Source organism: Streptomyces deccanensis, from assembly GCF_022385335.1.
GTDB classification, from domain to species: domain Bacteria; phylum Actinomycetota; class Actinomycetes; order Streptomycetales; family Streptomycetaceae; genus Streptomyces; species Streptomyces deccanensis.
The window spans coordinates 3715355-3828811 of record NZ_CP092431.1 but is presented as its reverse complement, the minus strand read 5'-3'; the positions used below and the strand labels follow the sequence as shown (position 1 = coordinate 3828811).

Annotated in this window: 104 protein-coding genes, 1 tRNA gene and 2 pseudogenes (2 of these 107 only partly in view); 56 read left to right on the top strand and 51 right to left on the bottom strand. The window is 70.8% G+C overall.

Going from position 1 to position 113457, the window contains the following annotated elements:
- A protein-coding gene (locus L3078_RS17040) for a spermidine synthase (protein WP_239754635.1) crosses the window boundary here: on the top strand, positions 1 to 454 show its 3' portion. 419 nt of this gene lie to the left of the window's left edge; only the last 454 of its 873 coding nucleotides appear in the window; its start codon lies beyond the left edge, outside the window; it ends in the stop codon at positions 452 to 454.
- Positions 455 to 475: 21 nt separating this feature from the next.
- On the opposite strand, the gene L3078_RS17035 is transcribed toward L3078_RS17040, so the two are convergent.
- Positions 476 to 1066, bottom strand: coding sequence for a hypothetical protein (locus L3078_RS17035; RefSeq protein ID WP_239754633.1), 591 nt, complete (start codon positions 1064 to 1066; stop codon positions 476 to 478).
- An 89-nt stretch (positions 1067 to 1155) separates the two neighbouring features.
- On the opposite strand from L3078_RS17035, the gene L3078_RS17030 reads away from it, so the two are divergent.
- From L3078_RS17030 to L3078_RS16995, 7 genes are all read left to right on the top strand, one after another.
- Positions 1156 to 1860, top strand: a complete 705-nt coding sequence (locus L3078_RS17030) for a response regulator transcription factor (RefSeq protein WP_239754631.1) — start codon at positions 1156 to 1158, stop codon at positions 1858 to 1860.
- Between the two features lie 69 nt (positions 1861 to 1929).
- Positions 1930 to 3357, top strand: a complete 1428-nt coding sequence (locus L3078_RS17025) for a sensor histidine kinase (protein WP_239754630.1) — start codon at positions 1930 to 1932, stop codon at positions 3355 to 3357.
- Between the two features lie 254 nt (positions 3358 to 3611).
- The gene (locus L3078_RS17020; RefSeq protein WP_239754629.1) at positions 3612 to 4922 is read left to right on the top strand and encodes an ABC transporter substrate-binding protein; all 1311 of its coding nucleotides are present in this window, start codon (positions 3612 to 3614) and stop codon (positions 4920 to 4922) included.
- Positions 4923 to 4974: 52 nt separating this feature from the next.
- Positions 4975 to 5967, top strand: coding sequence for a carbohydrate ABC transporter permease (locus L3078_RS17015; protein WP_239754628.1), 993 nt, complete (start codon positions 4975 to 4977; stop codon positions 5965 to 5967).
- Positions 5964 to 6869, top strand: a complete 906-nt coding sequence (locus L3078_RS17010; protein ID WP_239754627.1) for a carbohydrate ABC transporter permease — start codon at positions 5964 to 5966, stop codon at positions 6867 to 6869. Before L3078_RS17015 ends, L3078_RS17010 begins: the two co-directional genes overlap by 4 nt.
- Positions 6870 to 6897: 28 nt before the next feature.
- Positions 6898 to 7224 carry a hypothetical protein gene (locus L3078_RS44740; protein ID WP_338059509.1) on the top strand — a complete coding sequence of 109 codons (327 nt, stop codon included), beginning with the start codon at positions 6898 to 6900 and terminating at the stop codon, positions 7222 to 7224.
- Positions 7225 to 8200: 976 nt separating this feature from the next.
- Positions 8201 to 10219, top strand: a complete 2019-nt coding sequence (locus L3078_RS16995; RefSeq protein ID WP_239760350.1) for a beta-galactosidase — start codon at positions 8201 to 8203, stop codon at positions 10217 to 10219.
- A 79-nt stretch (positions 10220 to 10298) separates the two neighbouring features.
- Here L3078_RS16995 and L3078_RS16990 read toward each other — a convergent pair whose 3' ends face one another.
- On the bottom strand, positions 10299 to 10742 hold the full coding sequence (locus L3078_RS16990) for an NUDIX domain-containing protein (RefSeq protein ID WP_239754626.1): 444 nt from the start codon (positions 10740 to 10742) through the stop codon (positions 10299 to 10301).
- A 160-nt stretch (positions 10743 to 10902) separates the two neighbouring features.
- On the opposite strand from L3078_RS16990, the gene L3078_RS16985 reads away from it, so the two are divergent.
- Positions 10903 to 11388: a GNAT family N-acetyltransferase gene (locus L3078_RS16985; RefSeq protein WP_239754625.1), complete on the top strand. Its 486-nt coding sequence runs from the start codon at positions 10903 to 10905 to the stop codon at positions 11386 to 11388.
- Positions 11389 to 11491: 103 nt separating this feature from the next.
- On the opposite strand, the gene L3078_RS16980 is transcribed toward L3078_RS16985, so the two are convergent.
- The 4 genes from L3078_RS16980 to L3078_RS16965 all read right to left on the bottom strand — a co-directional run bounded on the left by L3078_RS16980 (position 11492) and on the right by L3078_RS16965 (position 16317).
- Entirely contained in the window at positions 11492 to 12934 is a 1443-nt protein-coding gene (locus L3078_RS16980) for a GH1 family beta-glucosidase (protein WP_239754624.1), read from the bottom strand.
- Between the two features lie 130 nt (positions 12935 to 13064).
- On the bottom strand, positions 13065 to 13970 hold the full coding sequence (locus tag L3078_RS16975; protein WP_239754623.1) for a carbohydrate ABC transporter permease: 906 nt from the start codon (positions 13968 to 13970) through the stop codon (positions 13065 to 13067).
- Entirely contained in the window at positions 13967 to 14995 is a 1029-nt protein-coding gene (locus L3078_RS16970; RefSeq protein ID WP_239754622.1) for a carbohydrate ABC transporter permease, read from the bottom strand. The genes L3078_RS16975 and L3078_RS16970 overlap by 4 nt, the downstream gene beginning before the upstream one ends.
- On the bottom strand, positions 14992 to 16317 hold the full coding sequence (locus L3078_RS16965) for an ABC transporter substrate-binding protein (RefSeq protein ID WP_239754621.1): 1326 nt from the start codon (positions 16315 to 16317) through the stop codon (positions 14992 to 14994). The genes L3078_RS16970 and L3078_RS16965 overlap by 4 nt, the downstream gene beginning before the upstream one ends.
- A 539-nt stretch (positions 16318 to 16856) precedes the next feature.
- On the opposite strand from L3078_RS16965, the gene L3078_RS16960 reads away from it, so the two are divergent.
- Positions 16857 to 17912 carry a LacI family DNA-binding transcriptional regulator gene (locus tag L3078_RS16960; RefSeq protein ID WP_239760349.1) on the top strand — a complete coding sequence of 352 codons (1056 nt, stop codon included), beginning with the start codon at positions 16857 to 16859 and terminating at the stop codon, positions 17910 to 17912.
- Positions 17913 to 18083: 171 nt separating this feature from the next.
- Positions 18084 to 18929 (top strand): serine/threonine protein kinase, encoded by an 846-nt coding sequence (locus L3078_RS16955; RefSeq protein ID WP_239754620.1) that lies wholly within the window; start codon positions 18084 to 18086, stop codon positions 18927 to 18929.
- Here the strand turns inward: L3078_RS16955 and L3078_RS16950 are convergent.
- Positions 18904 to 19353, bottom strand: coding sequence for a pyridoxamine 5'-phosphate oxidase family protein (locus L3078_RS16950; RefSeq protein ID WP_239760348.1), 450 nt, complete (start codon positions 19351 to 19353; stop codon positions 18904 to 18906). The genes L3078_RS16955 and L3078_RS16950 overlap by 26 nt on opposite strands.
- Before the next feature lie 159 nt (positions 19354 to 19512).
- Between L3078_RS16950 and L3078_RS16945 the strand changes: the two genes are divergently transcribed.
- On the top strand, positions 19513 to 20004 hold the full coding sequence (locus L3078_RS16945; RefSeq protein WP_239754619.1) for a hypothetical protein: 492 nt from the start codon (positions 19513 to 19515) through the stop codon (positions 20002 to 20004).
- A gap of 73 nt (positions 20005 to 20077) precedes the next feature.
- Here L3078_RS16945 and L3078_RS16940 read toward each other — a convergent pair.
- From L3078_RS16940 to L3078_RS16925, 4 genes are all read right to left on the bottom strand, one after another.
- A tRNA-His gene (locus L3078_RS16940) sits at positions 20078 to 20150 on the bottom strand.
- Between the two features lie 126 nt (positions 20151 to 20276).
- The gene (gene orn, locus L3078_RS16935) at positions 20277 to 20879 is read right to left on the bottom strand and encodes an oligoribonuclease (protein WP_239754618.1); all 603 of its coding nucleotides are present in this window, start codon (positions 20877 to 20879) and stop codon (positions 20277 to 20279) included.
- Between the two features lie 103 nt (positions 20880 to 20982).
- Positions 20983 to 22209, bottom strand: a complete 1227-nt coding sequence (locus tag L3078_RS16930; RefSeq protein ID WP_239754617.1) for a helix-turn-helix domain-containing protein — start codon at positions 22207 to 22209, stop codon at positions 20983 to 20985.
- Positions 22210 to 22587: 378 nt separating this feature from the next.
- Entirely contained in the window at positions 22588 to 22893 is a 306-nt protein-coding gene (locus L3078_RS16925) for a hypothetical protein (protein WP_239760347.1), read from the bottom strand.
- Positions 22894 to 23422: 529 nt separating this feature from the next.
- Between L3078_RS16925 and L3078_RS16920 the strand changes: the two genes are divergently transcribed.
- Positions 23423 to 23953, top strand: coding sequence for a universal stress protein (locus tag L3078_RS16920; protein WP_239754616.1), 531 nt, complete (start codon positions 23423 to 23425; stop codon positions 23951 to 23953).
- Positions 23954 to 24177: 224 nt separating this feature from the next.
- Here the strand turns inward: L3078_RS16920 and glmS are convergent, their stop codons facing one another.
- Positions 24178 to 25995 (bottom strand): glutamine--fructose-6-phosphate transaminase (isomerizing), encoded by a 1818-nt coding sequence (gene glmS, locus L3078_RS16915; protein WP_239754615.1) that lies wholly within the window; start codon positions 25993 to 25995, stop codon positions 24178 to 24180.
- Positions 25996 to 26036: 41 nt separating this feature from the next.
- Positions 26037 to 26294, bottom strand: coding sequence for a hypothetical protein (locus L3078_RS16910; protein WP_215455650.1), 258 nt, complete (start codon positions 26292 to 26294; stop codon positions 26037 to 26039).
- A gap of 186 nt (positions 26295 to 26480) precedes the next feature.
- Here L3078_RS16910 and L3078_RS16905 point away from each other — a divergent pair, with 186 nt between their 5' ends.
- Positions 26481 to 28070: a purple acid phosphatase family protein gene (locus L3078_RS16905; RefSeq protein WP_239754614.1), complete on the top strand. Its 1590-nt coding sequence runs from the start codon at positions 26481 to 26483 to the stop codon at positions 28068 to 28070.
- A gap of 34 nt (positions 28071 to 28104) precedes the next feature.
- Here the strand turns inward: L3078_RS16905 and L3078_RS16900 are convergent, their stop codons facing one another.
- Positions 28105 to 28992: a DUF4429 domain-containing protein gene (locus L3078_RS16900; protein ID WP_239754613.1), complete on the bottom strand. Its 888-nt coding sequence runs from the start codon at positions 28990 to 28992 to the stop codon at positions 28105 to 28107.
- 105 nt (positions 28993 to 29097) lie between these two features.
- Between L3078_RS16900 and L3078_RS16895 the strand changes: the two genes are divergently transcribed.
- The gene (locus L3078_RS16895; RefSeq protein ID WP_239754612.1) at positions 29098 to 30717 is read left to right on the top strand and encodes a beta-N-acetylhexosaminidase; all 1620 of its coding nucleotides are present in this window, start codon (positions 29098 to 29100) and stop codon (positions 30715 to 30717) included.
- Positions 30718 to 30946: 229 nt separating this feature from the next.
- Entirely contained in the window at positions 30947 to 32701 is a 1755-nt protein-coding gene (locus L3078_RS44735; protein WP_239754609.1) for a CHAP domain-containing protein, read from the top strand.
- 65 nt (positions 32702 to 32766) lie between these two features.
- Here the strand turns inward: L3078_RS44735 and L3078_RS16885 are convergent, their stop codons facing one another.
- From L3078_RS16885 to L3078_RS16840, 10 genes are all read right to left on the bottom strand, one after another.
- Positions 32767 to 34539: an IucA/IucC family protein gene (locus L3078_RS16885; RefSeq protein ID WP_239754607.1), complete on the bottom strand. Its 1773-nt coding sequence runs from the start codon at positions 34537 to 34539 to the stop codon at positions 32767 to 32769.
- Entirely contained in the window at positions 34536 to 35099 is a 564-nt protein-coding gene (locus L3078_RS16880; RefSeq protein WP_239754606.1) for a GNAT family N-acetyltransferase, read from the bottom strand. The genes L3078_RS16885 and L3078_RS16880 overlap by 4 nt, the downstream gene beginning before the upstream one ends.
- Positions 35096 to 36421: a lysine N(6)-hydroxylase/L-ornithine N(5)-oxygenase family protein gene (locus L3078_RS16875; protein ID WP_239754604.1), complete on the bottom strand. Its 1326-nt coding sequence runs from the start codon at positions 36419 to 36421 to the stop codon at positions 35096 to 35098. Before L3078_RS16875 ends, L3078_RS16880 begins: the two co-directional genes overlap by 4 nt.
- Positions 36375 to 37820, bottom strand: a complete 1446-nt coding sequence (gene desA / locus L3078_RS16870) for a lysine decarboxylase DesA (protein ID WP_239754602.1) — start codon at positions 37818 to 37820, stop codon at positions 36375 to 36377. The genes L3078_RS16875 and desA overlap by 47 nt, the downstream gene beginning before the upstream one ends.
- A gap of 173 nt (positions 37821 to 37993) precedes the next feature.
- A complete protein-coding gene (locus tag L3078_RS16865) occupies positions 37994 to 38851 on the bottom strand; it encodes a siderophore-interacting protein (protein ID WP_239754601.1) in 858 nt (285 codons plus the stop codon).
- A gap of 234 nt (positions 38852 to 39085) precedes the next feature.
- Positions 39086 to 40138: an ABC transporter substrate-binding protein gene (locus L3078_RS16860; RefSeq protein WP_239754599.1), complete on the bottom strand. Its 1053-nt coding sequence runs from the start codon at positions 40136 to 40138 to the stop codon at positions 39086 to 39088.
- A gap of 366 nt (positions 40139 to 40504) precedes the next feature.
- Positions 40505 to 41665, bottom strand: coding sequence for an acyl-CoA dehydrogenase family protein (locus L3078_RS16855; RefSeq protein WP_239754596.1), 1161 nt, complete (start codon positions 41663 to 41665; stop codon positions 40505 to 40507).
- Positions 41666 to 41670: 5 nt separating this feature from the next.
- Entirely contained in the window at positions 41671 to 42627 is a 957-nt protein-coding gene (locus L3078_RS16850) for a hydroxymethylglutaryl-CoA lyase (protein ID WP_239754595.1), read from the bottom strand.
- A complete protein-coding gene (locus L3078_RS16845) occupies positions 42624 to 44561 on the bottom strand; it encodes an acetyl/propionyl/methylcrotonyl-CoA carboxylase subunit alpha (protein ID WP_239760346.1) in 1938 nt (645 codons plus the stop codon). Before L3078_RS16845 ends, L3078_RS16850 begins: the two co-directional genes overlap by 4 nt.
- A 19-nt stretch (positions 44562 to 44580) precedes the next feature.
- A complete protein-coding gene (locus L3078_RS16840; RefSeq protein WP_239754594.1) occupies positions 44581 to 46197 on the bottom strand; it encodes a carboxyl transferase domain-containing protein in 1617 nt (538 codons plus the stop codon).
- Positions 46198 to 46283: 86 nt separating this feature from the next.
- Here L3078_RS16840 and L3078_RS16835 point away from each other — a divergent pair, with 86 nt between their 5' ends.
- The 3 genes from L3078_RS16835 (at position 46284) to L3078_RS16825 (ending at position 49154) form a co-directional block, all read left to right on the top strand.
- Positions 46284 to 46883, top strand: coding sequence for an SACE_7040 family transcriptional regulator (locus tag L3078_RS16835; protein WP_239754593.1), 600 nt, complete (start codon positions 46284 to 46286; stop codon positions 46881 to 46883).
- A gap of 135 nt (positions 46884 to 47018) precedes the next feature.
- Positions 47019 to 48176 (top strand): acyl-CoA dehydrogenase family protein, encoded by a 1158-nt coding sequence (locus L3078_RS16830; RefSeq protein ID WP_239754592.1) that lies wholly within the window; start codon positions 47019 to 47021, stop codon positions 48174 to 48176.
- 51 nt (positions 48177 to 48227) lie between these two features.
- Complete coding sequence (locus L3078_RS16825) at positions 48228 to 49154, top strand: acyl-CoA thioesterase (protein WP_239754591.1); 927 nt, start codon at positions 48228 to 48230, stop codon at positions 49152 to 49154.
- On the opposite strand, the gene L3078_RS16820 is transcribed toward L3078_RS16825, so the two are convergent.
- From L3078_RS16820 to L3078_RS16810, 3 genes are all read right to left on the bottom strand, one after another.
- A complete protein-coding gene (locus L3078_RS16820) occupies positions 49141 to 49935 on the bottom strand; it encodes a phosphatase (protein ID WP_239754590.1) in 795 nt (264 codons plus the stop codon). The two genes, L3078_RS16825 and L3078_RS16820, sit on opposite strands and share 14 nt — an antisense overlap.
- A 61-nt stretch (positions 49936 to 49996) precedes the next feature.
- A complete protein-coding gene (locus tag L3078_RS16815; RefSeq protein WP_239754589.1) occupies positions 49997 to 50545 on the bottom strand; it encodes an ATP/GTP-binding protein in 549 nt (182 codons plus the stop codon).
- Between the two features lie 58 nt (positions 50546 to 50603).
- Complete coding sequence (locus L3078_RS16810) at positions 50604 to 51203, bottom strand: TetR family transcriptional regulator (RefSeq protein ID WP_239754588.1); 600 nt, start codon at positions 51201 to 51203, stop codon at positions 50604 to 50606.
- 112 nt (positions 51204 to 51315) lie between these two features.
- Here L3078_RS16810 and L3078_RS16805 point away from each other — a divergent pair, with 112 nt between their 5' ends.
- Positions 51316 to 52119: an SDR family NAD(P)-dependent oxidoreductase gene (locus L3078_RS16805; RefSeq protein WP_239754586.1), complete on the top strand. Its 804-nt coding sequence runs from the start codon at positions 51316 to 51318 to the stop codon at positions 52117 to 52119.
- A gap of 39 nt (positions 52120 to 52158) precedes the next feature.
- On the opposite strand, the gene L3078_RS16800 is transcribed toward L3078_RS16805, so the two are convergent.
- Positions 52159 to 53799 (bottom strand): PucR family transcriptional regulator, encoded by a 1641-nt coding sequence (locus L3078_RS16800; RefSeq protein WP_239754584.1) that lies wholly within the window; start codon positions 53797 to 53799, stop codon positions 52159 to 52161.
- Positions 53800 to 53956: 157 nt separating this feature from the next.
- Here L3078_RS16800 and speB point away from each other — a divergent pair, with 157 nt between their 5' ends.
- Together speB and L3078_RS16790 are read left to right on the top strand one after the other, a co-directional pair.
- A complete protein-coding gene (gene speB, locus L3078_RS16795; RefSeq protein WP_239754582.1) occupies positions 53957 to 54958 on the top strand; it encodes an agmatinase in 1002 nt (333 codons plus the stop codon).
- Entirely contained in the window at positions 54955 to 56640 is a 1686-nt protein-coding gene (locus tag L3078_RS16790) for a thiamine pyrophosphate-binding protein (RefSeq protein WP_239754580.1), read from the top strand. Before speB ends, L3078_RS16790 begins: the two co-directional genes overlap by 4 nt.
- Positions 56641 to 56676: 36 nt before the next feature.
- On the opposite strand, the gene L3078_RS16785 is transcribed toward L3078_RS16790, so the two are convergent.
- A complete protein-coding gene (locus L3078_RS16785) occupies positions 56677 to 57291 on the bottom strand; it encodes a TetR/AcrR family transcriptional regulator (RefSeq protein ID WP_239754579.1) in 615 nt (204 codons plus the stop codon).
- A gap of 104 nt (positions 57292 to 57395) precedes the next feature.
- On the opposite strand from L3078_RS16785, the gene L3078_RS16780 reads away from it, so the two are divergent.
- Positions 57396 to 58307, top strand: coding sequence for an alpha/beta fold hydrolase (locus L3078_RS16780; protein WP_239754578.1), 912 nt, complete (start codon positions 57396 to 57398; stop codon positions 58305 to 58307).
- A gap of 78 nt (positions 58308 to 58385) precedes the next feature.
- Here L3078_RS16780 and L3078_RS16775 read toward each other — a convergent pair whose 3' ends face one another.
- Positions 58386 to 59882 carry an FG-GAP-like repeat-containing protein gene (locus tag L3078_RS16775; protein ID WP_239754577.1) on the bottom strand — a complete coding sequence of 499 codons (1497 nt, stop codon included), beginning with the start codon at positions 59880 to 59882 and terminating at the stop codon, positions 58386 to 58388.
- 179 nt (positions 59883 to 60061) lie between these two features.
- Positions 60062 to 60865, bottom strand: coding sequence for an endonuclease I family protein (locus tag L3078_RS16770; RefSeq protein ID WP_239754576.1), 804 nt, complete (start codon positions 60863 to 60865; stop codon positions 60062 to 60064).
- A 534-nt stretch (positions 60866 to 61399) separates the two neighbouring features.
- Between L3078_RS16770 and L3078_RS16765 the strand changes: the two genes are divergently transcribed.
- The gene (locus L3078_RS16765) at positions 61400 to 62809 is read left to right on the top strand and encodes a phosphatase PAP2 family protein (protein ID WP_239754575.1); all 1410 of its coding nucleotides are present in this window, start codon (positions 61400 to 61402) and stop codon (positions 62807 to 62809) included.
- Here L3078_RS16765 and L3078_RS16760 read toward each other — a convergent pair.
- Together L3078_RS16760 and L3078_RS16755 are read right to left on the bottom strand one after the other, a co-directional pair.
- Complete coding sequence (locus tag L3078_RS16760) at positions 62714 to 63079, bottom strand: DUF4180 domain-containing protein (protein ID WP_239754574.1); 366 nt, start codon at positions 63077 to 63079, stop codon at positions 62714 to 62716. The two genes, L3078_RS16765 and L3078_RS16760, sit on opposite strands and share 96 nt — an antisense overlap.
- 116 nt (positions 63080 to 63195) lie before the next feature.
- Positions 63196 to 63444: a hypothetical protein gene (locus L3078_RS16755; RefSeq protein WP_239754573.1), complete on the bottom strand. Its 249-nt coding sequence runs from the start codon at positions 63442 to 63444 to the stop codon at positions 63196 to 63198.
- 251 nt (positions 63445 to 63695) lie between these two features.
- Here L3078_RS16755 and L3078_RS16750 point away from each other — a divergent pair, with 251 nt between their 5' ends.
- Both L3078_RS16750 and L3078_RS16745 read left to right on the top strand, forming a co-directional pair.
- On the top strand, positions 63696 to 64595 hold the full coding sequence (locus L3078_RS16750; protein WP_239754572.1) for a serine hydrolase: 900 nt from the start codon (positions 63696 to 63698) through the stop codon (positions 64593 to 64595).
- Between the two features lie 276 nt (positions 64596 to 64871).
- A complete protein-coding gene (locus tag L3078_RS16745) occupies positions 64872 to 65945 on the top strand; it encodes an esterase-like activity of phytase family protein (protein ID WP_239754571.1) in 1074 nt (357 codons plus the stop codon).
- A gap of 37 nt (positions 65946 to 65982) precedes the next feature.
- Here the strand turns inward: L3078_RS16745 and L3078_RS16740 are convergent, their stop codons facing one another.
- Positions 65983 to 66999, bottom strand: a complete 1017-nt coding sequence (locus tag L3078_RS16740; RefSeq protein ID WP_239754570.1) for a LuxR C-terminal-related transcriptional regulator — start codon at positions 66997 to 66999, stop codon at positions 65983 to 65985.
- Positions 67000 to 67139: 140 nt separating this feature from the next.
- On the opposite strand from L3078_RS16740, the gene L3078_RS16735 reads away from it, so the two are divergent.
- From L3078_RS16735 to L3078_RS16645, 19 genes and pseudogenes are all read left to right on the top strand, one after another.
- Positions 67140 to 67286 carry a hypothetical protein gene (locus L3078_RS16735; RefSeq protein ID WP_239754569.1) on the top strand — a complete coding sequence of 49 codons (147 nt, stop codon included), beginning with the start codon at positions 67140 to 67142 and terminating at the stop codon, positions 67284 to 67286.
- A gap of 316 nt (positions 67287 to 67602) precedes the next feature.
- Positions 67603 to 67791, top strand: coding sequence for a lysine biosynthesis protein LysW (locus L3078_RS16730; protein ID WP_239754568.1), 189 nt, complete (start codon positions 67603 to 67605; stop codon positions 67789 to 67791).
- Positions 67788 to 68675, top strand: coding sequence for a RimK family alpha-L-glutamate ligase (locus L3078_RS16725; protein WP_239754567.1), 888 nt, complete (start codon positions 67788 to 67790; stop codon positions 68673 to 68675). Before L3078_RS16730 ends, L3078_RS16725 begins: the two co-directional genes overlap by 4 nt.
- A 310-nt stretch (positions 68676 to 68985) precedes the next feature.
- The gene (locus L3078_RS16720) at positions 68986 to 69642 is read left to right on the top strand and encodes a PLP-dependent aminotransferase family protein (protein ID WP_239754566.1); all 657 of its coding nucleotides are present in this window, start codon (positions 68986 to 68988) and stop codon (positions 69640 to 69642) included.
- Positions 69639 to 70958: a DegT/DnrJ/EryC1/StrS family aminotransferase gene (locus L3078_RS16715; protein ID WP_239754565.1), complete on the top strand. Its 1320-nt coding sequence runs from the start codon at positions 69639 to 69641 to the stop codon at positions 70956 to 70958. The genes L3078_RS16720 and L3078_RS16715 overlap by 4 nt, the downstream gene beginning before the upstream one ends.
- The gene (argC, locus tag L3078_RS16710; protein ID WP_239754563.1) at positions 70951 to 72024 is read left to right on the top strand and encodes an N-acetyl-gamma-glutamyl-phosphate reductase; all 1074 of its coding nucleotides are present in this window, start codon (positions 70951 to 70953) and stop codon (positions 72022 to 72024) included. The genes L3078_RS16715 and argC overlap by 8 nt, the downstream gene beginning before the upstream one ends.
- Positions 72021 to 74012 (top strand): M20/M25/M40 family metallo-hydrolase, encoded by a 1992-nt coding sequence (locus L3078_RS16705; protein WP_239754560.1) that lies wholly within the window; start codon positions 72021 to 72023, stop codon positions 74010 to 74012. The genes argC and L3078_RS16705 overlap by 4 nt, the downstream gene beginning before the upstream one ends.
- Positions 74009 to 74830 carry a 1-deoxy-D-xylulose-5-phosphate synthase N-terminal domain-containing protein gene (locus L3078_RS16700; RefSeq protein WP_239754559.1) on the top strand — a complete coding sequence of 274 codons (822 nt, stop codon included), beginning with the start codon at positions 74009 to 74011 and terminating at the stop codon, positions 74828 to 74830. Before L3078_RS16705 ends, L3078_RS16700 begins: the two co-directional genes overlap by 4 nt.
- Positions 74827 to 75801: a transketolase family protein gene (locus L3078_RS16695; protein ID WP_239754558.1), complete on the top strand. Its 975-nt coding sequence runs from the start codon at positions 74827 to 74829 to the stop codon at positions 75799 to 75801. The genes L3078_RS16700 and L3078_RS16695 overlap by 4 nt, the downstream gene beginning before the upstream one ends.
- A gap of 75 nt (positions 75802 to 75876) precedes the next feature.
- Positions 75877 to 77130, top strand: coding sequence for an ATP-grasp domain-containing protein (locus tag L3078_RS16690; protein WP_239754557.1), 1254 nt, complete (start codon positions 75877 to 75879; stop codon positions 77128 to 77130).
- A complete protein-coding gene (locus L3078_RS16685; RefSeq protein ID WP_239754556.1) occupies positions 77127 to 78470 on the top strand; it encodes an amidohydrolase family protein in 1344 nt (447 codons plus the stop codon). Before L3078_RS16690 ends, L3078_RS16685 begins: the two co-directional genes overlap by 4 nt.
- Positions 78467 to 79699, top strand: a complete 1233-nt coding sequence (locus tag L3078_RS16680; protein WP_239754555.1) for an MFS transporter — start codon at positions 78467 to 78469, stop codon at positions 79697 to 79699. The genes L3078_RS16685 and L3078_RS16680 overlap by 4 nt, the downstream gene beginning before the upstream one ends.
- Before the next feature lie 316 nt (positions 79700 to 80015).
- Positions 80016 to 83801, top strand: coding sequence for an ABC transporter ATP-binding protein (locus tag L3078_RS16675; protein WP_239754554.1), 3786 nt, complete (start codon positions 80016 to 80018; stop codon positions 83799 to 83801).
- 133 nt (positions 83802 to 83934) lie between these two features.
- Entirely contained in the window at positions 83935 to 84315 is a 381-nt protein-coding gene (locus tag L3078_RS16670) for a hypothetical protein (protein ID WP_239754553.1), read from the top strand.
- A 140-nt stretch (positions 84316 to 84455) separates the two neighbouring features.
- Positions 84456 to 84614 (top strand): annotated as a pseudogene (locus tag L3078_RS16665) (aminopeptidase); the annotation flags it as partial.
- Between the two features lie 215 nt (positions 84615 to 84829).
- A complete protein-coding gene (locus L3078_RS16660) occupies positions 84830 to 85210 on the top strand; it encodes a hypothetical protein (protein ID WP_239754552.1) in 381 nt (126 codons plus the stop codon).
- Positions 85211 to 85341: 131 nt separating this feature from the next.
- Entirely contained in the window at positions 85342 to 85833 is a 492-nt protein-coding gene (locus L3078_RS16655; RefSeq protein WP_239754550.1) for a hypothetical protein, read from the top strand.
- Positions 85834 to 85845: 12 nt separating this feature from the next.
- Complete coding sequence (locus L3078_RS16650; RefSeq protein ID WP_239754548.1) at positions 85846 to 86247, top strand: hypothetical protein; 402 nt, start codon at positions 85846 to 85848, stop codon at positions 86245 to 86247.
- A gap of 784 nt (positions 86248 to 87031) precedes the next feature.
- Positions 87032 to 87172 (top strand): annotated as a pseudogene (locus L3078_RS16645) (hypothetical protein); the annotation flags it as partial.
- Positions 87173 to 87268: 96 nt separating this feature from the next.
- Here L3078_RS16645 and L3078_RS16640 read toward each other — a convergent pair.
- Both L3078_RS16640 and L3078_RS16635 read right to left on the bottom strand, forming a co-directional pair.
- Positions 87269 to 87934 carry a hypothetical protein gene (locus L3078_RS16640; protein ID WP_239754546.1) on the bottom strand — a complete coding sequence of 222 codons (666 nt, stop codon included), beginning with the start codon at positions 87932 to 87934 and terminating at the stop codon, positions 87269 to 87271.
- Positions 87935 to 88147: 213 nt separating this feature from the next.
- A complete protein-coding gene (locus L3078_RS16635) occupies positions 88148 to 89953 on the bottom strand; it encodes a glycoside hydrolase family 3 protein (RefSeq protein WP_239754544.1) in 1806 nt (601 codons plus the stop codon).
- A gap of 632 nt (positions 89954 to 90585) precedes the next feature.
- Between L3078_RS16635 and aroA the strand changes: the two genes are divergently transcribed.
- Positions 90586 to 91821, top strand: a complete 1236-nt coding sequence (aroA, locus tag L3078_RS16630) for a 3-phosphoshikimate 1-carboxyvinyltransferase (RefSeq protein WP_239754542.1) — start codon at positions 90586 to 90588, stop codon at positions 91819 to 91821.
- Positions 91818 to 92558, top strand: coding sequence for a Type 1 glutamine amidotransferase-like domain-containing protein (locus L3078_RS16625; RefSeq protein ID WP_239754540.1), 741 nt, complete (start codon positions 91818 to 91820; stop codon positions 92556 to 92558). Before aroA ends, L3078_RS16625 begins: the two co-directional genes overlap by 4 nt.
- Positions 92559 to 92710: 152 nt before the next feature.
- On the opposite strand, the gene L3078_RS16620 is transcribed toward L3078_RS16625, so the two are convergent.
- The 6 genes from L3078_RS16620 to L3078_RS16595 all read right to left on the bottom strand — a co-directional run bounded on the left by L3078_RS16620 (position 92711) and on the right by L3078_RS16595 (position 98093).
- Entirely contained in the window at positions 92711 to 93640 is a 930-nt protein-coding gene (locus L3078_RS16620; protein ID WP_239754538.1) for an MHYT domain-containing protein, read from the bottom strand.
- 239 nt (positions 93641 to 93879) lie between these two features.
- Complete coding sequence (locus tag L3078_RS16615; protein WP_239754536.1) at positions 93880 to 94686, bottom strand: sugar phosphate isomerase/epimerase family protein; 807 nt, start codon at positions 94684 to 94686, stop codon at positions 93880 to 93882.
- Between the two features lie 93 nt (positions 94687 to 94779).
- Positions 94780 to 96306, bottom strand: coding sequence for an FAD-dependent oxidoreductase (locus L3078_RS16610; protein ID WP_239754534.1), 1527 nt, complete (start codon positions 96304 to 96306; stop codon positions 94780 to 94782).
- 15 nt (positions 96307 to 96321) lie between these two features.
- Positions 96322 to 96597, bottom strand: coding sequence for a CDGSH iron-sulfur domain-containing protein (locus L3078_RS16605; RefSeq protein ID WP_239754532.1), 276 nt, complete (start codon positions 96595 to 96597; stop codon positions 96322 to 96324).
- Between the two features lie 88 nt (positions 96598 to 96685).
- Positions 96686 to 97687 (bottom strand): iron-containing redox enzyme family protein, encoded by a 1002-nt coding sequence (locus L3078_RS16600; protein ID WP_239754531.1) that lies wholly within the window; start codon positions 97685 to 97687, stop codon positions 96686 to 96688.
- A gap of 196 nt (positions 97688 to 97883) precedes the next feature.
- Positions 97884 to 98093, bottom strand: a complete 210-nt coding sequence (locus tag L3078_RS16595) for a CsbD family protein (RefSeq protein WP_239754530.1) — start codon at positions 98091 to 98093, stop codon at positions 97884 to 97886.
- Between the two features lie 206 nt (positions 98094 to 98299).
- Here L3078_RS16595 and L3078_RS16590 point away from each other — a divergent pair, with 206 nt between their 5' ends.
- The gene (locus tag L3078_RS16590) at positions 98300 to 98782 is read left to right on the top strand and encodes a hypothetical protein (RefSeq protein WP_239754529.1); all 483 of its coding nucleotides are present in this window, start codon (positions 98300 to 98302) and stop codon (positions 98780 to 98782) included.
- A gap of 10 nt (positions 98783 to 98792) precedes the next feature.
- On the opposite strand, the gene L3078_RS16585 is transcribed toward L3078_RS16590, so the two are convergent.
- Together L3078_RS16585 and L3078_RS16580 are read right to left on the bottom strand one after the other, a co-directional pair.
- Positions 98793 to 99644: an SAM-dependent methyltransferase gene (locus L3078_RS16585; protein WP_420864171.1), complete on the bottom strand. Its 852-nt coding sequence runs from the start codon at positions 99642 to 99644 to the stop codon at positions 98793 to 98795.
- Between the two features lie 184 nt (positions 99645 to 99828).
- Positions 99829 to 100872 (bottom strand): LacI family DNA-binding transcriptional regulator, encoded by a 1044-nt coding sequence (locus L3078_RS16580; protein ID WP_239754528.1) that lies wholly within the window; start codon positions 100870 to 100872, stop codon positions 99829 to 99831.
- 238 nt (positions 100873 to 101110) lie between these two features.
- Here L3078_RS16580 and L3078_RS16575 point away from each other — a divergent pair, with 238 nt between their 5' ends.
- From L3078_RS16575 to L3078_RS16565, 3 genes are read left to right on the top strand one after another with little or no spacing between them, the layout of a single operon-like run.
- Positions 101111 to 102268 (top strand): Gfo/Idh/MocA family protein, encoded by a 1158-nt coding sequence (locus L3078_RS16575; protein WP_239754527.1) that lies wholly within the window; start codon positions 101111 to 101113, stop codon positions 102266 to 102268.
- Positions 102265 to 103419: a dihydrodipicolinate synthase family protein gene (locus tag L3078_RS16570; protein WP_239754526.1), complete on the top strand. Its 1155-nt coding sequence runs from the start codon at positions 102265 to 102267 to the stop codon at positions 103417 to 103419. The genes L3078_RS16575 and L3078_RS16570 overlap by 4 nt, the downstream gene beginning before the upstream one ends.
- A gap of 38 nt (positions 103420 to 103457) precedes the next feature.
- On the top strand, positions 103458 to 104255 hold the full coding sequence (locus tag L3078_RS16565) for a sugar phosphate isomerase/epimerase family protein (protein ID WP_239754525.1): 798 nt from the start codon (positions 103458 to 103460) through the stop codon (positions 104253 to 104255).
- Positions 104256 to 104372: 117 nt separating this feature from the next.
- Here the strand turns inward: L3078_RS16565 and L3078_RS16560 are convergent, their stop codons facing one another.
- Together L3078_RS16560 and L3078_RS16555 are read right to left on the bottom strand one after the other, a co-directional pair.
- Positions 104373 to 105371 carry an RNA polymerase subunit sigma-70 gene (locus L3078_RS16560; RefSeq protein ID WP_239754524.1) on the bottom strand — a complete coding sequence of 333 codons (999 nt, stop codon included), beginning with the start codon at positions 105369 to 105371 and terminating at the stop codon, positions 104373 to 104375.
- Positions 105372 to 105455: 84 nt separating this feature from the next.
- Entirely contained in the window at positions 105456 to 106046 is a 591-nt protein-coding gene (locus tag L3078_RS16555; RefSeq protein ID WP_239754519.1) for a TetR family transcriptional regulator, read from the bottom strand.
- A 152-nt stretch (positions 106047 to 106198) separates the two neighbouring features.
- Here L3078_RS16555 and L3078_RS16550 point away from each other — a divergent pair, with 152 nt between their 5' ends.
- The 3 genes from L3078_RS16550 to L3078_RS16540 all read left to right on the top strand — a co-directional run bounded on the left by L3078_RS16550 (position 106199) and on the right by L3078_RS16540 (position 107363).
- Positions 106199 to 106573, top strand: a complete 375-nt coding sequence (locus L3078_RS16550; protein ID WP_239754517.1) for a limonene-1,2-epoxide hydrolase family protein — start codon at positions 106199 to 106201, stop codon at positions 106571 to 106573.
- Between the two features lie 119 nt (positions 106574 to 106692).
- Positions 106693 to 106974, top strand: coding sequence for an Arc family DNA-binding protein (locus L3078_RS16545; RefSeq protein ID WP_239754494.1), 282 nt, complete (start codon positions 106693 to 106695; stop codon positions 106972 to 106974).
- The gene (locus L3078_RS16540) at positions 106971 to 107363 is read left to right on the top strand and encodes a PIN domain-containing protein (RefSeq protein ID WP_239754493.1); all 393 of its coding nucleotides are present in this window, start codon (positions 106971 to 106973) and stop codon (positions 107361 to 107363) included. Before L3078_RS16545 ends, L3078_RS16540 begins: the two co-directional genes overlap by 4 nt.
- A 126-nt stretch (positions 107364 to 107489) precedes the next feature.
- On the opposite strand, the gene L3078_RS16535 is transcribed toward L3078_RS16540, so the two are convergent.
- The 4 genes from L3078_RS16535 to L3078_RS16520 form a co-directional block, all read right to left on the bottom strand.
- The gene (locus L3078_RS16535) at positions 107490 to 107675 is read right to left on the bottom strand and encodes a hypothetical protein (RefSeq protein ID WP_239754492.1); all 186 of its coding nucleotides are present in this window, start codon (positions 107673 to 107675) and stop codon (positions 107490 to 107492) included.
- Between the two features lie 62 nt (positions 107676 to 107737).
- Entirely contained in the window at positions 107738 to 108112 is a 375-nt protein-coding gene (locus L3078_RS16530; RefSeq protein ID WP_239754483.1) for a hypothetical protein, read from the bottom strand.
- Positions 108113 to 108124: 12 nt separating this feature from the next.
- Positions 108125 to 108505: a hypothetical protein gene (locus L3078_RS16525; protein ID WP_239754481.1), complete on the bottom strand. Its 381-nt coding sequence runs from the start codon at positions 108503 to 108505 to the stop codon at positions 108125 to 108127.
- 143 nt (positions 108506 to 108648) lie between these two features.
- Positions 108649 to 109656 carry a helix-turn-helix domain-containing protein gene (locus L3078_RS16520; RefSeq protein ID WP_239754460.1) on the bottom strand — a complete coding sequence of 336 codons (1008 nt, stop codon included), beginning with the start codon at positions 109654 to 109656 and terminating at the stop codon, positions 108649 to 108651.
- Positions 109657 to 109774: 118 nt separating this feature from the next.
- Here L3078_RS16520 and L3078_RS16515 point away from each other — a divergent pair, with 118 nt between their 5' ends.
- Entirely contained in the window at positions 109775 to 110497 is a 723-nt protein-coding gene (locus L3078_RS16515; protein WP_239754459.1) for a DUF6333 family protein, read from the top strand.
- Between the two features lie 340 nt (positions 110498 to 110837).
- Positions 110838 to 113327, top strand: a complete 2490-nt coding sequence (locus L3078_RS16510) for a hypothetical protein (protein ID WP_239754458.1) — start codon at positions 110838 to 110840, stop codon at positions 113325 to 113327.
- On the opposite strand, the gene L3078_RS16505 is transcribed toward L3078_RS16510, so the two are convergent.
- Positions 113302 to 113457, bottom strand: partial view of a DUF397 domain-containing protein gene (locus tag L3078_RS16505; RefSeq protein ID WP_239754456.1) — the 3' portion only. The gene runs 84 nt beyond the window's last position; 156 of the gene's 240 nt are visible here — the last part of the coding sequence; its start codon lies off the right edge, out of view; its stop codon occupies positions 113302 to 113304. The genes L3078_RS16510 and L3078_RS16505 overlap by 26 nt on opposite strands.

Sequence of the window (113457 nt, the reverse complement as noted above, 5' to 3'; positions counted from 1 at the left end):
GGGGCTCGCGAAGGTGCCCGACGGGTGGGCGGACCTGGTGATCGCGGACGTGTTCAGCGCGGCGCGCACCCCGGCGCACCTGACGTCGACGGAGTTCCTCACGGACGTACGGCGGGTGGTGAAGCCCGGCGGCTGCTACGCCGCCAACCTCGCCGACGGCCCGCCGCTGGCCCATCTGCGCGCCCAGATCGCCACCGCGGCCGTCGTCTTCCCCGAACTCGCGCTGGTCGCCGACCCGACCGTGCTGCGGGGCAAACGATTCGGCAACGCGGTGCTCGTCGCCTCCGACCAACCCCTCCCGATCGCCGAGTTGACCCGCCGCGCCGCCTCCGACCCGCACCCCGGGCGCGTCGAACACGGCCGCGCGCTCACCGACTTCACGGGCGGAGCGGTGCCGGTGACGGACGCGGCGGCGACCGCCTCGCCGGCGCCGCCTTCGTCGGTGTTCCGCTGAGCCGACCGCTCCCCGACGCCCTCAGAAGTTCTGGACGTCCACCCGGGGCGCGCTGTCGTGCCAGGTGCAGAACACCGACACCCGGTCCGCACCGGCGGCGAAGTCGACCCGGATCCACGTCTCGGTCTTCCACACCTGCATCGACCAACCCGAGCCGGGCGTCGCGGACACCAGGGTCGCGTACTCCTCGCCGAGGGAGAAGACCACCCGGCCGCCCTCGGTGTCGTAGGCCTTGACCTCACCGGCGTCGGCCGAGTCACCCGGATCGGCCGGGGCGCCGGTGCCCGGACGGGGGCCGTCCTCGGCGGACTTGGAGGGGGCGGACGGGGGCTGCGACGGCTCGTCGCCGTCCTTGCCGTCCTCGCCGTTGTTCTTGCCGCCGTCCTTCTGCTCCCCGGCGCTCCGCGACGGGTCCGGGAGCGCGGTCGGCGTGATCGGCGGGGGCACGCCCTGGGCCTGTGCGTCGGCGGCCGTGATGGGCAGGGCCCGGGGCGGGTCGTAGGCGGTGCCGGCCAGCACCGAGTGGACGCCCCACCACGTCAGCGTGACCGCCGCGCCCGTGGCGAGCAGCCAGGCCAGTAGGTGGAGGATTCCTCTGCGCATCGCGGCCATACTGCCCCACGAGCCCCGCTGGTGTCGTGGGCGGACGAGTTATCCACAGGCCCCGACCGGCCTCTCCCGTTTGGCGTACGGTGCGGCGCATGGCAAGTGTGCTCGTGGTCGAGGACGACCAGTTCGTACGCTCGGCGCTGATCAGGCATCTGACGGACGCCGCCCACACCGTGCGCAGCGTCGGTACGGCGCTGGAGGCGCTGCGCGAGGTCGCGCATGTCCGCTTCGACGTGGTCATCCTCGACCTCGGGCTGCCCGACCTCGACGGCTCGGAGGCACTGAAGATGCTGCGCGGCATCACGGACGTCCCGGTGATCATCGCGACCGCGCGCGACGACGAGTCGGAGATCGTCCGGCTGCTGAACGCGGGCGCGGACGACTACTTGACCAAGCCGTTCTCGGTCGAGCACCTGGCCGCCCGGATGGCGGCCGTGCTGCGCCGCTCCCGCGCCTCGGGCGGCGAGGCGCCACCGTCCACGGTGATCCGGGTCGGCGGCCTCGCGATCGACCCGCTGCGGCGCCAGGCCGAGCTGGACGGCGTCCGACTCGACCTCACCCGGCGCGAGTTCGACCTGCTCGCGTTCCTCGCCGGCCGGCCCGGTGTGGTCGTCGCGCGCAAGGAGCTGCTCGCGGAGGTGTGGCAGCAGTCGTACGGCGACGACCAGACCATCGACGTGCATCTGTCCTGGCTGCGCCGGAAGTTGGGGGAGACTGCGGCGCGACCCCGCTATCTGCACACCCTGCGGGGCGTCGGCGTGAAGCTGGAGCCACCGGCGCCGGGGGGCCGGCGATGAGGTGGGCGCCGGTCGGGGCGTGTGGGGTGGTGCGGCGATGAAATGGGCGTCGGTCGGGGTGGTGTGGTCATGAGGTGGGCGCTGGTCAAGGTGTGCCTGGCGGTGACGGCCATGGTCGTGGTGGCCTTCGCGGTGCCGCTCGGGCTGGTCGTCAAGGAGATGGCGCGGGACCGGGCGTTCTCGGGCGCCGAGCGGGAGGCGGCCGCGATCGCCCCGGCGCTCTCCATCACCACCGACCGGGAGCAGTTGGAGCGGGTCGTCGCCGCGGCCGGGTCGGACGACGGGATGGCGGTGCACCTGCCGGCGGACGGCGCGGGGACCGCCCCGCTCGACCTGGGCCGCGGTCGCGCCTCCGACGAGGACATCGCGGCCGTGCGCAAGCTGGGCCGCGCCTCCACCACCGAGGTGCCGGGCGGGTCGACGCTGCTGCAGCCCACCGCGCTCAGCTCCGGCGAGATAGCGGTCGTCGAGGTGTATGTGCCCGAGTCGGAGGTGAGCAACGGGGTCGCCACGGCGTGGGCGGTGCTCGCGGGGGTGGGCGCGCTGCTGATCGTCGGCTCGGTCGCGGTGGCCGACCGGCTCGGGGTGCGGATGGTCCGCCCGGCGCGGCGGTTGGTCGAGAGCGCGCGGGAACTGGGGGAGGGGCAGCTGGGCGCGCGGGTGCCGGAAAAGGGGCCGAAGGAGCTGCGGCTGGCGGCGGTGGCGTTCAACGCGATGGCGGACCAGGTGGTGCGGTTGCTGGCGAACGAACGGGAGCTGGCGGCGGACCTGTCGCACCGGCTGCGCACACCGCTGACCGTGCTGCGGCTCAACGCGGCCTCCCTCGGCGACGGGCCGGCCGCCGAGCAGACGCGGGCGGCGGTCGAGCAACTGGAGCGGGAGGTCGACACGATCATCCGCACGGCACGGGAGGCGAAGCCGCAGACGGCGGTGGCGGGGCCCGGCGCCGGGTGCGACGCGGCCGAGGTGGTCCGGGAGCGGATGGCGTTCTGGTCGGCGCTCGCCGAGGACGAGGGCCGCAAGTGGCGGGTGGCCGGGGTGGAGCGTCCGGTCCGCATACCCGTGGCCCGGGCCGACCTGGCCGCCGCGCTGGACACCCTGCTCGGCAATGTCTTCCGGCACACGGGGGAGGGCACGGCGTTCGCGGTCGACGTTCACAACGGCGAGGACGCGGTGATCGTTCTCGTCTCCGACGCCGGTCCGGGCATCGCCGATCCCGAGGCGGCGATGGCCCGGGGCCGGGGCTCCGGCAGCGACGGCTCGACCGGTCTGGGCCTCGACATCGTGCGCCGCCTCGCCGAGTCGACCGGCGGCGATGTGCGCATCGGGTCGTCGGTGCTGGGCGGGACCGAGGTGCGGATCTGGATCCAGCTGCACGGCGGCGGCGCGACGGACGGCAGGGCCGCGGGGCGCAAGGGACACCGGGGCGCTTCCATACGCCGGCGCAAACACACCGGGGCCCTCTCCGCCCTCGGGCGGCCGCGCGCGTCGTCGTGATCGGGCTTGTGCGGTCGCCGTGCCCCGTATGCGGGTGCATGTCCGTGAGTGATGTGGCTCACGTGTGTGACGGTCACGTTTCGACAACCAGGGATTACGTTTCAACAAAGGGGGACAAGAAGTCTTGACTCATGACATGACATAGAGCTGTTATGGCGGCCACCGTGTTCGGTCGAGTTGGTTTCTGATTGTTTTCGATCAGTAGCCGGCGAGGGCCATTGAGACCGAACCACCTGTCCCCCAGGGAGCCGTACATGCATCTCACACCTTCCGGTCTCTCCGTCCCCGGCACGAGCCGCCGCACCCTGCTGCGCGGCATAGGCGGGGCCGCGGCACTCGGCGCTGGAGTCCCCCTGCTCAGCGCCTGCGGAGGCAGCGGCAGCAGCGCCGGTGACTCGAAGACCGTCACCGTCGGCTCCAACGCGTCGGACGCGGTGCCGAAGAAGGCGTTCGCCGAGATCTACGCGGCCTTCAAGAAGCAGTCCGGGCTCACGGTCGACGTGAACACCAAGGACCACAACACGTTCCAGGAGCAGATCAACTCCTACCTCCAGGGCACCCCGGACGACGTGTTCCACTGGTTCGCCGGCTACCGGATGCAGTTCTTCGCGGCCAAGGGCCTCGCCACGTCGATCGACGACGTGTGGGACAAGATCGGCGGGAACTTCCCCGACGCGATGAAGAAGCTCAGCCAGGGCGAGGACGGCAAGTCCTACTTCGTGCCGCTGTACACGTACCCCTGGGCGCTCTTCTACCGCAAGAGCGTCTTCCAGGAGAAGGGCTACGAGGTTCCCACCACGTGGGACCAGCTGATCGCCCTGTGCAAGCAGATGCAGAAGGACAAGCTCGTCCCGATCGCCTTCGGTGACAAGGACGCCTGGCCGGCGATGGGCACCTTCGACCAGCTCAACTTCCGCACCAACGGCTACGACTTCCACGTCGAGCTGATGGCGGGCAAGGCGTCGTGGACGGACGCCAAGGTGCGCAAGGTCTTCGACCTGTGGACCGAGCTGTTGCCGTACCACCAGGAGGGCGCCGTCGGCCGCACCTGGCAGGACGCGGCGCAGACCCTGGCGTCGAAGAAGGCGGGCATGTACCTGCTGGGCACCTTCGTGGGCCAGCAGTTCACCAACAAGGCCGACCTGGACGACCTCGACTTCTTCGCCTTCCCGGAGATCGACCCGGCGTTCGGGCAGGACACCGTCGAGGCCCCCACCGACGGCTTCATGATGAGCAAGGCCCCGAAGAACAAGGCCGGCGCCGTCAAGCTCATGGAGTTCCTCGGCACCCCCGAGGCGGAGCAGATCTACCTCAAGGCCGACCCGAACGTGGTGGCCGCCTCCACCAAGGCTGACACCTCCTCGTACTCGCCGCTGCAGAAGAAGGCGTACGACATGATCTCGGGCGCCAAGAGCCTCACCCAGTTCATGGACCGCGACAGCCGCCCCGACTTCACCTCCACGGTGATGCAGCCGGCGCTGCAGAAGTTCATCCGCGACCCCAAGGGCGTCGACAGCCTGCTCTCGTCCATCGAGCGGCAGAAGAAGACGATCTTCGCGTCCTGACGACCGACCGTCCTGACGATCGACCGTCCTCACGACTGGATGACCTCCTGACATGACGACCACCCCCACCGAGAGCCCGGAGGCGGCCACGCCGCCTCCGGGCTCCGGCCCTGCCGCAAAGACCTCCACGACCGCCACCAAGGTGCCCCAGGGGCACCGGCGGCTCCTCACCCGCCGGGACAGGCTGACGCTGGGTCTGATGGCGGGTCTGCCGACGATCCTGCACGTCGCCCTGGTGTGGGTGACGGCCCTGGCGTCGATCCTGCTGGCCTTCACCACCTGGGACGGCATCGGCTTCGACTCCATCAAGTGGGTCGGGCTGCACAACTTCACGGAACTGTTCACCAACAACCCGCAGTTCTGGCCCGCCGTCGAGCACAACATCGTCTGGTTCGTGGCGCTCATCCTGATCCCCACACCGCTCGGCCTGTTCCTGGCCGTGCAGCTGGACAAGAACATCCGCTTCAGCCGCGTCTACCAGACGGCGTTCTTCCTGCCCGTCGTGATGTCGCTCGCGGTCATCGGCTTCGTCTGGCAGCTGATCTACAACCCCGACACGGGCCTGATCAACAGCCTCATCGGCGCCAACGAACCCGGCCACTACATCGACTGGATCGGCGACCCCGACCTCAACCTCTGGGCCATCCTGATCGCCGCGTCCTGGCGCCACACCGGCTACATGATGATCCTCTACCTCGCCGGCCTGAAGGGCGTCGACCCCTCCCTGCGCGAGGCCTCCGCCCTGGACGGCGCCAACGAGTGGCAGACGTTCAAGAACGTCATCTTCCCCACCCTGCGCCCGACGAACACGGTCGTCCTGGTCGTCACCATCATCGAGGCCCTGCGCGCCTTCGACCTCGTCTTCGTCTTCAACAAGGGCGCCGAGGGCACCGAGCTGCTCTCCATCCTCGTCACCAACAACATCATCGGAGAATCCAGCCGGATCGGGTACGGCTCGGCCATCGCCGTCGTGCTCCTGGTGATCTCCCTCGCCGTGATCATCCCCTACCTGATCGCGACCTTCCGGAAGGAGCGGCGCGCATGAGCACCACCGTCGACACCACCGCCGCGACCGCCGCTCGCAAGGAGCGCACACCCGTCCGCCCCGCCCGGATCGTCCTGCACGTCTTCCTCGTCTGCATGGCCCTGGCCTGGCTGGGCCCCCTGCTGTGGGCGCTGTACGCCGCCATGCGCCCCTACGGCGAGACATCCGAGAAGGGCTACGTCTCCTGGCCCGACAGCCTCAGCTTCGACAACTTCACGAACGCGTTCACCCAGTCGGAGATGACGCACTACTTCGTGAACACCCTGATCATCGCCGTCCCGGCGGTGCTGCTGACGCTGTTCCTGTCGTCGATGGTCGCCTTCTACGTCAGCCGCTTCGACTTCCGCATCAACCTCTTTCTGCTGCTGGTCTTCACCGCCGGCAACCTGCTCCCGCAGCAGGTCATCATCACCCCCCTGTACCGGCTCTACCTGCTCATCGACCTGCCCGGCATCACCATGAGCGGCAAGCTGTACGACTCCGCGCTCGGCCTGGTCCTCATCCACGTGGCGTTCCAGTCCGGGTTCTGCGCCTTCGTGCTCAGCAACTACATGCGCTCCCTGCCGCACGAGCTGACCGAGGCGGCGCTGGTCGACGGCGCGTCGGTGTGGCGGCTGTACTGGCAGATCGTGCTCCCGCTGTGCAAGCCCGCGATGGCCGCCCTGGCGACGTTGCTGTCCATCTGGATCTACAACGACTTCTTCTGGGCCCTCGTACTGATCTCCACCGGTGAGAACATGCCGATCACCTCGGCCCTGAACAACCTCTCCGGCCAGTACTTCACCGACCCCAACCTCGTCGCCGCCGGCGCCCTGCTCACCGCCATCCCCACGCTGATCGTGTACTTCGCACTCCAGCGCCAGTTCGTCAGCGGCCTCACCCTCGGCGCCAACAAGGGCTGACACCGGCCCCGTTCGAAAGAGAACCACCGTGCCCCACCCGTTCACGCCGGTCGCCTCCGTGCCCGTGGACCCCCGCACCGCGCGGGTCCACGAGGAGGGCTGGCAGTCCTGGAGCCCCAGCGGCTCCTACGGCCTCGACGCGACCCCGTACCGCCCGACCGACGACAACTGGGCGACCGTCTGCTACCGGCCGGGGGCCGCCGGCCCCGAGGGCACCTTCCAGGGGGAGGGCCTGCTGGCGCTCGCCCCGGGTGACGGTTCGAGGTACGGCTCGTGGGCGGCTGCTGATCCGGTGCGGGAGGGGCCGTCGATTCGGCTGGGTGGTGAGGGGCATCGCGACGGAGATCAGTCCTGATGCGCCGGTGGAGGGGCTGGCGCACACCGGCGGCGTCAGCCGGTCCCGGCGGACTGGGCGGAGGGCTCTACCCTCCGCCCCGACCGTGGTGCTCCGGGTGCGAGCTACTTCCACTGAGGTCATTGAGATCGACATCCACGAGAACCCTCGTGCGATGGACGACCTTGACCTCGACGTCGTCCAGATCGACGGCAGCTAACTGTCCGTTCTGGGCGACTGGCTCACCGTTCCTCTGGACTGAGCGGGCCTGCTCAGCCGCACGCCCCGAACGGTCTTGGGCGCACTGGTCCCCGGCGTACTCAACCCCGGGGCGGCGACACGCATCCTGTGCGTGGTCCGGGCCCAGGAGGCCAGTTCCCTGCGCGACCTGGCCAATTGGGTACGGCCAGAGGCGACGGGGAGGCCCCGAACCATCACTCCGGTGGAGCGGGGGCCCCGCACGCTGGCGCCTCACCCGGCGTCCCAGATCGCACGGCAACGCTAACCCGTTCGCCCCAAGGCGCCGCAAGGCTGAAAGCCGACCATCACACGATCGAGCTAAGGCGACCCTATGAATACTTCCGACCAAGCACTGGTTGACCGCGAGGGTATCGTCCTGATCCGCTCCGCCATCGGCCCCGACGCCTACCTGCTGGGCTGCGGCGCGCCGATCCTCCCCTCCATCGGCCTGTTCGACGCGATGCGGGTCAGCCCCGACACGGCCCCGCATCGCCGACCCGAGGCCGACGACTACAGCCAGCCCGGCCAGGACCCCGCCGAGTTCACCGGCGTGGGCCGCCAGTGGCAGCACGGCCGCCTGTGGGTGAACGATCCCGACTGCCTGATGGCCCGCCCGGCCGTGGAGACGCGCGAGCGCTGGGCGGCGCACGTCGAGGCCACCGGAGGCCTGATGGCCTCCAGCGACCGGCTGCTCTCGCTGGACCCCTGGGGCGTGGAAACGACCCGCCGACCTGACGAAGGGCCCGGAGGCCTCCGAATGAAGCGCGAACTGAACGTCCCCGGCCTCGCCTACGGCGGCGACTACAACCCCGAGCAGTGGCCCGAGGAGGTCTGGGCCGAGGACGTACGCCTCATGCGCGAGGCGGGCGTGAACATGGTCAGCGTCAACATCTTCTCCTGGGCGCTCCTCGAGCCGCGCGAGGGCGAGTACGACTTCACTCGCCTCGACAAGATCCTGGCGCTGCTGCACGAGAACGGCATCGCCGCCGACCTGGCGACCCCGACGGCGGCCCCGCCGGCCTGGTTCTTCGTCAAGCACCCGGACGCCCTGCCGGTCGACCGGGACGGCCGCACCCTCTCGTACGGCAGCCGCCAGACGTTCTGCCCCTCCAGCCCCGCCTACCGCGAGGCGGCCCTGCGGATCGCCCGCGTGCTGGGCGAGCGGTACGCCGACCACCCGGCCGTGGTCATGTGGCACGTCCACAACGAGTACGGCTGCCACAACGGCGAGTGCCACTGCGACACCAGCGCGGCCGCGTTCCGCGTCTGGCTGCGGGAGAAGTACGACGACGACCTGGCGGCGCTCAACGACGCCTGGGGCACGACGTTCTGGAGCCAGTGGTACTACGACTGGGACGAGATCATCCCGCCGCGCGCGACGGGCGCGGTGCCGAACCCGACGCACCAGCTGGACTGGCGCCGCTTCTGCTCCGACGCGCTGCTGTCGCTGTGCAAGGCGGAGCGGGAGGTGCTGCTGGAGGCGGCCCCCTCCACGCCCGCCACCACCAACTTCATGGTGATGTTCAACTTCGACAAGCTGGACTACTGGCGCTGGGCGCCGGAGCTGGACATCGTCTCCAACGACCACTACCTCCAGTCGACGGACCCCGAGTCGCAGATCGACATCGCGCTCAGCGGCGACCTGGTGCGCTCCCTGGCGGGCGGCAGCCCGTGGCTGCTGATGGAACACTCCACCGGCGCGGTCAACTGGCAGCCCGTCAACCGTGCCAAGACCGCCGGTGAACTGCGCCGCAACGCGCTCTCCCACGTGGCGCGGGGCGCCGACGGCATCGCCTACTTCCAGTGGCGGGCCGCCAAGGCCGGCGCCGAGCAGTGGCACTCGGCGATGCTCCCGCACGCCGGCACCGACAGCCAGATCTGGCGCGACGTGGTCCAACTGGGCGCGGACCTGCGGTCGTTGGCGGAGGTGCGGGGCAGCACGGGCGTCGCCGAGGTCGCCATCGCCTGGGACTGGAACGCCTGGTGGGCGGTGGAACTCCCGTCCCAGCCCAGCGAGAAGCTCCGCTTCCAGGACCTGATCCGCGCCTGGTACGAGCCGCTGTGGCGGGCCGGTGTGGCGGTGGACTTCGTCCGCCCGGACGCGGACCTGTCCGCGTACAAGCTGGTGCTGGCCCCGAGCCTCTACCTGGTGGACGACACGGGCGCTGCCAACCTCACCGGCTTCGCACAGGCCGGCGGCACCCTCGCCGTCGGCTTCCACAGCGGCGCGGTGGACGAGAACTGCCACGTCCGGCTGGGCGGTTACCCGGGCGCCTTCCGCGAGACCCTGGGTGTCCGCACGGACGAACTCTTCCCCCTCCTCCCGGGGGAGACGGTGGGCCTGAGCGACGGCGGTACGGCGTCCCTGTGGTCGGAGCGGGTCGCCCTGGCGGGCGCGGAGGCGGTGACGTCGTACACCTCCGGCCCCCTGACCGGAGTCCCCGCCGTCACCCGCCACACCCACGGCTCCGGCACGGCCTGGTACGTCGCCACCCGCCCGGACCCGACGACCCTCGCCGCCCTCCTGGACCGCGTCCGCGAGGAGTCCGGCGTGACGTCGGTGCGCCCGACCCCGGAGGGCGTGGAGGCGGCCCTGCGCCGCGGCCCGGAGGCCGACTTCCTCTTCCTGATCAACCACGGCGACACCGACGCCGAGATCGAGGTGGCCGCGGACTCCGTCGACCTCCTGACGGGCAAGACCGTCACCACGACCGACGCCCCGGCGACCGTGCTGGTCCCGGCCGGGGAGGTGGCGGTCGTCCGCGAACCCCGCTGACCCCGCTCACGACGCCACAGGGCCGCGGCCCCTTCGGGGTGCGCGGCCCTGTGGCGTTCAGAAGGTGCCACGCAGCACGTCACGCCCACCCGTACAGGGACATCCGGGGACCGTCGGCGAGATAGCCGCGCAGCGCGCCGGCGTTGCCCTCCACGAAGTCCTCGGGGAGGGAGTCGGTGGCGAACCAGCGGACCTGGGAGTGCTTGGTCGGTTCCCGGTTCTCGGGCTCGCCCGTCCACTCGTGGGCGACGAAGACGACGGTGAGGAAGCCGTCCGGCGCCTCGACGCCCCGGGCCGCGTGGATGACGTGCGCGACCTCCAGCGCCTCCGGCTTCACGGTCAGCCCGGTCTCCTCGTACAGCTCGCGCACGGCGGCCCCGGTGACGGGCTCCCCGGGCTCGCTCTTCCCGACGGGCAGATCCCACCGTCCCCGGGCGAACCTGGCGTGCTCGCCCCGCTGGAGGAGGAGGACCCGGCCCGCGGCCCGGTCGTGGACGATGACGGCGGCGACCAACTGCGTCACGGAGCACGTCCTTTCCTGGTCGGCAGCGTCTAGCATGACGCGTATGGAGTGCTTCGCGTCCTGGCGTACCCGCCACTGAGGTCGGCCCACCGACACGTCTCGTGTGATCGGCGGGCCAGAGGTGTCCTTTTCCTCCCTCAGGTTCCGAGAGGTCCACTCCATGCTCATTCGCGCATACGCCCGGGACGACCTGGCACGACTGACCGAACTCACCATCGACACGTTCCGGCCGTTCTTCGAGGACTCCGTCGGACCGGTGCTCGACGGGCTCGTCCTCACCACGCTGCACGCCGACTGGCGCGGTGACTACCGCGAACTGGTGCCCACCCTGCACGACCCGGCCGAGCACAGGTACGTCGCGGTGGCCGAGTCCGCCGACGGCGTGATCGCCGGGTACGTCGCCTGGCAGGCCGACCTGACCCGGCACCACGGCGAGATAGTCCTGCTCGCCGTGGACGAGCGGCACCGCGGCGACGGCACGGGCACCGCCCTGTGCGAGCACGCCTTCGCCGACCTGCGCGGACGCGGCACGAGGCTCGTCGAGATCGGCACCGGCGGCGACGCCTTCCACGCCCCCGCCCGCGCCCTCTACGAGAGCCTCGGCTGCGTCCCGTTCCCCACGGCGCACTACTACCGGCGGCTCTGACCACCGACGTCCGGGGCGCGGCGCTCCCCTATGCGCGCCGCGCCCCGGACCCCGCTCCCCCGTTCCCCCAGGGGGCTCCCCAGCCCCCGGCCCTGTGGTTCCGTTACGCCGGAGTCGTCACCAGCGGCGGCAGCGCGCCCGTCTTCGCCGCCTGGCCGTACCAGTACGCGCTCGACTTCGGCGTACGGGTGAGGGTCGCGTAGTCGACGTACACGGCGCCGAACCGCTTCCCGTAGCCGTACGCCCACTCGAAGTTGTCCATCAGGGACCACAGGTAGTAGCCGCGGACGTCCGCCCCCTCGGCGATCGCGCGGCGGACCGCGCGCAGGTGGCCGTGGAGGTAGGCGATGCGCTCGGGGTCGTGGACGCGGCCGTCGGAGTCCATCTTGTCGTCGTAGGCGGCGCCGTTCTCCGTCACGTACATCGGCAGCCCCGGAGCCTCCCGCGCGTACCGCATGATCAGCTCGTGCAGGCCCGTCGGGTCGATGGTCCAGCCCATCTCCGTACGGTCGCCCGGCGTCTGGTGGAACAGGACGTCGTCCGCGCCCGGCCACGGCGAGTGCTCGCTCGCCCCGTGCCCGTCGGCCCTGGGGCCCTTCAGGTCGGCGTCCGCCGCGCCCACCAGCGTCGGCGTGTAGTAGTTCAACCCGAGTGCGTCCAGTGGCTGGTTGGCCGTCGCCACGTCGCCGTCCTGCACGAACGACCAGTCCGTCAGCGACGAGGTCGCGGCGAACAGGGTCTCCGGGTACGCGCCGTGCAGCATCGGACCGTGGAAGACCCCGTTGGCCAGGTCGTCGATCTTCCGCGCCGCCGCCACGTCCTCGGGGGAGTTGGTGATCGGCCGGACCACCGACGAGTTCAGGCTCACCGCGATCGCGTTGCGGGCGGGCATCGCCGAGCGGAGCGCCGCGACGCCCAGCCCGTGCGCCACGTTCAGGTGGTGGGCCGCGCGCAGCGACGCCACCGGGTCCGTACGGCCCGGCGCGTGCACTCCGGAGCCGTAGCCCAGGAACGCGGTGCACCACGGCTCGTTGAGCGTGATCCACTGCTCGACCCGGTCGCCCAGCGCCTCGCCCACGATCCGCGCGTACTCGGCGAAGCGGTGCACGATGTCCCGCTCGGGCCAGCCGCCCGCGTCCTCCAACTCCTGCGGGAGGTCCCAGTGGTAGAGGGTCACGGCCGGCTTGATGCCCTTGTCCAGCAGCTCGTCGACCAGCCGCCGGTAGAAGTCCAGGCCCTTCTGCACGGCCGGGCCCCGGCCCGTCGGCTGCACCCGCGACCAGGAGATCGAGAAGCGGTACGAGTTGAGGCCCAGGTCGGCCATCATCGCCACGTCGTCGCGGTAGCGGTGGTAGTGGTCGACAGCGATGTCACCGGTCTCGCCACCGGCGGTCTTGCCCGGGGTGTGGCTGAAGGTGTCCCAGATGGAGGGCGTACGGCCGTCCTCCCGCACCGCCCCCTCGATCTGGTAGGCGGAGGTGGCCGCGCCCCAGAGGAAGGCGGGAGGAAAGGTCACCGGGGTGACCGGGTTCACGGGTTCAGGCATGGAAGCGCTCCCATAGTGGTCGTGGAGACCGACAGTGGTGGGTGGGGGGATGAGAGAAGAGAGGGCCGGGACGGCGGTGGCCCGGCCCTCGAAGGTGTGCGCGCGGTGGAGCGGACGGCGACGAGCCGCCTCACCCCTTGATCGCGCCCTGCATGATGCCGCCGACGATCTGCTTGCCGAACAGGAGGAAGGCGATCAGCAGCGGCAACGTGCCGAGCAGCGCACCCGCCATGATCACCGACTGGTCGGGGATGTAGCCGGTGCCGAGGGCGTTGAGGGCCACCTGGACCGTCGGGTTCTGCTGGTTCAGGGCGAGAATGGGCCACAGGAAGTCGTTCCAGGCCATCACGAAGGTGAGCAGCCCCAGCACCGCCATCGCCGGCCGCGCCGCCGGGAAGACCACGTGCCACACGATCCGCAGGCTGCTCGCCCCGTCGACGCGGGCCGCCTCGATCAGCTCGGAGGGCAGGGCCTGGACCAGGTACTGCCGCATGAAGAACGTGCCGAACGCGCTGACCAGCGTGGGCAGGATGACCGTCTGGAGCTGGTTGGACCAGTTCAGGTCGCTCATCCACAGATACAGCGGGACGACGGCCAGCTGCGGCGGGATCATCATCGTGCCGATGGTCAGCAGCAGCAGGAGACTGGAGAACCGGAACCGCAGCTTGGCGAAGGCGAACCCGGCGAGCGTGGAGAACAGCACCGTACCGATGGTGATCGTCCCGGCCACGAGCGTCGTGTTGAGCATCGCGGTGCCGAGCCCGGCCTGCTCCCAGGCGGTCTCCAGGTTCTTGAACAGGTTGCCGCCGAACCACAGCGGCGGCGGCGCCTCGGCGAGCCGCTCGCTGGTGCGCGAGGCCGCGATCGCCGTCCACAGCAGGGGCGCGAGCGAACCCACGGCGAAGACGGTCAGGACGATGTAGGTGAGCGGCCCCGCGTGCATCTGCTTGCCCGCGCCCATCACCCGGCGGCGGGAGGCCTTCGTCTCCGGCGCCCGCTGCGGGGCCCGGGGACGGGTCAGTTCGCTCGTGGTCATGGGGTCTTCCTCAGCCGTCGGGTGAGCAGCAGGTTGATCGCGGCCACGATCAGCAGGATCAGGAACATCGTCCAGGCGATGGCGGACGCCTTGCCGAGGTTGCCGATCATGAAGCCCTGGTCGTACATGTACAGGCCGAGCGTCTGGTACTGGTGCTCCGAGCCGCCCTTGGAACCGTCGGCCCCACCGAACAGCAGGGGCTCACCGAAGAGTTGGGTCGCGCCGATCGTGGAGACGACCGCCGTGAACAGGATCGTCGGCCGCAGCTGCGGGATCGTCACATGGATGAACTGCTGCCAGCGGTTCGCGCCGTCGAGGGACGCCGACTCGTACAGATCGCCGGGGATCGCCTGCATCGCCGCGAGGTAGATCAGCGCGTTGTAGCCGGTCCACCGCCAGATCACGATCGTGGAGACCGCGAACTTCGAACCCCAGTTGGACTCACGCCAGTTGACGGGGTCGATCCCGACGAAGTCCAGCAGCCAGTTCACCATGCCGCCGTCCCAGGAGAACAGCAGCACGAAGACCAGGGTGGCCGCCGCCACCGACGTGGCGTACGGGGTCAGCATGATGACCCGCCACACGGTCGAGCCGCGCAGCCGGTAGTTGAGCAGGTGCGCGATGCCGATCGCCACCAGCAGCTGGGGCACGGTCGCGATCACGCCGATGGAGAAGGTGACCCAGAGGGAGTTCCAGAAGAAGTCCGAGGACAGCAGGTTCTGGTAGTTGTCCAGGCCCACCCAGGTCTGGTTGTCCAGGTCGGACAGCTGCACGTTGTGCAGCGAGTACCAGCCCGTGTACAGCAGCGGGACGAGCGAGAACGCCCCGAAGATCAGGAAGAAGGGGGAGATGAAGACGTACGGGGACGCCTTCATGTCCCAGCGGTACAGCCGGCTGCGCCACGAGTCGGTGCCGGCCGACGGCGTACCGCGACCCTGAGCGCCCCGGACCGCGCCCGGCTCATCGCCGGGCGCGGTCTCGGCGCTCGCCGCGGAATGCGCGAGTGCCTCTTTGGAGCTGGTCACTGGCCGAGCACGTCCTTGATCTCCTTGCTGGCGGCCTCCCAGCCCTCCTCAGGGCTCTTGCCCTTCTGCTCGACCTGCACGATGCCGATGTCGGCGATCGCGGTGCCGATCGGCTGGTCCTTGGTGCCGAAGTGCTGCACCGGGATCGTCTTCGCCGAGTCGGAGAAGATCTGCGTCAGCGGCGCGTCGGAGAAGTACGCGGTGGTGTCGGGGCTCGGCTTGAGCGTCGGGTACGCCGACGGGGTCGACGGGAAGCTGGCCTGCTTGGCGAAGACCTTGGCCTGCTGCTCGGGGGCGGTCAGCCACTTCGCCAGCGCGATGGCCTCCTTCTGGTGCTTGCTCGCCGTCGGCACACCGATGAACGCGCCGCCCCAGTTGGCCGCGGTCGGCGCCGCCGCCACGTCCCACTTGCCCTTCCCGGAGTCACCGGACTTCTCCTGGATGTAGCCGATCATCCAGGCCGGGCAGGCCACCGTGGCGAAGGAGCCCTTGGCGTACCCCTGGTCCCAGGGCGTCTCGAACTGCTTCAGCTTCGCCGACATGTCGCTGGTCGCCACGGACATGGCCGCGTCCCAGGCGTCCTTCACGCCCGTGGACTTCTCCCAGATGGGGTTGCCGTCCTTGTCGTAGTAGCGCTCGGACGCGCCACCGAGGGCCGCGTTGTAGACGGAGGACGCCGAGTCCACGAACTTGGTGCCCGACGGCGCCTTCTTCATGTACTCCTTGCCGAGGTCGACGTACTTGCTCCAGTCGCCCTTCCACTGCTCCGCGAGCTTGGTGCGGTCGGTCTCGAGGCCCGCCTTCTCGAACAGGTCCTTGCGGTAGCAGATCGCCATCGGGCCGATGTCGGTGCCGAGCCCGATGAGCTTGCCGTCCTTGGTGGTGGCCTGCTGGTTCTTCCAGTCCAGCCACTGCGACTTGTCGACCTCCTTGCCGAGGTCCACGAACTTGTTGCCCTGGGACTGCACGGCCTCGGCGATGTTGCCGATCTCGATCGCCTGGATGTCGTCGGTGCCGGAGCCGGCCTGCAGCCGGGTGAGCGTCTTGGGCCAGTAGACCGAGGTCTTGGTGGTGACGTTCTCCTTGATGACGATGTCCGGGTTCTGCTTCATGTACTCGTCGTACAGGCCGGCCTGCTTGTAGCCGAAGACGCCGAAGGTGCCGACCGTCAGCGTGGTCTTGCCCCCGGTGTCGCCGTTTCCGTCACCCTCGTTCGACGAGCCGCCGGAGTCCTCGGCGCAGCCGGCCAGCAGCCCCGCGCCCAGGGCGGCGACGGCTGCCAGGACCACCGTCTTGCGGGCGGTTCGGGTACGTGCTCGCATTGCGTCCTCCTGATGCCCTGACGTGCCGACCCCCCGGCCAACGGTGTTGTTGGGCCCGTTAGTTCAAACTGCGGCTCGGGCGGGGAACGTGCGGGTTGTGTAAGTGCCAGGTACTGTGGGAGCGCTCCCACAAGTGATGTGTTGAAGAGTCGTCGGTTCCTGCGGGGGTGTCAAGGGAGCGAACGCGGAGAGATGTCTTCGGTTATCGGGCTGTTAACTAACCCGGGGGCCGGTGGTCGGCCATGCCCGGAAACGGGGCGGGCGGGGCGCGGGGATCGGCGCGGGCGCGGGATGGGCCGGGGCTCGGGTGGGCTTCGGAGGCCGGTGGGAACGCGGCGCGGTTGGGCTTCGGGGGCCGGCGGAACCGGCGCCGGAGTCCGGGCGCGAGTCGGGGCGCGGGCCCTGTGGGACCGTTGGACTCGTGTAACCAGCGGTCCGACCGCTCGTGCTGAAACCCGGACGACCACTTCCCGGACGTCGTACGAGGATCAGGACTGTTAGATTCCACGCCAGCGCGGTGTGAACGGGAGGCGACCATGGTGGCAGGCCACGGAGCACGGGGCCGGAGCGGTGGCCGGCCGACGTTGGAAGAGGTCGCCGCACGGGCCGGTGTGGGCCGGGGGACGGTGTCCCGGGTGATCAACGGCTCGCCCCGGGTCAGTGACGCGACCCGCGCGGCGGTCGAGGCGGCGGTCGCGGAGCTCGGCTACGTCCCGAACACGGCGGCGCGGGCGCTCGCGGCGAACCGCACGGATGCGATCGCGATGGTCGTGCCGGAGCCGGAGACCCGCTTCTTCGCGGAACCGTACTTCTCCGACATCCTCAAGGGCGTGGGCGCCCAGCTGTCCGAGACGGAGATGCAGCTCCTGCTGATTTTCGCGGGCAGCGACCGGGAGCGGCGCCGCCTGGCCCAGTACCTGGCCGCGCACCGTGTCGACGGGGTCCTCCTGGTCTCGGTCCACGCCGACGACCCGCTCCCGGATCTGCTGTCGCAACTGGAGATCCCGGCGGTGATCAGCGGCCCCCGCTCGGAGCACGAGACGCTCCCCTCCGTCGACTCCGACAACTACGGGGGCGGCCGCTCGGCGGTGGAACACCTGATCGAGCGGGGCCGCACCCGGATCGCCACGATCACCGGGCGCCTGGACGTCTACGGCGCCCAGCGCCGGGTCGTCGGCTACCGCGAGGCCCTCGTCGACGCCGGCCGCGAGGTCGACGAGCGCCTGATCGTCCCCGGCGACTTCACGGAGGAGGGCGGCCGCCGGGCGATGAAGGAACTGCTGTCCCGCCGCCCCGACCTCGACGCGGTCTTCGTCGAGTCCGACGTCATGGCGTCGGGCGCCCGCCAGGTCCTCCGCGAGGCGGGCCGCCGCATACCTGACGACGTCGCCCTCGTCGGCTACGACGACTCGGCGATCGCCCGCCACATGGATCCCCCTCTGACCAGCGTCCGCCAGCCCATCGAGGAAATGGGCCGCGCCATGATCGACCTCCTCCTCGACGAGATCGCCGACCGCCGCCCGGCGGTGTCGAGGGGCTTGGAACGACGCCAGGTGGTGCTTCCTACGGAGTTGGTGGCGCGGGCTTCGTCGTGAAGTACGCCATGGTTGCCCATGCATATCGCCGGCATGGAGCGGCATGGAGGTGAACGATGGACCTGGACAGGGACACGGTGCATGCGGCCGTGCGGGACCAAGACGCGCGGGTGCGGCTGGAGGCAGCACGCCCCACTGCGTGCGGGGCGCGCTGCTGGCAGCCTGGCCTTCATGGAGAAGGTTGGTGGTGGCGGGGGAAGCACGGGCGACCACCCGCTGTTGGGTGTCGACGGGGTCGAAGGCCCCATAGGGGACTACCTGGCCCGCATCGGCGACGTCTTCCGGGTGTTCGGGAGGCAGGACTCAGGGTGCGTGGCCTATGGCGTTCAGCTGCCGGACCGCGATGAGCGGTGGTTCGTGAAGACGGCCCTCGGTGGGAGGGGGCTGCGGTCGTTGGAGCGGGCGTGGGACTTCCACCGGTCCGTCCGACACCCGGTGATCGTCCCGCAGCTGCATCGGATCGCGTCCCGGTTCGGGTCGGCCGTGGTCATGCCCTGGCGGGACGGCGAGGTGCTGTACGACCCCGCCGAGCATGGCAGAGGGGACCGGAGGAGCCCCGGCAGCCCGATGGCGCGCTTCCGCGCGCTGCCCGTCGACCGGATCGAGGAGGCCTTCGCCCGCGTCCTCGACGCCCATATTGCCGTCGAGGACGCAGGGTACGTCGCCGTGGATCTCTACGACGGCGCCCTGCTGTACGACTTTGCGGCGGGGGAGATGAGCCTGATCGACCTCGACGAGTACCGCCCGGGCCCCTTCGTGCTGGACGCCGAGCGGCTGCCAGGATCCACGCGTTTCATGGCGCCGGAGGAGTTCGCGCGCGGCGCGACCATCGACGCGCGCACCACGGTCCACGCGCTGGGGCGCACCGCACGGCTGTTGCTGGACGCCGGCGACGAGGAGCGCGCCTGGCGGGGTACGGCGGCCCAACTCGACGTCCTGGAGCGGGCCACGCACCCCGATCCCGGTGAACGCTTCGCGGGGGTGCGGGAGTTCAGGGAAGCGTGGTCGCGTAGCTGAGGTCCGTCGCCGTGAGCGTGTCGGGGGTCAGGCGGAGCCACGTCGTGCCTCGTTCGGTCGGGGCGTCGTGCAGGTAGTGGACGAAGCGGGTGTCCCAGGTGGTTTCGTCGGCTCCCAGGTAGCGGGTCAGTTTGCGTCGGCCTCTCGGCACGTCGAACGGCACCAGCTCACCGCGTCCGCGAGCGATCACCTGCCGGACCCGCCCCGTCGCGAGATCGCATTCGTCCACGGCGAGGGCGAGGCGTGGGTCTTCCTTCACCCGGTCGAACAAGCGGGCCCACGGCCCCGTCAGCACCCAGAAGGCACCGTCCTCCCAGAGGAACCAGACAGGCCGCACCGTGGGGCCGTTGGTCGCGAGGCGGGCGGTGAGGGGCTGCCGCAGGAAGTCGTCCACGTCGAAGTCAGGAGAGGCCACGGCTCCCATCCTCCGGTGCCCCACGGCTCCTGCCCAGCGACCTTCGACCTAGGACCTTGGACCTTGGACCTTGGACCTTGGACCTTGGACCTTGGACCAGGGTCCCGGCGTGTGGCCAAGGGGCGCGTGCCACGATGCTTCCTTGACTCACAGCTCTCAGGGGGAAACATGCGCACCCGTACCACCGTCTTAGTCGTCGCCGCGTTCTTCGCGCTCACCGCGTGCACATCCGACGACGAGCCCGGCGGCAACGCCGACGGCACACCGTCCGCCGCGGCGAGGCAGCCGAGCGCCATGCCCAGCCGGTCCGCGACCTCGGACCCCGATACCGCCGACACCGCCGATCTCGAAGCGGCGGTCCGTGCCTACACCGCCGCGTACTTCGCGAACGACCCCGACACCACCCACGGCATGCTGTCCGCCCGCTGCCAGAAGGTGATCACACGCGCCGGCATGGCCGTGCTGACCGAACGGGCCGAACAGACCGAGCGGGCTGTCGGCGACTCCGAGCCGAAGGACGTGAAGCGGTTCGAGGTCGACGAGATATCCACGTCCGGCGACGCGGCGCGCGTCTCGTACGGCGTCGGCATCCCCAAGTTCGACCAGAAGCAGGAGGCGTGGGCTCGCGAGGCCGGGGTCTGGCGCTACGACGACTGCTGAGCCCGGCGGCGAGGTGACCGGCCGCACACGAACAAGCCCCGATCCGTTCCCAGATCGGGGCTTGTTCCTCAAGGGTGAGTGACGGGACTCGAACCCGCGACATCCTGGACCACAACCAGGTGCTCTACCAGCTGAGCTACACCCACCATGACCGGCGGTTCATCCGAAGGTTTCACCGACCGGCCGAGAAAAAGTGTACAGGGTCTGAAGGGGTGCCCGTGCACGCGTTTCGGTGGGGGCGGTTCCGGGGCCGGCGGGCCCCGGGGGCGGGGCTACCGGCCGGGCAGGACGTGCTTCGCGGCGATCGTGCGGGCCGTGTCCGAGTCGGGGCCGGGCTGGGGCACGAAGATCGCCTCGCGGTAGTAGCGGAGTTCGACGATGGATTCGCGGATGTCGGCGAGGGCCCGGTGGTTGCCGTTCTTCTCCGGGCTGTTGAAGTACGCCCTCGGGTACCAGCGCCGCGCCAGCTCCTTGATCGAGGAGACGTCCACGATGCGGTAGTGCAGGTACTCCTCCAGCGTCGGCATGTCCCGCAGGAGGAAGCCCCGGTCCGTGCCCACCGAGTTGCCGCACAGCGGAGCCTTGCGCGGTTCCTTCACGTGTTCCCGTACGTACGCCAGCACCTGCTCCTCGGCGTCGGCGAGCGTCGTGCCGCCGGCCAGGGCGTCCAGCAGGCCGGACGCGGTGTGCATCTCGCGCACCACCTCCGGCATCGTCTCCAGCGCCGAGTCCGGCGGGCGGACGACGATGTCGACTCCCTCGCCGAGCACGTTCAGCTCGGAGTCGGTGACGAGGGCGGCCACCTCGATGAGCGCGTCGTCCGACAGCGAGAGGCCGGTCATCTCGCAGTCGATCCACACCATGCGATCGTTCATGTGTCTCACCTTACGGCCCGTGACAGCCGTACGGCCCAGTCCTGCACCAGCGTGATCACGGGGTGATCAGGTGCGGGACCGGGCCGTCACACAGCCCTGTGGGCTACGGCGCGCTGCGCTGGCCCGGCAGGCGGCCCGTCGCGTACAGCTCCGGCTTGGCGCCCTCCGTGGACATGGACGCCGACGGCGCCAGGGCGCTCGCCGCGGCCGTGCGCCGGGCCTGCAGCGGTACCGGCGCGTGCTCCGGCGCCACCGGGGGCGGCCCCGGGACGCCGTGCGGGCCGTCGTGGTGGTCGCCGGCCTTCTCGCCCTGCGGCCGCCGGGCCCGGTACGCCGCCCGGTACGCCGCCGGCGACGAACCGAGCTGCCGCCGGAAGTGCCCGCGCAGCGCCACCGGCGAACGGAAGCCGCAGCGCCCCGCGACCTCGTCCACCGAGTAGTCCGACGTCTCCAGCAGACGCTGGGCCTGCAGGACGCGCTGAGTGATCAGCCACTGCAGGGGAGCGCTCCCGGTGAGCGAGCGGAACCGGCGGTCGAACGTACGACGGCTCATGTACGCCCGTGCCGCGAGCGTCTCCACGTCGAACTGCTCGTGGAGGTGCTCCAGCGCCCAGGCGACGACCTCGGCGAGCGGGTCGGCGCCGATCTCCTCGGGTAAAGACCGATCGAGGTAGCGCTCCTGGCCGCCCGATCGACGTGGTGGGACCACCAGACGACGGGCCAGCGCGCCCGCCGCCTCGTTCCCGTGATCCGTCCGCACGATGTGCAGACAGAGATCGATTCCGGCCGCGGTGCCGGCCGAGGTCAGTACGTCCCCGTCGTCCACGAAGAGCTCTCGTGGGTCGACGTGGACGGACGGATAGCGCTTGGCCAGCGTCGGCGCGTACATCCAGTGCGTCGTCGCGGGCCTGCCGTCCAGCAGGCCGGCGGCGGCCAGCACGAATGCGCCGGTGCACAGCCCGACGATGCGGGCGCCCTCTTCGTGCGCTCGGCGCAGTGCGTCGAGCGCCTCCTCCGGCGGCGGTGAGGTGATCGAACGCCATGCGGGCACGACCACCGTGCCCGCCCGCGAGATCGCCTCCAGGCCGTTCGGTGCGGTGAGTTCCAGGCCCCCTGTGGTCCGCAGCGGGCCTTCCTCGCCCGCGCACACCAGCAGGCGGTAGCGCGGTACGCCGGCGTCCTGGCGGTCGATCCCGAACACCGACAGTGGTATGGAACTCTCGAAGATGGGACCGCCGCTGAACAGCAGCACCGCGACGATCTCCTTGCGGCGTCGCCCGGACAGTTTCCGGGCCGCGGCTTCCGGCGCGGCGGTGGAGTCGTGGCTCATACTGCTAAGCCCCCCTCGGTGGTCGCGGCTCCTCGGTTGTGTCGCTCCTGCACGTTTCCCCTTGGTCCTGCACGAGTCCCCCGCCGTAAGACAGTCATGATCGAATCTACTGTGTCCCGTGGTGCCGGCGTGACCAGATCGCCAACCGGCACATTGTCGACATGGCAACTTGGCGTAAAGCATTCGATCACGAAGCGTTGCACTCGCGGGCCGTGCAGGGAAGTGCGCCTTGTCCCAGTGGCCGGTCCACGTAGGGTGCGCGCGGGCCCTTGACCCCTTTCAGTGCAGGTCGAACGGGGGGTGGAGGGGTGTTCGACCAAGGGATGTGCAGGTGGCCGAAGTTGGCTGAAAAGATACGGGGGTGTGCGCGGAAACCGGTCAGTCGACCGGCGTACTCGTACCGGAGTTCCGTCCGCCCCCGTGCGCCCCGGTGGTGGGGCGTCCGCGTCGGCCGCGTGCGGAGGCGCGATCTTCGGCCATCGAACGGGCGGCGGTGGTAGGGGCCGTGCGGGCGCCGCGAGCCGCGCGGGCCGCTCCGCGTTCGGACTGGCGGAGGAGGACGCGGCAGACGCCGGTGACCGCGGCGAGGCCGAGGGCCGCGCCGGTGGCGCCGGCGAGTGAGGTGCCGTACCAGACGAGGACGACCGGGACGAGGACGCAGCTGAACGCCGCCCAGCGGACCACGTCCGTGGCGGTGTCGGCGGGAGGCCCGGGCGGGGTCGGGGTGCTGTCGTCGGAGCCGGCGACGGCTGCGGCCGCGGCTTCGGGCCCGGGTTCGGCTGCGGCTTCCGGAGTGGGGGCGGACCGGGGCGCGGTGCGGGGTGTCGTACGGGGTGCGGTTCGGTGTGCTGTGCGGTGGGCGGGCACTGCGGGCTCCCTCCTGCTCCCTCGGGATCGGCTTACGGGGGTTCAACGCGTGTTCGACCCGTCGGTCACTGGTGCCGCTTGATCGGGTTGGCGCGGGGCGCGGGGCCGGCGTTCACCTACCCGCGTAAACCGGCTGTACGTGGCAGCAACCATTGCGTTACGGGGGCGTGCTCGTGCATGCTCCCTGGAACCCCGCGCAGCCGGTGCGGGATCTGGGCGGAGGAGGCGTGCGGACGTACCCTTGGGGGTATGGGGTTGGGAAGATGTTTCCCGGACACGGCTCCGCCGCGCACCGACGTCCCATCCACGTCGTCCCATCCACGAGGATCCGAACGCCGAGACACCCATGGCCGGTCACGAATTCTTCGACTCCGCGGACCGCAAGCGGCGGCCCGTCGCCGATCACGCGGCGGCAGAGCCCCTCGCGGCGGAAGAGGCACGCCCCTCCTGCGACCCCGCCTTCCAGCACGGCGTCGTCGTCGGCTTCGACGGTTCGACGTCCAGTGAGCGTGCCCTCGCGTACGCCATCGGCATGGCCCGCCGCTCCGGTTCGGGCCTGATCATCGTGCACGTCGCCAATCGGCTGCCCACGACCGTGTGGGCCGGCTGCGAGCCGCCGGTGTTCGTCGACGTCCCCGATCACCGCACCGAGGTCCTCGGGCTGGAGCTCGCCTGCGCGGACTACCTCGTCGAGGTGCCCTGGATCCTGGTCGAGCGTGGTGGCGACATCTGCCACGAACTCGAAGAGGTGGGGCGGGAGTACGAGGCCGACGCGATCGTCGTCGGGTCGACGCACGGCATCGTGGGCCGGATCTTCGGGTCCGTCGCCGGACGGCTCGCCAAGCGGGCGCAGCGCCCCGTCATCGTCATTCCCTGACGAGTTCGAGTTCAGTTCGAGAACGCGTAAGTCTACTGGCGCGTAGGGGTGTTTGTGTCCTTGTGAAGGGCATAACCCGCGTGATGCCGGACCGAGTGGTGTGACGGCCACGGTAGTTGGCAGCGGCGCGGGGTGGTTGGGCGACCCCCGGCGTCATGGAACGGACCCCCTTGTGATGGGTGGCATCACGTGGGGGTCCGTCTTCGTTGTGGGGCCTCGAGCCCTTACTCCACCGTCACCGACTTGGCCAGGTTGCGCGGCTTGTCGATGTCCCGGCCGAGGGCCAACGCCGTGTGGTAGGCGAGGAGTTGGAGGGGGATGCCCATGAGGATCGGGTCCAGCTCGTCCTCGTTCTTGGGGACGACGATCGTCTGGTCGGCCTTCTCCTGCTCCTGGTGGGCGACGGCGAGGATCTTGCCGCTGCGGGCCTTGATCTCCTCCAGGGCGGCGCGGTTCTTCTCCAGCAGGTCGTCGTTCGGGACGATCGCGACCGTGGGCAGGGCGGGCTCGATCAGGGCCAGCGGGCCGTGCTTGAGCTCGGAGGCGGGGTAGGCCTCGGCGTGGATGTAGGAGACCTCCTTGAGCTTCAGGGAGGCCTCGCGGGCCACCGGGTAGCCCCGGACGCGGCCGATGAAGAGCATCGAGCGGGCCTCGGCGTACTCCTGGGCCAGCTTCTTGATCTCCTCCTCCTGCTCCAGCATCTCGGAGATCTGGGCGGGGAGCCTGCGCAGGCCCTCGATGATCCGCTTGCCGTCGCGGACGGAGAGGTCCCGGGTGCGGCCCAGGTGCAGCGCCAACAGGGCGAAGGCGACCGTGGTGTTGGTGAAGCACTTGGTGGAGACGACGCAGACCTCGGGGCCGGCGTGCACGTAGATGCCGCCGTCCGCCTCGCGGGCGATCGCCGAACCGACGACGTTCACCACGCCGAGGACCCGGGCGCCCTTGCGCTTCAGCTCCTGGACGGCCGCCAGTACGTCGTAGGTCTCGCCGGACTGGGAGACGGCGATGTAGAGGGTGTCGGGGTCGACGACCGCGTTGCGGTAGCGGAACTCCGACGCCGGCTCGGCGTCCGCGGGGATGCGGGCCAGCTCCTCGATCATCTGGGCGCCGATCATGCCCGCGTGGTACGAGGTGCCGCAGCCGAGGATCTTGACGCGGCGGATCTGGCGCGCCTCGCGGGCGTCCAGGTTGAGGCCGCCGAGGTGCACGGTGGAGAAGCGGTCGTCGATGCGGCCGCGCAGCACGCGGTCCACGGCGTCGGCCTGCTCGTGGATCTCCTTGTGCATGTAGGTGTCGTGGCCGCCCATGTCGTACGAGGCGGCCTCCCACTCCACGGTGGTGGGTTCGGCCGTGGTGCGGGTGCCCTCCGTGGTGTAGGTGCGGAAGTCGTCGGCCTTGAGGGTGGCCATCTCGCCGTCGTCGAGGGTGACGATCTGGCGGGTGTGGGCGACCAGAGCGGCTATGTCCGAGGCGACGAACATCTCCTTCTCGCCGATGCCGAGCACGACGGGCGAGCCGTTGCGGGCGACCACGATGCGGTCGTTGAAGTCGGCGTGCATGACGGCGATGCCGTACGTGCCCTCGACGATGCGGACCGCCTGGCGGACCTTCTCCTCCAGGGTGGTGGCCTGGGAGCGGGCGATGAGGTGGGTGAGGACCTCGGTGTCGGTCTCGGAGAGGAACTCGACGCCGTCCGCTTCGAGCTTCCTGCGCAGGTCGGAGGCGTTGTCGATGATGCCGTTGTGGACGACGGCGACCTTGTTGTCGGCCGACATGTGCGGGTGGGCGTTCACGTCGGACGGGGCGCCGTGGGTGGCCCAGCGGGTGTGGGCGATGCCGGTGGTGCCCTTGAAGCGCGCGGGGACCTTGGCCTCCAGGTCCCGGACCCGGCCCTTGGCCTTGACCATCTTCAGGCCGGCCGTCTTGGGCGAGGTGACCACTATGCCCGCCGAGTCGTAGCCCCGGTACTCAAGGCGCTGCAGGCCCTCCAGGAGCAGCGGCGCCACGTCGCGCTTGCCGATGTAACCGACAATCCCGCACATATATACGTATCCCCTAGCCGTAGGTGTTCAGCCGTGGCTGTTCAGCCGTAGACGATGCGGCGCAGTTGCCTGAGCGTGAGCTCCGGTGGTGCGACCGCCCGGTACTTCAGGTCCGCCTCGATCTGTTCGAAGATCGTCGCGTTGACCAGGCCCTGGGCCTGGAGCTCGCGGTGGCGGCGACGGACGTATTCCTCGGTCGTCTCGTCGAAGTAGGCGAGCACGTCCTGGATCACACGCAGCGCCTCGCCCCGGTTGAGGGGCGAGGATCGCGTCAGGTGATCAACGAGTTCGTCGTGCACTCGGTAGATCCTGGGGCACCACAGAGTGATGTGCAAGAAATCTGCCCGAAATCGGGCAGGGGTGTGTTGAATCTCTTTGGGAGAACATTGGATCTGTCATGAGGACCTGTTCGCGCGCTGTCCACCCGGCGTCCGGCAGTCCGTCGCCTGAGGCGACGACTTTCGGGCGCCATGGACATTCCTCGCATGGGCGTACCCGAGCGGCTGGCCGAGCGCATGAGCATGGCCGAGCAGCACGAGTACCTGCGCTCCACTTTCTCCCGCCGCTCGATGATCAGAGGCGGCGCGGTCACGCTCGGCGCCGTCACGGGCGGCGTGTTCGTCCCGGCCACCGCCGCCCGGGCCGCCACGCCGGCCGCGCTCCGCTCCTCCTCCGTCCCGACCCAGGCCCGTACGAGCGCCGAGCGCGTCGACGGATCCCTCGTCGCCCCCTTCGGCCGCCACCTCGCCTTCGGCAACGACCCGCGCACCGAGGTCACCGTCTCGTGGCAGGTCCCGGTCGCCGTGAAGAAACCGTTCATCCGGATCGGCGCCCACCCGCAGGACCTCTCCCGGCGCCTCGACGCCGAGGTCCGCACCCTTCACACCCCCGCCGGGGTCGGCGCGAGCGGCGACCACACGCAGTACTACGTCCACGCCGAGCTCACCCACCTCAAGCCCGGCCGCACCTACTACTACGGCGTCGGCCACGCCGGCTTCGACCCGGCCGAGCCGCACCTGCTGGGCACCCTCGGCACCTTCACCACCGCCCCCGCCCACAAGGCCCCCTTCACCTTCACCGCGTTCGGCGACGAGGGCGTCGGCTACCACGGCCTCGCCAACAACAGCCTGCTGCTCGGCCAGAACCCGGCCTTCCACCTGCACGCCGGTGACATCGCCTACGCCGACCCGGCCGGCCAGGGCAAGACCGCCGACACCGGCTTCGACTCCCGGGTGTGGGACCAGTTCCTCGCCCAGACCGAGTCCGTCGCCAAGTCCGTGCCGTGGATGCCCGCCTACGGCAACCACGACATGGAGGCCTGGTACTCGCCCAACGGCTACGGCGGCGAGGAGGCCCGCTGGAACCTCCCCGACAACGGGCCCGACAGGAAGAACCTGCCGGGCGTCTACTCCTTCGTCTTCGGCAACACGGCCGTCATCTCGCTCGACGCCAACGACATCTCCTTCGAGATCCCGGCCAACCTCGGCATCTCCGGCGGCACCCAGACCAAGTGGCTGGAGGCGCAGCTGAAGAAGTTCCGCGCCTCCCGTGACGTCGACTTCGTCGTGGTCTTCTTCCACCACTGCGCGTACTGCACCTCCACGGCGCACGCCTCGGAAGGCGGCGTGCGACAGGAGTGGGTGCCGCTGTTCGAGAAGTACTCGGTGGACCTGGTCATCAACGGCCACAACCACCAGTACGAGCGCACCGACGTCATCAAGGGCGGCGCGGTCGTCAAGAAGCTGCCGATCGGCGGCACGGCCTACCCGGAGACCGAGGGCGTGGTGTACGTCACGGCGGGCGCGGCCGGCCGCAGCCTCTACGCCTTCAGCGCCCCGCTGTCGTACGAGGGCCACGAGAACGAGGTCGAGTCGGTCTCCTCGTACATCAACGTCAAGGACGGCAAGCAGAACGAGACCGTCACCTGGTCGCGGGTGCGGTACCTCGACTACTCCTTCCTCCGAGTGGACGTGAAGCCCGCGCCGAAGGGGCACTACGCCACGCTGACCGTGAGCGGCATCGCCGAGACGGGCGCGCGGGTCGACCACTTCACGGTGGCGCGCCGGGCCAAGTGACCTCACCTCGCGGTACGGGCGGTCCTCACGCGTGTCACAGGCGCTTGAGGACCGCCTGCTTGGCCAGGGTGAACTCCTCGTCGGTGAGCACCCCGGACCGGTGGAGGTCGCCCAGTTCGCGCAGGCGGCGCAGCAGGGCGTCGTGGTCCTCCTCGGGGGCGGGCCGGTCCTGGGGCGACGGGGAGGGCGTCAGCTGTTTCGGCGCCGGGGCCGGGGCCGGGGCCGACGGGTGCGGGAGCCGGGCCTGTACGGCCGCCGCGACCAGGGCCATCAGCGGGTCCTTCTTGAAGCCCCACAGCTCCACGGAGTTGGGGTCGTACTTGGGCGGGGCCTTGGTCGGCGCGTTCCGCACGGTGAAGCGGAGGTAGCCGTTCTCCAGGCCGACCGAGGGTTGCCACTCGACGCTCGCTATGTCCGTCAGCGACAGCGTCCGCGCCCCGGCCGCGGCCTTCGCGTCCTCCGTCTTCCAGTTCCACTCCAGGCGTACGTGGTCGCCGTCGAAGCTCGCGGTGCCGTCCCCGGCGGAGACGGAGAGCGGGACGGCCGGACCGGCGAGGAGATAGGCGTCCACCGCGTCGGTCGGCACCTCGTCCAGGAGCAGCGCGTTGCGGATCTCGTCCACGACGTACTCGGCGACGCCGTACCGGTCGGCGTCGACGCTCAGCTGGTACGGGTCGTTGGTGTCGGTGAGCCGGCCGCCGGTCGCCTGGAGGAGCGGGTCGGAGCCGTCGCGCAGCCGCAGCCGCAGGCGTCCCGACTTCCTGCCCTGCTCGAAGGAGATGCCCGCCAACGCGCCCAGCGGGACGGAGAGTTCACCCATGGTCTTGCGGAGCAGGCTCACGCTCTTGTCGCGGCCGGGGGTCAGCCGCAGTGTGTCGCCGTCGAAGGTCCACGTGCCGTCCCGTTGGAGGATTTCCGCCATGCAGAGGATTGTTCCACCGGCTGCGGGCAGAGATGGTCTAGACCTGGAGGGGGTCGAGGGGTGATGGTGGGGAGCGCACCGTTCGATACGTGGAGGGAGCTCGCCGTGAGATCGCACCACAGATCGACCCGCCTTCTCGGCTCGCTGCTGCTGGTGGTGGCGGCCGGGATCTTCGCCGTGGGAGCCGCACCCGTGTCCGACAACGCCCCTTCCGACACCCTCGCCGACGCCGCCACCGTCCCCCTCGGGCAGGTGATCCCTGCCCCCGCCTCCGTCCGGGCCCACGGCTCGCCGTACCGGCTGACGAGCGGTACGCGCATCGTCGTGGACGGCGGGTCCGAGGCTCGCCGCACGGGGGAGTATCTCGCCGGGATCCTGCGGCCCTCGACGGGCTTCCGACTGTCGGTGACGGAACGTCAGGAGGCCGGAATCCGCCTCCGGTTGGCGCCCGGAGAGACGGGTCTCGGCCAGGAGGGCTACCGGCTGGAGAGCGGCCGCTCGGGCGTCACCCTCACCGCCCGCGCGCCCGCCGGGCTCTTCCACGCCGTCCAGACCCTGCGCCAACTGCTGCCCGCCGCCGTCGAGAAGGACTCCGCGCAGCCGGGCCCCTGGCTGGTCGCGGGCGGCACGATCAAGGACACCCCGCGCTACGGCTGGCGCGGCGCGATGCTGGACGTCTCCCGCCACTTCTTCACCGTCGACCAGGTCAAGCGCTACGTCGACCAGTTGGCGCTCTACAAGTTCAACAAGCTGCATCTGCACCTCTCCGACGACCAGGGCTGGCGCATCGCGATCGACTCCTGGCCGCGCCTCGCCTCCTACGGCGGCTCCACGCAGGTCGGCGGCGGACCCGGCGGCCACTACAGCAAGGCCGACTACCAGGAGATCGTCCGGTACGCGGCCTCGCGCCACCTGGAGGTCGTCCCCGAGATCGACATGCCGGGCCACACCAACGCGGCGCTCGCCTCCTACGCCGAGCTGAACTGCGACGGCGTCGCGCCCCCGCTCTACACCGGCACCGAGGTCGGGTTCAGCTCCCTGTGCGTCGACAAGGACGTGACGTACGACTTCGTCGACGACGTCGTACGCGAGCTGGCCGCGCTCACGCCCGGGCGGTATCTGCACATCGGCGGCGACGAGGCGCACTCCACGAGCCACGAGGACTACGTGAAGTTCATGGACCGGGTGCAGCCGGTCGTCGAGGGGTACGGCAAGACCGTGGTCGGCTGGCACCAGCTGACCGGGGCGACGCCGGCGCGGGGCGCCCTCGCGCAGTACTGGGGGCTGGACCGTACGGGTACGGAGGAGAAGGAACGGGTCGTCGCGGCAGCGCGCAACGGGACGGGGGTCGTCCTGTCGCCCGCCGACCGGATCTACCTCGACATGAAGTACGACAAGGACACGCCGCTCGGGCTCGACTGGGCCGGATATGTGGATGTGCGGCGGGCGTACGACTGGGATCCGGGGGCGTATCTGGCGGGAGTGCCTGATGCGGCGATCCGGGGGGTCGAGGCGCCGTTGTGGACCGAGACGATCGCTTCCTCGGCGGACGTCGAGTACATGGCGTTCCCGAGGCTGCCGGGGGTCGCCGAGTTGGGGTGGTCGTCCGCGTCCGCGCTCGACTGGGACGGGTACCGGGGGCGGCTCGCCGCGCAGGGGCCGAGGTGGGAGGCGCTGGGGATCGGGTACTTCCGGTCGCCACAGGTACCGTGGGCCGCGCGGTAGGGCTCGGGGCGGGCGCTCCTTGCGCCGAACGGGTGAGATGCGGCGTGATGGCCCCGGAGCTAGCATGAACGAAATGGCCGCGCGAGCCCAGTGACCGGTGGCCGAACGCGGAATTGCCGCGATGTTTCCTCGCGTTCCTCGCGTTCCTCGCGTTCCTCGTCTTCTTCGCACATCTTCGTGCCGCACTGTTCCCTGGGCCCGCGCACCCCGGAAGAGGAGATGGGGCGCGATGGGTCAGACGGACACTCTCATCGCCATCGAGAAGACCGAAGTGGGATACCGCGAAGGCTTCTCGAACGGGCACTACAACAACCGTCAGAAGTTTTCCCCCGCGGTTCCCGGACTGGAATGGTCGCAGAACCAGGCCTGGTGCCAGACCTTCCAGTCCTGGGCCTTCCAGCAGGCCGGCGTGAAGAGCCTGGCTCCGGTGACCGCCTCGTGCCTCGCGGCGGTCAACTGGTACAAGAGCCGCGGCAGGTTCTCGTACTATCCCGCGATCGGGGCGATGGTGTTCTTCGGCCCTTCGGGAGGGTCGCACGTCGGACTCGTCCACAAATACGACGCCGACTACACGTACACCATCGAGGGGAACACGAACGCCAACGGCTCGGCCGAGGGCAACGGGGTGTATTTGAAAAAGCGTGCCCGGCGGGACGCCTATCTCTATGGATACGGGCTGCCGCAGTTCCAGGAGGGAGTGGTCACGGCCGATCCGGGGCTGAAGAACAAACCCGGATTCACGTACATGGCCACCGCCGTCTCCCGTGAGTCCGACGGCCTGCTCGCGGCGGAGGCCGAGGAGGCGCTGCCCTGGGTGTCCGCGAACCAGATCACCTGGGCGGCCACGCACCCCACGAGCGAGGACCAGACCGCGGGCAACGGCCACGGCCCGACGGCGGACGACGTCGCCCTCGTCCAGGACGCGCTGGAGAAAGTCATGGGCGTCGCCCCGGACGACCCGCACGCCGTGTTCGAGGCGGAGACCCAGGAACTCTTCGAGCGGTTCCGCGCGGAGAAGCTGGGGCATGACGGGGCGGACGGCCACGGCGTTCCCCGGCCCGCGGAACTGGTCGAACTGGGCAGGCAGTCGGACCTGTTCAACGTCCGGGCGGGCTCCTCCCCGGCCGCGGAACAGCCCTGGGTCAGCCTGAACCAGGTGGTCTGGGCCTCGACGCACAGCGCCGAGGACGAGCGGGCCCAACCGGGCGGGGCGGCCAGCCCGAAGGCCGATGTGGCCCTGGTGCAGGACGGGCTGGAGAAGGTCATGCACACGCAGGCGATCGACGAACGCGGGATCTTCGAGGACGCCACGCAGGCCCTCTACGACGAGTTCCGCCGGACGGTGCTGGACTTCTCCGGCAGCGACGCCACCGGGACCCCGGGCATGCAGTCGCTGACGGAACTCGGGCAGCGCGCCGGGCTGTTCCGGGTCCGTGAGGGGTTCCCGGCGGGCGGGCCGACGGACGGTGACGGGATCGGGGCCCAGGGGCAGATCGACCCGAAACAGGTGACGTTCCACCGGTTCACGGGCGAGGGCACGCTGGAGGAGTGGATCGACCAGGCGGCCACCGCGGCCGGGGTCCAGTCGAGCCAGTACTGGGTGAAGGGCTTCAGAACGGCCGTCGCGCGTGAGTCGTCGGGCAACCCCAACGCCTGCAATGTGTGGGACTCCAACGCGAAAACACCTGCCGGCTTCAGCAAGGTCAAGGACTACGGGGACGGCTACCACGGCGATGGGCGGATCGTGCGGCTGAACGGCGCGCTCACGCACTTCCAGTGCTCCCGTGGCATCGTGCAGTGCATCCCGCAGACCTTCGCCCAGCGTCACGCCCCTGGCACCTCGGTGAACATCTACGACCCGGTGGCCTGCATCGCCGCCGCGATGCGGTACGTCCGCAGTCGCTACGGGGTCACCGCCGACGGGTCCAATCTCGCCAGGAGGGTCCAGCAGTTCGATCCCACCAGGCCTCCCCGCGGATACTGACGGGCAGAGCGCGACGGGCACCTCGGAGGACCGTACTCCGAGGTGCCCGTCTGTTCGGGGGCGGGTCACAGGCCCGCGATGGGGTTTTTCAGGGTGCCGATGAGTTGGAGTGCGCCCGCCGGGTCCGCCAGGTCCACCATCTGCTTGTTGTTGCGGAGTTGGAGACGGTTGAGGCAGGACAGCGCGAACTCGGGGGCGAACATGTCGTACTGGGCGAACTTGTCGGCGAGTTCGGGCATCGCGTGCTGGTAGTCGCGGACGGTCTCGGCGACCGTGCGCCAGAAGTCCTCCTCGTCCAGGACGCCTTCCTCGGCGAGGTTCGCGGCCAGGAAGCGGAAGAAGCAGTCGAAGACGTCCGTGAAGATCGAGAGGAGCTTCTTGTCCTCGGGGACGTCCACCCGGAGGCGTTCGACCGTCGGGGGGAGCACCGCGTCCATGTCCATGACCGCGATCTCCTCGGCGATGTCCTTGTAGATCGCCCGCTCGACCACACCGTCCTTCAGGACCAGGATCACATTCTCGCCGTGCGGCATGAAGACCAGGTCGTAGGCGTAGAAGCTGTGGAGGAGGGGGGTGAAGTAGGCCCGCAGGTAGCGGCGGAGCCACTCCGTGGGGGTCAGGCCCGAGCGGGATATCAGCGCCGCCGCGAAGCCCTTGCCCTCGTGGTCGACGTGGACCAGGGAGGCCATCGTTGCCAGGGACTCGCCCTCCTGGAGGGAGGACACCGGGCTCTCGCGCCACAGCGCGGCCAGCATCTTGCGGTACGCGGAGAACTTGTCGGTGGCGGCCTCGTACTCCAGGTGCCGGTAGCCGACGGCCGCGCGCTCGCGGATGATCGACAGGCCGGTCGACTTCAGCACCGGGTCGTTGTCGATGAGGCCAGCCAGCCAGTCGTTGATCGCCGGGGTCGCCTCCATGTACGCCGCCGACAGACCGCGCATGAAGCCCATGTTGAGGACCGAGAGGGCCGTCTTGACGTAGTGCTTCTCGGGGGCGGAGCTGTTGAAGAACGTCCGGATCGACTGCTGGGCCAGGTACTCGTCGTCGCCCTCGCCGAGGCAGACCAGGTGCCGCTGGGCGACCTCGGCGGCGAAGGTGACGGAGAGCTTGTTCCACCACTGCCAGGGGTGGACCGGGATGAAGAGGTAGTCGGCCGGGTCCAACTCCTCTGTCGTCAGTGCGGAGTTGAAGCGGGCGACCGTCTCCTCGCCCAGCTCGTCCCGCAGGAACGTCTCGTACTCGATGCCCACCCCTGCCGTGAACGCCGCCCGTGAGCGGTGCGCGGCCAGCCAGACCAGGCGGACGGGGCTCGCCGTCTCGGGGGCGTACGCCAGGTACTCGTGGACGCCGAAGCCAAGCCGGCCGTTGTTGGCGACGAAGCAGGGGTGGCCCTCGGTCATCCCGGTCTCGATGGCCTGGAAGCCGGCGTCGACGAGTTCGGCGACCGGGGTCTGCTCCTTGGTGAGCTTGTAGCAGGTGCCGGCCAGAGTGGAGGAGATCTCCTCCAGGTAGACCGGGAGGATCTCGTCGCTCAGGCCGAGGGCCTGCTTCAGCTCGATGAAGAAGTCCAGGGCTGCCAGAGGGAGGTCGACGCCGTCTCGGTGACGGGTGATCGAGTCGGCGTCGACCTGCCAGTGGTCGAGGGCGCGCCGGACGGCGGTGAACCCGTAGCGGGTCGCACCGTCGTCGCTGCGGACCTCGAAGCGGCCGTCGGCGGTCGCCTCCGGCGTGATGAGCCGCTCGTGGGCGAACTCGGCGAGGGCCTTGCGGATGAGCAGGCGGTTGGCCCGTGCCCAGCGGTGGGGGGACAGATGCGCTACGGCGTCGGACAGGGTCATACGGCTACTCCTCGGGCAGCCAGGCTCTGGCTGTGGAAGAACTGCTCTCGCGTGCAGAAGCTCAGCAGGGCACGCTTCTCGGGCTTGTCGATCTCGCGGTCGGGGACGAAACCGACGACTTCGTTGAGGGCGTGGACGGCCTTGTTGGCGACGTCGGGCTCGACGACGACCCGGTGGGTGGCCGGGTCCTCGAAGAGGTGCGCCATCACGGCGGTGATCACGGACCGGGTGAATCCGTGCACCGGGGTGTCCGTCGGCGGCACCAGGAAGTGCATGCCGACGTCACCGGGCTCGGGCTCGTACAGGCCGACGAGTTCACGGTGGACCGGGTCGTACTTCTCCATGAGGAACACGGGTTCGCCGTCGCGCAGCCCCAGCAGGGCGTGGTGGTGCGGGTCGGCCGCGATCTCCATGTACGCCCGCTCGACGTCCTCCAGCCGGGCGTCCTGCATCATCCAGTACGCGGCCTTGGGGTGCGTGACCCAGCCGTGCAGCAGCTCGGCGTCGGTCAGCGGGTTCAGGGGGCGGAAGGTGAAGCCCGTGGCGTTCGCGCCGCTCATACCGCGAACTCCTGGAAGGCGATCGTCTTCTCGACCGGGTAGTACTCGGTGCCGAGCAGTTCGCGGATGATGTACGCGTTGCGGTACGCGCCCATGCCCAGGTCGGGCGAGGTGATGCTGTGGGTGTGGACGCCGGCGTTCTGCAGGAAGACGCCGCGGCCGGTGGTGTCGATGGAGTAGTTGCGGGCCACGTCGAAGCGGCCGTGGCCGTCGAAGACGAGCCGGTCGTTGATCGAGGAGAGGAAGGCCGGCGGCCGGTAGTGGTAGCCGGTGGCCAGGACCAGGCCCTCGGTCTCGATCTCGAAGTCCTTGCCCTGCTCGTCCTGGCGCAGGCCGAGCGTGTACCGGCCGTCCTCGTAAGTGGCGCTGTTGAGGGACGAGTTGGTGAGCAGCCGGGTCGGGACCGGGCGGCCGCCGGCGGTGACGTTCTTCTGGTAGAGCAGGTCGAAGATCGAGTCGATCAGATCCCCGTTGATGCCCTTGAACAGGCCCTTCTGCTGCTTCTCCAGCCGGTAGCGGGTCTCCTCGGGCAGCGCGCGGAAGTAGTCGATGTAGTCCGGGGACGTCATCTCCAGCGTCAGCTTGGTGTATTCGAGAGGGAAGAACCGCGGGGAGCGGGTGACCCAGTTGAGCTGGTAGCCGTGGACGTCGATCTCGGAGAGGAGTTCGTAGTAGATCTCCGCGGCGCTCTGGCCGCTGCCGACGATCGTGATCGACTTCTTCGACTGCAGCTCCGCCTTGCGGTGCATGTACTGCGCGTTGTGGAAGAAGTCGCCGCCCAGGTCCTGGCAGGCCTCGGGGATGTACGGGACGGTGCCGGTGCCGAGGACGAGGCGCCGGGCGCGCAGGACGTCCCCGCCGGTCGTGCGCACGACGTAGACGTCGTCCTCGTACGTCACCTCGCTGACCGTCGTGTTGAAGCGGACGTTGCTCAGCCGGCTCGCGGCCCAGCGGCAGTAGTCGTCGTACTCGACGCGCAGCGGGTAAAAGTTCTCCCGGATGTAGAACGAGTACAGACGGCCCGAGTCCTTCAGGTAGTTCAGGAAGGAGTACGGGGAGGTCGGGTCGGCGAGGGTGACCAGGTCCGACATGAACGGGGTCTGCAGGTGGGCGCCGTCGAGGAACATCCCCGAGTGCCACTCGAAGTGCGGCTTCGAGTCCAGGAAGATCCCGTCGAGTTCGTCGATGGGCTCGGTGAGGCAGGCGAGGCCGAGGTTGAAGGGTCCCAGTCCGATGCCGATGAAGTCGTGGGTTTTCACGGCGTTCTCAGCGGATTCAGGAAGCGACGCGGTCAAGGGATTCTCCCAGGTACTGCTCGGCATGGCCGGCGATCAGATCGAGCACGGTGGCGATGTCCTCGGCCGTGGTCTCGGGGTTGAGCAGGGTGAACTTCAGGTAGTGGCGACCGCCGACCTTGGTGCCGGCGACCACGGCGTCGCCGGAGGCGAACAGGGCCTTGCGGGCGTACAGGTTGGCGCGGTCGATCTCCGCCGGGTCGGTGACGGCCTCGGGGATGTAGCGGTAGACCAGCGTGGACAGCTGGGGCTCCACGACCACGTCGTAGCGCGGGTCGGCGGCGAGCAGTTTCCAGCCCTCCTGTGCCAGGTCGCAGACCTCGTCGAAGAGCTGGCCGATGCCGTCGGCGCCCATCGTGCGCAGGGTCATCCACAGCTTGAGCGCGTCGAAACGGCGGGTGGTCTGCAGGGACTTGTCGACCTGGTTGGGGATGCGCTCGGTGACCATGCGCCGCGGGTTGAGGTACTCGGCGTGGTAGGTCGCGTGGCGCAGCGTGGCCGCGTCCCGGACGAGCACGGCGGACGAACTCACCGGCTGGAAGAAGGACTTGTGGTAGTCCACGGTGACGGAGTCGGCGCGCTCGATGCCGTTCAGCAGGTCGCGGCGCTTGCGGGAGACCAGGAGGCCGCAGCCGTAGGCGGCGTCGACGTGCATCCAGGTGCCGTACTGGGCGCAGAGCTCGGCTATCTCGGGCAGCGGGTCTATGGAACCGAAGTCCGTGGTGCCGGAGGTGGCGACGACGGCCATGGGGACGAGACCGTCGTTCTTGCAGCGCTCCAGCTCACGGGCGAGCGCCATGGTCTGCATGCGCTTGTCGCCGTCGACCGGGATGGAGACGACCGCGTCCTGGTCGAGGCCCAGCAGTTTCGCCGACTTCTTCACGCTGAAGTGGCTGACCTCGGAGGCGAAGATCCGCAGTTTGGCGGTGCTGTCGGTCTTGGCCTCCTCGCGGGCGAGGAGCAGGGCCTGGAGGTTGGACTGCGAGCCGCCGGAGGTGAACACGCCGTCGGCGGCGGGGCCGAACCCGATGCGCTCGTTGGTCCAGTCGATCAGTTTGCGCTCGATCAGGGTGCCGCCGGCCGACTGGTCCCAGGTGTCCAGGGAGGAGTTGACGGCGGAGAGGACGGCCTCGCCGAGCACGGCCGGGATGACGACCGGGCAGTTGAGGTGGGCGAGGTAGCGCGGGTGGTGGAAGTAGATCGCGTCCCGCAGATACACGTCCTCCAGTTCGTCGAGGACGGCGGCCGTGTCGTGCAGCGGCTCGTCGAGGTCGATCTCCTCGATGCGGGGGGAGAGGGCGTCGACGGTGACACCGGTGAACGGTCGTTCGGTGGTGGCGAGTTTGGCCGCCACCCGCTCCACGCCTTCGGTCACGGTGCGGCGGTACCGCTCCGCGGTCGTGTCATTGAGCAGGTGCGAGCGCATGGGGAGGTCCTCCGAGCGGGGCGGTCCGGGTGGGACGGAGAGGTGAGTGGGGGGGTGACATCACGTCGTCCAACTTAGGTAAGCCTAACCTAATTGACTTGCGGGAAATCCAGCCCCTTCCGTGACTGTGGTCACTTCAGCGACTCAGGTTCCGATCTCTCGCGGCGAGCCGACTACTCGCCGCGCTCCCGCAACTGCTCCTCCGTCAGACCCTCACGCCAGTACCCGACGAAGGTGACGCGCCGCTTGTCGAGCCCGCGCTCGCGCACGAGATGGCGGCGCAGCTCCTTCACGCGGCCGGACTCGCCGGCGATCCAGGCGTACGGCAGCTCGGCGGAGGGGAGTTGCGCGGCGCGGATGGTGTCGAGGGCGGGCGGCGCCCCCTCGCTCCGCACCAGCCAGGTGATCTCGGCGTCGGCCGCGGTCGTCAGGTCCTGGATGTCCCCGGCGCGGTGGGCCTCCAGCCACACCCGGGCCGGGGTGCCGGCCGGCAGCGACTCCAGGATCGCCGAGGCGGCCGGCAACGCCGTGTCGTCAGCCCAGATCAGCACCAGATCGGCGTCCGCGGGCGGCCGGAATCGGATCGCGCGGTTGTCGGCGATCGCGGGCCCGAGCAGGACGACCCGGTCGCCGGGAGCGGCCTGGGACGCCCACCGCGAGGCGGGCCCGGCGGGCACGGCGGCCCCCGGCTCCACGCCGTGCAGCACGAAGTCGATGTCGATCTCGACGGTGTCGCCGCGCGGGTCGCGCCGCAGCCCCCGCAGGGTGTACGAACGCATCACCGCCCGCACGTCGTCCGGCAGCTCCCGCCACGCCTGCCACCAGCCGTCGCCCAACTCGTAGGGGACGGCCGGGACGTGCTGCCCGGGATGCGGCAGGAACAACGACAGCGACTGGTCCCTGCCGTCGGAGTGGAAGAGCCGCAGATCGTCCCCCGCGAACGTGACGCGCACGTAGGACGGCCCCAGCCGCTCCGTCCGCACGACCTGAAGAGAGAAGAAACGGAAGGGGGCGGCTACGGCCGTCGTCATGGGGGCTCCTGGATAGGGGGCGGGAGCGTGTGGGGTTGTGGGTGCGTTGTCGGGTGCGGGTGGGTGGGGGCTGGTCGCGCAGTTCCCCGCGCCCCTGAAAAGCAGGGGCTGCGCCCCGTGCTTTTCAGGCCCGCAGGGCCGTGGTCTTTCAGGCCCGCAGGGCCTGGGCTTTAGGGGCGCGGGGAACTGCGCGAGGAGTCCCACCGGAGCCGCAGTCGACCCACGGCCTCAGCCTCAACTGACCTTCTTCGCCTTCTCGATCGCCTCGGCCAGCTCCTCGAGAAGCGGCGCGCACTTGTCGTAGGACAGGATCGGCTCGGGGTTGCGCCCGATGACCTGACCGGCCTTCACCGCGGGAAGCTTCTTCCACGTCGCCTCCTCGATCGCGTCCGGCTGGATCGCGGAGGTGCGGTTGTCCATGATGATGACGTCCGCGTCGTACTTGTCGACGTTCTCCCAGCTGAGGTTCTCGAACCAGCCGCCGCTGGCCTTCAGCGCGGCGGCGCTCGGCTCGACGAAGTTCACGCCGAGGGCCTTGAAGTACTCCAGGTCGATGGAGAGGTTCGAGCCGGACACGTAGAAGATGTCCTGGCTGGCGGAGCCGGCGAGCACCTTGATGTCGGGCTTGGCCTTGGTGGCCGCGCGCAGCCGGGCGGCCGCGTCCTCGAACCGCTTCTTGGCGGCGGTGACCTTCTCGGACTCCGTGTCCGCGCCGAGGGACTTGGCCAGCTCCAGCACGCGCTGCAGCGGCTCGGTCAGCTGGCGGTCGTACGCGGAGATGCCGACGCTCGGCGCGAGCTTGGCGATCTTGTCCTTCGAGGCCTCGGGCACGTACCAGAGGGTGCCGGCGTCGTCGAACATCGTGGTGATGAGGACGTCGGGGGCGAGGGCGGCGTACTTCTCGACGTTGAACTCGTCCCAGACGTTGCCGAGGATGGTGACCTTGCTGATGTCGAGGTCGCCGGCCTGGACGTCGGCCTTGCCGTCGGTCGTCTTGGTGGGGCCGAAGACGCCCTTGACGCCGACGCCGTAGTCGTGGAGCGCGGCGGCGACACCGACGAAGGCGACGATGTTCGAGGGGACCTTGTCGGTCTTGGCGGTCTCGCCGCGGTCGTCCTTGAACGACCAGGGGCCGGACTTGGCGGCAGCCGTCTCCTTGTCGGAGCCAGTGCTGCCGCTCGTCGCGTTCTCGTCCCCGCAGGCGGCGAGCACGGCACCGAGGCCGAGTGCGCCACCGGCGGCGAGGATGCCACGGCGGGTGAGGTGGGCGGCTCTGGCGTTGGACATGTGTATGGCTACTTTCGAACGGGGCGGAGTACCGCCCGAGGGTGAGTTCGAAGGTAGGTTAGCCTAACCTCACCGATTGTCCAGCAGGTGGTTCCAGGTAGTGGAATGCCCACCTCCACCTCTGCCCTAATCTTTGACTTCCCTGTGAATCCAAGGCCAGTTGGCCGCCAGGGGTGTTGTTGAGATCTAAATCAGTGGGCCGCATCGCTGATGTGCAGGAGGCTCCAAGTGGTCTCGTGGGGTCCTCATATGGGGCAAAGCGGCACCCGGCTCGCGGACGGCGAGCCGGGTGGGAGGGTGCCGGAGCCGAGCTGTCATCGCCTGGATCCGGCCATCATTCGAACGTAGGCTGTCGATCGACGGCGATCAGCCGACCAGCCCCAACTCCCGCGCGATCAGCATGCGTTGCACCTCGCTCGTGCCCTCGCCGATCTCCAGGATCTTGGAGTCGCGCCACATGCGGGCGACCGGGTACTCGTTCATGAAGCCGTAGCCGCCGTGGATCTGGGTGGCGTCGCGGGCGTTGTCGACGGCGACGGTGGAGGAGTACAGCTTCGCCAGGGCCGCCTCCTTCTTGAAGGGTTCGCCGGCGACGAGGCGGTAGGCGGCGTCGCGCCAGGAGAGGCGGGCCGTGTGGGCCTTCATCTCCATGTCGGCGATCTTGAACTGGATCGCCTGGTTGGCGCCGATCGGCCGGCCGAAGGCGTGCCGCTCCTTCGCGTACTTCACCGACTCGTCCACACACCCCTGCGCGAGCCCCGTGGCGAGCGCCGAGATGGCGATCCGGCCCTCGTCGAGGATGCGCAGGAACTGGGCGTAGCCGCGGCCCTGTTCGCCGAGGAGGTTCTCCGCCGGGACCCGGACGTCCGCGAAGGACAGCTCACGGGTGTCGGAGGCGTTCCAGCCGACCTTGGAGTACGGGGCGGCCACCGTGAAGCCCGGCGTGCCGGACGGGACGATGATCGAGGAGATCAGCGGCTTGCCCTCCGGGGTGCGGCCGGTGACCGCCGTGACCGTGACCAGGCCCGTGATGTCCGTGCCCGAGTTGGTGATGAAGCACTTGCTGCCGTTGATGACCCATTCGTTCGTCGCCTCGTCGAGCCGGGCCGTCGTCCGGGTGGCTCCCGCGTCCGAGCCGCCGTCGGGCTCGGTGAGGCCGAACGCGCCCAGCATCTCGCCGGAGCACAGCCGCGGCAGCCACTCCTCCTTCTGCGCCGGGGTGCCGAAGAGATGGATCGGCATCGCGCCCAGGGAGACCCCGGCCTCCAGGGTGATCGCCACGGACGAGTCCACCCGGGCCAGCTCCTCCAGCGCGATGCCCAGCGCCAGATAGTCGCCGCCCATGCCGCCGTACTCCTCGGGGAACGGCAGTCCGAACATCCCCATGCGGCCCATCTCGCGCACGATCTCGTACGGGAACTCGTGCCGCTCGTAGAAGTCGCCGATCTTGGGCGCGACGACCTCGTGCGCGAACTCCTCCACCGTACGGCGGAGTTCTTCCAGCTCGGGGGAGAGGCGGTGGTTCATGGACGTCACTGCTCCTTGGGGTCCTCGTGGCCCTCGGCGTCCTCGTGGGACAGGGCTCGTACGGTGCGGGACGGGCTGGGTCGGCCCAGGTGTCCGGCCATCCACGCGCTGGTGGCGACGAGGCGGCCGAGGTCGACCCCGGTGTCGATGCCGAGTCCGCGCAGCATCCACACGAGGTCTTCGGTGGCGAGGTTTCCGGTGGCGGACTTCGCGTACGGGCAGCCGCCGAGTCCGCCCGCGGAGGCGTCCACGGTGGTGACGCCGTGCTGGAGCGCCGCGTAGGTGTTGGCGAGGGCCTGGCCGTAGGTGTCGTGGAAGTGCACGCCCAGGGTCTCGACGGGGACGTCCTCGGTGAGTGCGGTCAGCAGTGCCCGGACATGCCCGGGGGTCGCCACCCCGATCGTGTCGCCGAGGCTGAGTTCGTCGCAGCCCATGTCGAGCAGGGCGCGGCAGACCCGGGTGACCTGGGGGATCGGGACCGCGCCCTCCCAGGGGTCGCCGAAGCACATGGAGAGGTAGCCGCGGACGTGCGCGCCCTCCGCCTTCGCCCGGTCGACGACCGGTGCGAACATCGCCAGCGCCTCGTCGACCGTGCGGTTGAGGTTGGCCTTGGCGAAGGACTCGGTGGCGCTGGCGAAGACGGCGATCCGGCGGGCGCCGAGCGTGAGGGCGCGGTCGAGGCCGCGCTCGTTGGGGACGAGCACGGGGAGGGCCACCGGCAGGTCGCTCACGAGCGGGAACAGGGCCTCCGCGTCGGCCAGTTGGGGCACCCACTTGGGGTGCACGAAGCTCGTCGCCTCGATCGTCGTCAGGCCCGCGTCGGCGAGGCGGCGCACGAACTCCGCCTTCACCTCCGTCGGCACGGTCGACTTCTCGTTCTGCAGGCCGTCGCGGGCGCCGACCTCGTGGACGCGGACGCGGGTGGGGAGGCCGGGCTCGGGGACCGTCATGGGCAGGCTCACCGCGCCACCTCCTCGTGGGGTGCGATCACGGCCAGCACCTGGTCCATGGCGACCGTGGTGCCCGGCGTGACGTCCAGCTCGGCGACCGTGCCGGCGTGCGGGGCGGAGACGACGTGCTCCATCTTCATCGCCTCCACCACCAACAGGCTCTGTCCGGCGGCGACTTCGTCCCCCACGGCGACCTTCACCACGGTCACCGTGCCGGGCATGGGCGCGGTGAGCGAGTCGGCGCCGGCGTGGGCGGCCTGCGTGAGGGACGCGGCCACCGGGTCGTGGTCCCGCACGTGCCAGGCGTCGCCGTCGCGGCCGATCCAGTCGGCGGCGCGGTGGAAGGTGTGCCGGACGCCGTCGAGGGTGACGGTGACCCGGTCGTCCGTGACGGTGTGGGTGCCGCGCGGGACGTACTCCACGGGGTCCTGCACCCGCAGCGGGAAGCCGACGGGCCTCGTGAACCCCGTGCCCCCCATCCGCCAGCCGCTCGGCACCGAGAAGGGGTCGGTCCAGCCCTCGTCGCGCGGACGCAGAGCCTCCAGCCGTACGGCCGCCGCCGCCTCGTACACCTCCTCCGGTACGTCCGTGGAGACCAGGTCGTCCACCACCCGCTCGACGAGCCCGGTGTCCAACTCGCCCTTCACCACGTCCGGATGGGCCAGCAGCCGCCGCAGGAACCCCGCATTGGTCTGCACGCCCAGGGTCACCGTGTCCGCGAGGGCCGCCCGGAGCTTCCTGAGCGCGGTCGCGCGGTCGGGGCCGTACGCGATGACCTTGGACAGCATCGGGTCGTACAGCGAGCCGACCTCCGTGCCCTCACTGAGGCCGGAGTCCGTGCGGACGCCGTCGCCCTGGGGCTCGCGCAGCCGCAGCACCGTGCCGCCGGACGGCAGGAACCCGCGGGCGGGGTCCTCCGCGCAGACGCGGGCCTCGATCGCGTGCCCCGTCAGCCGGACGTCCTCCTGCCCGAACGGCAGCCGCTCGCCCGCCGCGACCCGCAGCTGCCACTCCACCAGGTCCAGGCCGGTGACCAGTTCGGTGACCGGGTGCTCCACCTGGAGGCGGGTGTTCATCTCCATGAAGTAGTACGAGGACGGGTCGTCGCCCGGCACGATGAACTCCACGGTGCCCGCGCCCCGGTAGCCGCAGGAGCGGGCCGCCTCCACCGCCGCCTCGCCCATCGCCGCGCGCGTGGCCTCGTCCAGCAGGACGCTGGGCGCCTCCTCGATGACCTTCTGGTGCCTCCGCTGGAGCGAGCACTCGCGCTCGCCGAGGTGGATCACATTGCCGTGGCCGTCGGCGAGGACCTGGATCTCGATGTGCCGGGGCCGGTCGATCCACCGCTCCACGAGCAGGGTGTCGTCACCGAAGGAGGCGCGGGCCTCGCGCCGCGCGGCGGCGATCTCGTCGCCCAGCACGGCCGCGTCCCGGACCAGCCGCATGCCCTTGCCGCCGCCGCCCGCGCTGGGCTTCAGCAGCACCGGCATGCCGATCTCCCGTGCCGCGTCGGCGAGTTGGCCGTCGGTCAGACCGCTGCCGCTGGAGCCCGGCACCACCGGCACCCCGGCCGCCCGTACCGTCTCCTTGGCGCGGATCTTGTCGCCCATGAGGGAGATGGCGTCGGCGGGGGGACCGATGAAGACGAGGCCCGCGTCGGCGCAGGCCCGCGCGAACGCGGCGTTCTCCGCGAGGAAGCCGTACCCGGGGTGGACGGCCTGGGCGCCGGTGCGGGCGGCGGCCTCCAGCAGCCGCTCCACCGACAGATAGCTCTCCGCCGCCGGCGGCGGGCCGATCCGTACCGCCATGTCGGCCTCCCGGACGTGCCGGGCGTCGGCGTCCGCGTCGGAGTACACGGCGACGGAGCTGACGCCCAGCGACCGCAGCGTACGGATGACGCGGACGGCGATCTCGCCCCGGTTGGCCACGAGGACCGTGTCGAACATGCTCACTGTCAGCTCCCCCTCACATCCGGAAGACGCCGAACTGGGGGTCGCCCAGCGGCGCGTTGGCACAGGCGGTCAGGGCGAGGCCCAGGACCTGCCGGGTGTCGAGGGGGTCGATGACCCCGTCGTCCCAGAGCCGGGCGGTGGCGTAGTAGGCGTTGCCCTGGCGCTCGTACTGGGCGCGGATCGGGGCCTTGAACGCCTCCTCGTCCTCGGCGGGCCAGGAGTCCCCCCGTGCCTCCAGCTGGTCCCGCTTCACCGTCGCGAGGACGGACGCGGCCTGCTCGCCGCCCATCACGGAGATCTTGGCGTTGGGCCACATCCACAGGAAGCGCGGCGAGTACGCCCGGCCGCACATCGAGTAGTTGCCCGCGCCGTACGAGCCGCCGACGACGACCGTCAGCTTGGGGACGCGGGTGCAGGCCACCGCCGTCACCATCTTGGCGCCGTGCTTGGCGATGCCCCCGGCCTCGTAGTCCCGGCCGACCATGAAGCCGGAGATGTTCTGCAGGAAGACCAGCGGGATGCCGCGCTGGTCGCACAGCTCGATGAAGTGGGCGCCCTTCTGGGCGGACTCGGAGAACAGGATGCCGTTGTTGGCGACGATCCCGACCGGGTGCCCGTGGATCCGGGCGAAGCCGGTGACGAGGGTCTGCCCGAACTCCGCCTTGAACTCGGCGAAGCGCGAACCGTCGACCACGCGCGCGATGACCTCGCGGACGTCGTACGGGGTGCGGGAGTCGACCGGCACCGCGCCGTACAGCGTGTACGGGTCGACCTTGGGCTCGACGGCAGGTTCGACCGACCAGGGCAGCGGGCCCCGGGCGGGCAGGGTGGAGACGATGGTCCGCACGATCCGCAGGGCGTGGGCGTCGTTCTCCGCGAGGTGGTCGGTGACGCCGGAGATCCGGGAGTGGACCTCGCCGCCGCCCAGTTCCTCGGCGGTGACGACCTCGCCGGTGGCGGCCTTCACCAGCGGCGGGCCGCCCAGGAAGATCGTGCCCTGCCCCCGGACGATCACGGCCTCGTCGCTCATGGCGGGGACGTACGCGCCGCCCGCCGTGCACGAGCCCAGGACGGCGGCGATCTGCGGGATGCCCGCGCCCGACATCCGCGCCTGGTTGTAGAAGATCCGGCCGAAGTGCTCACGGTCGGGGAAGACCTCGTCCTGCATCGGCAGGAAGGCGCCGCCGGAGTCGACGAGGTAGAGGCAGGGCAGCCGGTTCTCCAGGGCCACCTCCTGCGCGCGCAGGTGCTTCTTCACCGTCATCGGGTAGTAGGTGCCGCCCTTGACGGTGGCGTCGTTGGCGACGACGACGCACTCGCGCCCGCCGACCCGGCCGATCCCGGCGATCACCCCCGCCGCCGGTGCCTGCCCCTCGTACATCCCGTCGGCGGCCAGCGGCGCCAGCTCCAGGAAGGGGGAGCCGGGGTCGAGGAGGGTGTCGACCCGGTCGCGCGGCAGCAGCTTGCCGCGCGCGGTGTGCCGGGCGCGCGCCTTCTCGCCGCCGCCGAGCCGGGCGGCGGCGAGCTTGCCGCGCAGCTCGTCCACCAGCGCGCGGTGGGCCTCCTCGTTGGCCCGCCAGGCTTCCGACGCGGGGTCTGCCGCGCTGTGAAGCTCCGGTGCCTCGTGCATCCTGCGAACCCCTCACCTTGTTAATGAGCGTTAACGCATTTCCTCCAGGTTAACGACCGCTAACCTCCCTGTCTAGAATTGCTCTCATGACCACCAGAACCGACGCCCCCACCCGTCGCGAGCAGATCCTCAAGGAGGCCGCGCGGCTCTTCGCCGAGCGTGGCTTCCATGGCGTCGGTGTCGACGAGATAGGCGCCGCCGTGGGTATCAGCGGTCCCGGTCTCTACCGGCACTTCGCCGGCAAGGACGCGATGCTCGCCGAGCTGCTGGTGGGCATCAGCGAACAGCTCCTCAGGGGCGCCGAGCGGCGGCTGGCGGAGGCCGACGGGGGGCCCGCCGAGGCGGTCCTCGACTCCCTCATCGAGGGGCACATCGACTTCGCCCTGGACGACCGCCCCCTGATCACCCTGCACGACCGCGAGCTGGACCGCCTCCGCGACAGCGACCGCAAGCTGGTGCGCCAGCTCCAGCGCCAGTACGTCGAGCTGTGGGTGCAGGTGCTGCGCGAGGTCCACGGCGGCCTCACGGAGGCGGCCGCCCGCTCCGCCGTGCACTCGGTCTTCGGCCTGCTGAACTCCACCCCGCACCTCGGCCGCCCCGGTTCCCTCCCGGGCCGGACGGCCACCGCCGCCCTCCTTCACCGCATGGCCCGGGGGGCCTTCGGGGCGGCTGCTGCGCAGGAGTGACGAGCGTTACGGCGGGAGGGGTCTGGACGGGCTTCCCTACCCGCCGGTACGGTTGCTGAGCAAGCGCTTAGCCGACTCGGATGCGTCCGGTGGGGCGCTGGGCACATCCGAAAGCACTCAGGTGGAGGTGACGGCGTGCGCCGTACGGTGTTCAACGAGGATCACGAGGCGTTCCGGGAGACCCTCCGTGCCTTCATCGAGGCCGAGGTCGTGCCCGTCTACGACGAGTGGCTCGCCGCGGGCCAGGCGCCGCGCGAGTTCTACTACAAGCTCGCCGAGCTGGGTGTCTTCGGCATCCGTGTCGACGAGGAGTACGGCGGCGCCGGCATCGACTCCTACAAGTTCGAGGCCGTCCTGTACGAGGAGACCGCCCGCGCGGGCATCACCTTCGGCGGCTCCGGCGTGCACGTGCTGCTCGGCCTGCCCTACATCAAGCTGCTCGCCACCGACGAGCAGAAGAAGCGCTACCTGCCGAAGTTCTGCTCCGGCGAGGAGATGTGGGCCATCGCGATGACCGAGCCGGGCACCGGCTCCGACCTCGCCGGCATGCGCACCACCGCCAAGCTCTCCGAGGACGGCACGCACTACGTCCTCAACGGCGCCAAGACCTTCATCACCGGCGGCGTCCACGCCGACCGCATGATCGTCTGCGCCCGCACCGCCGCCGCGACCAAGGAGGACCGCCGCCACGGCATCTCCCTCTTCGTCGTGGACACCAAGGCCGAGGGCTACTCGGTCGGCCGCAAGCTCGACAAGCTCGGCCTGAAGACCTCCGACACCGCCGAGCTGGCGTTCGTCGACGTCAAGGTGCCCGTCGAGGACCTCCTCGGCGAGGAGAACAAGGGCTTCTACTACCTCGGCCACAACCTCGCCTCCGAGCGCTGGGGCATCGCCTACGGCGCGTACGCGCAGGCCAAGGCCGCCATCCGGTTCGCCAAGCAGTACGTGCAGGAGCGCGTCGTCTTCGGCCAGCCCGTCGCCGCCTTCCAGAACACCAAGTTCGAGCTGGCCGCCTGCCAGGCCGAGGTCGACGCCGCCGAGGCCGTCGTGGACCGCGCCACCGAGGCGCTGGACGCGGGCGAGCTGACCGCCGCCGAGGCCGCCTCCGCCAAGCTGTTCACCACCGAGGTCGCCCACCGCGTCATCGACCGCTGCCTCCAGCTGCACGGCGGCTACGGCTTCATGAACGAGTACCCGATCGCCCGCCTGTACGCGGACAACCGCGTCAACCGCATCTACGGCGGCACCAGCGAGATCATGAAGACGATCATCGCCAAGGACATGGGTCTGTAAGGGAACGGGTCCGTAAGGCACCGGAAACCCCTGCACAGTACAACTGACCCCATGAGTCAGCCCGCACTTCAGTCTCTCCTCGATCTGCTCGACCTGGAGCAGATCGAGGAGAACATCTTCCGCGGCCAGTCCCGGCCCGCCATCGTCCCCCGGGTCTTCGGCGGGCAGGTCGCCGCACAGGCGCTCGTCGCCGCCGGGCGCACGGTCCCCGCCGACCGGCTCCCGCACTCCCTCCACGCGTACTTCCTGCGCATCGGCGACGCCGGCGCGCCCATCGTCTACACCGTGGAGCGCATGAACGACGGCCGCTCCTTCACCGCGCGCCGCGTCGTCGCCGTCCAGCACGGCCAGCCGATCTTCGCCCTCTCCGCGTCCTTCCAGCGGTACGAGGACGGTCTCGACCACCAGGCCCCGATGCCCGCCGCGCCCGACCCGGAGACGCTCCCCACCGCCGAGGAACGCCTCCCGGCGTACGGCCTCGACCCGGCCGTGGTGGAGAAGATGCTCGAAGCACGGGCCGCCGTCGACCTGCGCTACGTCGACGACCCGCCCTACGGCCGCTACGGCGAGCCCCGCGAACCGCGCTCCCAGGTCTGGTTCCGCGCCAACGGCAAGCTCGACGACGACCCCCTCCTGCACGTCGTCCTCGCCACCTACGTCTCCGACATGACGCTCCTCGACTCCATCCTGCTCGCGCACGGGCGCGGCGGCTGGGCCGTCGGCGACGTCGTCGGGGCCTCGCTCGACCACGCCATGTGGTTCCACCGGCCCTTCCGCGCCGACGAATGGCTCCTGTACGACCAGGAGTCACCGTCGGCGGCGGCCGGCCGGGGCCTCGGCCAGGGCCGGATCTACACCCAGGACGGCCGCCTCGCGATCTCCGTGATCCAGGAGGGCGTGGTCCGCGTCCCGAGGGCGCGGCCGAAACAGCCGGCGGAACCGGCGGAGCCGGGGCAGCCCGGGGCTACTCCCCGCTGAGCCCCGCCTGTTCCAGCAGGTACGCCGACATCGGGTCGTAGTGGCGCGGGCTGACCACGTGGTCGTCCAGGGGCACCACGACCTGGAGGGTGCCCTCGGACTCGCCGAGGAAGAGGGCCGGGTCGTTGGAGTCCGCGTACCCCACGGAGTCGATGCCGAGCTGGCCGGCGCAGCCCGCCCAGCCGTGGTCGGCGACGACCAGGTCGGGCAGCGGGCGGCCCGCGCCCTCCAGTCCCCGGAGGATGGCACGCATCGGCTCGGGGGAGTGGGTGTGCCACAGGGTGGCGCCGTGCTCCAGGACGGCCACGTCCGCGAACTGCATGACGTACCCCTCCTCCGTCTGCAGGCCGTCCGGGATGACGACGATCTCGCAGCCGGCCGCGCGCAGCGCCCGCGCGGTCTCGTGGTGCACCTGGAGCAGCCCGCCGGGGTGCCCGGTGGCGAACAGGACGCGCTGCCCGCCCTCCGCCGCCTTGCGCAGCCGGGCCGCCATGCGCTCCAGCGCGTCGACCGTCAGGTCCGGGTCGATGGTGTCCTGGCCGTAGCGGTGTCCCGGGTCGTCGTTCACCCCGACGCGCTCCGCCATCACGGCCAGCACGTCCTGCTCGTCGGTCCAGCGGTCCCCGAGCTCCAGGCCGAGCCAGTAGTGGCGGTTGCCGTTGGCCAGTTCGCGGTAGTGGGAGAGGTTGTTCTCGCGCGGCGTGGCGACGTCGCCCGCGATACGCGTCCTGACGAGGTGCTCGACGAGCTCGGCGCGGCTGGGGGTCCCGGGTATCGGCATGGGTCCATTGTGAGGCAGACAACTCCCGGAGTCGCGGGCGTCCCGCCCGCTGCGACCTGCGTCACTCCGCCCGCCGCGCGGAGACGACCGCGTCGATCGCGGCGATCCGCCCGGCGAGGTCACCGGAGGGCACCTCGACGAGTTCGTGGCCGAACGCGCGGTAGGTGTCCTCGTGGATCCGCTCGAACTCCAGCGACTGCCGGAAACTGATGCGGCGTGCGGCGGTGGGCTCGCAGAAACCCAGGTTGCGGACGAAGAACACCTGCCGCTGGTAGACGGCTTGGCCGGTGACCCGTTCGACCTCGGCGGTCAGCGCCGGGGACGGCGGGCGCCCCTGGTAGGTGGCGAGCGCGAGCGTGCACAGCGGCGAACGGTCGTACACCTGGACGCCGTCGGCGGCCGGGGCCGCCAACTGCCGCTGTTTCTGCAGCTCCACGATCTCGTCGACGAACCACTCCCGGGTCCACGGCTCGTCCTCGCCGCGCGCCTGCGCCCGGGCGATCACATCGGTGGCCGCCTCCTCGACCACCGTGTGCCCGAGCGCGGCGAGGCCCCGCAGGATGGTCGTCTTGCCGGCCCCGGGGGTGCCGGTGAGCACGTATCTGCGCATGCCGCCAAGGCTAGGGCGCTTCTGTCCCGCGGGAGGGGGTGCCGTTCGGCGCGAGGCTCTATGCGCGTACCGCGGCGATCGCCTCGTCGAAGACCTGTTCCAGGTCGGCCGTGCCGTTGCTGCGGACCCAGGTTTCCGTCGCGACCTCGGAGCAGGCCAGGGCGCAGGCGACGAGAGCGCGGGCCCGTACCTCGGCCATGGGGTCCGCCGCGCCCAGGCGTTCGACGATGTCCGGCACCAGCAGCTCCGTCCAGTGCTGCCGCTTCTCCAACTGGCGTGCCCTGAGGGAGGGGGACGCGTGGAGCATGCTCGTGATCCTGAGGAACTCCTGGGGTGAGTACGGGAGGGATTCGACGAGCGACTTGAGGGCCTCCCGGAGCGCCTGCCACGGAGGTTCGCTCGCCGGACGGGCCTCCAGCGCGGCCCGCAGGACCGTGCCGTGGGCGGCGTGGTCGCCCAGCACGATGTCCTCCTTGGTGCCGAAGTAGCGGAACAGCGAACGCCGCGAGATGCCGATCTCGCCCGCGATCTGCTCCATGGTCGTGGCCTCGAACCCGCGCTCCAGGAACAACCGCATCGCGGTGGTGACGATCTCGGCCTGTACCGCTCGCCGGGTGCGCTCTCGCAGCCCCGGGGGGCCGCTCTCCCGCTCGTTCATGGGCCTCAGCCTATCGTCTTCGGCACTCTGTACCTTGCTGGCACTCAGTGACAAGTTAGGCGTACAGTGCCATCATCGTTGATCCTGTCCACCGTCCCCCCTGGAGCACTCCATGCGCGCCGTCGACTACCGCGGCCAGACCACCCTGATCACCGGTGCCAGCGCGGGCATCGGCGCCGAGTTCGCCCGCCGGCTCGCCGAGCGCGGCTCGCACGTCGTCCTGGTCGCCCGGCGCCGGGACCGACTTGAACGGCTGGCCGCCGAACTGACCGCGGCCCACGGCATCCAGGCCACGGTCATCCCGCTCGACCTGAGCCTGCCCGCCGCCGGACAGACCCTCGCCGAGGAGGTGGCACAGCGGGGCCTGACCGTGACGAGCCTCGTGAACAACGCCGGGTTCGGCACCTTCGGCCCGTTCCACACCGAGGACCCTCGACGGCTGCGGGAGGAGATCCACGTCGACATAGCGAACGTCGTCGACATCACCCGGGCGTTCATCGAGCCGCTGCGCACCGCCGGCACCGGAGTGCTCATCAACGTCGCGAGCATGGCCGCGTACTTCCCGGTTCCGAACATGGCCGTGTACGCGGCCGCCAAGGCCTTCGTACTGAACTTCACCGAGGCCCTGTGGCAGGAGTCCCTCGGCACCGGGCTGCGCGTGCTCGCGTTGTCCCCCGGTGCGACCAGCACCGAGTTCTTCGACGTCATCGGCACCGACGCGGCGGACGGCGGCGCCAAGCGCCAGTCCCCGCAGGAGGTCGTGGCGACGGCACTGCGGGCTCTGGACCGCCGCACGTCGAAGCCGAGTGTCGTCTCCGGCCGCCTCAACCGTGTGATGGCGGGCCTGGGCAGGGGCTTGAGCAGGCGACGCGCGGTGCTGCTCATGGGATCCACGACCGCCGCCCACCAGGGGTGAGTCCGTACGGTCGACCGGAGCGGTCGGTCGGTCGGCCGGTCAGGTCCTCCGTAGCGCGAACCACAACTCCATGCGGACGTCCGGGTCGTCGAGGTCGGTGTCCAGCAACGTGGCGCAGCGGGCGATGCGTTGGCGGACCGTGTTGCGGTGGACGGTGAGGGCGACGGCCGTACGGTCCCAACTGCCGTGCAGGGAGAGCCAGGTGCGCAGGGTCTCGGTGAGTGCGGCGGCACCGGGGGCGGCCGTGATCGGGGCCAGCAGGGCCTCGGCGTGGGCGGTCGCGTCCTCCGCCGGCACGAGGTGCGCCAGCGTCGTACGGGCCCCGTGCCGGACCAGCGCCGACCGGGTGGCCCTGGCGCGGGCCAGCGCACGGGCGGCCTGTACGTCGGCGGCGGGCCACGCGTGCGGCTCGGCGGGGGCGCTCACGCCGCACGTCCAGCCGGGCTGCTCGGGGATCTCGCGGTCGGCGGGGACGAGGACGCGGACGACGCCGTCGTGGACGTCGACGAGCGCGGAGCCCAGGGCCGCGCCCAGGGCGGCCGCGGCGAGGGCCTCCGGCCGGGGGGCGCCCTCGGCCGGGACGGCGTGGACGACGTGCCAGTGGGTGCCCGTGCCCGTTCCCGTGCCCAGGAGGGGGGCGACCTCCCGCACCTCGGCGCCGAGCAGGAGCCGTACCAGCGCCGAGGTGCGGGCCGTGCCGGTGCCGCTCTGGCGTTCGCCGGTGAGGAGGGAGAGCAGGACGGCGGCGACCGAGGCGATGGTGTGGTCGCCGGGGGTGCGGTGGGGGGTGGCCACGCCGAGGGCGAAGCCGTTGCCTTGGGAGGTGAGGGCGTAGGCGGTGAGGTGGGTGCCGTCGACTGTGTCGGTGGCGGAGGTGGGGGGTGGGGTGCGCGGGGAGGGGGTGGGGGGCTTGGGTGCGTCGGCGGGTGCGGGGTCGTGGGGGCTGGTCGCGCAGTTCCCCGCGCCCCTGGCGGGGGTGGGGCGGACCACGGTTGTCAGTGCCGCCAGGCCTTGGTGGATCGCTTCGCCGTACTCGCGTCCCGCCGACGCCAGCTCCGCCCCGTCCGGGCCGTAGAGCACAGCCCGGCCGCTCACCCGCTGGGCCAGCTGCCGCAGGACCGCGTGGACCGGGTCCGGGCGGGACGCGGCCGCCGCCAGGCCCTGCTGGGCCTCCGTCACGCGGCGGAGTTCCGCGTGTCTGGCCCTGGCCATCAGCTGCCAGACCGCGCGGGCGACGCCGGAGAACGTGGTGCCGGGCGGGACCTCGATCAGGGGCAGGCCGTGGGCGTCGCATGCGGCGATCAGGGCCCTCGGGACGCGGTCGTGGACGGGGGCGACGCCGAAGCCGAGGGCCGCGCCGCCCGCCGCGACGATGCGCGAGACGTAGCCGTCGAAGTAGTCGTCGTCGAAGTGGTCGTCGACGTAGTCGTGGGACCCGGTGTCCGAGCCGGCCGTCTCCGGGATGTGGACGCCGGCCGTCAGCAACAGCTCGCCGCCGAGCAGATACGGGTACGGGTCCGGCATCTCCGAGGCGTGCGCCGAGTGGATCTCCGTCCCCGCGTCCACCGGGCCGGCGATCTGCCGCAGACCCAGGTCGGCGTGGGCCAGCAGCGCCGAGAGGGGCACGGGTGGGGTGGGCGGGACGGCGGGCGCGGGGGGTACCGTCGAGTCCGACACCATGTGCGTTTCCTCCGTTCCATCCCGCTCGAATGGATGAAACGTACACTTCGCAGTCGCTCGGCGGCGGCCTAGGGTCGATGCCCGTCACTGTCACCGTCACCGTCTCCGGTCGGTCTCCGGTCACCCGGCACCCCCGCAGGAAAGAAGGCACAGCATCATGAGCGGCAACGAGACGCCCCGCGGCCCCGTCGACCAGCCCCGCGGCCCCGTCGACTCCTCCCGGATCCCGCGCTACGCCGGGCCCGCGACCTACGCCCGGCTGCCGCGCCTCGACGAGGTGGGGCGGGCGGACGTCGCGGTCGTGGGGGTCCCGTTCGACTCGGGCGTCTCGTACCGGCCGGGCGCCCGCTTCGGCGGCAACGCGATCCGCGAGGCGTCCCGGCTGCTGCGCCCCTACAACCCGGCCCAGGACGCCTCCCCGTTCGCCCTCGCCCAGGTCGCGGACGCCGGTGACATCGCCGCCAACCCGTTCAACATCAACGAGGCGGTGGAGACGGTCGAGGCGGCGGCGGACGAGCTGCTCGGCACCGGGGCCCGACTGATGACCCTCGGCGGCGACCACACCATCGCGCTCCCGCTGCTGCGGTCGGTCGCCAAGAAGCACGGCCCGGTGGCGCTGCTCCACTTCGACGCGCACCTCGACACCTGGGACACGTACTTCGGCGCCGAGTACACGCACGGCACCCCGTTCCGGCGGGCGGTCGAGGAGGGGATCCTGGACACCTCCGCGCTCTCCCACGTGGGCACGCGCGGGCCGCTGTACGGCAAGCAGGACCTCACCGACGACGAGAAGATGGGCTTCGGGATCGTCACGTCCGCGGACGTGATGCGGCGCGGGGTGGACGAGATCGCCGACCAGCTGCGCCAGCGGATCGGTGACCGGCCCCTCTACATCTCCATCGACATCGACTGCCTCGACCCCGCCCACGCGCCCGGCACCGGGACCCCCGAGGCCGGCGGCATGACCTCCCGCGAACTGCTGGAGATCCTGCGCGGCCTCGCCTCCTGCCACCTGGTCTCCGCCGACGTCGTCGAGGTGGCGCCCGCGTACGATCACGCCGAGATCACCGCGGTGGCCGCCTCGCACACGGCGTACGAACTCACCACGATCATGTCCCGGCAGATCGCCGAGGCGCGTAAGGAGAACGAGGGCCAGTGACCCACGACCACGACCTGGTACTCCGCCCGACGGCCGCCCAGACGGAGGCCGCGCTGAACCCTCCCCCCGGCCGCAACGGCGGAGACCTGGTCGTGGAGACGCTGGCCGGGCTCGGCGCGACGACGGTCTTCGGGCTCCCCGGGCAGCACGCGCTCGGCGTGTTCGACGCAGTGCGGCGGTCGGATCTGCGCTACATCGGCCTGCGGGTGGAGAACAACGCCGGCTTCGCGGCGGACGCGTACGGCCGGATCACCGGCGAGGCGGCGCCGCTGCTGCTGTCCACCGGGCCCGGCGCGCTGACGTCGCTGGCCGCGCTCCAGGAGGCCGCGTCCGCCTCCGCCCCCGTCCTCGCCATCAGCAGCCAGATCCCGACGGCGGGCCTGGGCGGCGGCCGGCACGGCTACCTCCATGAACTCCCGGACCAGGCGGCCTCGTTCCGGGGTGTGGTGAAGTCTGTCCACACCGTCCGTACGCAGTCCCAGATCCCGTCCGCGATCGAGGCGGCCTGGAAGTCGGCGCTGTCCGCCCCGCACGGCCCGGTGTGGGTGGAGATCCCGCAGGACGTGCTGCTCGCCGAGACGTCGATCCCGGTGGTGACGGGCGGCGACGCCTTCCCCGAGGAGTTGCCGCCGCGTCCCGAACTGACCGCTCTGGCCGCCCACTTGCTGTCGTCCGCCTCCCGCCCGGCGATCATCGCGGGGGGCGGGGTCGTCCGGGCGGACGCCTCCGGCAAGCTGCGGCAGCTCGCCGAGCGGCTGTCGGCGCCGGTCGTGACGACGTACGGGGGGAAGGGCGCCTTCCCGTGGACGCATCCGCTGTCGCTCCAGTCCTGGGTGGAGGACCGGCACACGACGGACTTCCTGGAGGACGCGGACGTGTTGTTGGTGGTCGGTTCGGGACTGGGTGAACTGTCCTCGAACTACCACACGTTCAGGCCCCGGGGCCGGGTGATCCAGATCGAGGCGGACCTCGGGAAGCTGGAGTCCAACCACCCGGCGCTGGGCATCCACGCGGACGCGCGCCTCGCGCTCCAGGCCCTGCTGGAGACGATCGAGGGCACCCGGGAGGACGCGACGGCGCCGGAGCGGGTGCGGGACGTGCTCGCGCGGGTGCGGGAACGCATCGAGGGACAGGAACTGACCCTCGAACAGAGCCTGTTGACGTCCGTCCGGCGGGCCCTGCCGCCCCGCGCCCCCTCCTTCTGGGACATGACGATCCTGTCCTACTGGGCCTGGTCGGCGTTCGACCCCAAGCACCCCAACACCATGCACTCCGCGCAGGGCTCCGGCGGCCTCGGTTACGCGTTCCCGGCGGCCCTCGGCGCGGCGGCGGCCGACCCGACCCAGCCGGTGCTGGCCGTCTCCGGCGACGGCGGCGCGCTCTACTCGATCGCGGAGCTGGCCACGGCCCGGCAGTACGACCTGAACGTCACCTGGCTGATCGTCGACGACGGCGGGTACGGCATCCTGCGCGAGTACATGACCGACGCGTTCGGCGAGACCACCGGCACGGAACTGACCCGGCCGGACTACGTGGCCCTGGCCGAGTCCTTCGGCGTCCCGGCCACCCCCACGACCCCCGAAACCCTCGCCACCGACCTCACCAAGTCCCTTGCCACGCCGGGTCCTTCGGTGGTCGTCCTGCCAGCGGTGTTGCGGATGTTCGCGCCGACGCACCTCTGACGAGCGTCGGACGAGCGGCGGTTCGGGGAGGTCGGGTCAGGGGCGCAGGCGGGACGCCAACCCCTCGAAATAGCCGCGGTGTACGGCCGGTAGGTCCACCTCGTCGGGGTCCAGGAGCCAGAGGAGGTGGGCGCCCTCCAGGAAGGCGGCCACCTCGGTGGCCAGGGTCGCCGGGTTCACGTCCGGGCGGGCCGAGCCGTCCGATGCCGCGCGGGTGAAGAGGGCCGTGAGGTGGGCGCGGAGGGCTCGGCCACGGTCGCGGAACCAGGTGTGCAGGGCGGTGCCGGGGGTCAGGTTCTCCGCCGTCAAGGTGGTGTGCAGGGCGGTCAGTTCGCGTTCGGCGGCTGCCGTGTGCGCCGCGTCCCGTACGAACCAGTCGAAGGCCTCGGCGAGGGTCGGCTCCGAGGTCGGGGTGGCCGACAGACGGGCCAGGGCGCGGCGGTCGGCCTCCTCCAGGACCGCCTGGACCAGGCCGTCCTTGCTGCCGAAGTGGTGGATGAGGGCGGACGGGGTGACACCGGCCCGCTCGGCGATCGCGGCGACGCCCGTGCCTCGTACGCCCTGCCGGGAGAAGAGCGTGATCGCCGCGTCCACCATCGCGCGGCGTCGCTCCACGCCCCGCTGCTGCACCTGCCCCTTGACTCCGGCCATGTGATCAGGGTGCCGGGCGGGGTGGTGGGGCGTCCACTGCGAAAAAGGAGTGCGCGATCCGTCCCCGGTCATTATCTTGAACGACCATGCAGGAAAATAGAGAGATGGACGACGACGTCCTGGTCGGCCGCGAGCGGATCGTCCCCGTGGACGGCATCGAGCTGTGGGCCGAGGAGTTCGGCGGGCCGGAGCATCCGGTCGTGCTGCTGGTGATGGGTGCGCAGGCGCAGGGCGTGCAGTGGAACGACGGGATCGTGCGGCGGCTGGTCGAGGGCGGGCGGCGGGTGATCCGGTACGACCACCGGGACACCGGGCGGTCCTCCGTCGTCGACTTCGCCGTGCGGCCGTACACCGTCGCCGACCTGGCCTCGGACGCGCTCGCCGTGCTGGACGCGTTCGGGGTGCGGCGGGCGCATCTCGTGGGGGCCTCGCTGGGCGGGATCATCGCGCAGCGGATCGCCGTCACCGATCCGGAGCGGGTGCTGACCCTGACGAGCCTGTCGTCCCAGCCGCTCGGTACGGACATGGCGGCGGCGGTGGCCCGGGCCATGGCGGGGGAGCCCCCTGCGCCGGGTGAACTGCCGCCGCCCAGCGCCGAGTTGCTGGCGGCCCTCGCCGTCTCCCTCCCCGATCCGGAGGCGGACCTCGAAGCGCACCTCGCCCTGCGGCTGCCGCTGTGGCGGGTGCTGCACGGCCCGGTGCTGCCGTTCGACGAGGAGGAGTACCGGGCCATGGAGCGGCGGGTGTTCGCGCGGGCGCGTGATCTGGCGGCGGGGTTCAACCACACGCTCGCCGGGGCGGCCGGCGGGGACGACACGGCGGCCCTGGCCTCCGTCACCGCGCCGACGCTCGTGCTGCACGGCACCGAGGACCCGATGTTCCCGCCGGCGCACGCGGAGGCGACCGCAGCCGCCGTACCGGGGGCCAGGCTGGTCATGATCGAGGGGCTCGGGCACACCCTGCCGTCCGCCCTGGACGCCCGCCTGGCCGAGGAGATCCTGCGCCACACGGCCTGACCGGCCGCTCGCTGACGTGATGCGGCGCGGCGCGCGTACCCGGTGCCGCCGGGTGCGCGCGCCGCGACCGTTGCCCACTCAGCGCAGAGCCGCGCCGAACATCGCGTCCGTGGCCGGGCCCGCCACGTCGCCGGGGCCGAAGGCCAGGGCCGACGTGGTGGTCGGGCCGGTGGTGGTGCCGGGGAGGACCCAGACCGCGCCGTTGTCGCTGTTCTCGGCGGGGGCGCCCACGACGAGGTCGCGGTGACCGTTGCCGTTGAGGTCCAGCAGGGCCGTGGTGGTACCGAACTTGTCGTCCGCCTCGGCGACTCCGGGGATCCCGGCGGTGTTCTGGTGGAAGACCTTGGTGCCGGCGCCCGTGACGCCGGAGGCGGTGCCGGGGACGAGGGCGACCGAGCCGGTGTTCACGATGTCGTCGACGTCCTCGTACGCGATGCCGAGCGCGATGTCGGCGTAACCGTCGCCGGTGACGTCGGCGACCGAGACCGCCGAGCCGACGAGGTCGCCCTCCTCCTGCGCGCCGGGGAAGCCGGGCAGGCTCTGGTCGAAGGTCTGGACGTTCGCCTCGGAGGTGCCGGTGGGCGAGCCGTAGGCCACCCGGACCTGGTCGGACCAGCCCTCCGCGCCCACGACCACGTCGTCGTAGCCGTCGCCGTTCACGTCGCCGATGCCGGTGCCCGCCGGGTCGCGGCTCGTGTCGTCTCCGGGCACCCAGCCGCGGGTGAAGCCCGAAGCGCCGCCCAGGAGCAGGCGGTTGCCCCAGGTGCCGTCGCCCGTGTAGTGCCACTGGACGATGTCGTCCCGGCCGTCGCCGTTGACGTCGCCGACCTGGCCGGAGACCACCGGGCCGGTGATGGAGGCCGGGCCGTTCTCGCAGCCGCCGCCGGTCGCGCAGGACGCGTCGTCCTCGTCCCAGCCCCACCACAGGGACTTGTCGAGGAGGTTCAGTACGGCGGCGGGCTTGCCGGCGCGGGAGATCGGGCCCTTCCACAGGGCCGCCGGGGCGCCCTCGGGGTCGTCGCCGCCGACGGACTGCGCGGAGAACAGCGCGAGGTCGGTCTTGCCGTCGCCGTCGAAGTCGCCCGCCTGCGGGGCCGCCCCGTACTGGGCGACGCTCGTGCCGCCGGCCAGTCCGGACGCCGAGCCCCAGAGGATCACCGAGCCCGCCGTGCCGCCCGCGATCACCAGGTCGCCGTATCCGTCACGGTCCAGGTCGCCCTTGGTGAACGTCGAACCGAAGCGCTGGTTGGTGGTGGCGGAGCCGGGGACACCCGTCGTCGAGCGGCTGATCAGCTTCTTGTTCGTGGGGGAGACGCCGCTCTTCGAGCCGTACAGGACGGCCACGTAGCCCGCCTTGGCCTTCGCCGAGATCGTGGCGTTCGGGGCGCCGACGACCAGGTCGGCGTACCCGTCGCCGTTGAAGTCGTCCGCCGCGCCGACCGTCGCGGGGGCCGCCGAGGCCGGGCCGAGCGACAGGGCGGTCAGCCCTCCGGCCAGCAGTACCACCGCTGCCAAGGGGGCGCTCACGCGTGCCGTGCGGGTGCTGCGTCGTGCTGCTGCTCGTGCTCGTGACATGCACGTGCCTTTCGGGTCGGTGGGGTCCGGTGGGCTCCGGTGTGGCGGAATCGCCGCGTCCATGTAGTCCGACTCGATAAGGGGTTCGCCGGTTGTACGTCCGAATGTCATGAGTGCGTAACTGCCGGGCCCCCCGGACGCGGCGACGTCCAGGGGGCACCGGGCTCGGCGGGCGGTGGTTACCAGATCGCCTCGACCCACTCCGGGTGGTCGATGAACGGGTTCCGGTTGCGCTGGTAGTTGGTGTAGATCAGCTCGTTGCGGCGCTCCTCGAAGGAGTCCGGCGGGTCCTCGTCGTTCCAGGCCTTCAGCACGGACAGGCGGCCGTGGAAGCGGGTGCCGCCGTTGGTGACGAGGTCGTTGGGCTCCAGGTTGGGCCAGCCGTCGTCGCCCTCGTAGCGGACCGCCATGTAGAGGATCATGCGGGCCACGTCGCCCTTGACGGCGTCCCGGGGCTCGAAGGAGTTCGAGTCGACGAGGCTGCCGCCGCTGTTGGTGAAGCTGCTGCCGCCGTTGTCGAAGTCGAGGTTGCCGCGGATGGCGTTGACCGTGACGTCCTCGGGGCGGAGGTGGTGGAGGTCGGTGCCGGGGCCGGCGGAGGTGCCGAAGTCGCCGTGCGACTGGGCCCACACGTGCTCGCGGTTCCAGTTGCCGGAGTTGCCGCCGTTGAGGGTCTTGCTGCGCGAGATGCCGCTGTAGAGCAGCTTCACGTTGTTGGAGTTGTTGGGGTCCTGGTCGGTGACCTTCAGCGCCTCCCAGACAGCCGAGTACGACAGCTTCGTCTGGGGGCTGATGATCGTGTGCAGGGAGGACTTCAGGGCCGTGCCGGTCTTGCCGATCGCGTTCGCGTAGTACGTGGCGTCGTAGGCGGTCGTCGTCGCCGAGGCGGGGGAGGCGGTGGCGGCCGGGAGGACGATACCGACGAGCACGGCCGACGTCGCGAGAGCGACCGACTTCCAACTGCGTATCCGCGCAGCGGGCATGAGAGGTGTCCCTTCCCAGAGGGCCGCGCAGGACGAGGAGTTGCTTCGGGGAGTCTCGTTCTACGCGGGTTGACTGTGTGGGTAACCGAGAGATTGGCATGGACGGGTCAGTCCATGTGTTACGAAGGGAAGGCGATTTGGTGACGTTATGAAGAACGAGGCAACCTTCGCGCCCCAACTTCCCTGCCCGTGCCCCGAGTCAAGGGAAGACCCTCATTGACGTGGGGATTCAGCCGTGCTGGGGCCGTACCCGGGTGCACGGAGTTGGCCGGTATCGGGCAACCTTGACAGGCGATTGACAGTCTTCAATAGAGCGATCACGTCAGTCGTGGTCCGGTTCACCCACCCGTCACACACCCGTGCCCCACCCGCTCGCCCCGTGCCCCGCCCACCCACCGGGAAGTCATGCTGCCCACCACGAAGAGACCTGGCCGATCGAACAAGGCAACGGTCGGATAGGTGATATCCATAGCCTCGCGGGTCCTCCCGCGCATACGTAGTGCCTTCGCGTCCACCGCATGGCGTCGGCCGAGGGTGATTCTGTGGGCCGCGGTGACCGTCGCGGCCCTCGGATTCATTCTCGCGCTGGAGATCGTCACCCGGGGATACGGTCTGCCGGGACCGATCACCAATCAGGCGCGAGAAGTGGTGTTCGCCCCGAAATCGGGGCCCTTGCTGTACGCCAGCATGGCGCTGACGATGGTCGTGCTCACCTGGCGGCAACGGTTCATCGCGCTCGGGGTCGCCCTCGGCGTCGACCTCGTCTTCTTCCTCGTGCGGTGGGCCCTCGACGCCGAGATGATGTTCGGCAACGGCGCGCTGTGGGTGCTCATCGGCTGCGCGGTCATCGCGCTCACCCGCCGCACCGGCCGTGAACGGACGCTGCTGCTCAAGGGCGTGGGCCTCGGCCTGCTGCTGGTGGCCGGCCGCAAGACCGGTGACGCCTGGCTGCTGATCACCTCCAAGACCCGCCCGACCGTGCTCGACCCGTACCTGGCCACCGCCGACCACGCGCTCGGCAACCCGTCATGGGTGGTGGGCCGGATGCTCAAGGCCACCGGACCGGTCGGCTCCACCCTCCTCGACTGGGTCTACGTCCAGCTCGCGGTGGCCGCGGTCGTCGTCGCCCTCTACCAGCTGCGGCACGTGGGGACCGAACGCCGCTTCCCGCGCCACCACCTGGTGCGCACGTTCCTGCTGATCGGCCTCCTCGGGCCGGGCATCTACATGATCTTCCCGGTGGTCGGGCCCGTCTTCGCCTACGGCACGGGCGCGTTCGGCACCGGCGGCGAGCCCTGGGCACTGGCGAACCTGTGGCCCGGCACGGCCCCGCCGATCGGCCCCCCGCACTCGATGCCGTACGACGACATCACCCCACGCAACTGCATGCCCAGTCTGCACACGGCATGGGCCACCGCGATCTTCATCCACTCCCGCCGGGGCCCGCGCGCCCTGCGTCACGCGGGCACGTTCTGGCTCGTCGCCACGCTCACCGCGACGCTGGGATTCGGCTACCACTACGGCGTGGACCTCATCGCCGGTGTCGTCTTCACGGTCACGATCGAGGCGGCGCTGCGCACGATCGACCGCGGCTGGGACCGCTCGGGGCTGCGGCTGGTCGCCCACGGCGCGGCGGTGTTCGTCGCGCTGCTGCTGGCCTATCGCTTTCTGCCGATGGAGATGGCCCGCCACCCGTGGGTGTACGGGCCACTCCTCCTGCTGCTGATGGCCTCGGTGGTGTACGGCTTCTTCCGGCTCGACCGGCGGTGGGCGGCGGAGGCGGAGGCGGACGCGGGGTCGGGGTCGGGTTCCGGGCCGGGGTCGGGGCAGGGGGCGGGGCCGGGTGCCTCAGCCCTCGAGTCGCTCCCGCAGCTCGTCGACATCCGCCAGGAACCACGTCTGCCGGTTACGGTTGCACTCACGGACGAAGTCCGCCAGCGCTGAACTGGCCGCCGTGTAGCGGGAGATGTCACCGACGACGGCGAGTCCGACCCGGTACTGCACGAACTTCTGGATGATGTCCCCCGCGACGCGGGTGCTCAGCCGGAAGAACCGCTCGTCGAACCGCTCGACGGGGACGACGACCCATGCGGCGCCCTGGTACCCGGCGTTCCCGATCAGATCGAGAGCATCGCTCTCCTGCGCGATCACCTCACCCTCGGGGGCGCACATCAGGACGGGTACGTCGTGGATCGTTTCCAGGGTGGTGGTCATGAGGGCCGAGGCTACGCGAGGAGGCGAGGCCGGGTCTCTGACGGACGTCCACCAGGACCGCGCGTGAGCGGGGGCGAACGGCTCGGCTTGCCCCCGGGACGCTGCGTCGGCGGCGTTCACTCCTCGGGGAGGAGCTTCGCGTACTTCGCCCGGTACGCCTTCAGGCGCTCGTCGTACGCCTCCGCGAACAGCCGTTGTTCGCGGGGGCTCATGGTGGCGCCGGGCAGCTCCGGCACCGGGAGGAGCGGCGGTATCTCCTGGTAGACCTCGACCGCCGCGTTCCAGCGGTCGGCGGTGAGCTTCCGGGCCATGAGCAGGTGCTCCGGCAGTGACTTCAGCTGGTCGGCCACCGTGTTCCTGGGCACGTTCGTCGCCAGGAGCCCCGTCGCATGCCCATGGCGCCGCGCCGCCATGGTTCCCCGGATCCCGGATTTTGCGAACCCGCGTGCAACCGTCGCGCATTCGTGCGAGTCGATGGTGGTGAACCCGTCAGTGGCGGGTTCCAACCACTCAACGGGATGGGAAGCGTTTTATGACTCACCGGATATCGGGGGTATCCCGGGTGTCACGGACGTCCAGACGGGCGCGAGTGCTTGCGGCGGGGATCGGGGCGGCGATGGTCGTGACGTCGGGGGCGGTGGCGTTCGCGCCGGCCGCCGCCGCCGCGCCCGCGGTCAGCTGTACGTCGAAGCAGGCCGGGCTGGCCGACAAGCTGAAGAAGGACATCACGGCGGCGCTGGCGAAGCGGAAGGGGACGGTGGCGGTCGGCCTGTACGACCGCGCGACCAACACCACCTGCACGCTGCGCGGGGACACCGCCTTCGACTCGGCCAGCATCGTGAAGGTGACGGTGCTCGCCGCGCTGCTGTTCGACGCGAAGAAGACGAACCGGTACCTCACCGACCGTGAGACCAAGCTCGCCACCGCCATGATCACCAAGTCGGACAACAACTCCACCAGTGCCCTGTGGAGGCAGCTCGGCGTCAAGAAGATCCAGGCGTTCCTCACGGCCGCCAAGATGACGCAGACCAAGCCGGGCGCGAACAACTACTGGGGCCTCACCCAGATCACCGTCCGGGACGAGCAGCGGCTGCTCGCCCTGCTCACCGCGAAGAACACCGTCCTGAGCGACAACGCGCGCGCGTACGTCCTCAAGCTGATGAACAAGGTCGTCACCGGGCAGCGCTGGGGCACCCCGGCCGGGGCGCCCTCCACCGTGAAGGTGCACGTCAAGAACGGGTGGCTGTCCCGCGCCACGCACGGCTGGCGGGTGCACAGCGTCGGCACGTTCGTGGGCGGCGGACGGGACTACACGATCACCGTCCTCACCCACGGCAACCCCGACATGCAGTACGGCGTGAACACGATCCAGGGCGTCGCCAAGGCCATCCACAAGGATCTCGTGCCCGCGCCGAAGACGGCCTCGGGGGCGACGGTGAGTGTGGAGCGGTACGTACCCACGGACCGGCCGCAGGAGGCGACGGTTCCGGTTCCGGAGACGGGGGCCGCGCGGTAGTTGGGGGCGGGTGCGTTGTCGGGTGCGGGTGCGTGGGGGCTGGTCGCGCAGTTCCCCGCGCCCCTGGAAAAAGCGGGGCTGCGCCCCGGCTTTTTCCAGGCCCGCAGGGCCTGGAGCTTTTGGGGGCGCGGGGAACTGCGCGAGAAGCCCCGCCGGACCCGCACCCGCCACACAACCCCCACCTCCCCCAGCCATGAGGCCCCCCGCTCCGGATGACATCCGGACGTTCACGGTGAGGCCATCTCCGTATCACCGGCGGCGCCCTACCGTGACGCCATGCCTCTGAGAACCCTGCTCGCCACGCTCACCGCAGGCCTGGCCGCGGCCACGACCACCCTCGCCGCCGCCGGACCCGTCCACGCCGACTCGCCGCAACGGCACGCCTGTTCGTCGTCCGTGTCGATCGAGGGCTACTCCGACGCCCTCGACAAGACGACGCACGCGGACACCTTCGTCGGCAACCTCTCCGGCCTCGCCGTAGACCGCGACGGCTCGCTCCTCGCCGTCTCCGACCGGTCCGCCCTCTTCACCCTCGACCGCCGCACCCTCGCGCCGAAGGGCGTCCTCCCGCTCGCCACGGAGACCGGTGCCGCGCTCGACTCCGAGGCGCTCGCCGTCGACCGGGACGGCACCCGGCTCATCACCTCCGAGACCGAGCCGACCGTACGGCGCTACGACCGGCGGGGCCGGATCCTGGGCAGCCTGCCCGTGCCCGACGCGCTGAAGGTCGCCCCGGCCGGCCGGGCGGTCGCCAACCAGACCTTCGAGGGGCTGACCCTCCTGCCCGGCGGCCGCACCCTGCTCGCCTCGATGGAGGGCACGCTCGCCGGGGACTCCGCCGGGGTGGTCCGCCTCCAGACCTGGCAACGGCACGGCGGCGCGGGGGACTTCAGGCTCTCCGCCCAGTACGGCTACCGCGTGGACACCGGCCTCGGCGTCGTCGAGGTGGCCGGTCTCCCGGGCGGACGGCTGCTCGTCCTGGAGCGCGGGTTCACCGCCGGCGTCGGCAACACGGTCCGCCTCTACGCCGCCGACACGCGCCGTGCGACCGACACCGGCGACGTCGCCGTCCTCACCGGCCAGGACGGCGACCGCGCGGGCGGCACCGGTCAGGACGACGGCGTCCGGCTCGTCCGCAAGACGCTCCTCGCCGACCTCGTGAACTGCCCCTCCCTCGGCGCCACGGCCAAGCAGCCCCAGCCGAACCCCCTGCTCGACAACATCGAGGGCATGACCGTCACCGGGGCGGCGTGGTCCGGGGGCCGACTGGAGGTGCTGCTGGTCAGCGACGACAACCAGAACCCCGTCCAGACGACCCGCTTCTACTCCCTCAGGATCCGGACCGCCTGAGCCACGTCCGGTCTCCCGCAGGGTCCCACCCGAACCGTCAACTCCGCCTTTCGCAGGCGCAGTCGGCAGCCGTCCCGTCCTCCAGCAACCCGCTCCTGGCCGTGAGGTAGGCGAGCTGGGCGCGGCTGTTGCTGCCGAGCAGGTCGCCGACCTTCTTGAGGTGGCTGGCGACCGTACGGGGGCTGATGCCCAGCCGGCTGGCGATGGCCGCGTCGGTATAGCCGTCGACCATGAGGCGCAGGACATGCAGCCGGGTCTCGTCGGTGAGGAGCGCGGGGCGTTGCTGGTCGTGCTCGTAGACGACCGGCCGCGCCCGCTCCCAGGCGTACTCGAAGGCGGAGACCAGGAAGTGCACGACGCCCGGGTCGGTGACCTTGAGGGCGTGGGTGCCGTGGTCCTTGCCCATGTCGGGGATGAACGCGACGGACCGGTCACAGATGATCATCCGGTCGAACACCTCGTCGACCGTGCGTACTTCGACGCCCAGGTCGGTGACCTGCTTGATGTAGTCGAGGGTCGGTCCGTGGGCGCGGACGGTGTGCTGGTAGAGCGTGCGCTGCTTGACGCCCTTGCGGTGTGCCTCCAGGGTGCGCGGCAGGGCTTTGACCAGGACCTCCTCGGGGCGCCTGCCGCCCGGGTGCGCGGTGAGCAGTTCGATCCGCGTGCCCCGGATCGCCTCGTCCAGCGCGGCGGTGATCGCCGGCGCGGGCGTGAGCCGCTGGGAGGACTCGCTCTCCTTGCGGCGGGAGGTGCGGTAGACGCTCTCCGCCTGCGACATCGACGCCCGTACGGCGGCCAGGGCCTGCTGCTGTTCCAGGATCAGCCGCTCCCTCGGGTGCGCCAGCGCCGCCGTCGCCACCGAGGGCGGGATCGGCACGAGCGCCTCCGGATCGTCGACCGCCGGGGCCACGAGCCCGAACGCGCTCACACAGCCGGGCGCGCCCGCGCGCTGGGCCCTTCCCGCGGTCAGCGCGGTGCGGTAGAACTCGATGCCCGCGCCGCATATCTCCGCAGGGGTGTCGTCGCCCCCGGGTATGTCCGACTCACCGCACATGCCATCCCCCTTCAGAATCCTGCAGTGCACGATCATGACCCCTTCCCTCACTTCCGGCAACCGGCCGACCACGGCATGCTCTTCCTGTGGGCACCGGCGAAGAGCCGCGAGTCCGAGAATTCTTCTGGGGGGAACGAGAAATGAAGTACATCCGCAGAATGGCCGGGGCGCTCGCGTTTGTCGCCGCCGCGGTACTGACCCTTTCCGTCGCCGCCGAGACGGCCGAACGCACCACGGTCGCGAGCGCGCAGGCGTCCAACGCGCCGGGCGACCCCGGCTGGCCCTGAGTCGACGTCACCGGCCCGGTCAACGCGCGTAAAGCGCATGCAAGCCGCGCGTAAAGCGCGCGTGGCGATCGCACAGTGCTCATCTGTCGTGCACGGAGCGTTCGCGCGGCCGTCCCCGGGCCCCGGTCCGTAGCTGACGGATCGTCACATGACGTGCCGACCGTGTGGGTTGGCAAAGCAAGCGGTTGGCGGATAGCCGTCCGGCCGGGTCGAGGTCCCCTGCGCGGTCCATTCGATGTCCGGTGAATTCCGGCTGCCGGTTCACGCGTTCCGGCAATTCTGTTTCACATTGAACGAACGAGGGAGTCCAAGGAAAATGACCACCGCCATTGCCGCACCGAAGTGCCTGGTGTGCGACACCGAATTCGAGGTCCAGGAGGACTGGGAAAAGGGGGAGATCACCGAGTGCACGGCCTGCGGCCAGGAGCACGAGGTGGTCGAGAAGGCCGCCGCCGGCGTGCGGCTCGACCTCGCCCCCGAGGTGGAAGAGGACTGGGGCGAGTGACGACCGCCGATCAGGTCCTGCTCTCGGTGACGATGCTGCGGCCCGAGGAGAAACTGCTCCTCGCGGCGCTGCGGGCCGAGGGGCTGACGGCTCGGCCGTTGCTGACGGAGGATCTGGCGGAGGTCGTGGCGGGCCGCACCGGCGGCCCGCCCGCTCTCGCCGTGATCCGCAACCTGTCCCACCGGGACGCCATCGGCGTCTCCCGGCGGCTGGAGTACGCCGGGGTGACCACCCTCAACCGGTCCTCCGTCATCGAGGCCTGCAACGACAAGGGGCTGCAGTCGCTGCTGTTCGCCCGCCACGGCATTCCGCATCCGGTCACCCGGCACGCCTTCAGTTACGACCAAGTACGTTCTGCTGTCGCCGAGTTGGGGATGCCGGCCGTCGTGAAGCCGGTGAGCGGCTCGTGGGGGCGGGGTGTCACGCGGATGGCCGACGCCGGGTGCGTCGAGGCGTGGGCCGGCGGGCGGGAGTCCGCGGACGCGGGCGGGAAGCTGTTTCCCGTCGTCGTCCAGGAGTACGTCGACAAGCCCGGCCACGATCTGCGGGTCGTGGTGGTGGGGCGGACGCCCGTGGTGGCGATCCAGCGGGTGTCGGAGGACTGGCGGACGAACACGCATCTGGGGGCGCGGGTTCAGCGGGTCGAGGTGACCGCCGAGATCGGGGAGTTGTGCCGGCGGGTAGTGGATGTGCTGGGGCCCGGGTTCTACGGGGTGGATCTGGTGGAGGACCGGAGGGCTGGGGAGCTGCTGGTTCTCGAGGTCAACGCGAATCCGGAGTTCGCCAAGTCGTCCGTGGAGCATGGGGTGGATGTGGCGGGGTTGTACGCGGCGTTCGTGGCTGAGCGGGTGGCTGCGCCTGCCGGTGCGGCCGTCGTCGTCTAGGGCGTTTTTTCTCGCCCCCGCCGCCCCTACCCGTCCCTCCCCCACTCTCGACTGCGCTCGAGCGGGAGGTGCCCCCATCCAGGGGCTGCCGCCCCTTCGACCCCGCGGTCGGTGGTCGGCCGCGGGTTCGGTGGGGGTTGCTCGCGCAGTTCCCCGCGCCCCTGAAAAGCAGGGGCTGCGCCCCGTGCTTTTCAGGCCCGTAGGGCCTGGTCTTTTAGGGGCGCGGGGAACTGCGCGAGAAGCCCCACCGGACCGGCGCCCGCCAACGGACCCGCACCCCCCACGCAACCAATCAGAGAGGCCACACCCTATGGAACTGTTCGACACCGCCACCGTGCTCACCCGGGTTCTGACCTCGGGCGTGGTGATGAGCATCGAGAAGAGTGACCGGGAACTGCCCGGTCTGGAACGGCTGTTGACGAAGAAGACGCGGCGGAGCAAAGCCGTGCTGCTCAACAGCCGGACCGGGGCGATACACGCCGCGTTGGCCGGTCAGGGGATCGGCCACGGGGACAGCGTCGCCCTGGCGGAGCCCGACGCGGAGACCGCCGCGTTCCTGGCCTGGCTGGGCGTACGCGTGACGTCGTACGACGAGCCCGCCGCCTACGACCACCTCGCGCTGGACCCGTCCAACGCCCACCGGCTCGGCGAGCTGGCCGCGGGGGCCACCGCGCCGGCCCTGGTCGTCGACCTGACCGGCCTCGGCTTCGGCCCGGCCGCCGCCGTGCTCACCGACGACCCGAAGCTCTGGGCCCGAGCCGAGCGGCTGAAGATCTTCGGCGCCTACGACCTGCGCACGATGTGGACGCAGGAGGAGGCGGACGCCGACCTCGTCCCCGGCGTGCAGTTCAACTACCGGCTCAGTCCCCTGGTCGCCGCCTGTGTGCGGATGGCCCTGACCCAGGCGGCCCAGACCCAGAGCGCCCAGACCCGCCCCGTCGCGACCTCCGGAGCGAACCAGTCATGATCACCGATTTTCCCAACTCTCCGCTGCCGCTGCCGAACCCGGCGGAACTCGACGACGAACTCGCCGCCCTCGGCGGCGCCGAGATCATCCCCAAGGCGCTCCGCCGCACGCTCTTCCCGGTCATCACCAAGGAGGACGTGTTCAACCTGATGCTCGCGCAGCGGCAGGCGCCCGAGAAGGTCGTCGCCGACTTCGCCGAGGCCTACCGGGCGTACGTGGGCGCCGGGTTCGCGCTGCCCACCGCCAGCGGCACCTCCAGCCTGCACATGGCGCTCGTCGGCGCGGGGGTGCGGCCCGGTGACGAGGTGATCGTGCCGGCGTTCACCTTCATCGCCACCGCGCAGGCGGTCGTCGCGGCCCACGCCGTCCCCGTGTTCGTCGACATCGACCCGGTCACCTACTGCATGGACCCGGCCGCCGCCGCTGCCGCGATCACCGAGCGGACCCGGGCCCTGATGCCCGTGCACGTCCACGGGCTGCCCGCCGACGTGCCCGCGCTGCGTGCCCTCGCCGACCGGCACGGCATCGCCCTCGTCGAGGACGCCTCCCACGCCCACTCCGCGAAGATCGGCGACCGGGTCGCGGGATCGTTCGGGGACGCGGCCGGGCAGAGCCTGATGGCCGACAAGAACTTCCCGCTGGGCGGGGAGGGCGGTATCGCCTTCTTCGCGACCGAGGAGGCGTACGAGCGGGCCGTCTCCTATCTCGCCGAGCACGGCATCGACTACGGCATGTCCTGGGTCGCCGCCGCCTTCGGCAACAGCCAGCTCAAGCGGCTGCCGTACTACGACGAGATCCGCGCCCGCAACGCCGCGCTGCTCGGGGACGCCCTGCGCGAGACCGGGCTGTTCACGCCGCCGCACGTGCCGGACGGGCACGTCCACGCGTACAACATGTACCGGATCACGCTGCACCCGGAGGCCGTCGGCCTCGCCGACCTGCCGGTGCACGCCGTCAAGGAGGCCGTGCACGAGCTGCTGGTCGCCGAGGGCGTGCCGGCCCGGGAGTGGCAGAACACGCCCATCCCGTGCCACCTGCCCTTCCAGCACCGGGACGGGTTCGGCAACGGCTACCCCTTCAGCCTCAACCCCGGCGCCGTACGCGACCACCGGCCGGAGGACTTCCCCGTCACCCTCGGCATGCTCGACTCCACCCTCGTCCTCTGCCGCGAGCTGCGCTCCCCGGTCGAGTACGAGCGGATCCTGCGCTACGCCGACGCCTTCCGCAAGGTCGCCCGCCGCCCCGACGCCATCCGCAAGCTGGTCCAGGAGCGCGACTACGTGCGGCCGTACGAGAAGGCGGCCCGCCTTGGCTGACATCGGGAACCCGAACCAGAAGATCCGCGTCGCCGTCATCGGCGCCAGCGGATACACCGGGGGAGAGGTCATCCGACTCCTCCTCGAACACCCGCACGTCGAACTGGCCTTCCTGTCCGCCGAGCGGGCCGCCGGTGCCGCCATCGGCAGCGTGCACCCGTGGCTGCGCAACCACCCGAAGGCGGGCGGGCTGAGGTTCCGGCCGCTGGCCGAACTGGCGGACACCGACCCCGTCGACATCGCCTTCGGCTGTCTGCCCACCGGGGCGCTGCCCGAGCGGCTGCCGCTGATCGCGGCGCACGCCAAGCGGGTGCTGAACCTCGGCGGCGACTTCCGGCTGCGGACCGAGGACGAGGTGCGGGCGCACTATCCGAAGACGGCCGAGCACCCGCCGCTGGAGGACTTCGCCTACTACGTACCGGAGTTGAGCGGCGACGTGCCGGAGGGGCGGTTCGTGAACCTGCCCGGCTGCATGGCCGTCACCACGATCTACGCCCTGTACCCCCTGTTCGCCGGCGCCGAGCCGCTCGCCACCGACCGGGTCGTCGTCGACGCCAAGACCGGCTCGACCGGCGGCGGCCGGGGCGGCAGCGAGCCGCCCGCCGAGCGCAGCGGGAACTTCCGGGTCCACAAGCTGTACGGGCACCGGCACGCCCCCGAGGTCCGGCAGGCCATCGCCGACTTCACCGGCGCGGCCGTGGACCTGCGGTTCTCCACGCACAGCCTGGACGTGGCCCGGGGCATCCTCGTCACCGCGTACGCCGAACTCCGCGACGGCGTCACCTCGTTGGACGTCAAACGGGCCTACGCCAAGGCGTACGTCGGCAAGCCGTTCGTCCGGGTCCGCCCCGCGCCGAAGGCCCCGCAGGACTTCCCGATGCTGAAGGCGGTCGTCGGTTCCAACGTCGCCGAGGTCGCCATCGCCGTCCAGGGCAGCCAGGTCGTCGCCGTCGCCGCCCTGGACAACCTGATCAAGGGCGCGGCGGGCCAGGCCGTCCAGGCGATGAACCTGATCCACGGCTTCGACGAGACCTCCGGCCTGCCGACCACGGCGGTGTCCCCATGACGACCCAGCTGGAACGCCCGGTGACGACGACAGCACGAACCGCCCCGGCCCCGGCCACCGCCCCCGACACGCGGGCCGCGTCCCCGGCCGCCCCCGCCCTCCCGTCCACCCGGCCCCTCTACGTCGTCAAGGCCGGCAGCGCCACGCTCGATCGCGGCACCCTCCACAAGGAGCTCGCCGACCTGGTGGCCCGGGGCGCCCGGGTGCTGCTCGTGGCCGGTGGGGCCACCGGGATCGAACGGCACTACGCGGCGATCGACCGGCCGATGCCCCACCTGCGGCTGACCAACGGCGACCTGGTGCGGTACTGCCCGCCGGAGGAGATGACGCACCTGGTCGACGCCTACGAGCGGGTGACGCTGCCCGCCGTGGAGCGGGAGCTGCGCGCGCTCGGGCTCACGGTGTTCACCTCCGTCGCCGCGCGCGGCGGGCTGGTGAGCGGCAGGGCCAACCGGCCGCTGAAGGCGGTCTCCGGCGAGGGCCGCACCCTGGTCGTGCGCGACCACCGGGCGGGTGTGCCGACGGACGTCGACGTCGACGGACTGACCGCGCTGCTGGAGGCGTACGACGTCGTCTGTCTGTCGCCGCCGGTGGCCGACCCGGCGGGCGGCGCCCCGCTGAACGTGGACGCCGACGTCCTCGCCGCCGTGCTGACCGGCGCGCTCGGCGCCGACCATCTGCGGCTGGTCACCGGCACCGCCGGACTGCTGACCGACCCGGACGTCCCCGACTCCACGCTGTTCGACGCCTATCCGGGCGAGGGCGCGAAGTACGCGGGCGGCAGGATGCGGCAGAAGGTGCGGGCCGCCGAGATCGCCATGCGCGACAGCGGCGCCGACATCGCCATCACCGGCCCGCACACGATGGCCGTGCCGTCCGGCTGGACCCGCTTCTGGCGTACGAAGGAACCGGCGGCCGACCTCGGGCTCCTCACCCGGGTCGCCTGTGTGCCGTCGGTGTCGCGGGACGAGGCCGAACTCGCCGCCTACCTGGCCGAGTGGTGCCGGGAGCGCGGTATCGACGCCCATGTCGACGAGGTCGGCAACCTGGTCGCCACGCGCGGCGACGGCCCCCGGCGGCTGCTGCTCCTCGGCCACCTCGACACGGTCCCGCACCACTGGCCGGCCGAGTGGCGTGACGGCGAACTGTGGGCGCGGGGCAGTGTCGACGCCAAGGGCAGCCTGGCGAACTTCCTGGAGGTGCTCGCCCACGCGGACATCCCCGAGGACGCGCAACTGCGGGTGGTCGGCGCGGTCGAGGAGGAGATCTCCTCCTCCAAGGGCGCCTTCCACGTCCGTGACCGCTACCCGGCCGACGCCGTCGTCATCGGCGAGCCCAGCGGCTCGGGGACCCTGACCCTCGGCTACTTCGGGCTGTTCAAGCTCCGGATCACGGCGTCCGTGGCCAGCGGCCACTCCGCCGGGATGGACGCCGTGTCCGCGCCGGACCACCTGATCGACGTCCTCGGCCGCATCCGGGCGTCGGTGCTGGCCGAGGCGCCGGACGCGCTCAGCGCGGTCATCGACGTCCGCGTGGAGAACGGGCGCGAGCGCTCCACCGCCGTCGGGATCCTCAACTTCCGGGTGCCGCCCAAGGTGGACGTGGCGGCGCTCACGGCTGCCGCGCTCGGTCATGTCACTGACGACGTGCGCGTCGAGGTGCTGCGGGCCACGCCGGGGCACGCCGGAGGCCGCGCCGGCGCGCTGGTGAAGGTCTTCACCCGGGCCTTCGCGCAGGCCGGGATCAGGCCCCGCTTCGTGGTGAAGAAGGGCACGTCCGACATGAACACGCTGGCCACCACCTGGCACGACGTCCCGATGGTGGCGTACGGCCCCGGCGACTCCTCCCTGGACCACACCGACGAGGAACGCATCGACCCCATGGAGTACCGCACCGCCCGCAGCCTGCTGGCCGACGCCGTCCAGCGGTGGTTCGCCCTCACCGCCCCACCCGCCCTGCCCGACCTGCCCGAGGGGAGCCGACGATGAGCACGGCCGTACTCGAAGACCTCCAGGTCGGCGCCGACGTGACGGCCACCCTCGCCGCACGGGCCGTCGAGGCCCGGCGGCTGGTGGTCGACATGGCGGCGAGTTCGCGTGGATGTCACCTCGGCGGCAGCCTCTCCGTGCTCGACATCCTGATCGCCGCCCTGCACCGGGCCTCCGCCGGCGACGGCACCGAGGTCGTGCTCAGCAAGGGCCACGCGGCCGCCGGGCTCTACGCGGCCCTGCACGTCAGCGGCGCCCTGCCGGAGAACCCGGCCCCGCTGTACGGCCTCGCCGGTCACCCCTACACCGGCCACCCCGGCCCCAAGGTGCCCGGCGTCCGCTTCCCCACCGGCAGCCTCGGCCACGGCGTCCCGTACGCCGCCGGCTGGGCGCTCTCGCAGCGGCTGCGGGGGCGGCACGGGCTCGGCATCGCGGTCGCCGGGGACGGCGAGCTGCAGGAGGGCCTGGTCTGGGAGACCTGCCAGGTCGCCGCCGCACAGCAGCTCGGCAACTTCGTCCTCGTCGTCGACCGCAACGGCGGCCAGAACGACGGCATGGTCGCCGACATCTCCCCGCTGCCCCGGCTCGCCGAGCGGTTCGCCGCGTTCGGGTTCGACGTCACCGAGGTGGACGGCCACGACCTGGGCGCCCTCACCGCCCTGCTGGCCGAGGACCGCACGGCCGCCCGCCGCCCCCTCGCCGTCGTCGCCGACACCGTCAAGGGCAAGGGCGTACGGGCCGTCGAGGGCAAGGCCGCCTGCCACTACGTGACCATCGACCAGGCGCGCGCCGCCAAGTGGAAGCGAGCGATCCGATGAGCCCGACGGCAACCACCGCGCCCGAGCGGCCGATGCCCGACACCGACGAGCGACCGGTGACCCTCTCCGGCCGCGACGCCTACCGGGACGAGCTGACCCGGCTCGCCGCCTCCGACGACACGATCGTCTGCCTGGAGGCGGACCTGGGCGGCAAGGGACACCCCTTCCAGGCCGCCCACCCGGAGCGTTTCCTCAACCTCGGGATCGCCGAGGGCGCGATGGTCGACATGGCGGCGGGGCTGGCGGCCGGCGGTCACAAGCCGTTCATCAGCACCTTCGCCCCGTTCGCCGCCCTGCGCGCGGCGGAGAGCCTGAAGCTGACCCTCGGCTACCTCGCCGCCGGGGTCACGGTCGTGGCGCCGTACGCCGGTGTCTCGGGTGCCTGGTTCGGGACCACCCACCACTGCCTGGAGGACCTGGCGATCCTGCGCAGCGTGCCGGGCGTGACCATCGCGGCGCCGTACGGGGACGCGGAGATGCGCGCGGTCGTACGGGAGGCCGTCCGCTCCGGACGTCCGCACTACATCCGTACGGGACGCAACGCGAGGTACGAGTCCCTGCCGTTGAGCGGCACCGAACTCCCGCTCGTGAACTGGGAGTTCACCGCCGACGCCACCGGCGCGGTCTGCCTCGTCTCGGTGGGCGAGGAGGGCACCCGCCTCGCCCTCGCCGCCCGGCGGGCCGCGCCCGGCACCGCGCACGCGCACCTCACCTATCTGGACCACGACAACCTGACGGCGGCCGCCGCCGAACTCGCCCGCCACCACTCCCGGTTCGTGGTCGTGGAGGAGCACCGGGGCCAGGGCGGAATCGCCGAGGCGCTCGCCCTGCTGCTGCCGGCCTGCCAGGTCACGTCCGTGAGCGCGGACCGCAGCTGGCCCTCCCAGGGCGGCGACCACGAGGAGGTCATGGCCGCGCTGGGCCTGGACCTGCCCGCCGTACTCGACGCGCTGCACCGCGCCGCCCGCTGACCGCGCCGCCCGCGCCACTCGCCGGCCGCGCCCCCGAACTGATCGCCCCCACCAGCCTCTTCAAGGAGCCCTGACATGCACATCCTCATGATCGAGTGCAACCCGAACGGCATGGCCGGTATCGCCAACGCCCTGGACCTCGGCCACGACGTCACCCTCGTCTCGGTCGACCCCGACTTCTACCTCGCCGTCTCCCCGCTCACCGAGGCCGCCTACGCGCACCCCAACTGCCAGGTCATCAAGAGCGAGAAGGCCTTCTCCATCGAGGAGCTGACCGCCCTGGCGCGCGAGGTCCACGCCGAGCGCCCCGTGCACGGCGTCACCACGTACAGCGAGTACCACACCGTCCACACCGCCGCCGTCGCCGAGGCGCTCGGCCTGCCCGGCATGAGCGTCGACGGCGCCCGCAACGCCCGCCACAAGCACCTGACCCGCCTCACCCTCGACGGCACGGGCATCCGGCAGCCGCGCTTCGCGCACGTCTCGGACCCGACGAAGGTCGAGGCGGCCGTCCGCGAGATCGGCTTCCCCTGCGTGGTGAAGCCGTCCGACGGCACCGCCAGCCTGCACGTCCTGCACCTGAAGGACGAGGACGACCTGACCGCGTACCTGGCCGAGCTGGCGGAGGTCGTCGACTACGGGCGCGGCGTCGTCCGCATCCCGGACATCCTGATCGAGGAGTTCGTCACCGGCGAGCTGATCTCGGTGGAGTCGTGCGTGCTCGGCAAGGGCGAGGTCGTCAACCTCGGTCTGACCGACCGCCCGCTGAGCGGCTTCCCGCACTTCATCGAGATGGGCGCCACCTACTTCACCGGACACCCGCTCCAGGACGAGCTGTTCGCGATGACCACCAAGGTCCTGGACGAGCTGGGCGTCGACTTCGGCTTCATCCACACCGAGTTCCTGCTCGGCCCCGACGGTCCGGTGCTGTGCGAGGTCAACGGTCGGCTCATCGGCGGCATCGTGCCGAGCCTGATGCAGATCAGCTCCGGCGTCGACGCCTATCTGGAGGTCATCCGCCAGGCCCTCGGCGAGCGCCCCGAACTGCCTTTCCCGGGCGAGACCATCGCGGGCGGCCACTGGTTCGGCTCCCCGGTCGCCGGCACGGTCGAGTCCATCGGCTTCGACGGCCTGACGGACCTGCCCGGCTTCCACAGCGCCCTCGCCTACAAGAAGCCCGGCGTCGAGGTCAGCCGCCTGTCCAAGAGCAACTTCGACTGGATCGGCCACATCATCTTCACCGGCGCCGACCGCGACGAGGTCAACAAGCGCAACGAGGAGGCCCTGGACGCCATCGAGCTGCGTCTCAAGGTCGAGGTGGCCCGATGAGCGAGGCCGCGGGCGGCCGCACGGGGACGGTCACCCTGCACGGGGTGGCCGTCCCGGCCCTCGACCCCGGGGCGCGCTACGACGTCACGACCGAGGACGGCCTCTTCACCGCCTTCACCCCCACCGGCCCCCGGCAGGGCGACGAGCCCGAGCTCTGGCCGGGTTACACCGAGACCCACGCCCATGTCGCGCTCCCCGCGAACTGGGACGACACGGTCGAGGACCCCCGGATCGTGGCCCTCCAGTACCTGTACCACGGGGTCACCCACGTCGTGGACATGTTCGGGTTCCCGCTGGCCGCCGACGCCTGGGCGGCCGGCCGCGAGGCCTCCCCGTGGCCGTACCCGGAGATCGTCCACTGCGGCTACGCGGTGACGGCGACGACCGACGCGGCGGGCCGCACCGGACACGGCGTCGAGTTCCCCGCGCCGGTCCACATGCTGGCCGTCGAGTCCGACCTCGACCACGCCCTGCGCGCCAACGCCGAACGCGGCGGCACCTTCCTGAAGGTGATGTTCACCGACGGCACCGAACAGCCCGGCAGCCCGGTCCGCTTCTCCCGCCTGTCGGAGAAGGTCCTGCGCTTCACCGCCCGCATGGCGCGGGAACGCGGTGTCACGGCCGTCATCGACTGCAACACCCTCCAGGAGACCCGCTGGGCGTACGCGTGCGGCTTCCGCCTCTTCGCCCACACCGTGCGCGACCGCACCCTCGACGACGTCGACTGGAAGGAGTTCGAGGGGGCGCGCTTCGTGTCCACCCTGGCCGGCCTCCGCCCCATGATCATGACCGGCGAGGAGTTCCTGACCGAATACTCCCGCGAGGGCTTCGTCGAGACCCAGGACGTCCGCAACCTCGACTTCGTCAAGGGCATCGAGAAGCCGTACGGCATCGAGTACGGCGTCCAGGAGACCCGCACCGCCGCCCTCGCCGACATGCGCCGCAACGCCCTCGCGGCGCTCGGCCGGGGAGACCTGCTCGTCGGCACCGACTCCGGCAACACCGGCGCGTACCACGGCTACTCCCTGCTCAGCGAGCTGGACCTGCTGCGCGGCGACGACACCTCCCTGGACGGGATGCTGCGCCACCAGGCCACGGTGGGCGGCCGCCGCTACTTCGCGGAGCTGAGCGGCGACACCACGGGCGAGCACCCCCTGAGCCCCGGCGCCCCCGCCACGTACAACCTCCTCCACCCCTCCGCCCCCGACCGCCCGCTGTCGGCCCTGCCCGTCCGCACGGTCGTCCGGGGCACGGAGATCGACCGCCCCGCGCTGGCCCGTGCGATAGCCGACCTGCGCACCCCCCGTACTCCGTCCGACCCGAAGGGAACGGCCGCGTGACCATCGAACGCAGGCGGGCTCTGATCGGCGTGAACGCCGGCATCTTCCTCGCCCACATCGGGAACTTCATCTGGTTCCCCGTACTCGTCGCCTCCCTCGGCGGCACCGACAGCGGCTTCTGGGCCGGGGTCGTGATGTGCATGACCTACGTGGGCCGCCTCGCCGCGACCTTCTTCTACGAGGGGGTCGCGGCCCGGATCGGCATCCGGGGCGCGGTGTTCGCGGGCACCGCGACGGAGGCGGTGGCCCTGTTCCTGATGGGCTTCGGCGACGGCGTCGTCGTCTACTCCGTCCTGGCCTTCCTCATCGGCCTCGGCTCCGGCACGGCCTTCCCCGGCCTGAAGAACATCCTGGTCTCGTACCCCGACGACGAGCGCCCGAAGGCCTTCTCGACCTTCCAGATGTCGGCGCAGGTGGGGCTCTTCGGCGGCGCGCTGGCCGGCGGTCTGCTCGCGGACGTCGACCTGCGCACCCTGTTCTCCGTCGTCTTCGCCATCTTCATCGGCTTCTGCCTGGCGTCGTCGGCGTTCATCCCGAGGGACGGCTTCGGGGCCGTGGACAAGCCGGTGGACCGGGTGCCCCTGCTGAGCACGGCGGTCTTCAAGGGCATCGAGGTCCGCGGGGCCACCCGCTACTTCCTGCTCTCCGCCGTCTTCTGGTTCCTGTCCATCGGCTTCATGGTCGGCATCCCGCTGCACATGGAGGAGTACGCGACCGGATGGGCGCCGTCGGCCCCCTTCTGGATCACGGGCCTGACGGTGCTGGTCCTCCAGTACCCGCTGTTCAAGTTCCTGATCAAGCACCTGCGGCCGGGGGCGGTGATGGCGCTGGGCCTCGCGGGCATGACGGTCGCCTTCACGGCGTTCGGCGCGGGCCGCACCGCCCCCTGGGTGGTCGTGGGCTGCCTCACCGTGGTGCTGGGCGAGATCCTCTTCGTCCCCTCCTTCGACATCTGGGTCGCCCGCAAGGTCCCGGCGGACCGCCTCGCCAAGGCCATGGGCGCGATGCACTTCTTCCGCAGCGCCGGCAACATGATCGGCTCCCTGCTGGCGGGCCTCCTCTTCGACCTGGCCCTGAACTGGGACGTCCCCGGCGCGAACTGGTACATCGCCGCGCTGATCGCCGCGGGGTGCGCCGCGGTCTGCTTGTTCAGCCGGGACGAAGGGTCGGCGGAGGCCGCCGCCGCCCCGGAGCCGGCGGAGGAGGAGCGAGCGGAGGCGCCGGCGTAGGGGCGCCACATAGCTCGGGGGGTGCCCGTTTCATCGGCGGGTGCGGCTCCGGTGGGGGCCGGTCGCGCAGTTCCCCGCGCCCCTGAAAAGCCGGGGCTGCGCCCCGTGCTTTTCAGGCCGCAGCCCCGTCGCTTTCCAGGCCTGCGGGGCCGTGGTCTTCCAGGCCCGCAGGGGCCTGGTCTTTTAGGGGCGCGGGGAACTGCGCGAGAAGCCCCACTCACCCGCACCCGCCGACGAAACAGGCACCCCCCCCGAGCCAAAACGCGCCCCCAAATATTGCGGCGGGATGAAATCCCTCTCCCGCCGTGTTGGTCTCATGCGGAGACCAGGACGAACGGAGGGCACCGGCGTGGTAGCGCAGCAGGGGGGCGACCGAGGTTGGGCGCGCAGACTGGCCGGATACGCCTGGCGGTACCCCAAGGACGTGATCCTCGCCCTCGGCTCGTCACTGGCCGGTATGGCCGTGATGGCCCTGGTACCCCTGATCACCAAGGTGATCATCGATGACGTGATCGGGGACAAGACCCGGGACATGGCGCCCTGGGCGGCGGCCCTGATCGGCGCCGCCCTCCTCGTCTACGTGTTCACCTACATCCGCCGCTACTACGGCGGCCGCCTCGCCCTCGACGTCCAGCACGACCTGCGGACGGAGATGTACGGCACGATCACCCGCCTCGACGGCCGCCGTCAGGACGAGCTGTCCACCGGCCAGGTCGTCGGCCGCGCCACCAGCGACCTCCAACTGATCCAGGGCCTGCTCTTCATGCTGCCGATGACCATCGGCAACATCCTGCTGTTCCTGATCTCCCTCGTGATCATGGCGTGGCTGTCCCTCCCGCTCACCCTGGTCGCGGTCGCCGTCGCGCCCGCCCTGTGGTGGATCGCCCAGCGCAGCCGCACCAAGCTGCACCCCGCCACCTGGTACGCCCAGGCCCAGGCCGCCGCCGTCGCGGGCGTGGTCGACGGCGCCGTCAGCGGCGTACGCGTGGTGAAGGGGTTCGGACAGGAGGAGCAGGAGACCGGCAAGCTGCGTGAGGTCGGGCGGCGGCTCTTCGCGGGCCGGCTGCGGACCATCCGGTTCAACTCCCGCTACACCCCCGCCCTCCAGGCCGTCCCCGCCCTCGGCCAGGTCGCCATGCTGGCGCTCGGCGGCTGGCTGGCCGTCCGGGGCCACATCACGCTCGGTACGTTCGTCGCCTTCTCCACCTACCTCGCCCAGCTGGTCGGCCCGGTCCGCATGCTCGCGATGGTCCTCACCGTCGGCCAGCAGGCCCGCGCCGGCACGGAACGCGTCCTGGAGCTGATCGACACCGAGCCGACGCTCACCGACGGCACGAAGACCCTCCCCGCCGACGCGCCCGCGACCGTCGAGTTCGACGACGTCTCCTTCGGGTACGAGGGGCCCGACGGCAGGACCACCCCGGTCCTCGACGGCCTCAGCTTCGAGATCCGGCCCGGCGAGACCCTCGCCGTCGTCGGCTCCTCCGGCTCCGGCAAGTCGACCGTCTCGCTCCTCCTGCCCCGCTTCTACGACGTGACGCGCGGCGCCGTCCTCATCGGCGGCCACGACGTCCGCGAGCTGACGCAGGACTCGCTGCGGGCCGCGATCGGACTCGTCCCCGAGGACTCCTTCCTCTTCTCCGACACCGTGCGCGCCAACATCGCCTACGGCCGCCCCGACGCGACCGACGAGCAGATCGAGACCGCCGCCCGCGCCGCTCAGGCGGACCGTTTCATCGCCGAGCTGCCGGAGGGCTACGCCACCAAGGTCGGCGAGCACGGCCTCACCCTCTCCGGCGGCCAGCGCCAGCGGATCGCCCTCGCCCGCGCCCTCCTCACGGACCCGCGCCTGCTCGTCCTCGACGACGCGACCTCGGCGGTGGACGCCCGCGTGGAGCACGAGATCCACGAGGCGCTGGCCCACGTCATGGAGGGCCGCACCACCCTCCTCATCGCCCACCGCCGCTCCACCCTCGGCCTCGCCGACCGCATCGCCGTCCTCGACGAGGGCCGCCTCGCCGACATCGGCACCCACGAGGAGCTGGAGCGCCGCTCCGCCCTCTACCGCCGACTGCTCACCGACCCCGACGAACTGGGCGGCGTCTCGCCCGGCCACACCCCGACCACCTCGCTCGCCAAGACCGAGGACTCCGCCGCACGCGACTCGATACGGGACGAGCTGGACGCCGAGTTCGACGCCGAGCGCGGCATCACGCCCCGGCTGTGGACGGGCGACCGGGAGCCCCGGGACACCGCCTTCGACGGCACCCCCGCCACCCCCGAACTCCTCGCCCAGGTGGAGGCGCTGCCCCCGGCGACCGACACCCCCGGCATCGACGAGGCCCGCGCGGTCGCGCCGGAGGAGTCGTACGGCCTGAAGCGGCTGCTGCGCGGCTTCGGCCTGCCCCTCCTCCTCAGCCTGGCCCTGGTCGCCGTCGACGCGGGCATGGGCCTGCTGCTGCCGGTGCTGATCCGGCACGGCATCGACGACGGCGTCTCCCAGGCGGCCCTCGGCGCGGTGTGGGCCGCGTCCCTGCTGGGGCTGGTCGCGGTCCTCGCGCAGTGGGCGGCCCAGGTCGGTGAGATGCGGATGACCGGCCGCACCGGCGAACGCGTCCTCTACTCGCTCCGCCTGAAGATCTTCGCCCAGCTCCAGCGCCTCGGACTCGACTACTACGAGCGGGAGTTGACCGGCCGGATCATGACGCGGATGACGACCGACGTCGACGCGCTCTCGACCTTCCTGCAGACCGGACTGGTCACCGCGTTCGTCTCCGTCGTCACCTTCTTCGGGATCATGGTCGCCCTGGTCGTGATCGACGTCCAGCTCGCCCTCGTCGTCTTCGCCACGCTCCCGCCGCTGATCGTCTGTACGGTCTTCTTCCGCCGCGCGAGCGTGAAGGCGTACGAACTGGCCCGCGAGCGGGTGTCCGTGGTCAACGCGGACCTCCAGGAGTCGGTGGCCGGGCTGCGGATCGTGCAGGCGTTCCGGGGCGAGCGCACGGGCGGCGAGCGCTTCGCGGCCGGCAGCGACAGCTACCGCCGGGCCCGCGTCCACGGCCAGTGGCTGATCTCGCTCTACTTCCCGTTCGTGCAGTTCCTGTCCTCGGCCGCCGCGGCGGCCGTCCTGATCGTCGGCGCCCACCGCGTCGACGCGGGCACCCTCACCACCGGCGCCCTGGTCGCCTACCTCCTCTACATCGACCTCTTCTTCGCCCCCGTCCAGCAGCTCTCCCAGGTCTTCGACGGCTACCAGCAGGCCACCGTCTCCCTGGGCCGCATCCAGGAACTCCTCCAGGAGCCGACGTCGACCAAGGCGGCCCCCGAACCCCTGGAGGTGCTGTCCCTGCGCGGCGAGATCGCCTTCGAGGGCGTGGACTTCGCGTACGGCACCGCCGACGAGGCCGAGGAGGCCCTCAGCGGTGTGACGCTGTCCATCCCCGCCGGGCAGACCGTCGCCTTCGTCGGCGAGACCGGCGCCGGCAAGTCGACGCTGGTCAAGCTGGTCGCCCGCTTCTACGACCCCACCGGCGGGCGGGTCACGGTCGACGGCACCGATCTGCGCGACCTCGACCTCACCTCCTACCGGCACCGGCTCGGGGTCGTCCCGCAGGAGGCGTACCTGTTCCAGGGCACGATCCGGGACGCCATCGCCTACGGCCGCCCCGAGGCCACCGACGCCGAGGTGGAGGCCGCCGCCCGTGCCGTCGGCGCCCACGACATGATCGCCACGCTCGACGGCGGCTACCTCCACGAGGTCGCCGAACGCGGCCGCAACCTCTCCGCCGGACAGCGCCAGCTGATCGCGCTGGCCCGCGCGGAGCTGGTCGACCCCGACGTCCTGCTCCTCGACGAGGCGACGGCGGCCCTGGACCTGGCCACCGAGGCCCAGGTCAACCACGCCACCGACCGCCTCGCCGGCCGCCGGACGACCCTGGTCGTGGCCCACCGCCTCACCACGGCCGCCCGTGCCGACCGCGTCGTCGTGATGGACCACGGCCGGGTCGCCGAGGACGGCACCCACGACGAACTGCTGGCCCGCGACGGCCGGTACGCCGCCCTCTGGCGCACCTTCGTGGGCGAGCCGGCGCTGCGGACGTAGCGACCGGCGGCAGCGGACCGGCCACAGGGGGCCGTAGGGGACCTTCGAGGACGTTCCGCCCCGCGCGTGCAACCTTCCGGCGGGGGGCGTGCGTCCGTACATCAGTACGGTCTGGGGACGGGAGGGGCAGCGGGTGATCAGGCGGGGAACGCGTCGGCCGACGGCGCTCGTACTGGCCGTGCTGACGATCGCCGGTCTGCTGACCCTGGCGGGCCCGGTGGCGAGCGCGGAGGCCGCCGCCACGTCCTGTCCCGGCCGCAAGGTGCGCACGCTGACCTTCGACACCGGAACTGTACGGGTCTACCGCAAGGGCGGCCGCTATGTGTGCGTCGTCCTCGTGCCCGGGAAGCAGGTCCGCAAGGGCGCGATCCGCATCCGGGCCAGGGGCGGGCGCTGGGTCCGCAACGAGGCGAGTCCCACCGGTCCCGTGACGGTCCACGCCGGCCGCCGCGCCGTGCGGATCAAGGCCCGCGCCGGCGGCGAGAGCTTCGACTCGGGCTGGATCCTGCGCTGAACCTCCCCGCGCCGCACAGGGTTTTCCCTATCGCTCCCATCTGCGGCTGAAAGCAGTCCAGTTGGCCCCTTTCTTCCCTGGTGCCCCGGCGGCCGCTCCGATAGCTTCCGGCGCACAGCCGCTGCATAGGGGAGAAACGCATGCGCAAAGCACTCAGGTGGGTGCTGTCGCTCGTGGTGCTCATCGGCACACTGGGCACGGCGGGGGCGGCCAACGCCGCCGGGTCGTCGTCGGGCACCGCCGACATCAAGGACCGACTGCTCGCGATACCGGGCGTGAGCCTCATCGAGGAGAAGCCGTAGCGGGGCGCTCGGAAGCGGTCTGACCGGAGTGCGGCAAGGCTGGCTTCTCCGCACCGAACTGTCACGGAGAGCCCGGCGAGGCGCTATCCCGGCCGCGCGCCGGCCGGGTGGCCACTCCGGTCCACCTATTCAGCTTGATTCCTACCGGAAGGCAGTAGGCACCGCTGCCGGGGGCGACGGGCCGATGCACGTGCTGCTGCTATCGTCCGCGCATGAGACACCCCACTGCAGCCGCCCTCATAGCAGTTCTTGTGTCGCTCGCAGCGTGTGTTCCAACGGAAGGCGGCGCAACTTCGACCCCCTACCCGCATACCGTCGTCGGCATCGATGTCGACTCCCTGAGTGAGGCGGAGGTCTTCTACCTGGACGACGTCCTGGAGAAGGCCCCGGACACGAAGGCAGGCCGTAAGTGGAGGGCGAGTGCGATCTCGGCGGACCGGGGCGGCCTGGACATGCTCATCGATGGCGACCGGTTGGACTTCTGCAAAGGCACCTCACCGCGTGACAAAGAATCCTTTGTTGCGCAAATGGGGCAGGATGAAGGTGCTTTTGCGTTCCTGCGCCAGGAGGCCGCCCGTAAACGCTTGTGCTGACTGAATTTATTTCGGCCTAAGTTGTCGCTTCAGTGAGCGAGTTATGCCATGCTGTGTCGACCATCCGGCCGATACAAGGGGGGGTTGTTTTGGAGACAAAGACGAGACAGGCGCAATGGAGACAGGGGTTCGTGCGTGGGCTCCTGGCGCTGGCCGGAGCGTTGGCGCTCACGTTTGTCACCGCCACTAGCGCCAGTGCCCACTACGTTTACGCGGCGGATGAAGTGTGGTCGAACACGGACAGTTCGAAGTGTCTGTACACGCGGTCCGAGGTCTCCCACGGGGCCAACGGCGGGGGATACGTACAGTCGAGAGGGCTCGCCTCGGACGACTACGGTATCCCGACGACTTGCATCTGGAGCTGGAATCGCCTGCCGGGAAACCTCGCCACGAAGTGGTCTTATTACAAGAAGACCTCGTCCGGCTGGAGCTTGTGCCGCTCGATCGGGTGGAAGTACAACACCTCCACGACGAACGTGCTCAGGGCCTCTAAGACCTACCCGATTTATCCTCCGTGCGGCGGAGGGTACTATGCCACGAAGGCGTGGTCAAAGGTTTACTACTCCGGATCCTGGCACGGCGCGTACAGCATCTGGTCCGGATCTCACTACATCGAGCCGTAAACACAGCGGGGGATGAATCACGTCATGAATAGAGCTCGCATAATCGTCGTCGCAGCGGTGGCCTCAGCGTTGTTCGCGACAGGAGCGCTGACCGCCACGGCATCTGACATACCTCCGCCTCCGCCACAGCCCGAGTGGGTCAGCGAAAACGGACAGGTTGACGAGAGTCTGATGCCGAGCGAGATGACCGTAGTCGGTCCCGACGGCGAACTCCTCACGGACTCTGCCGGCAACCCGGTCACGGTTGACTCCATCACGCCAGACCCTGACTACGAGCCGATTCCTCACTGTGCGCGGTGCCCCGTCGAGCCACCGCCCACCGATGTCGGTGACGAACACACCGTGACAACCGACAGTGAGGGGTTCATAGACGAGGAAGTGGACGTCACCTACGACACTCCGGTTATCCCCTGAGAAACCCTGCGAGACTCCGCCGGGCACCATTCGGTCCCAGCGGAGTCTCGCATGTGTCGCCTCTGCCCAGACATCGCAGCTGCAGCTGACCTCTTCTTGGGAATTCCATCTAGGCGGAGTTCGGCCGACTTTCGTAGGCGATTCTCATGACACTGCCGTTCCCTTATCGCCCGTGGGGGCAATCACGTGGCAGGTCGCCGTAGAGCACAGCAGAAGCGTCAATTTGATTGACGCTTCTGCCAGACGATCGCACTCAAAGTAGCAATCCCTTCCGAACGCATCGGACTTGCGGAACTCTTCGACCGCGGACTCGTGGGCATCGAGATCGATGGACATTGCGGTGTATCTCGACATGCAGTATCCAAACGTCGTCGCCTGATGAGTCTCAGTACCCACAGGCCTGCCAGTAAAGAAGCATCGGAACTTCTGGCGCAAGTCCGCACTGCAAGGTCAATGGACTGGGCGGGGCAGCGCCGAGGTGTTCATCAACCCGTCTACCTCCGCGCTCTGTCATCCGCCGACGAAGAAATAAAAAAGCTGCCGCCGGGCATTCTGAACCTATTCCTTAAACCCTCAGGACGAGAAATATCTGGATGGGTCACTGGGTCTTTTTGGTTCACGGTCCATTGATGACGGTCCCTCCGAAACGAGGAAAAGTTCGGCGCCCGTAGCGTTCGCGATGACTGCCAGTCCGTCACCGTCGCCAATCAGCTGTATCTCGTTGTCCATTAACTGCTCCTGAAGTGGCCTCTCGCAGTTGAGGTGGTCGGGATGCCTGCGGCGAGCGGAACAACGGATCCTGAAGTGGGCGGGCGTCGCCCCGGCCGCCGTCCAGCAGGACCCGAGCAAGGCGAAGCCGCTGGCGAAGTTCGACTCCAAGCTCGACAAGCGTGACGTCGAGCGGGAGCCCGCGCTGCGGCCGTAGGACGCCTGAGCGTCAGAGCAGCACAACAGCACAGCAGACAGCAGCACAGAAGCCGAGCCCCGGGCCGCCGACCAGCGGCCCGGGGCTCGACTCCTGTCACACGGGTACCGCGCACCCCACCGGCCGGCTGCCGCCCAGCCGCACGTACAGATCGGTGCCGGCCGGACACTGTGCCTCGCTGTCGACGGCCGTCGTCACCTCGTACTCGGGGGCGTTCTTGCCGCCGCCGTCGCAGGCGGTCTCGCGGACCTCGCCCCGGCCGGCGCCGTAGACGCAGTCGCCGACGATGGTGCGGGGGCCGCCACCGCCGCCGGGGTCACCCGGGTGCGGCGGCTGGAGCCCCCGCATGCAGGCGTAGCCCTGCGGTACGGAACCGTCGCCGTCCTCGTCGTAGCCGTCCCGTTCGTCGGTGGACTCGCTGATGTGCAGGACGAAGTCGGTGGTCGGCGGACACAGCGGCCCCTGTCCGACCCGGCCCTCGTGTCGGGCCACGACCCGGGCGGCCGCCCGCTCGCTCGCACAGGGCACCTCGGTGAAGCTGGTCGTCCCGAACGAACTGCACTCGTCGACCCCGAGGAACACCGTCCCGTACCCGGTCGGCCGGGTCGGGGTGCCGGTCGTGGTCGCGGCCGCCCGCTCCTCCGCCCCCTCGCCGACCCCGCCCGACCAGGCCTGGCACCCGGAGAGCGCCGCCACGGCGAGCACGACGGCAGCCAGGAGCACCCCTGTGCACACCTGTCGAACGAGACACACCCCGCGCATGGCCACCCCCCGATGAACCCCCGTCCAGCGTGACCCCACGTCGAGGGCCACGCCAGACATACCGTGCGCTTTGCGCCTGTTGGGGGTGGTGCGCGAGGAGTGCGACGTAGGCCCCGTACGTCAGCGGCCTTACGCCGGGGTCCGCAGGTCAGGGCCGTATGCCGGTGCCGTACGCCGGTCCCGTACACCAGTGCCGTACACGGGTGGCGCGCGTCAGGGTCCGTACGTCAGGCCGTGCCCGATCGGGTACAGCGTCTTCGCCGGTTCGTCGGCCCGCTGCACCGGCACCGGCAGCTTCCCGCGCGGTGCCACCCGCCCGGCCAGGACCCGGGCCGCCGCCCGCACCTCGACGTCCGTCCAGGAGTACGCGGCCAAGTAGCCCTTCACCCGGGTGAGTTGGGCCACGTCGTACGGGTTGCGGATCGCGACGGCCACGACCGGCACCCCGGTGGCGAGCAGTCGCGCGACCAGGGTCCGCTGGGTGCTGTCCGCCGTCACGTTGTACGTCGCCACGACCACCGCGTCCTTGCCCCGGGCCGCCGCCACGGCCTGTTCGACGAGGGCCTCGGTGGGTGCCGTACCGGTCGACAGGCTGGTGGCCGTGAAGCCCAGGGAGGCGAGTTCGGCGGCGAGGACGGCCGTCGGCGGTCCCGTGGTGCCCGACGGGGAGGCCGGGTCGGCGCCCACCACCAGCACGTTCCGGTGCGTGCGCCGGGACAGCGGCAGCAGCGAACCCTCGTTGACCAGGAGGGTGGTGGTCCGTTCGGCGATCCGGTCGGCGGTCTCCAGATGCCGCCGGATCCCCACGACCCGGTCGACACCGGCGTCACTGACGTACGGCCGCTCGAACAGTCCGAGCTTCGCCTTGAGCCGCAGGATCCTCAGGATCGACTCGTCGAGCCGCGCCTCGGTCAGTTCGCCGGAGCGCACGGCGGCGAGGACCGCGTTCCACGCCACGTCGATCGAGGGCGGGTTGAGGAGCTGGTCCACGCCCGCCTTCAGCGCCAGCACCGGCACCTGGTCGTCCCCGTACTTCTCCCGCACGCCCTGCATGCCGAGCGAGTCGGTGACCACGACCCCGTCGTAGCCGAGCTGTTCGCGCAGGATGCCGGTGAGGATCGGGCGGGAGAGGGTGGCCGGGTCGCCGGAGGGGTCCAGCGCGGGGACCATGATGTGCGCGGTCATGATCGAGTCGATGCCTGCGCGGATCGCGGCGCGGAACGGCGGGGCGTCCAGGGCGGTCCACTGCTCCCGGGTGTGCTCGATGACCGGGAAGCCGTAGTGACTGTCGACGGCCGTGTCCCCGTGGCCCGGGAAGTGCTTGGCGGTCGCCGCGACCCCGGCCCCCTGGTACCCCTTCACCTGCGCGGCGACCAGCCCCGCGACCGCGTCCGGGGCGGCGCCGAAGGAGCGTACGCCGATGACGGGGTTGGCCGGGTTGACGTTCACGTCGGCGACGGGGGCGTAGTCCTGGCGGACGCCGATCGCCCGCAGTTCGGCTCCGCCGACGCGGGCGGCCTCGCGGGCGTCCGCGCGGGAGCCGCCCGCGCCGAGGGCCATCGCGCCCGGCAGCAGGGTGGCGGGCTTGCCGACGCGGGCCACGATGCCGTGTTCCTGGTCGGTGGAGACGAGGACGGGCAGGCCCCGGGGGAGGGCGAGGGAGGCCCGCTGGATGCCGTTGGAGAGGGCGGCGATCTGGTGCGGGTCGCGGGTGTTGTGCGCCCAGGAGAAGTAGATGATCCCGCCGACGCGGTACCTCTCCAGCAGCTCGGCGGCCGTGCGGACGCCCAGCTCCTGGAGGTTGGCGTCGATGTCGGCCTGGTCCGGGGCGGTCGCCGAGTGCCCGTAGACCCGCATCACGAAGAGCTGGCCGACCTTCTCCTCGAGGCTCATGCGCGCGACGAGGGCGCGGAGCCTCTTGTCGTCGTGGGGGTGGGGGCCGGCCTGGGCGTCGGTGCCGAGGGCCAGGGCCGAGGTGACGCCTGCGGTGGCGGCGAGAACGGTACGTCTGGTGGGCACGTGCGTCGCTCCTTCCGGAGGACTGAAGGAAACTTCCAAGGTGTCACGATTATCCGGGAAGTTTCTTCCGGTCAAGGGAACGCGACGCGGGTGCAGGGGTGCTGAGGGGCCGTCACCGGCGCTGTGGAGGGGGGCGCGCCGGTGACGGCGTGCGGCCGGCCGCAGGCGGCGGAGAGGGTAGGTCAGCGATCGCAGCCAGCAGCGAGGCCGACACCGCACTGCGGAGACTCATCCGGCGGCATGCGGGTTGGACGGGGCGGGGTGGGTTCGGGTTCCCGGGGAGGGGCGGGTTTCCTGAATTCGGTACGGGTGGGGTGGGTGGGGCGCCTGGGAGCTCGGGGGGTGCCGGTTCGTTGGCGGGTGCGGGTGATTCGTGGTTGCTCGCGCAGTTCCCCGCGCCCCTAAAAGCCCAGGCCCTGCGGGCCTGGAAAGCGGCGGGGCTGCGGCGGTGAAAAGCACGGGGCGCAGCCCCGGCTTTTCAGGGGCGCGGGGAACTGCGCGACCAGCCCCCACGCGCCCGCACTCGCCGACGAACCCGAACCCCCGAGCTATTAGGCGCCCCGGCCCCCACCCCCGTCCCACGACCCGGACACATCCGCACCAACCCCACCCCACGGTTCACCATGACCCGCATGCCCACCGTCGACATCCCCGGTTCCAAGTCCCTCACCGCCCGCGCCCTCTTCCTCGCCGCGGCCGCCGACGGAGTCACCACCCTCGTACGCCCCCTCAGGTCCGACGACACGGAGGGCTTCGCGGAGGGCCTCGCCCGCCTCGGCTACCGCGTCGGCCGCACCCCGGACACCTGGCAGGTCGACGGCCGCCCCCAGGGCCCCGCCGTCAAGGAGGCCGACGTCTACTGCAGGGACGGCGCCACCACCGCCCGCTTCCTGCCGACCCTCGCCGCCGCCGGCCACGGCACGTACCGCTTCGACGCCTCCCCCCAGATGCGCCGCCGCCCCCTCCTCCCGCTCACCCGCGCCCTGCGCGACCTCGGCGTGGACCTGCGCCACGAGGAGGCGGAGGGCCACCACCCGCTCACGGTCACCGCGAACGGCGTCCACGGCGGCGAGGTCGTGCTGGACGCCGGCCAGTCCTCCCAGTACCTGACCGCGCTGCTCCTGCTCGGCCCGCTCACCCGCACCGGCCTCCGTGTCACCGTCACCGACCTGGTCTCCGTGCCGTACGTGGAGATCACGATCGCGATGATGCGGGCGTTCGGGGTGGAGGTCGGCCGGGAGGGCGACACGTACGTCGTCCCGCCGGGCGGCTACCGGGCGACCACGTACCCGATCGAACCCGACGCCTCCACCGCCAGTTACTTCTTCGCGGCCGCCGCCCTCACCGGCGGCGAGGTGACCGTGCCGGGTCTCGGCGCGGGCGCGCTCCAGGGCGACCTGGGCTTCGTGGAGGTGCTGCGGCGGATGGGCGCGCGGGTGGAGGTGGGCGACGACCGCACGACGGTGACCGGCACCGGCGAACTGCGCGGTGTCACCGTCAACATGCGGGACATCTCCGACACCATGCCGACCCTCGCCGCGATCGCCCCGTTCGCCTCGGGGCCGGTGCGGATCGAGGACGTGGCCAACACCCGGGTGAAGGAGTGCGACCGCCTGGAGGCCTGCGCGGAGAACCTCCGCCGCCTGGGCGTGGAGGTGACGACCGGCGCCGACTGGATCGAGATCCACCCCGGCACCCCCCGAGGCGCGGAGATCAGGACCCACGGCGACCACCGCATCGTCATGTCCTTCGCCGTGACCGGCCTCCGCACGCCCGGCATCACCTTCGACGACCCGGGGTGCGTCCGCAAGACGTTCCCGGCCTTCCACGAGGCCTTCGAAGCACTCCCGCTACCCTCCGGAGCATGACCGCCTCCGAGCCCACCATCGTCGCGACCTCGGGCGGCCACCGCATCGGTGACCGCACCCGGGTGACCTTCCATTCGCTCGTGCACCACGCCGTGGAGCTGTCGGGGGTGAACGGGCGGCGGCCGAGGGTCATGTACATCGGTACGGCGATCGGCGACTCCGAGCACATGACCGCGCGCATGAGCGAGGCGGCCCGGGTCGCGGGCTTCGACCTGACCCCGCTCGCGCTCTTCCCGATGCCCAACATCGAGGACATCGAGTCGGCCGTCCTCGCCCAGGACGTCGTCTGGGTCATGGGCGGCTCGGTCGCCAACCTGCTCGCCGTCTGGCGCGTCCACGGCCTCGACGGCATACTGCGCCGCGCCTGGGCGTCCGGCGTCGTCCTGAGCGGCGTCAGCGCGGGCTCCATCTGCTGGTTCCAGGGCGGGACCACGGACTCCTTCGGCCCCCGACTCCGCCCGGTGACGGACGCGTTGGCGTACCTCCCGTACGGCAACGGCGTCCACTACGACAGCGACGCGGGCCGCCGCCCCCTCGTCCACAGCCTCGTCGCCGACGGCACGCTCCCGGAGACGCACTGCACGGACGACGGGGTCGGGCTCGTCTACCGGGGCACACGCCTGGTGGAGGCGGTCGCCGAACTCCCGGACAAGGGGGCGTACATAGTCCGGCGCGAGGGCGACACGGCGGTGGAGGAACGGCTCACCCCCCGCCTCCTGCCCGAGCCGCGCCGATAGCGCCACCCCGCACAGCGTCACGTCGAGAAAGGGAGTGTCCCGCGGTGTCGGGCTCTCGTGAGGAAGAAGAGACCGTGGCGCTCGGCACGCCGTGCCGGGTGGTTCGCGCCATCACGGACGAGGACCTCACCACCCGGGCGTGAACCGCCGCCTCACCACTCCCGGACGCGGCGCCCCGCGCCGTGCGGCTCCTGGCGCGGGCGCCGGGGCTGGGGATCGAAGAAGGACGTGGGGGAGGAGTCGTCGGGGTGCTGGAGCGGCACGTCGGGGCGGTCGCCCCGCCCGAGCTGCCGGGGCTCGGGCCGCTGCCGTTCCGGCTGTCGGCCGGCCGTGCGGTCCCAGTCGCCCTCGCCCAGGACGAGCATCGGGTCGAACATCACGACGACACCCGCGAGAAGCAGGAAGATGACCGGTCCGATGAGCATCGGCAGCAGGATCGTCGTGGGTGACTCACCGGTGAACGTGCCGCCGGTCGTGCCGTGCAGACGCACCCCCACCGCCGCCATCCCGGTGTAGTGCATGCCGGACACGGCCACCCCCATCACCAGGCTGGCCCCCAGGCTCGTCACGAAGCCCCGGATCGACACGGCCGCCCAGAGCGCGGCGGTCGCGGCGACGATGGCGATGCCGATCGAGAGGGCGACGACGGCCAGGTCGTAGTGGATGTAGCCGTGCAACTGGATGGCCGCCATGCCCAGGTAGTGCATCGCGGCCACCCCGAGGCCCGTCACGCATCCCGCCGCACAGAGGGTGGACCTGCTGACGCCGCGGTAGCCCACGGCGAAGACCCCGATGCCGACGACGGTGATGGCGACGGCGAGGCTGAGCACCGTCAGCCCGACGTCGTAGTGGATGGGGCTCTCCTTCACCCGGAAGCCGACCATCGCGATGAAGTGCATCGTCCAGATGCCGCAGCCGATGCTCGCGGCTCCGAGGGCCAGCCAACCGGGTTTCCAGGACCGCTCGTTGTAGACCGACCTGACCACGCAGCGCAGTCCGAGCGCGGAGCCCAGACAGGCCATGACATAGGCGGCCACCGGGGTGACCGCGCCGTAGCTGAAACCGTCGACCGTGCCTTGCATATGCCAAATCCCCCCGATACGTGGCCAGTTGCGCATGGCTGTTCGCGGGAGGCAAGTCTGCTGCAAGCGCGTACTGGAGCGCTCCGTTTTCCAAGAGTTACTGTCGGTATCTGTTCGGCGGGTGATCGGCTTTGGGTGGCTCGATACTGATTCGTGGTCAAAATCCGCAACGCACAAGGCCCGAGCTTGATTTCTCAAGCTCAGGCCAGCGCTTTACGGACAGTCGTGAGGGGTGAGCTTCACGCCGCGTCGTTGAGGAGCCGACCCAGGTGCTCCCGTCCCGCCGCCAGCAGTTCCGGCAGCGGCGCGGCCGCCTCGTACCACCGCTTCTCGTACTCCCAGCACAGCCAGCCGTCCCAGTCCTTGCGGGAGAGCAGTTCGACGCACTCGCCGAGCGGGAGGACCCCCGCGCCGAGCGCGACCGGGGTGGTGTCGTCGGCGGAGGCGATGTCCTTGACCTGGACGTAGCCGAGGAAGGGGGAGAGGGCGGCGTAGGACTCGGCGGGCTGTTCGCCGCCGAGCCAGGTGTGCATCACGTCCCAGAGCGAGCCGACGCTGCCGTGGCCGACCGGGCCGAGCACCCGGATCGCGTCGGCGCCGGTGCGGTGCGAGTCATGGGTCTCCAGCAGGACGCGTACGCCCCGGTCGGCCGCGTCCTCCGCCGCCGTGCCCAGCCGCCGGGCCGCGATCACGTCGGCCTCCTCCGCGCTCTGGCCGCCGGCCAGGTCGGCGCCGGGGAAGACACGGACGAAGGGGGCGCCCAGATCGCGGGCCAGGTCGAGGAGGGCGCGGATCTCGTCCAGTACGGGACCGTCGTCACCCGGCGCGGCGACCCGCGCGTAGCCGGCGACCCCCAGGATCTCCACGCCCGCCGCCTTGAACTCGGCCGCCACCTCGGCCCGTTGGTCGGCCCCGATGCCCGGATGCACCGGCTCCTCGGGGTGGGCACGCAGTTCGACGCCGTGGTAGCCGTGCGTCGCGGCGAGTCGTACGACGTCGGCGATGGGGAGACCGGGGACACCGAGGGTGGAGAACGCGAGTTTCATGCCTTCGGACCGTACACGCCGACCGGGCCGGTACGGCACCCCGCCCGGGGTGGGCCGGGGAGTGGAAGGGAACGGGGGAAGAGGCGGCCCATCTCAGATGTCCCGTCGTTCCAGGGGCTTCGTCGCCGGGCCCTGGATGATGTGGCCCTCGGGGTCGAAGCGGGAGCCGTGGCACGGGCATTCCCACGCGCGTTCGGCGCGGTTGAAGCCGACCAGGCAGCCCATGTGCGTGCAGCGGGCGGAGACGGCGTGCAGCGAGCCCGCGTCGTCGCGGTGGACCGCGCACGGATGCCCGCCGACCCGGACGACCGCGCCGTCCCCGGGGGCGATCGCCTCCACGGAGCCGCCCCCGGCCGCGCAGATCCGGTCGCCGACGAAATGCCGGGCCACCTGAGCCTGGTGCTTGAGGAAACTCGGCGCCTCCCGCACCGCGCTGAGCACCCGGCGCGGGTCGTACAGATCGCTCCACGGCGACTTGTGCCCGGTGATCTGCTCGGCCAGCAGCCGCCCGGCCATGATGCCGCCGCTCATGCCCCAGCCGCCGAACCCGGTCGCCACCCAGCTGGGCCGGCTGCCCGCGTGGAAGGGCCCGACGAGGGGGACGGAGTCGGTGGAGTCGTTGTCCTGCGTGGCCCAGCGGTGGGTGAAGTCGAGGGGGCCGAAGCGTTCGGTGGCCCAGTCCGCCAGCAGCCCGAACCGTTCGTCGACCTCGGCGGTGCCCGGGGTGAAATGCTCCCCGGTGACGATCAGCAGCCGCCGCCCCTCGTCGTACGGGGTGGTCCGCACCGAACGGGTGCGCTGCTCCTGCGTGATGTACATGCCGTGCGGGTCGGCGTCGGCCGGGACCGGCGCGGCGAGGACGAGTTCGCGGCGGGCGGAGAGCCGGGTGAAGAGCAGCGCCCGGTCGAAGACGGGGTAGTGCGTGGCGATCACGACGTCCCTGGCGGTCACCGTGAACCCCGCCTCGGTCGTCAGCCGGCACGGCGTCCCCTCCTTCAGCCGCACCACCCGCGTCCCCTCGTGCACCGCCGCGCCCTGCCGCACCAGATCGTCCACCAGGGCCAGCAGATACCTGCGGGGGTGGAACTGCGCCTGGTCCGCCACCCGCACCGCCCCCGCGACCGGGAACGGCAGCCCCGTCTCCGTCACGAACTCGGCGGGCAGCCCGGCCTCGCGCGCCGCCTCCGCCTCGGCGCGCAGCTCCGCGACACCGACCTCGTCCTCGGCGTACGTGTAGGACGCCGCGTCCTCCCAGTCGCAGCTGATCCCCAGCTCCTCCACCACCTCGGCGGCGTGCCGGATCGCCTCGGTCTGGGACCGCGCGTACAGCGCGGCGGCCTCGGCGCCACGGGTCCGCCGCAGCCGGTCGTAGATCAGCGTGTGCAGCGCGGACACCTTGGCGGTCGTGTGCCCGGTGACGCCGGCGGCGACCCGGTCCGCCTCCAGCAGGGCCACCCGCCGCCCCCGCCGGGCCAGCTCCCACGCCGTACTGATCCCCGCGATCCCGGCCCCCACCACCGCCACGTCGACGACCAACTCCCCGTCCAGCGCCGGGTACGCGCCCTCCTGCGGCGCGCTCTCGATCCAGTACGACTTCTGCGCGGGCTGCTTCTGCTGCATGACTCGGGGGTCCCTTCAGTCGGGCGGCGGTTGGGTGCGGCGGGGGTCGTCGGCGGTGGCGGGGCCGGTGGTCGACCTGCGCTCACCGGCGGCGGCGGGGGCCCGGCGCCGGTGGCTGGTGTCGCACCACGGGTAGATGCGGCTGCGGCGGCAGGTGCACAGGGCCACGCAGAAGCGGTCCGACGACACCGTCGTACCGTCCTCCAACACGACCTCGACGGGCCCCTCGACCAGCAACGGCCCGGGCCGCTGCAGGGCGACGCGACGGCGGTCAGCGGAACCGTTCGGCACGGATGATCACCAGCTCTCCCCTCTCGTCGACGCCACCTCGGAGCGGCGACGTCCTGCGGGTGACGGCGTCCCCCATCCCCGCACCTCCTCAGACCGGCGTGCGGAGCGACGACCGGCCCGTGCGCCACGCGGTGAGGAGGCGGGCGGCGAGGGCGTCCTCCAGGTGGTTGGTGGCGTCGACGCCGAAGGCGACGTCGGCGTCCAGTTGTGGTTCCTCCTCCAGCAGCCCGGCGACGACGTCCCGTCGTACGACCTGCTCGTGCACGGCGTCGGCCTCGACGTGCTCGTCGTAGAAGTGCTCGGCGGCGGGGCCGGCCCCGGTCCGCCGCATGGCGCGGGCGAGCCGGCGGGAGCCGGGGGAGGAGGTGATCTCAACCGTCGCGAAGTGTCCGACGAGGGCACCACGCAGCGCCCGGTGCAGGCCGAAGAGGGACATCAGGTTCACCAGGGCCAGCGCCTCGGCACCGGCGGCGTCGACGTACCGGCCGTACGTCGGGTCGAGCCCCAGGTCGGTCATGAGGTCGGCGAAGAGACGCGCGTGCACCCGCTCGGCCCGGCCCCCGCCGAACTCGTCGAACTCGACGGCGGCCATGCCCGCCTTGGCCCGCCCCCACAGACGGGGCAGCACCCAGGCGTGCGGGTCGGCCTCCTTCAGGTGGTAGAGGGAGCGCTGCGCGGCGTACTCGCGCACCTGCCACAGTTCGCCCTCGTCCTGGAGGAAGTCGCCGACCCCGCCGCCACCGTCGCCGTCGCCCGCCGGTTCCACGAGCAGGTCGTCCAGGGCGTCCCGGGCGCTCACGTGCCGGGTCGCCCGGTCCCGCAGGCTTTCGAGGAACGGCCACTCCAGGGCCGCCCGGCAGCGCAGCAGCTCCGGGTCCCACTCGAGGTCGGCGTCGACGTCGGCGAAGCCTCGGTAGTGCAGTTCGTAGCAGAGGTAGAGCGCGAGCTGGAGATCGTCGCCGAACGGGTCGGCCCCGGCGATCACCCGGCTGTCGGGCGGCGGCCCCGCGCCCCGCAGAAACCGCGTGACGGCAGCCGAGACGGCGCCCCTGCTCTCCGGCAACGCCGGCCCTGCCACCTGGGTCTCCATGCGCGCCGAGTACCCGTGAACCCCGAGCTACTCACCGGCGACCGAGCGAAGGGGGCTCCCCGCACCGGGGAGCCCCCTTCCACTGCCGTCAGCCGCGCCCACGCGTCGGCGTCAGACGCTCGCGCGTCGGCGCACCTGCCCACGCGTCGGCGTCACACGCTCGCGCGTAGGCGGCGTGGCGCGTTCGGCGTCGGCGTCAGATGCCGGCGCGTCGCGCCGGGCGCTGCGCCTCCCGCGTACGCTCCTGCACGCGCTCCTGCGCCTTGCCCTTCACCTTCTTCGCCTCGCCGCGCGCCTGCTGCATCTTGCCCTCGGCCTGCTGCGCGCGATCGCCGGTGACCTTCCCGGTCATCTCCTTGGCCTTGCCCTTGATCTTGTCCATGCTGCCCTTGTCCTTGGCGGCCATGGTTACTCCTTGGTGGGGTGGTGTACTGCCTTGCCCGCCCAACGTACGGCGCACCGGTGACCCTCGCGCGTCGAACGATCACGCTCCGTGACAACACCCGCGACTCCTGCCGACCCGTCGCCCCGGAACTGCCGGCCCCCGAACTGCCGGCCCCAGGAACCGTCGGCCCCAGGAACCACCGACCCCCCGGAGAAGTCCGCGGAAACATGGAGAACTTCTTCTACGGCGTCCTCTTCTTGACCCTCACCCTCGCGCCGTTCGGCACCCCCTTGGTCGTCCTGGCCTCGGCCGTGGCACTGGCCCTGCGCGCGCGACGCGGGTGGCCGGGCGGTGGACGGCGTCGTCTGCCGGACGCCGGTTCGTGTGCGCTGCTCGCGATCGGCGGCGGCGCGGCGGCGCTGGGCGCGTACGCGTACGGCGTGATGAGCGGCTTCTACGTCCTGGACCCGGAGCAGATGTGCACGGCCGCCGGAGCCCCCGGCGACTACGTGGTGACCCGGATGACCCTGCCGGTCAGCGTGCGGTGCGTCACGGAGGAGGGCACGGCGACCGAGCTGGTACCCGGCTGGGTGAACCCGCTCGTCCTCGGCGGCACGGCACTCTGCGCCCTCGCCTTGGCGGCAGCGGCCATCCAGGCGTTCAACGCCACGCGGACTCCCCGGCCGCCCGCGTCCCGTCCGAGCCCGTGAGCGGCGCGGCTCACGGCTTGCGCCCCACCCCGCAGTACGCGTCGACAGCCGAGGCGGCGTCGGCCGGGTTCCTGTGGTCGGGGCGCCACTCGGGCACCCGGACGACGCCCGGGTCCGCCAGGTCGAGGCCGTCGAAGAAGGCGGCGATCTCGGCGACGCTGCGGACGTGGTACGGCACCGCGCCGCTCGCGTTGTACGCCTCCGACGCGGCGATCATGCCCTCGCTCGTGGCGGTGCTGTCGCTGATCACCAGGTGGCTCCCCGACGGCAGGCCCGCCATCAGGCGGCTCACCAGGTCGCGTGCCTGGTCGTGGTCGGCGACATGGCCGAGCGTGTTGAGGATCATCAGACCGACCGGCTGGGAGAGGTCGAGCGTGTCGGCCGCCGCCTCCAGGATGGTCTCGGGGGCGTAGAGGTCGGCGTTCAGGTAGACCGTGCGGCCCTCGGGGGTGCCGGCGAGCAGGGCGTCCGCGTGGGCCAGCACGATCGGGTCGTTGTCGACGTACACGATCCGGGCGTCGGGGGCGGCGCGCTGGGCGACCTCGTGGGTGTTGTCGGCGGTCGGCAGCCCGGTGCCGACGTCCAGGAACTGACGTACGCCCTGCTCGTCGGCCAGGTAGCGGACGGCGCGGCCCAGGAAGTGCCGGCTGGTGACGGCCACGTCGACGAGACCCGGGAAGATCTGCTTGATGTGGTCCCCGATCTCCCGGTCGACCTCGTAGTAGTCCTTGCCGCCGACGAAGTAGTTCCAGAAGCGCGCCGAGTGCGGCTTGCTGGTGTCGATACGGGGGCGGGGCCGGGCACCCCTACCGGTTCCGGTCTCGGTTCCAGTTCCGGTTGCGGTCGAGGGGTCGTCGTTCACCACGGCAGGCCTCCGGTGTTCCGATGTCTCGGTGCTGATGATCAGCACCAACGTAGGTCAACTCGCCTGCTTCACGCCGAAGTTGAGAAGATCCACGCTCGCACACCGTAGGGTTTTGGCCATGTGGGACGCCTGGTTCGACCTGCCCGGTCCGGCCCGGCCCGGACAGCACGCCCCCCACCCCTCATCCCTCCCGAGGCACCCCGCTGGACCCCCGCACCATCAACTCCCCCCGCACCGTGGCGATCCCGCCCGGCGGCGGCTCCTCGCGCCCCATGGCGATCCGCCCGGCCCGCGCCCCCGCGTCCGACAGCGGCAGCCGTACCGTCGTCAGGGCGGGCACCGCGTCGATGCTGAACGGCAGGTCGTCGAACCCGGCCACCGACACGTCGTCGGGGATGCGCAGCCCGGAGTCGCGGAGCGCCGCGCAAGCGCCCAGCGCCACCGTGTCGTTGGCGGCGACCACGGCCGTCAGGGAGGGGTCCCGGCGCAACAGCTCCAGCGTCGCCTCGTACCCGGAGAGCCGGTCGTAGCGGCCGTACACGGTCCATCTGGGGTCGTCCTCGATGCCGGCCGCCGCCAGCGCCGCGCGATGCCCCTCCAGCCGGTGGCGGGTCGTCGTCCGCTCCTCCGGCCCGGCGATGTACCCGAGGCGCCGGTGCCCCAGCCCGATCAGGTGCTCCGTCAGCACCTGGCCGCCGCCCCGGTTGTCGAAGGTGATCGCGATGGCCTCCGGCGTGGGCGGCCGCCCGCACAGCACCACACGCGTCCCGGCCTCCGCCAGCTTCCGCAGCTTGTTGCCGACGGCGGCCAGGTGCGCCGGGTCCTCGATGGCCCCACCGGTCAGCACCACGGCCGCGGCCCGCTGCCGCTGGAGCAGCGTGAGATACGTCAGCTCGCGCTCCGGGGAGCCGCCCGTATTGCACACCACGCCCAGCCGCTCCCCGCCCGCGCGCCCGCCGGGCCCCCCGATCTCGGACTGGATGGCCGCGGCCATGATCCCGAAGAAGGGGTCGGCGATGTCGTTCACCAGGATGCCGACCAGGTCGGAGGTGGCGGCGGCGAGCGCGCTGGCGGGTCCGTTGAGGACGTAGTCCAGCTCGTCGACAGCCTTCAGCACCCGCTCGCGCGTGGACGCGGCCACCGGATAGTTCCCGTTGAGCACCCGGGAGACGGTCGCGGGCGACACCTGAGCACGGGCCGCCACGTCCGCCAGGGTCACAGTCATCGTTTTCTCGTCCTCCGGGTGCGCGTCTTGTTCGGGCTGTCGGGGAACCATACGACCGCGATCACCGTTCGCCCCCTCGAACAACTCGACCCCCTCGCGGTCTTGTATAGACCGCTGCTCAGAGGCTAGCTTCTTATCGAATAGAAAGCGCTTGCTGTGACGCTCACCCTTTCGTCGGGCGTACGCGGCGCCCGACGCGTACGCACACACGAACGCATACCAACGAAAGGAACCGGCCGTGACACGCAAAACCGTACGGATCGCCATGAACGGCGTGACGGGCCGCATGGGCTACCGCCAGCACCTCGTCCGCTCGATCCTCGCCATCCGCGAGCAGGGCGGTCTCGACCTCGGTGACGGCACCGTGCTGTGGCCGGAGCCCATCCTCGTCGGCCGCCGCGAGCACGCGCTCAAGGCGCTCGCCGAGCAGCACGGCCTCGACCCGGCGAACGTCTCCACCGACGTCGACGCGGTCCTCGCCGACCCGACCGTCGAGATCTACTTCGACGCCCAGGTCACCTCCGCCCGCGAGGAGGCGATCAAGAAGGCGATCGCGGCCGGCAAGCACATCTACACCGAGAAGCCGACCGCCACCGGCCTCGACGGCGCCCTGGAGCTGGCCCGCCTCGCGAACGCCGCCGGCATCAAGCACGGCGTCGTCCAGGACAAGCTGTTCCTGCCGGGTCTGCTGAAGCTCAAGCGCCTCATCGACGGCGGCTTCTTCGGCCGCATCCTCTCCGTCCGGGGCGAGTTCGGCTACTGGGTCTTCGAGGGCGACTGGCAGGAGGCCCAGCGCCCCTCCTGGAACTACCGCGCGGAGGACGGCGGCGGCATCGTCGTCGACATGTTCCCGCACTGGGAGTACGTCCTGCACGAGCTGTTCGGCCGCGTGAAGTCCGTCCAGGCGCTCACCGCCACGCACATCCCGCAGCGCTGGGACGAGCAGGACAAGCCGTACGACGCCACCGCCGACGACGCCGCGTACGGCATCTTCGAGCTGGACGGCGGCGCGATCGCCCAGATCAACTCCTCCTGGGCCGTCCGCGTCAACCGTGACGAGCTGGTGGAGTTCCAGGTCGACGGCACCGAGGGCTCGGCCGTCGCGGGCCTGCGCAACTGCCGGGTGCAGCACCGCTCCGCCACCCCCAAGCCGGTGTGGAACCCCGACATCCCCGCCACCTACTCCTTCCGCGACCAGTGGCAGGAGGTGCCCGACAACGCCGAGTTCGACAACGGCTTCAAGGCACAGTGGGAGCTGTTCTTCAAGCACGTCTACGCCGACGCGCCCTACCACTGGGACCTGCTGGCCGGCGCGCGCGGCGTCCAGCTCGCCGAACTGGGCCTGAAGTCCTCCGCCGAGGGCGTCCGTCTCGACGTACCGGAGATCCAGCTGTGACGATCCAACTCCCGGACGGGAACGGCGGGTTCAAGACCTACGCCCCCCGGACCGAACCCCTGGCGGTGTCCCCGGGCACCCCCCTCACCTCCCGCACGGTCTTCTCGGCGGCGCACGTCGTCGCGGACCCCTTCGCGGACGTGTCCCCGGACTCGCCCGCCGCCGTCGACTGGGACGCGACCCTCGCCTTCCGCCGCCACCTGTGGTCGCACGGCCTGGGCGTCGCCGAGGCGATGGACACCGCGCAGCGCGGCATGGGCCTCGACTGGGCGGGCGCGGCGGAGCTGATCCGCCGCAGTGCCGCCGAGGCGAAGGCGGTCGGCGGCCGGATCGCCTGCGGCGTGGGCACCGACCAGCTCACGGGCCCCGCCTCCCTGCCGGAGATCCGCAAGGCGTACGAGGAGCAGCTGGCGCTCGTCGAGGAGTCGGGCGCCCAGGCGATCCTGATGGCCTCGCGCGCGCTGGCTGCGGCGGCCTCGGGCCCCGAGGACTACCTGGAGGTCTACGGCCACCTGCTCCGGCAGGCCGCCGAGCCGGTCGTCCTGCACTGGCTCGGCCCCATGTTCGACCCGGCGCTGGAGGGCTACTGGGGCTCGTCGGACCTGGACACGGCCACGGAGACCTTCCTCGCCGTGATCGCCGCCCACCCCGACAAGGTCGACGGCATCAAGGTCTCCCTGCTGGACGCCCAGCGCGAGATCGACATCCGCCGCCGGCTCCCGCAGGGCGTCCGCTGCTACACCGGCGACGACTTCAACTACCCCGAGCTGATCGCGGGCGACGAGAAGGGCTTCAGCCACGCGCTGCTCGGCATCTTCGACCCGCTGGGCCCGCTGGCGGCTCAGGCGGTCCGCGTCCTGGACACGGGTGACGTGAAGGGCTTCCGGGAGCTCCTGGACCCGACCGTCGAACTGTCCCGCCACCTCTTCCAGACCCCGACCCGCTTCTACAAGACGGGCGTGGTCTTCCTGGCGTGGCTGGCCGGGCACCAGTCGCACTTCACGATGGTCGGCGGCCTGCAGTCGGCCCGTTCCCTGCCGCACTTCGCGCGGGCCTACGAACTCGCCGACGGCCTGGGCCTGTTCCCGGACCCGGCGCTGGCGGAGAAACGGATGAAGAACCTGCTCTCCCTGTACGGAGTGGACCAGTGAGCACCGGCGGCGGACTTGAGCGCTTCAGCATCAACCAGATGACGGTCAAGCAGCTGTCGATGCCCGAACTGGTCGAGGGCTGCGTGGAGTTGGGCATCACGGGTGTGGGCCTGTGGCGCGAGCCGGTGGCGGCGCACGGCCTGGATGCGACGGCCAAGCTGGTCCGCGACGCGGGCCTCGCGGTCACCACCCTCTGCCGGGGCGGCTTCTTCACGGCGATCGACCCGGCGGAGCGGGCGGCGGCCCTGGCCGACAACCGCAAGGCGATCGACGAGGCGGCGACGCTCGGCACGGACACGCTGGTGCTGGTCTCGGGCGGTCTCCCGTCCGGTTCGAAGGACCTGCACGGCGCGCGCGAGCGCATCGCGGACGCCCTGTCGGAACTGGGCCCGTACGCGGCCTCGAACGGCGTGCGCCTCGCGATCGAGCCCCTGCACCCGATGTTCGCCTCGGACCGCTGCGTGGTGTCGACGCTCTCCCAGGCGCTGGACATCGCGGAACGCTTCCCGGCGGACCAGGTGGGCGTGACGGTCGACACGTACCACATCTGGTGGGACGACACGGCCCCGGCGGCGATCGCCCGCGCGGGTGCCTCCGGCCGCATCCACACCTTCCAACTCGCCGACTGGATCACCCCGTTGCCCCAGGGCGTCCTGACCGGCCGGGGCCAGATCGGCGACGGCGCGATCGACATGCGCGAGTGGAAGTCCTACGTCGAGGCGGCGGGCTACACGGGTCCCATCGAGGTCGAACTCTTCAACGACGACCTGTGGGCGGGCGACGGCCGCGAGCTGCTGGCGCAGACGGCCCGACGCTTCGTGGAGCACGCGGCGTAGTGCTCCGGCGGTGAGCCGGGCGAGAGGTCGCCGCCCGGCTCACCACCGATAACCACCGACCACCACCGACCGCCGAGCCGGGGGTCGATACAGGAAACACGTCGTGCCACTCCGGGACTACTCCGTGCCGTCGGCCGGCAGGCGCTCCGGCAGCCCGAGCTGCGGGAACCGGTCGTCGTGGAACGTGATGATCTCGGTGATCGCCCCGCCGGTGATGCGCAGGACGTCGATCGTCAGCGGCAGGTACGCGCCCTTCTGTTGCTGCCAGAGGTAGAAGGCGAGAGCGGGCTGCCGGTTCACGGTGGTCTGGACGGCGCGCAGGCCCTTCATGCCTTCGAAGCCGCTCTCGACCATGTACTTCACCACCGTGTCGCGGCCGGCATACAGCCCCGGCGTGGGCGGCATCGAGAAACGGACGTCGTCGCGCAGCATCGAGGCGAGCGCCTCGACGTCCGTAGCCACGCTGGCCTCGGTGTAGCGGCGCACCAGCTCACGCGTCCCGGCATCCTCCTCGCCGCCGGTCCAGTCCTGCCGCTCGGCGGGCAGGTGCTCCCGCATGCCGGCGCGGGCCCGCTGCAGGGCGCTGTTCACGGAGTTGACGGAGTCCCCCAGGATCTCCGCGACGTCCTTCGCCGGCCGGCCGAGCACATCCCGCAGGATCAACACGGCCCGCGGGCGCGGCGCGAGGTGCTGGACCGCGACCAGGTAGGCCAGCTCGATCGTCTCCCGCGCGACGGCGACGGCCTCCGGCTCGTCCGCGTCGTCCGCGGGCAACTCGTCGAGCAGCCGGTCCGGGTAGGGCTGCAGCCACAGCACCTCACCGCCGGTAGCGGGCTCAGGGCGGCGCTCGGCGAGCAGATCCAGACAGACGTTGGTGGCGATCCGGTACAACCAGGCCCGGAACGTCGACCGTCCCTCGAAGGTCTCCCGCCGCCGCCAGGCACGCATGAACGTCTCCTGCACGGCGTCCTCGGCGTCCTCGAACGACCCGAGCATCCGGTAGCAGTGCACATGCAGCTCCCGCCGGTGCCGCTCCGCGAGTTCCGAGAAGGCCGGCTCGTCGACCTCGCCCAGACCGCTCACGCCCATCTCCTCCAGCCGCGTGTCCGCACCCATCACGTCATCCTTCCGTCGCAGCGTGTCCCTACGCGGATATGACGGGGGCGGGCGCGAAAACTCATCACCGGCCTTGCCGGGGGGTCAGGAGCCGGATGTCGGCTCCGGCGGTCCCATGGGAGCCGCCGCGTGCAGGCAGTACTTCAACCGTCGTAGGTAGTCCTCGAAGGGCTCGTCCGCACCCCACGTCTCGTAGGCGGTGCTCTGCGCGGCGAATGCCAGGTTGAGCTTGAGAGCCACCGTCATGGTGTCGCCTTCGGAGGTGCGCGACGCCGTCCATTCACGCAGGTCGGTGAGGAACTGCTCACCCACGACGTCCCAACTCGACTGCGCGAGGGCGGGGGAGCGGTCCTTCAGTCGCCGTTGCAACGGGACGCGGTCGCTGAGGAGTTCGTTGAATCCGACCAGGATCGCCGTCAGTGAGTCCCACAAGGGCTCGTCGTCCGGCCGGGCGGCCATGATCGCGCGCCACTGCTCCCGCTGCTCGGGGTCCTGGTCGAAGACGACGGCTTCCTTGCTGGCGAAGTAGTTGAAGAAGGTGCTGCGGGAGACGTCCGCGGCGGCGGCGATCTCCTCGACGCTGACGGCTTCGAACCCGCGCTCCTCGAAAAGCCGCAGCGCGGCGCTCCGGATGGCGCGCCAGGCTGCCAGCTTCTTCCGTTCACGCAGGCTCATGGCTCATCCTCCCGGATCGATCATACAGACCTGGACGCCGTGCATATTTGCACTCAGTTCAAGTTTCTGTATCGTGGAGCTCGTACCGGACGCGCTGTGGAGAACCGGCCGGAGACCCGATCACCCTTACCGTGAAAGCGAGCCCCGCGATGATGAGTCCTGACGAAGTCGTACGTTCCCTGGCCGACAGCTGGAACGACCCCAGCCGCGATCCTGACGCCGTCAGCAGGCACTTCGCCGAAGACGCCTGCTACCACAACATCCCCGTGGAGCCCGTCCTCGGCCGCGCCGCCATCCGCGACGCCTGTGTGGACGGCTTCAAGCAGTTCGACCACATCCGCTGGGACGTCAAGCACCAGGTCGCCTCCGGCAACGTGGTCATGAACGAGCGCGTCGACACCCTGCAATCGGGGGAGCGCGTGATCGTGATCAGGGTCATGGGCGTCTTCGAGGTCAACGACGGCCTCATCACCCAATGGCGCGACTATTTCGACATGGCAGAGGCCGGCCCCGCCTTCGGCCAGTAGCGAAGGGCGGGCGACGGAACGCGGGGGCGTACCTCATGGCCCAGGCCGTGAGGTGCGCCCGCGCTGCGGGCCACCGCCGATGTCCGGTGCCGGGCGTATACGTCGCGTATACTCTCCGCATGTCCGACGTCATGATCCGCGTGCCCGCCGAAGTTCGTGACCAGCTCGCCGCCGTGGCTGAGGCCCGGGGGACGAGTCTTCGTGCCCTCATGCAGGACATTGCCGCGTCGACACTGACTCCCGAGCAGATCAAGGAACGTGCCGATCGCACGCGGGCCGTGCTCGCCGAACGCTTCGGACACGACGTGTCCGACGAGGAGTCCGCCGAGATGCGCCGCAAGATGCGGGAGGCCACGGCTGCCCACAGGGCCGCCCTCGTGCAGGTCGAGTCGTCTCGTTGAGCCAGACCGAGCACTACGTCCTTGACGCGCCCACCCTCGTGGCGCTGGGGGGCGACAAGCAGGTCTCGGGCCTCGTCCACGCCGCGGCGGCGAGTGATGACGTTCGCCTGTGGGTGCCCGTCCTGTGCCTCCTGGAAGCCGAGCGCCGTCGTGCGGGCATGGTCGACCACGTCGGTGTCCTGGTGGACGTGTTGTCCATCGTCGACGACGACTACGCCATGGCCGCGACGGTCGCCGAACTGGGGCGATCGGGAATCGCCCAGGACGCCTCGGCCGCCGTCCACGCCGCGAGGCCCAACCAGACCCTTCCGACAGGGGCGTTGATCGCCACGGTGGAACCCGGTGTGTACGACGGCCTCGGAGTCGGTGTCATGGACCTGAGACGCTGACCGGGCTTCGGGAGCGGGGAGAGTTTGACGCCCGGTAAGCGTGACGGCCTCTCCGACGTCCCGCTCACGGGTGGCGGCGAGCCGTGCAGTCATCATCCGGTCGGCCCGCAGATACAGGGACAAGCCTCACTGCCGAGATCCCAGGTCCCGCTCACACCGCCGCCCGGTCGCCCCGCCTTCGCCGAACATCTCGCGCTCGGCCGCGTCGATCTCCTCCTGGGTGAGGGGGCCGTGCATCTCCTCGTTCGCGGCGATGAGTTCGTCGAGTTGGTTGGTCGGGCCCTCGCCGGGTGCGTAGGTGTGGTCGCTCACGGACTCAGTCTCGCAAGACTTCTGCGAGAACGAGCCGCCGTCACGGGGGAGGTCACGCGGGCCTACCAGAGGGGGATCATGACGGCGATGGTCACCACGACGCCGAGGGCCATGACCGTGTAGTGCCTGGCCTTGAGCTTCTCGACGGGGCGGCCCAGGCGGACCCGCTCCTCCTGGCGTCTGAACCATCCGATGAAGCTGACGCGCATGAGGACGAAGTAGATCGCGGCGCCGATGAACACCAGCAGGGCGGTGCGGGGGTCCCCGTCCTCGCCGTCGAGCCCCTCGGGCAGGGTCTCCAGGGCCGCGTAGGCCGCGAGGATGAGGACGAGCAGGACCGCCTCCCACTTGCCCCTCCGCGTAGCGGGGAACAGGGACGCCAACGCCACCGCCAGGGCGACGCCGGCCACGGCGGCGGCGATCCACAGAGTCCCCACGGTCCCCAACTCCTACAGAAAGCCGGCCATGAGTGCCACGACCGTGGTGAAGGCGAGGAAGAAGAGCACCGTCTGCCTGGTGGTCAAACTTTCCCACGTCCCGCCCGAACGGGCCAGCTCCTGTTGGCGTCTGATGTAACCGGCGAAGACGACCCGCATGAGCGCGAGTCCGAGCGCGAGGGCGGTGAACAGCATCAGGGAGACGGGGTCCCCGTCGGCCTCCTCGGCCGGAACCATCAGCCCCACGAAGACAGCCGCAGCGAGGACGGGCAGGACGGCCTTCCACCTGTCCTTCCACGCGGGGATCAGCGACGCCAGCGCCACGGCCACGGCCACGCCGGCCACGGCGGCGGCGATCCACCACTCGGTACGGGAGAAATGAGACGTGAGCATGGGCTCCTCGCCGATGACGGTCGAAGCCGTCGCTGGGTCTTCGTGAGGGAGCGTGCGGCCCTGCGACCGCCGCGGTCCGAGTGGATCACGCCTGTTCCGTGGGCGTCACTACCTGTGCGTCCACGACCTCGTTGCCGACCGGTCTACCCCCTCTCCCGCGCGGCCCCCGCCCCTGCCCGCGCCCCCGCCCGGTACTCCGTCGGAGACACCCCGTACGCCCCCCGGAACGCCCGCGTGAAGTCGGAGGCGCGGGGCAGGCCCCAGCGGGTGGCGATGGTGTGGACGGGCGTGGTGGTGTGGGCGGGGTTCGCCAGGTCGCGGCGGGCGCCTTCGAGGCGTTGGGCACGGATCCAGGCCGCGACGGTCTCGCCGGGGGTGTCCTCCTGGAACAGCCGGTGCAGATAGCTCAGCGAGATGTGATGCGCCGCCGCTATCACCGGCGGCGTCAGCTCCGGGTCGTGCAGGTTCTGCCGGATGAACGCCCGTATCCGCGTCGTCAGCGCCCGCTCGCGCGTCTCCGCCGGTAACGCGTCCTCCACCTCCAGCACGTGGGCGAACCAGGCGGACAGCAGGTCGATCAGGACGGTACCCAGTCGCGGCGCGTCGGACGGCTGGAGCGCGTCCGCCTGCTGCTCCAGGCCGGTGAGGAAACCCGTCAGCAGTGCGCCCACCCCGTCCTGCGCCGACAGACGCCGCCCCAGCAGCTGACGGACACGGGCGGGAGGCAGCGGCAGCAGTGCCTTGGGGAAGTCCACACCGACGCCCCAGATCACCTGACGGCCCAGGCCGGCCGGCACATGCACTTCGTACGGGCGTGACGTGTCGCTCACCCACAGGTCGCTCGGCCCGTACGCCTCGGCCCGCCCCACATGCTCGAACCCCAGGCCGCCGCCGAGCACCAGCGACAGGTGGTACATCTCCGGGTCGGACTGCCGCACCAGTTTCTCGGTACGCCGGAACCCGGTCACCAGATGCGCCGTCGGCCACGCCAGCACCGGCCCCAGCTCCAACAGCCGCTGCCGCGCCCAGAAGTCGTCGGCGAACTCGCAGCTCATGTGACTGGGCGCGATCGCCCGGTGCATCAACTCCGCCCAGTAGTCGAACCGGTGCTCCGTGGGCACGTCATCGCTCCGGAACACGGTTCCGATCATGCCGGGTCACCCCTGGGTCAGCTCGTCGGTCCACTCGGTGAGCTTGTCGGTGCTCGTTCACCGCATCCTGGCATATCGCCCCCGAGGAACCCCCGGTGCACCCTCTACGGTGGCCCGCATGACCGACGACAGCTTCTGGACCCTCCCGCCCGACCGCGTGGTGCGCGGATCCATGGGCCACTGCGACCTCACCGTCCTCCTCCCGCCGTTCGACGTCGACGCGGGCGTGCTCCCCGCCAACGACCCTGCCCGCGCTGCCGAGTTCGCCGCGTCCCTGGGCATCGTCGACGAGATCCTGCAGGACCTCGGCCCCCGGCCCGTCCGCGACGTGCCGCCCTATACGGACACACGGTCCGACCTGGACATCGTGCACGCCGCCGCCTGGGGCCATGTCCTCGGCTTCAGCGGCCCGGCGCTGGCCGACAACGGCGACGACACCCCCGTGCTGAGCGAGGCCCGCGTCCTGCGTGAGCGCTACCCCGACGCCCGTATCGTCGGCCGCGTCCATTTCCACGGCGGTGCGGACCACACCGAGGACCTCGTCTGGCTGCCGGACGGGGCCCTGTTCCACGCCACCGGCTGGCCCGGGGACGACCCGTTCGAGGTGACGGGCGACCCGGCCGTGATCGCCGCCGCCCTCGGCGTCCCCGCCGGGACGCTGGAGGACCTCGGCCTGGACGAGGAGGACCCGGCCGACATCGAATGGTCCGGCTTCGCCGCCCTGGCCCTGGGCAAGGCCGACCCCTGGGGCAAGAACCACCTGGAAATCACGACCTTCCGCGTACGGCACAGCGAGTTCGCCACGTCCCGGATGGAAGAGCTGTACTTCGTCGGGGGCTAGCGATCGGCGAGGGGGCCAGAGGTAGCGATCGGCGGGCCCCAGGGGTAGCGATCGGCGGGGCCCCAGGGGTCCGGTCCTGTGAGAGTTCTGTGTGGCGTCTGTGATGCCCGGTGTAGCCGCTCGGCGCACCGGGCGGACGCCCCTGACGAGGTACCCCTTGCCGGACGGAACCGTCCGCTGAAGTCAACTGCCCACTCTTCGCTCACAATTGACGCTCCGCTGACAACATCATCAACGCCGTCAACGCCAACAATCCCCTGATTACGCCGACTTCGGGTCCTATGGTGAGGCCCGGCGCGTACACGTCACGGGGGCCTCACGCGCCACCCACACCCCCTCAGTGCCCCCCACAACGAGGGAAGACGTCATCTTCAATCGAGCGCTCCACATACCCACGCGGTGGCGGCTCACAGCTCGCCTCACGGCCGCCGCGGGCCTGGCGGCCGCCGTCACCCTGACCGGCCTGCCCGGCATGCCCGTCGACACCGCCTCCGCCGGCCCGGCGGTCTCGGCCAGACTCAAGCCCGGCTTCGACAAGCACAATCGTCGCTGCGACGTCCGCAACGGTCTGCCGGCCGCCACCAGGACTCCGGCGAACTCCGGGTTCCCCAACAGCCCGCTCGGCAACTTCCACAAGGCCGACGACCTGCCGAAGAACTACGAGTTCGACCTGCCCGGTCTGGCGTACGACGGGCTTCAGGCCCCCACGGCGGCCGAGGAGAAGAAGGCCCTCTCCCAGGTCCCGGGGGACACGGAGAAGAACGTCAATGCCTGGCGGAAGATCGCGGACGCCTCCGGCAAGCCCGCCGACCGGGCCATGGAGATCTACGCCCGCTGGCTGAACACCGGGAAGAAGAGACCCTTCAAGACGTGGTTCGACAAGGTCTACATCCGCAACCAGACCAACGTGAACAAGGGGGCCGGGTTCGAGCGTCAGCTCGTACGGGACTACAAGCTTGTCGGCCCCGACTGGCTGTGTGAGGTCTACGTCGAACTCTTCGACGCCGAGGGCAACAAGGTCGGCGAACGCCGCTACGACTCCTACAACAAGCGCACCAAGGAATTCAACGAGTTCAAGTCGAACTCCAAGCCGAGGGCCGACCAGCTCGCCAAGGACCGGGTCGTCGCCCGCTCCCTGACGGACCACACCTTCCGATTCACCGGCGCGAAGAAGTTCACCACCGGCCAGCAGAAGCTGATCGACGACTTCAATAGCGAACTCGAACGCGAGCGCGGCAAGGCCAACCAGGTACGCGGCAACCAGCGCATCTACAACCCGGTCGGCAGGACCACCCCCATCAAGGGCTACTCGGACCACCAGCGCTGGTTCGCCCCCGGCTGCCAGACCGGCGGAGCGCAGCCCCTGGCCGCCGCCGCCAACAGCTGCGGTACCCGGGGCCCGGCCAACCAGCGGGCCCTGGACTCCGGACGCACACCCGCGGAGGCCAAGCAGATCCAGGCCGAGGCCCGCCGCCTCGACACCCGCGGCACCCTCCCCAGGGGCGGCCCCGGCGGCATCGACTTCACCAGCCTCGAACTGCGCTACGTCGGCGGCCTCGGCAAGGGCAAGGGCATGCAGTACAGCATGCGCGCCGACCAGATGCCCGACCCGGACACCAACCCCGGCTGGGGCGGCGAGGCCAAGATGCAGCTCGCCTCCGACGCGATGTTCACCTGGCTCGCGCTGACACCGGACAAGTTCTGGGTCAACCTCAACCCGGACGAGCCCGACCGCGTCATGGACTCCAAGTTCGCCTCCACCGACGCCGGGCGCATCCTGCTCGAAGCCGACCTCCAGATGAAGCACGACTTCTACAAGGCCATGGACCCCAAGACCGACCTCGGCAGGCGGTACTGGGCGGCCCTGCCCAAGCAGAACGGCAACCCGTGCATGCCGGGCCTGCGGAACTGGATCGAGCCCAAGCCCGCGCAGGTGCGCGAGCAGGACGGCGGCATCTACATCCTCGACGCCCCGCTCGCCCTGAAGTCGACCGCGCAGGAGACCGTCACCGAGGGACCGGGCGAGCCGATCTGCGACCCGAACGACGCCGAGATCGCCGCCGCCCAGGCGGTCATCGACTCGATGATCGTCCCCGAGGTCGAGAAGCAGATCAACACGGCCCCGCAATACGCCGACCTGCGCCGCGTCTACACCTCGCGGGTCGCCGCCGAGTACATCCGGCAGCAGGACGCGAAGAACCCGACCGACTTCCGGTCGATCATCAACAGCGACGACGTCAAGGCGTGGCCGCTGCGCGCGCCGAACCAGAACTGGGACAAGGACGAGCTGTTCCGCAAGTACCGCAAGATCTACACCGAGGGCGAGTTCACGTACGACGTGGACACCGCGCAGGGCGTACGGGTCTACATCGTCGGCGGCGTGGACTTCTCCAAGCAGCCCAAGCGGAACATCACCCGCACGCAGTTCAACGTCGAGAACCGGGACCTCGACAACACCACCGTCAACTCCCGCAAGTCCGACGACACGTCGTACCGCGACACCGACACGCTCTACTTCGGTGGCGGCAAGGTGACCGACTCCGGCGGCGGTGACACGCCGAAGCCGCCGCCGACGCAGGATCCCGACCCGACACCGAGCGACGATCCCAGCGACGACCCGGGCAAGCCGGACCCGACGCCGTCCCAGGACCCGACCCCGGGCGCCCCCGGCACCACCCCGAAGCCCCCGGGCGGCGACCTCGCCGACACCGGCTCGAACACCCCGGTGGGCCTTTTCGCCGCGCTGGCGGCAGCGTTGGCCGCCGTGGGCGGGGGACTGGTGTGGTGGATGCGCCGCCGCGGGATCAGCCTCGGGAGGCGTACGGGATGAACTCGGCCCAGGCGTTGGAGGAGAGGATGAGCTGAGGCCCGTCCGCGTTCTTCGAATCGCGGACGTGGATGGCAGAGGGGGCGGCGGCTACTTCGACACAGTCGCCGTCTCCGCTGCTGCTGTAGCTGGA

Excerpts from the sequence above, each read along its gene's own strand:
- L3078_RS17035 (WP_239754633.1), bottom strand. The coding sequence starts at position 1,066 with ATGGCCGCGATGCGCAGAGGAATCCTCCACCTACTGGCCTGGCTGCTC.
- L3078_RS17030 (WP_239754631.1), top strand. The coding sequence starts at position 1,156 with ATGGCAAGTGTGCTCGTGGTCGAGGACGACCAGTTCGTACGCTCGGCG.
- L3078_RS17025 (WP_239754630.1), top strand. The coding sequence starts at position 1,930 with ATGAGGTGGGCGCTGGTCAAGGTGTGCCTGGCGGTGACGGCCATGGTC.
- L3078_RS17020 (WP_239754629.1), top strand. The coding sequence starts at position 3,612 with ATGCATCTCACACCTTCCGGTCTCTCCGTCCCCGGCACGAGCCGCCGC.
- L3078_RS17015 (WP_239754628.1), top strand. The coding sequence starts at position 4,975 with ATGACGACCACCCCCACCGAGAGCCCGGAGGCGGCCACGCCGCCTCCG.
- L3078_RS17010 (WP_239754627.1), top strand. The coding sequence starts at position 5,964 with ATGAGCACCACCGTCGACACCACCGCCGCGACCGCCGCTCGCAAGGAG.
- L3078_RS16995 (WP_239760350.1), top strand. The coding sequence starts at position 8,201 with ATGAAGCGCGAACTGAACGTCCCCGGCCTCGCCTACGGCGGCGACTAC.
- L3078_RS16985 (WP_239754625.1), top strand. The coding sequence starts at position 10,903 with ATGCTCATTCGCGCATACGCCCGGGACGACCTGGCACGACTGACCGAA.
- L3078_RS16980 (WP_239754624.1), bottom strand. The coding sequence starts at position 12,934 with ATGCCTGAACCCGTGAACCCGGTCACCCCGGTGACCTTTCCTCCCGCC.
- L3078_RS16975 (WP_239754623.1), bottom strand. The coding sequence starts at position 13,970 with ATGACCACGAGCGAACTGACCCGTCCCCGGGCCCCGCAGCGGGCGCCG.
- L3078_RS16965 (WP_239754621.1), bottom strand. The coding sequence starts at position 16,317 with ATGCGAGCACGTACCCGAACCGCCCGCAAGACGGTGGTCCTGGCAGCC.
- L3078_RS16955 (WP_239754620.1), top strand. The coding sequence starts at position 18,084 with ATGGAGAAGGTTGGTGGTGGCGGGGGAAGCACGGGCGACCACCCGCTG.
- L3078_RS16950 (WP_239760348.1), bottom strand. The coding sequence starts at position 19,353 with ATGGGAGCCGTGGCCTCTCCTGACTTCGACGTGGACGACTTCCTGCGG.
- L3078_RS16945 (WP_239754619.1), top strand. The coding sequence starts at position 19,513 with ATGCGCACCCGTACCACCGTCTTAGTCGTCGCCGCGTTCTTCGCGCTC.
- orn (WP_239754618.1), bottom strand. The coding sequence starts at position 20,879 with ATGAACGATCGCATGGTGTGGATCGACTGCGAGATGACCGGCCTCTCG.
- L3078_RS16930 (WP_239754617.1), bottom strand. The coding sequence starts at position 22,209 with ATGAGCCACGACTCCACCGCCGCGCCGGAAGCCGCGGCCCGGAAACTG.
- L3078_RS16920 (WP_239754616.1), top strand. The coding sequence starts at position 23,423 with ATGGCCGGTCACGAATTCTTCGACTCCGCGGACCGCAAGCGGCGGCCC.
- glmS (WP_239754615.1), bottom strand. The coding sequence starts at position 25,995 with ATGTGCGGGATTGTCGGTTACATCGGCAAGCGCGACGTGGCGCCGCTG.
- L3078_RS16905 (WP_239754614.1), top strand. The coding sequence starts at position 26,481 with ATGGGCGTACCCGAGCGGCTGGCCGAGCGCATGAGCATGGCCGAGCAG.
- L3078_RS16900 (WP_239754613.1), bottom strand. The coding sequence starts at position 28,992 with ATGGCGGAAATCCTCCAACGGGACGGCACGTGGACCTTCGACGGCGAC.
- L3078_RS44735 (WP_239754609.1), top strand. The coding sequence starts at position 30,947 with ATGGGTCAGACGGACACTCTCATCGCCATCGAGAAGACCGAAGTGGGA.
- L3078_RS16885 (WP_239754607.1), bottom strand. The coding sequence starts at position 34,539 with ATGACCCTGTCCGACGCCGTAGCGCATCTGTCCCCCCACCGCTGGGCA.
- L3078_RS16880 (WP_239754606.1), bottom strand. The coding sequence starts at position 35,099 with ATGAGCGGCGCGAACGCCACGGGCTTCACCTTCCGCCCCCTGAACCCG.
- L3078_RS16875 (WP_239754604.1), bottom strand. The coding sequence starts at position 36,421 with ATGCCGAGCAGTACCTGGGAGAATCCCTTGACCGCGTCGCTTCCTGAA.
- desA (WP_239754602.1), bottom strand. The coding sequence starts at position 37,820 with ATGCGCTCGCACCTGCTCAATGACACGACCGCGGAGCGGTACCGCCGC.
- L3078_RS16865 (WP_239754601.1), bottom strand. The coding sequence starts at position 38,851 with ATGACGACGGCCGTAGCCGCCCCCTTCCGTTTCTTCTCTCTTCAGGTC.
- L3078_RS16860 (WP_239754599.1), bottom strand. The coding sequence starts at position 40,138 with ATGTCCAACGCCAGAGCCGCCCACCTCACCCGCCGTGGCATCCTCGCC.
- L3078_RS16855 (WP_239754596.1), bottom strand. The coding sequence starts at position 41,665 with ATGAACCACCGCCTCTCCCCCGAGCTGGAAGAACTCCGCCGTACGGTG.
- L3078_RS16845 (WP_239760346.1), bottom strand. The coding sequence starts at position 44,561 with ATGTTCGACACGGTCCTCGTGGCCAACCGGGGCGAGATCGCCGTCCGC.
- L3078_RS16840 (WP_239754594.1), bottom strand. The coding sequence starts at position 46,197 with ATGCACGAGGCACCGGAGCTTCACAGCGCGGCAGACCCCGCGTCGGAA.
- L3078_RS16835 (WP_239754593.1), top strand. The coding sequence starts at position 46,284 with ATGACCACCAGAACCGACGCCCCCACCCGTCGCGAGCAGATCCTCAAG.
- L3078_RS16825 (WP_239754591.1), top strand. The coding sequence starts at position 48,228 with ATGAGTCAGCCCGCACTTCAGTCTCTCCTCGATCTGCTCGACCTGGAG.
- L3078_RS16820 (WP_239754590.1), bottom strand. The coding sequence starts at position 49,935 with ATGCCGATACCCGGGACCCCCAGCCGCGCCGAGCTCGTCGAGCACCTC.
- L3078_RS16815 (WP_239754589.1), bottom strand. The coding sequence starts at position 50,545 with ATGCGCAGATACGTGCTCACCGGCACCCCCGGGGCCGGCAAGACGACC.
- L3078_RS16810 (WP_239754588.1), bottom strand. The coding sequence starts at position 51,203 with ATGAACGAGCGGGAGAGCGGCCCCCCGGGGCTGCGAGAGCGCACCCGG.
- L3078_RS16805 (WP_239754586.1), top strand. The coding sequence starts at position 51,316 with ATGCGCGCCGTCGACTACCGCGGCCAGACCACCCTGATCACCGGTGCC.
- L3078_RS16800 (WP_239754584.1), bottom strand. The coding sequence starts at position 53,799 with ATGGTGTCGGACTCGACGGTACCCCCCGCGCCCGCCGTCCCGCCCACC.
- speB (WP_239754582.1), top strand. The coding sequence starts at position 53,957 with ATGAGCGGCAACGAGACGCCCCGCGGCCCCGTCGACCAGCCCCGCGGC.
- L3078_RS16785 (WP_239754579.1), bottom strand. The coding sequence starts at position 57,291 with ATGGCCGGAGTCAAGGGGCAGGTGCAGCAGCGGGGCGTGGAGCGACGC.
- L3078_RS16780 (WP_239754578.1), top strand. The coding sequence starts at position 57,396 with ATGGACGACGACGTCCTGGTCGGCCGCGAGCGGATCGTCCCCGTGGAC.
- L3078_RS16775 (WP_239754577.1), bottom strand. The coding sequence starts at position 59,882 with ATGTCACGAGCACGAGCAGCAGCACGACGCAGCACCCGCACGGCACGC.
- L3078_RS16770 (WP_239754576.1), bottom strand. The coding sequence starts at position 60,865 with ATGCCCGCTGCGCGGATACGCAGTTGGAAGTCGGTCGCTCTCGCGACG.
- L3078_RS16760 (WP_239754574.1), bottom strand. The coding sequence starts at position 63,079 with ATGACCACCACCCTGGAAACGATCCACGACGTACCCGTCCTGATGTGC.
- L3078_RS16750 (WP_239754572.1), top strand. The coding sequence starts at position 63,696 with ATGGTCGTGACGTCGGGGGCGGTGGCGTTCGCGCCGGCCGCCGCCGCC.
- L3078_RS16745 (WP_239754571.1), top strand. The coding sequence starts at position 64,872 with ATGCCTCTGAGAACCCTGCTCGCCACGCTCACCGCAGGCCTGGCCGCG.
- L3078_RS16740 (WP_239754570.1), bottom strand. The coding sequence starts at position 66,999 with ATGTGCGGTGAGTCGGACATACCCGGGGGCGACGACACCCCTGCGGAG.
- L3078_RS16735 (WP_239754569.1), top strand. The coding sequence starts at position 67,140 with ATGAAGTACATCCGCAGAATGGCCGGGGCGCTCGCGTTTGTCGCCGCC.
- L3078_RS16730 (WP_239754568.1), top strand. The coding sequence starts at position 67,603 with ATGACCACCGCCATTGCCGCACCGAAGTGCCTGGTGTGCGACACCGAA.
- L3078_RS16720 (WP_239754566.1), top strand. The coding sequence starts at position 68,986 with ATGGAACTGTTCGACACCGCCACCGTGCTCACCCGGGTTCTGACCTCG.
- L3078_RS16715 (WP_239754565.1), top strand. The coding sequence starts at position 69,639 with ATGATCACCGATTTTCCCAACTCTCCGCTGCCGCTGCCGAACCCGGCG.
- L3078_RS16705 (WP_239754560.1), top strand. The coding sequence starts at position 72,021 with ATGACGACCCAGCTGGAACGCCCGGTGACGACGACAGCACGAACCGCC.
- L3078_RS16700 (WP_239754559.1), top strand. The coding sequence starts at position 74,009 with ATGAGCACGGCCGTACTCGAAGACCTCCAGGTCGGCGCCGACGTGACG.
- L3078_RS16695 (WP_239754558.1), top strand. The coding sequence starts at position 74,827 with ATGAGCCCGACGGCAACCACCGCGCCCGAGCGGCCGATGCCCGACACC.
- L3078_RS16690 (WP_239754557.1), top strand. The coding sequence starts at position 75,877 with ATGCACATCCTCATGATCGAGTGCAACCCGAACGGCATGGCCGGTATC.
- L3078_RS16685 (WP_239754556.1), top strand. The coding sequence starts at position 77,127 with ATGAGCGAGGCCGCGGGCGGCCGCACGGGGACGGTCACCCTGCACGGG.
- L3078_RS16675 (WP_239754554.1), top strand. The coding sequence starts at position 80,016 with ATGCGGAGACCAGGACGAACGGAGGGCACCGGCGTGGTAGCGCAGCAG.
- L3078_RS16660 (WP_239754552.1), top strand. The coding sequence starts at position 84,830 with ATGAGACACCCCACTGCAGCCGCCCTCATAGCAGTTCTTGTGTCGCTC.
- L3078_RS16650 (WP_239754548.1), top strand. The coding sequence starts at position 85,846 with ATGAATCACGTCATGAATAGAGCTCGCATAATCGTCGTCGCAGCGGTG.
- L3078_RS16640 (WP_239754546.1), bottom strand. The coding sequence starts at position 87,934 with ATGCGCGGGGTGTGTCTCGTTCGACAGGTGTGCACAGGGGTGCTCCTG.
- aroA (WP_239754542.1), top strand. The coding sequence starts at position 90,586 with ATGCCCACCGTCGACATCCCCGGTTCCAAGTCCCTCACCGCCCGCGCC.
- L3078_RS16625 (WP_239754540.1), top strand. The coding sequence starts at position 91,818 with ATGACCGCCTCCGAGCCCACCATCGTCGCGACCTCGGGCGGCCACCGC.
- L3078_RS16620 (WP_239754538.1), bottom strand. The coding sequence starts at position 93,640 with ATGCAAGGCACGGTCGACGGTTTCAGCTACGGCGCGGTCACCCCGGTG.
- L3078_RS16615 (WP_239754536.1), bottom strand. The coding sequence starts at position 94,686 with ATGAAACTCGCGTTCTCCACCCTCGGTGTCCCCGGTCTCCCCATCGCC.
- L3078_RS16610 (WP_239754534.1), bottom strand. The coding sequence starts at position 96,306 with ATGCAGCAGAAGCAGCCCGCGCAGAAGTCGTACTGGATCGAGAGCGCG.
- L3078_RS16600 (WP_239754531.1), bottom strand. The coding sequence starts at position 97,687 with ATGGAGACCCAGGTGGCAGGGCCGGCGTTGCCGGAGAGCAGGGGCGCC.
- L3078_RS16595 (WP_239754530.1), bottom strand. The coding sequence starts at position 98,093 with ATGGCCGCCAAGGACAAGGGCAGCATGGACAAGATCAAGGGCAAGGCC.
- L3078_RS16590 (WP_239754529.1), top strand. The coding sequence starts at position 98,300 with ATGGAGAACTTCTTCTACGGCGTCCTCTTCTTGACCCTCACCCTCGCG.
- L3078_RS16580 (WP_239754528.1), bottom strand. The coding sequence starts at position 100,872 with ATGACTGTGACCCTGGCGGACGTGGCGGCCCGTGCTCAGGTGTCGCCC.
- L3078_RS16565 (WP_239754525.1), top strand. The coding sequence starts at position 103,458 with ATGACGGTCAAGCAGCTGTCGATGCCCGAACTGGTCGAGGGCTGCGTG.
- L3078_RS16560 (WP_239754524.1), bottom strand. The coding sequence starts at position 105,371 with ATGGGTGCGGACACGCGGCTGGAGGAGATGGGCGTGAGCGGTCTGGGC.
- L3078_RS16555 (WP_239754519.1), bottom strand. The coding sequence starts at position 106,046 with ATGAGCCTGCGTGAACGGAAGAAGCTGGCAGCCTGGCGCGCCATCCGG.
- L3078_RS16550 (WP_239754517.1), top strand. The coding sequence starts at position 106,199 with ATGAGTCCTGACGAAGTCGTACGTTCCCTGGCCGACAGCTGGAACGAC.
- L3078_RS16545 (WP_239754494.1), top strand. The coding sequence starts at position 106,693 with ATGTCCGACGTCATGATCCGCGTGCCCGCCGAAGTTCGTGACCAGCTC.
- L3078_RS16525 (WP_239754481.1), bottom strand. The coding sequence starts at position 108,505 with ATGCTCACGTCTCATTTCTCCCGTACCGAGTGGTGGATCGCCGCCGCC.
- L3078_RS16520 (WP_239754460.1), bottom strand. The coding sequence starts at position 109,656 with ATGATCGGAACCGTGTTCCGGAGCGATGACGTGCCCACGGAGCACCGG.
- L3078_RS16515 (WP_239754459.1), top strand. The coding sequence starts at position 109,775 with ATGACCGACGACAGCTTCTGGACCCTCCCGCCCGACCGCGTGGTGCGC.